The sequence below is a fragment of the Pseudomonas oryziphila genome, from assembly GCF_003940825.1.
Classification (GTDB): Bacteria; Pseudomonadota; Gammaproteobacteria; order Pseudomonadales; family Pseudomonadaceae; genus Aquipseudomonas; species Aquipseudomonas sichuanensis.
Map to the genome: position 1 here is coordinate 5,108,861 of NZ_CP034338.1, position 111,664 is coordinate 5,220,524.

Genomic DNA, 111,664 nt, shown 5'->3' on the forward strand with positions numbered 1-111,664 from the left:
ATCCGCGCTGCCTGGCTCCTGGCCGGCAAACTGGTTGCACGGCAGCCCCAGCACGTTGAAACCCTTGCCCTTGAACTGCTGCTGGAGTTTTTCCAGCGACGCGTATTGCGGCGTAAGACCACACTTGGAGGCGACATTGACCACCAGCACCACCTGGCCCTTGAATGGGGCAAGGGGCAGGTCTTCGCCGTTCAGCGCCTTCAACGTCAGGTCGTGAAATACACTCATGTTGATCCCCTCTCAGGTTCCCGGTTGTCGCTGGGGCGAATTGCGCCCACTAAAAAGGCGCGCAGCCAAACCGTCCACTCCCTGAGGATGTCCGGCTTGCCCGAGCGCCTGGCGACTCTCTGAGCTTAGCGCAGAAAATCAGTGGTGATGGCCACCTTCACCGTGGATGTGGCGGTGAGCGATTTCTTCTTCGCTGGCGTCACGCACGTCAACAACCTTGACCTGGAAGTTCAGGCGCTGGCCGGCCAGCGGGTGGTTGCCGTCGACGGTCACGTCGTCGCCGTCGATGTCGCGGATGGTGACGATCTGCATCTGGCCGTCCGGCGCCGAAGCGTGGAACTGCATGCCGACTTCCAGTTGGTCGACGCCTTCGAACAGGCTGCTGCTCAGGGTGCTGACCAGTTCAGCCGAGTATTCGCCGTAGGCTTCTTCGGGTTCGATGGCAACGGTCAGCTCGTCACCGGCCTGCTTGCCTTCCAGGGCTTTTTCCAGGCCCGGGATGATGTTGCCGGCACCGTGCAGGTAAACCAGCGGCGCACCGCCGGCAGAGCTGTCGATGGTCTCACCGGCGTCGTTGGTCAGGGTATAGTCGATGGAGACAGCCTTGTTGGCGGCGATCAGCATGGGGCAGGACCTTTTGCAAAAGAATGTAGAGCGGGGAAGTGTAACCAAGGCACCGTCCGATTGCGAACCGACCATGGACGAAGGGAGGCCCGTCAGTCTGATCACCGGCTTCCATCAGGACGAGGAAGGCCACTGGGTGGTCGACCTGTCCTGCGGCCACACCCAGCACTTGCGTCACCAGCCGCCCTGGCAGGCGCGGCCCTGGGTGCTCGAGCCCGGCGAGCGCGAACGCCGCATCGGCCAGGTATTCCACTGTGGCTGGTGCGCCCAGGGTGCGGTTAGCGATACCCTTGGCCGTTGATTTCCTTGCACCGCTTATTTCGAGAAGCACGCATGCAAACATTTTTCATTGCGCCGACCGACTTTGGTGTCGGCCTCACCTCCATCAGCCTGGGCCTGATCCGCACCCTGGAGCGCGCCGGGCTCAAGGTCGGCTTCTTCAAGCCGATCGCCCAGCCGCACCCCGGCGACACCGGCCCGGAGCGCTCCACCGAGCTGGTTGCCCGCACCCATGGCATCAAGCCGCCCCTGCCACTGAGCCTTGGTCATGTGGAGCGCATGCTGGGGGACGGCCAACTGGACGAGCTGCTCGAAGAAATCATCCGCCTTTACCAGCAAGCGTGCGTGGGCAAGGACGTGGTTGTGGTCGAAGGCATGGTTCCGACCCGCCACGCCAGCTACGCGGCCCGGGTCAACCTGCACCTGGCCAAGAGCCTGGATGCCGAGGTGATCCTGGTGTCGGCGCCCGAGAACGAGGTGCTCAGCGAGCTGTCCGGGCGCGTCGAACTGCAGGCCCAGTTGTACGGTGGCCCGCGCGACCCGAAGGTGCTCGGGGTGATCCTCAACAAGGTGCGCACCGATGAAAGCATGGCCGACTTCGCCACGCGGCTGCGCGAGCACTCGCCGCTGTTGCGCGGCAACGATTTCCGCCTGCTCGGCTGTATTCCCTATCAGCCCGACCTCAATGCACCGCGCACCCGCGACGTCGCCGAGCTGCTCGGCGCCCAGGTGCTCAACGCCGGTGACTACGACCAGCGGCGTATGAACAAGATCATCATCTGTGCCCGCACCGTGGCCAACACCGTGCCGCTGCTGACCTCGGGCACCCTGGTGGTGACGCCGGGCGATCGCGACGACATCATCCTCGCCGTGAGCCTGGCGGCGATCAATGGCGTGCCCCTGGCCGGCCTGTTGCTGACCAGCGACAGCAAGCCCGACCCACGCATCCTGGAGCTATGCCGCGGCGCACTGCAGGCCGGCCTGCCGATCCTGTCGGTCAGCACCGGCTCCTATGACACCGCCAATCAGCTCAACTCGCTGAACCGCGAGATCCCGGTGGACGACCGCGAGCGCGCCGAGTTCATCACCGACTTCGTCGCCAGCCAGCTCGATGCCGCCTGGCTGCACCAGCGCTGCGGCACGCCGCGCGAACTGCGCCTGTCGCCGGCGGTGTTCCGCTACCAACTGATCCAGCGTGCCCAGCAGGCCAACAAGCGCATCGTCCTGCCCGAAGGCGCCGAGCCCTTGCTGGTGCAAGCCGCCGCCCTGTGCCAGGCACGCGGTATCGCTCGCTGCGTGCTGCTGGCCAAGCCCGAAGCGGTGCAAGCCGTAGCACGGGCCCAGGGCATCACCCTGCCGCCCGATCTGGAAGTGCTCGACCCCGACCTGATCCGTGCCCGCTATGTCGAACCGATGGTCGATTTGCGCAAGAGCAAGAACCTCAACGCGCCGATGGCCGAGCAGCAGTTGGAAGACCCGGTGGTGATCGCGACCATGATGCTGGCCCTGGGTGAGGTCGACGGCCTGGTCTCGGGCCTGGTGCATTCGACCGCCAATACCATCCGCCCGGCCTTGCAGTTGATCAAGACCGCGCCGGGTGCAAGCCTGGTGTCGTCGGTGTTCTTCATGCTGTTCCCGGACCAGGTGCTGGTGTATGGCGACTGCGTGATGAATCCGCACCCCAGCGCCGCCGAACTGGCCGAAATTGCCCGGCAGAGCGCCGAGTCTGCCGAGTCGTTCGGTATCGCGCCACGGGTGGCGATGCTCAGCTACTCCAGCGATTCGGCCGCCAGTGACGAGGAAGTGGAAAAGGTTCGCGAGGCCACGCGGCTGGCGCAGCAGGCCGAGCACGACCTGCTGATCGACGGCCCGTTGCAGTATGACGCCGCCGCCAACCCCGAGATCGCCCGCCAGCTGGCACCGGCAAGCCCGGTGGCCGGGCGCGCCACGGTGTTCGTGTTCCCCGACCTGAACACCGGCAACACCACCCATAAAGCGGTGCAGCGCAGTGCTGACTGCGTGAGCCTCGGGCCGATGCTGCAAGGGCTGCGCAAGCCGGTCAACGACCTGCCACGCGGGGCCCAGGTGGATGACATCGTGCACACCATCGCGCTGACGGCGATCCAGGCCAGCACCGTGCGCTGAAATGAAAAAGGGCCGCTGCGCGACCCATCGCCGGCAAGCCGGCTCCCACAGAGATCACTGTAACCCTGTGGGAGCCGGCTTGCCGGCGATGGGCTGCGCAGCGGCCCCTTCGATATCAAGCGTTATGGATACTGCTGGACAGTACCCTGCTGGTCATACTGCTGACCCGGGATCGGCTTGAGGTTGACCTCAACCCGACGGTTCTGCGCGCGGCCATTGGCGTCGGCGTTGCTGGCGATCGGCTGGTCAGGGCCCATGCCACGCACCGTCACCCGCGATGCATCGACACCTTGCGAGGTCAGGTAGCTGCTGACGGCCTGGGCGCGGCGCTGCGACAGGTCCATGTTGTGCTGGCGGCTGCCGGTGCTGTCGGTGAAACCGACCACCTCGATGGTGTTCTGGTTGAACTGCTTGAACGAACCGGCGAGGTTGTTCAGCGGCGAGTAGAAGCTTGGGGCGATGTTCGCCGAATCGGTGGCGAAGGTGATGTTGCCCGGCATGATCAGTTTGATCTGGTCACCCTGGCGCTGCACTTCGACGCCAGTGTTGGCCATTTGCGCACGCAGCTCGGCCTCTTGCTTGTCGGCGTAGTAACCGTAGCCAGCGGCGGCGGCGCCCACTGCGGCGGCGCCGATCAGCGCACCCTTGCCGCGGTTGTTGTGATTGATGGCGGCACCGGCAACGGCACCTGCCAGCGCGCCCAGGCCGCCGTACTTGGCAGTTTTGCTCATCCCTGTGGAGCCTTGCGCCTGGCCTTGGTTGTCATACGGGTTGGGGCTGGCACAACCGGACATCAGGGCGGCGGCGGTAGCGACGATAATCAGACGACGCATGGTGAACATGGACAAGCTCCTACTGAAATTCAAAAGTGCGGCGGATCACTCACGGATCTGTGCCAGCCTTGGATTGCAGCAATGCGGAAAAATTCCATGCAACCTCAGGCTCGCACGAACGGGTTTTCGCGCATTTCGTCGCCGAGCCGGGTTTCCGGACCATGGCCGGTCACCACGATGGCGTCTTCATCGAGGCGGTACAGTCGCTCCTTGATGGAACGAACGATAGTCCGCTGATCACCACCCCACAAATCGGTGCGGCCGACACCACGGCGGAACAGGGTGTCGCCGGCAATCAGCAGTTTCTGCTCGGCGAACCAGAAGCTCATCGAGCCGGGGCTATGCCCTGGCGTATGCAGGGCCACGCCACAACCACATGCCAGTTCCTCGTCGTCGCTCAGCCAGCGGTCCGGTGCAGGTACGGGCGTGTAGGGCATGCCGAACATCTGGCATTGCATCTCGAGGTTGTCCCACAACGGCTGGTCGTCCTTGTGCAGGTGCAAGGTGGCGCCGGTCAGTTCCTTGAGCCTGCCCGAGGCGAGGAAGTGATCGAAGTGGGCGTGGGTGTGGATGATGCTCACCAGGGTCAGGCCATGGTGCTGCAGGCGGGCGAGGATCTTCTGCTCGTCACCGCCCGGGTCGACGACGATGGCCTTCTTGCTGAGCGGGTCGCCGATCAGCGTGCAGTTGCACTGCAAGGGGCCAACGGGGAAGGTTTCGCGGATGAGCGCTACGGATGGTTTTTCCATGACAGGACACTGCACACAATTAATCGAAGAGGGTTTGAACACGCGCCAGCGCGTCCAGGATCACGGCTTCGGGAACGGATTCGATGCGCTTGGCACCCCTCGCTTCAAGGTCTACCGTGCGTAGCTGATTGCACAGCATCACACCTTGCGTCTGGGTACCGGCGCCGCTCAGGGTAACTGCAAAACCTGCGTGCCGGGAGAAATCCCCACCTTGTGAAATCGGCACGATCACCGCGAGCCCAGAGGTATTGAACATGGCGGGCGTCAACACCAGCGCAGGGCGCGAAGCACCTTGCTGTTCTCTACCGACGGTGGGGTCCAGGTTGATCCGGACGATATCCCCCCTGTCGAACCTGCCCCGCTTCAAACCTCACGCCCCACCGGACGCATTGCGTTCCAGTCAGCCATGTCTGCGGGTTCCGGGGCTGTCAGGTCACATTGCGCCATCAACTCTTCGAGCCGGTACTCGGGCTTCGATCTGACAGGTTTGAGCACCAGGGTCTCGCCGGAAGTATCCAGGCTCAGGGTCGACCCCACGCTCAGGTGCATTTGCTTGAGGACCGTCGCCGGCAGACGAATCGCTGCGCTGTTGCCCCATTGCTGAATCTTGATCTGCATAAGTATCTCCCAAGGTAGATACATAGTAGAAACCCTCCCGACGATGGCAAGTGAAATGTAGAAACAGCGTATCTACATTGTCATCCACTCGACGTCGATGAAAGCCCATGTACTGCTTGAGAGACATCTCTCACATGACCTTGGGATGCAGCCTCAGCAATCAACAATACTCAGGGCAGATACAAGCGGAACAACCCACCCCCCAGCGCCCCGCCATTGGCGATCTCGATCCGCCCATGCACGCCATTGCGCTCATGCAGTGCGGCGATGCGCGCAGCGAAGTACAAGCCCAGCCCGGTGCTTCCGCTCTGCTGATCGATACCCTGCACATAATCCTGCTGGCGCTCGAGCATGCGCTGTGGATAACCGGCGCCATCGTCGTTGACGCTGATCACCAGTTGCTCGCCCTCTTCCTCGATGCCGATCAGCAACGTGTGGCCGGCATAGCGGATGGCGTTGGTCAGCACGTTGGCCAGCACCGATGCCACCAGTTCACGGTCGAAGAAGCCCAGCGGGCTCTCGGTGTCGATGCGCCAGGTGGCGAGGATGTCGCGATGCTTGAGCACCTCCTCATGCGCGGCCAGCTGAGCCTCGATGAAGTCGTCCAGCTCGTGGTAGTCCGGGCAGACCGGGAGCTGGTTCACCCCCAGTTTGTACAAGCCCAGCATCTGCACCAGCATGCCGTTGAGGTGGCGGAACTCGTGCTCCATCACGCCCTGCTCGGCACCGCCTTGCAACGCCTCGGGCAACCGCGCCAGCCACTGGTTGTGCGCCTGGATCAACGCCGACAGCGAGTTCTTCAGGTCGTGCACGGTGGAGGCGATCACCGTGGAGAAATCCAGCCCCTGGTTGTCCTGGTTCATGCGCCAAAGACCCGGATATGCAGTTTGCGGTAGCGATCGTAGCGGCTGTCGCTGGCAGGGATGCCGGCCACGCTGGTGAGGCAGCTGCGACACTCTTCCATCAATGCCGGTGGCGGTGTCTCGCCACCGATGCGCAGCAGCGCCTGGGCGGTGTTGAGGGCGATGCTGATGTTCTTCGGCTGCAGCGACAGCGCCTTGCGGAACATGCCCAGCGCCTCGCTGAGCTGCCCGCCCTGGTAGCTGCGCACGCCTTGACGGTTAAGGTCGACCGCCTCGGTCACAGCGCCGAGCACCACCGGGTCATCGGTAAGTTTGGCCACGCTCTGCATGACCTTGGGGTCGTCGCCGTAGGTTTCCACGCAGCCTTTGAGAATCGAAGTACCCGCCGCGTCCTGGCCCAGCTGCTGCAATTGCTTGGCCACGGTCAGCGCCGCTTCGACCGAGAAGAACTGCTCCATCTTCTCCAGGCGTTGCATGGCCTGTTCGGTGAGCTTGGCGGCTGTTTCCGCATCGCCCGCCTGCTGCAGGCTCGCCGCCTTCATCAACCGCGCCCGTACTTGCAGGCCTTGGTCCTCGACGTTTTCCTTGGCCACTTCACTGAGCACACTGTTGATCTCGACCCGGGTTCGCGCGTCGAGACCGTTGCCGGCATTCTTGTTCATCAAGGCCTGGGCCAGCCCCAGGTTGGTTTCGGCACTCTTGTAGCGCGAACTCTGGCCTTGGCTGACGGCATGCCGAAACGCTTTAGAAGCACCCTCGAAGTCGGCATTGTCCAGCGCCAGCTTGCCCAGCGCCGCTTGCCGGCGCACCGCCAGTGGCGACAGGCGTACCGCCTCCTCGAGCATGTGCTGGGCACGCCGGCTCTCGCCCTGGGCCACCAGCACCTCGGCCATGCCGTCATACAGGCTGGGCATGATCGGGAAGGCTTTGAGCGCCTGTTCGTATACACCCTGCGCCTGGGCATGCTGGCCGCGCTTGTGCAGCAAGCTGCCCAGCGCCGCATAGACCCACGGTTGCGGGCGGCTCGCGAGGATGCCTTTGAGGAATTTTTCCAGCTCGTCGAAGCGGTTGAGCTCGCGCAGCGCATCGGCACGATAGCGCAGGCACAGCGGCGCAAAGCGTGGGTCCTGCTTGCACAGCTCGGCACAGGCCGTCAGCACTTCAGCCGGGCGCCCACGGTCAAGGGCCTGGAGAATCGGTTTGAGCAAGGTCTTGCGCTGAACCAGCTTTTCAAGGCGCTGGGCCAGGCCTACGCGGTTGAATGGCTTGGTCAGGTAAGCGTCAGGTTCGTGTTCGATGGCACTCAGCACGATGGCCTGGCTGCTTTCAGCGGTGACCATGATGAACACGCACTCATGGCTGATCAGCTTGTCGAGAATCAGGTCTTCGAGCACCTGCTGGCCGTTCTTCTTGCCGTCGCCCAGGTGAAAGTCCTGCAAAACGAAGTCATAGCGCTTCTGCCCACACATGCGCAGCGCCTGCTCGCCACTGTCGGCAGTGTCCACGTCGCGTGCACCCAGTTCGCGCAACATGGAGCGCGTCGACGTGCGAAAGTCTGTGAAGTCGTCGACGATCAGAAAGCTTTTTTGCCCGTACTGCAGCATCAACACGACCTGTAAAAGGAAGAAGGGAAATTGGCGCGTGGCAATGCAAGACGCCGAAATGTGTATCGGCAGCCTCTGCACAAAGATGAGTGGGGAAAAAGCAGTGCGCCTTGGTAGCCAGTGGCCAGCATTTTAACGGCCAGCGCGCACCTGGGCCAGCCTTCAGGCCAGCACGCCCAGAGACTTGGCCCTGGCGACGGCTTGCGTGCGCCGCTCCACCCCAAGCTTGCTGTTGATATGGCTGGCGTGGGTCTTGACCGTGTGCAGCGAAATGAACAGGCGCTCGCTGATCTGCTGGTTCGAGCAGCCCTGGGCAATCAGCTCCAGCACCGCGAGTTCGCGCGCACTCAACGCTTCAGAGGCCCCATTGGCAGTGGTCAGCGCCTCGGGCAAGCGCGCAATCAGCTCCGCCTGGGCTGGGCAGGCAGCCCTGAGCTCGAGTTGATCGCGCAACCACTGCGGGTGCTCCGCGACAAGCCGCGCGAAGGCTTGCAACGCGCCCCCTTGCGCAGCCTCCATGGCGTGCGCCAACCGCTTGCAGGCTTCGGGCTCACGACCTTCGGCCAGCAACAACTCGATCAGCTGGCACGACGCACTGACCACCAGTGTCATGCCGCCATTGGCCTGGCCACGCTCGACCAGTGCCTGCAAGCGCGACTCGGCCTCGCGCGGGCGTTGCAGCACACGATCGAGCAGCGCCTGCTGCAGCTCGATGTGCAAGGGCAGCAACGGGTGAAACTCCGGCGCGGCGGCTGGCTGCTTGCCGCCGTAGGTCTGGCCCAGGCGCAGCAGCCAGGACTCGGCGAGGTCTGTGCGCCCCTGGGCGATCCACAGCTCGCACTTCACCAGCGTAATCATGGCCAGGTAGAAGATCGGCGGAACATCCCAGATGTGCATCAGCCGCTCCGCCTCGGCCAGTTCCGAAAACGCCTCGGTGAAACGCCCTTCACGACCCTCGAGCGAGGCGATCACGCAATGGCCGATCAGCACGCTGATATCGCGGCAGGTGCGTGCTTCGCTAAGCCCCGCGCGCAAGCGTGCGCGCCCCTGGCCAGGCTGCAGGCCCGCCGCAAGCAGATAGCCTTCGTACAAGGTGAGCCGTGCCCGCACGGCATACAGCCGCTGCCCCGACAACCCCTGCAGCCGCTGCAAGCCCTGACGGACCTCATCCAGCGCGCGCCGCACTTCGCCACGGGCATGCAGCACACGGGCACGGTCGTAATGCGCCAACGCCTCGAACAACGGGTTGCCGACACGCTGGGCCAACTCGAGCGCCTCGCGATTCCAGCCACGCGCCCGCCAGAAATCACCATCGGCGATGGCCAGGTTGGACAGCGTGGAAAGACACACCAGGCGTTGCCCGTAACGCTTGCGAGGCAGGCTGCGCAGTGCTTGCGTACAGTACGCCAGGGTGCGCTCGCGATCGCCGCGGCCACGGGCGATCACACCGCTGAGCGCCAGCCACTGGGCCAGCATCGACCTCTGCGCCGTGGCCGACGGCGCCGGCAGGAAACGGCTCAGATAACCTGCGAGCTCTTCGGCCGCGTCCAGCTGGCAAGCCAGCCCCAGGGCCCAGCTGTACAGCACGATCAGCCGGGGCGTGCTGATCAGCAGGCTGTCAGGCAAGTCCATTTTCCAGCGCAGCAGCATGCCGACGTTCTGCTCGGCCAGCAGTTGCTCCTCCGACAAGCTCTGCACCAGGTCCGCCGCCACGTCGAGATGCCCGGCACGCAATGCCTGCTCTACCGCCTCATCCAGCAGCCCCTGGCCCTCGAACCAACGACAGGCACGCAAATGCAAACTCGCCAGCGGCTCGCTGGCCTGCCGACTGCGCAGCAGGTCGGAGAACAGGTGGTGGTAGCGGAACCAGCGCCCATGCTCATCGAGCGGCACCAGAAAGACCTGATGGGCCTGCAGGTAGCTCAGCACCTGCGCACTGTCGTCACGCTCGCGCACCGCGTCGCACAGCTCAGCGCAAAAGCGCTCCTGGCAAGCGGTGTCGTAGAGAAATGCCTGCACGGGTGCGGGCAGTATGTCGATGACTTCCTCGAGCAGGTAATCACGGATCAAGCCTTCGCCACCGTGCAACGCCTGCGGCAAGGCATTGTCATCACCGGACTCACTGGCCGCCAGTTGCCAGAAACGCAGACCTGCCACCCAACCGTCGCTGCGCTGGATCAGGTTATCGAGCGCCTGGCCACGCAAGCCGGTGGGCTGGCGGCCAATCACCGCCAAGGCTTCATCGGGGGTCAGGCGCAAGTCCTGCTCGTTGAGTTCGACCAGTTGGCGCGACAGCCGCAGGCGCGCCAGGTGCCAGTCTGGCCGCTGCCGGCTGGTGACCAACAGGACCAACCCGGCAGGCAGATGATTGAGGAAAAACTGCAGGCAGCGATCGAGTACTGCGCCTTGGGCGAGGTGGTAGTCGTCCAGGACCAGCAGCAGGGGGGTATCGGGCTGCAGATACAGCGCAAGCTCGTCGAGCAGGCCATCGAGCCACTCTTCGAAGGCAAAGGGTTGGTGGCGCTGGCGCATTTTCAGCAGCCCCAGGGCTTGGCCCCCCAATGCCGGGCAGAACTGCTGCAACCCTTCAAGCAAGCGCTCGAGGAAGCGACCAGGGTCGGCGTCGCGCTGGCTCAGGCCCAGCCAGAGACTGCGCCAATGGCCAGGCAGCTCCTGGCAGAACTCGATGGCAAGCGAACTCTTGCCAAAGCCGGCTGGCGCGTTGACCAACAGCAAGCGCCCATCCAGCCCCGCTTGCAGGCGTTGGCACAGGCGGGCTCTCGGTACGTGGGCGTCGGGCAGGGGTGGCCTGAAGAAACGCCCGTCCAGCAGGCCCAGGGCCTGGCTGGCGACTCCATGCATACGGGACAGGTCTGTCATGGCCGGCTCGTTCTATTGGGAAGACTACGGCGATATGGATTTTTGCGAGACTAGCGGCAAATGTTATGCATTTGAAGATGATGGCGGCGATTTAGCCAAAAAAGACTACGACAAAAAGAAACGCAGGCGATGGACATCATCTCGATTGATGTCACCCCATCAAGCAAATCGTCTTGAAGGTGCCCGACGACAATAACCCTTACAACAGAAACGCCCCGGCAAGCCGGGGCGTTCTGGGAGTTCACAAGAAGTGTGCAGCAGTCAGTTCATCGCACCCCCGCCTGACGCAAGGCAGCGGGCTGGAACTCGGCCTTGCTGGCACTGAAGCCGAAGTTGTAGGCACTCTTCTCTTCGTTTTTCATGCCCAAGGCCAGATAACGGCCAGACTGCAGGTCGTAGATGGCTTCCAGGGTGTACCACGGCACCTGCACGTTGTAGTACGGCTGGGCGTGGGCTTCGGAGATACGCCACAGTTGCCCGCGGCCGTCGTACTGGTCGATCACTGCAGCTTGCCAGGTATCCTCGTCGATGTAGAAGTCACGTTTGGCATAGATGTGGCGCTGGCCCGGCTTGAGCGTGGCGACCACATGCCAGACGCGGCGCAGCTCGTAACGCGACAGGTCCTGGTTGATGTGCCCGGCCTTGATGATGTCGCCGTACTTGAGTTTCGGGTCATCGAGCTTGAAGGCGTTGGCGGCGATGTACATCTCCTTCTTGCCTTCGAGTTTCCAGTCGTAGCGGTCCGGGGCACCGTTGTACATGTCCAGGTTGTCGGAAGTGCGCAGGCCGTCGGCGGCAGTGCCCGGACCGTCATACGACACTTGCGGTGCCTGGCGTACCCGACGCTGGCCGGCGTTGTAGATCCACGCCTTGCGCGGTTCCTTGACCTGGTCGAGAGTTTCGTGAACCAGCAGTACGGTACCGGCCAGGCGCGCTGGCGCAGTCACTTCCTGCTTGAAATAGAACAGGATGTTGCCCGGGTTGGCGGGATCATAGTCCTTCATCTTGTCGCGAAAGACGAACTGGTCCTGGAAGTACACCAGGCTATAGGAGCCATTCTGCTGCGGGGTGGCTTGAGTGACCAGGCGGGTCACGCTACCGCCGCGGTAGCGGGTGATGTGGTTCCAGATCACCTCAAGGCCATCCTTGGGAATCGGGAACGGTACGGCGGTCTGGAAGTTCTCCAGGCCGTTACCGCCCGCCACCAGGGTGGTCTTGGTGGCGTTTTGCTTGATCGCCGCAAAGACGTCGTCTGGCACCGTGGAGCCGCGGTGGGTCTTGTATACCGGGATCTTGTAAGAGTCCGGGTAGCGCTTGAACATTGCCAGCTGGCCAGGCGAAAGCTTGGCCTTGTACTGGTCGACGTTCTGCGCGGTGATGGTGAACAGTGGCTTTTCACTGCCGTAAGGGTCGGAGAGGAAGCCCTTGCTGTCGGCGCTGCCAGCGCTCTTCGACAGCGGTTCCCACGGGCCGATCGAACCATCGGCGTTACCGGCTTTTTCCGCCCCCATGGGGGTCAGCGATGCGCCCAGCTTGGCCGCCTCGTCGGCGGAAACCGCAGCCATGACGCTGGTAGCCAACAGGGACAGGCCCAGTACACCGGCTTGCAGCAGACGTGTGGTCGTTTTCATTCTGTTGTCGTCCTGGATCAATGTGCTTAGAAGTTCACGCCGAAGCTGAGGGCGACGAAGTCGCGGTCATCCACGGTGGTGTACTTGCCGTCGAAGAAGTTGGTGTACGACAGGCTCGCGGTGTAGGTGTTCTGGTACTCGGCGTCCAGGCCCAGGCTGACCGCCTTGCGGCCTTCCTCGAAGGCGCCGCCAGGGCCCGGGGAGTAGCCATCGACGTCGTGGGACCAGGCCACGCTGGGGCGCAGGTTCACGCCGGCGAAGACGTTGTTGTAGTCCCAGATGGCACGCACGCGATAACCCCAGGAGTCGGCGGTGGTAAAGCCATCGTTTTCGCAGTAGCGCGACAGGTTGTTCTGCTCGACGCCCGCCAGCGTACTGGCGTTGAGCCGCTGGCAACTGCCACCGGGTAGCGGGCCTGGCCCATAGACCGGGTCACGGCCATAGCGTGCCTTGGAGGTGCTTTCCAGGCCACCCACATGGGTCCAGCCCACTTCGCCGACCATGGTCAGGCGTTCGGCGCCCATGACCTGGTCGAAGAAGTGAGTGAAGGTGGTTTGCAGTTGGGTGATTTCCTTACGGCGATAGCCAGGCTGATCAGTGTTCGCTGTGCCCTTCAGCACCGAGGCGTTGGGGTCTAGCGGCGTCAGGCCGGAGTACAGGATATCGGTGGTGTTCAACTGCACCGGCGCATTAGGCCGGTAGCTGATTTCGCCGCTCCACGCCGTGCCAGTTGGCAAGGTCGTGGAGAAACTCACGCCATACAGGCGAATATCCTCCGGATATTCCACGTGGTAGCTGGAGTTGCCGGCGACATACAGCGGCATGAGCTGCCTGAGCAAGGCCGGGTTGGTGGCGGCCCCGAACGGAACCCCCGAACGGATCAGCGCGGCAGCCAGGTTGTTAGGGTTATAGAAGCTGGCATTAGCTCCGCGGCCACTGAAAATCGGCGCCCGGCTGTGGTAGTTCATGAAGTAGCCACCGAACTCGGTGTTCAGAGGCTCGTACATGTAGCGCAGAGCCAGGCCGAACTGGCCACTGTCCCGGGCATCGCGATCGGCGCCGCGACGCACGATCACACCCTCGTCGGGCGACCCCCAGCTGACCCCCTGCGACTTCAGCGCATTCAACGCGGGTGCTGCGAGCGGGCCCAGGCCTCGCGCCACTGCCGATTGCTTGGCCAGCACCGCCAGGTTGTTGTCGCAACCATCGGCAATTACGTCAGGCTGAGAGAAGAACGTACCGCAGTTGTCGACGACCGTCTGGTCCCACTCGATCTGGTAGAAGCCTTCTGCCGTCAGGTTGTCGGTCAGGCTCTGCGACACATAGAACATGTTGACGGGGATCAGGCCTTCCTTGATCTCCGCGCCTGGGCGGCGAAACGCCGAGACGTCGATGGGGTTGATGGCGTTGATACCGCCACCGATGAAGGTGCTCTCACCCCAGCTCACCACCTGCTTGCCCAGGCGCACGGTGCCCGGCAGGTCGGCGATGTTGTAGTTGTGGTAGACGAAGGCATCGAGCAGCTCCGCACCCGAGGACTTGGCGCCTTCCTTGCGGTTGGAGTCGCTGATGTCCTTGAACTCGCGATGTTCGTCCTTGAGCTCGAAGTCGTACCAGTACTTGCCACGGACGAACACGCCGGTGTCACCGTACTTGAGTTCGAGGTCATGGATACCCTTGAAGATCTTCGAGAAGGTCTCGCCCTTCTTGAAGTTCAGGTGACCATCGTCGGAGGTCTGCGACAACCCTCTGCCGCCGTTGTTGGCGCCGATGAGGTTCTTGTTCGGATTGGCCGTCGACCAGCTGGCGCCCACGGAGAGCGACGAGTCGAACTGGCCTTCGATTTCCCCAATGTTGAAGCTGACAGCGAAAGCAGGACTTGCGAGCGTAGAAGCGAGGCTGACTGCCAGTGGCAGTTTTGCCCGGCGCCAGAACGGGTTTGCAGATGTCATCGACGCTACTCCATGTACTTTATTGTTATGGCAGTGAGTCCTTTCAAGAACGGCTCGAGCGCCTGGTAAAGCCGGCTCCTGCCCGTGGTATCGCACATCAATGATGCGCGGCACCCTCCCCCATTCCTGAAAAATCCCCTGGCCCGACTATAGCCAGCGGTCACAGGTGCTTGATCCCTCTAAAGTGTGATTTGCGCGCCCTGCTTGCGGCCGGCCTTGAAGGAGCGGCCCCATGGGCTGGCAGTGCTCAAGCATGGCCCAAATTTTCTGTTTGGCAAGGCTTCGACCGCTCTAGCATGCGGCCCGCACCTTGAAAGACACGGGCCGCCACAGGGTCAGAGCGTGGAAAGGAAAGTGCTGTTGCTGGCCTGCCACTGAGTGATGTCCAGGCGGATGCGCTTCTTGTCGAGCTTGCCGACACTGGTCTTGGGAATTTCAGTAACAATGGCGATCTGGCTGGGGATCGCCCACTTGTTGATGTGCCCTTGCTCGACGAACGGCTTGAGGTGTTCCTTGAGGGAACGCGCGTCGATGCTCAGCCCCTCGCGCACCACCAGCAGCGCGAACGGGCGCTCGCCCCATTGCGGGTCGGCCACGCCGACCACCGCCACCTCGCGCACCGCAGGATGCCGGCTGACCAGGTCCTCGAGGTCGAGCGACGAGATCCACTCGCCCCCCGTCTTGATCACATCCTTGATGCGATCGCGGATATCGATGTAACCCATGCCGTCGAGGGTCGCGACGTCACCGGTATGCAGCCAGCCGCCCTGCCACAGCTCCTCGCTTTTATCCGGTTCATTGAAGTAACCCATGGTCAGCCACGGCGCACGCAGCACCAGTTCGCCCTGGGACTCCCCATCGGCAGGCAGGAAGTTGCCATCGCCATCGACGATCGCCGCCTCCACCAGCGGCACCGGTACCCCGGCCTTGATGCGGTAGGTGACCCGCTCATCCTCGCTGCCGGCCTGCAACTCATCGTTCAGGTGCGCGGCGCTGATCAGCGGGCACGTTTCCGACATGCCATACGCCGCCGTGAGCTGGATGCCCCGGGCCAGGGCCGCCTCATACAGCGCCCGATTGAGCGCGCTACCGCCGATGATGATCTTCCAGCCGCCGAAGTTTTCACCCTGGGAGGACGGACAGTTGAGCAGCATCTGCAGGATGGTCGGCACGCAGTGGGAGAAGGTGACCTTTTCCTCGCGCCACAGCTTGACCAGCATGTCCGGCTCATAGCGCCCGGGGTAGACCTGCTTCATGCCAAGCATGGTGGCCGCATAGGGAATGCCCCAGGCGTGCACATGGAACATCGGGGTGATCGGCATGTACACATCGTTGCTGCCCAGCAGCCGCACGCTGTCGATGCTGCCGGTGACAGCGGCCTCGGCCAGGGTGTGCAGCACCAGCTGGCGATGGGTGAAGTACACGCCCTTGGGGTTACCGGTGGTGCCGGTGGTATAGAACGTGGTGGCCACCGAGTTTTCGTCGAAATCGGGGAAGTCGTAGGACGGGCTGGCAGCCGCCAGCAGTTGCTCGTATTCGCCGTGAAGGCCCGGCAGGTCGGCGCTCTTGTCCGGCCCGTCGGTCAGCAGCACGGTGCCTTGCACGGTGGTCAACTGGCTGGCGATGCCCTGGTAGAGGCCGACGAAATCGCTGTTGACCAGCACGAAGCGGTCTTCGGCGTGGTTCATGGTGTAGAGAATCTGCTCGGGGGACAGGCGCACGTTGATGGTGTGCACCACCGCACCGATCATCGGGATGGCGAACATGCATTCCAGATAGCGGTGGCTGTCCCAATCCATGACCGCCACGGTATCGCCAGCCTTCACGCCAGCGGCGCTCAGGACGTTGGCCAGGCGCGCGATGCGCTCGCTCAGTTGCGGGTAGGTGAGGCGTAACTGATCGCGATAGACGATTTCACGGGTCTTCTCGTAGCGCACGCCCGACATCAGCAGGCGCTTGATCAGCAGTGGGTATTGGTAAGCGCCCTCGGCGGGCTTGATGATGCGCGTCTGCAGCATGGGTATCCCTTTTCTGGAAAGCGGGCCGGACAATTCAGGCACTTACTGTAGAACGGTGACGCACCGGTCAAATCAGCCGAAGGAATGATTTGGCTGGCACAGGTATGAGTGGGGCCGTCGTCGTTGACGAGCGGCGCCTGCGGAACTGACACTGCGCCCAGCATCCTGAGGCCCCTTCGCGAGGCAAGCCCGCGCCCACGGATAGCCGAACACCTTTGCCCTGACCGGAGCCCCACATGCCCAGCCTACGTCGCGCCGTGTTTCTCGATCACCACTCCCTCGACCTCGGCGACCTCGACCTTTCGCCCCTGCGCACCCAGTTCGACGACCTGCAACTGCATGCCGCGACCCGTCCGGCCGAGGTTGCCGAACGCCTGCAGGGCGCCACTGCGGTGATCAGCAACAAGGTCATGCTCGATGCCGAGTCGCTCGCGGCCAACCCGCAGCTCAAGCTGATCCTGGTTGCCGCCACCGGCACCAACAACGTCGACCTGGCCGCCGCTCGCGCCCAGGGCATCACCGTGTGCAACTGCCAGGGTTATGGCACCCCGTCGGTGGCGCAGCACACCCTGGCCCTGTTGCTGGCGCTGGCCACGCGCCTGTGCGATTACAACAAGGCCGTGGCGGCCGGCCAGTGGGCCAAGGCCAGCCAGTTCTGCCTGCTGGACTTCCCCATCGTCGAGCTGGAAGGCAAGACCCTCGGCCTGCTCGGCCATGGCGAACTGGGTGGCGCGGTGGCGCGGCTGGCCGAGGCATTCGGCATGCGCGTGCTGACCGGGCAGATCCCCGGGCGTCCACCCCGCGCGGATCGCCTGCCGTTGGAAGAGCTGCTGCCGCAGGTCGACGCCCTCACCCTGCATTGCCCGCTCAACGAACAGACCCGCCACATGCTGGGCGCCCGCGAACTGGCGCTGCTCAAACCGGGCGCCCTGTTGGTCAATACCGCCCGTGGCGGGCTGATCGACGAGCAGGCGCTGGCTGACACACTGCGCAGCGGCCATCTGGGCGGTGCGGCCACCGATGTGCTGAGCGTCGAGCCACCGGTCAATGGCAACCCACTGTTGGCTGGCGACATCCCGCGCCTGATCATCACCCCGCACAGCGCCTGGGGCGCGGTGGAGTCGCGCCAGCGCATCGTCGGCCAGCTCGCCGAAAACGCCCTGGCCTACTTCGCCGGCCAGCCGCGGCGAGTGGTCGGCTGATCGACTGAAGCCTCTGCTACACTGCGCCACTTTTTCAGGAGGCGTCGTCCATGGACCCGCGCAGTGAAGTGTTGCTCCGCCAGGCGGACCTGTTCCAGGGCCCGCTGTTGATCGCCGGCGCCCAGGCCGATGGCCTGCTTGGCCAGTTGCCGGCGGCCCATGGCTGGACCTGGCATGCGGGTGATCAGGCGGTGCTTGAGAGCCGCTTCGCCGGGCGCAGCCACTATGGCGTCGAGGTGCCTGCGGTGGCCTTCGACAGCGCGGTGCTGTTCCTGCCCAAATCCCGCGAACTGGCCGCCTACCTGCTCAACGCGCTGGCGTCACGCCTGGCCGGCCGCGTGCTCTACCTGGTGGGTGAAAAACGCGGCGGCATCGAAGGTGCGGCCAAGCTGCTGCAGGCTTTTGGCAAACCGCGCAAGCTGGACAGCGCGCGGCACTGCCAGCTGTGGCAGGTGACCGTGGACAACGCCCCTGAGGCCAAGCCACTGGATAGCTTGGCCGAACGTTTCGAGCTGCCCCTGGCCGATGGCCCGCTGCAGGTCATCAGCCTGCCGGGCGTGTTCAGCCATGGCCGCCTGGACAAAGGCACGGCGCTGTTGCTGGAGCACCTCGACGGCCTGCCAGGCGGCCATGTGCTGGACTTTGGCTGCGGCGCCGGTGTGCTGGGGGCAGCGATCAAACGACGTTACCCGCACAGCCGGGTTACCCTGCTGGATGTGGATGCATTCGCCGTAGCCGCCAGTCGCCTGACCCTTGCGGCCAACAACCTTGAAGGCGAGGTGATCAGCGGTGACGGCATCGATGCCGCCCCTGCCGACCTGGACCTGATCCTGAGCAATCCGCCCTTCCACACGGGGGTGCATACCGATTACCAGGCCTCGGAGAACCTTCTGAAAAAATCTGGCGAACATCTTCGAAAAGGCGGCGAAATGCGCCTGGTTGCCAACAGCTTCCTGCGCTACCAACCCTTGATCGAAGGCGCGCTCGGCAACTGCGAAATTCGCGCCGAAGCCCAGGGCTTTCGCATCTACCGGGCAACCCGTGGCTGAAAACAGCGCTTGCCGAATGCGCGCGGTGTAGGCAGAATCCGCTCCGTCCTAGGGGAGTAGTCTCCCGCGAGCGCCCTGCTCGCCCGGTACGCGTCAACACACTTGGCCCACAGGCCATGGCGCGTACGACCCACGATCCGCACAGACGGATCCAGGGTTTGACAAGACCTATGACACGCACACCTTACCCGGGGCGGGGAGGCTGTACGTGTCATAGCCGTGTCGACCCGCCCCCGTAGGAAACCTGATGCTGGAATCTCTGCTGGTCCCCACCGCCATCGTTGCGCTCGCTGAAATCGGCGACAAGACGCAACTGCTCGCACTCATCCTCGCGGCGCGTTTTCGCAAGCCCTGGCCGATCATCGCCGGCATTGTCGCCGCGACCCTGGCCAACCATGCCGCCGCTGGCGCCGTGGGTGCCTGGGTGAGCAGCTTCTTCACCGAATCGGTGCTGCACTGGATCCTTGCCGCAAGCTTCACCGCCACCGCGCTGTGGACCCTGGTGCCGGACAAGATGGACGATGACGAAAGCAGCAGCGCACGCCGTTTCGGGCCGTTCCTGACCACCCTGATCGCGTTCTTCCTGGCAGAGATCGGCGACAAGACCCAGGTCGCCACGGTAATGCTGGCGGCGCAGTATCCGCACCTGATCATGGTGATCATCGGTACCACCCTGGGCATGCTGATTGCCAACGTGCCGGTGGTACTGGCGGGTAACTTCGCGGCCGAGAAACTGCCACTGACTCTGATCCGGCGCCTGGCGGCAGCGGCGTTCGTGGTGCTGGCGATCGTCGCGGTGTATTCGGCGATGAAGACCAGTGGCTGGATCGGATGAAGCAGCGGTAAGCGGCAAGCTACAAGCGGCAAGAAAGAGCAGATGCGTCCTTACTTGCCGCTTGAAGCTTGAAGCTTGAAGCTGCTTTTACTTCTTGGCCGCCTGATACAGCGGCATCACCTTCGGAATCGCTGCCTGCAGCGAGGCGATCCGGCTGCTGGAGGCCGGGTGGGTGCTCATGAACTCAGGCGGCGCACCTTCGGAGGCCTTGCTCATCTTGTTCCACAGGGTGATCGCGGCGTTCGGGTCGTAACCGGCACGGGCCGACAGTTCCAGGCCAATCAGGTCGGCCTCGTTTTCGTTGCTGCGGCTGTTGGGCAGGGTCATGGCGTAGTTCACCACGGTGTCGGCCAGCGCCATGCTGTCCTGGCCAAGCCCGAGGAAGGCACCCGCGCCCTGACGGGCCATTTCCACGCCATAGGCCTTGGACATCGCTTCACGGCCGTGCTCACGCAGGGCGTGGGCAATTTCGTGGCCCATGACCGCGGCGATCTCGGCATCGTTGAGCTTGAGCTGATCGATCAGCCCGGTGTAGACGATGATCTTGCCGCCCGGGCCGCAGTTGGCATTGAGCTCGTCGCTCTTGATCACATTGACTTCCCACTTCCACTGCGCGGCATCCGGCCGGAACACTGGAGCCTGAGCGATGAGGCGATCGGCGATGGCCTGCACGCGCTTGGCGTCGGCACTGCCCTTGTCCAGCACGCCCTTGCTCGACGCTTCGCCGAGGGTCTGCTGGTACGACTGGGCATACATCTGGTTGACCTCATCGGTCGAGAGCATGCTGAACATGTACTGCTTGCGCTCGACGCCCACGGCGCCACCGCTGGTGGTATTGACCGCCTGGCAGCCGCCCAGCAGGACGCTGGCGCTCAACATGCTGACAACGAATGACTTACGCATTAAAACACTCCCTTTTTACGTGCCGCGTATCCTAGGCCCTGATGCTCGCCTCGACCAGAGCCACAGGGAAGATTTCTTACGCGCCCCTCATGCTTTGGTATTAGCCCGCCGATAACCCAGGGATACGACCTCCTTGCGCGCGGAGCTTTTCATGAAGTTCAAGTCGATCCAGTTTTCCGTGGCCGCCCTGGCCGGTGCCATCGTGCTGAGCATTGTCGCGGCACTGGTGCTTTACGCCGTGTACTCCGGCCAACGCACCCAGGCGCTGGTGGAACAGCGCACACAGAAGCAGTTCGAAAGCGTGATCGAGCAGCGCCTGGCAGCCCTGGCCCGCACCCAGGTCAGCGAGATCCAGCGCGGCCTCGAGGCGCCCCTGTCGATTGCCCGCAGCCTGGCCACCAGCAACGCCATGCTCGGCATGCAGGCCGCCGATGGCAGCCCGCTGATGCGGGTCGACCGTGAACACTTGATCAACCAGCTCAAGCGCACCGTCGAGGTCAACCCGACGGTACTGGGCGCGTACCTGGGCTGGGAGCCCAACGCCCTCGACCATGACGACGCCCGCTACGTCGGCAGCAAGCTGGTCGGTATCGACAGCGCCAACGGCCGCTTCCTGCCCTGGTGGTTCCGCAACGGCGACGGCAGCCTCGGCCAGGACCAACTGGCCGACGTCAATGACCGCACCGTGCTGGCTACCGGTGTGCGCGCCAGCGAGTACTACCTGTGCCCGAAAGAGTCGAAAAAGGCCTGCGTGATCGACCCGGCACCCTACAAAGTCGGCGACAAGATGGTCATGCTCGCCTCGTTCGTCGAACCGATCATGGTCAATGGCCAGTTCCAGGGCATGGCCGGCGCCGACCTGTCGGTGAACTTCATCCAGGACCTGCTCAACGCCGCCGACCGCCAGCTCTACGACGGTGCCGGCGAACTGGCACTGGTGTCGAGCAACGGCCGCCTGGTCGCCTACACCCGAGACCCGGCGAAGTTCGGCGAAAAAGCCAGCGAGGTTCTCGCCAGCGAAGAGGCGGCCACCCTGAGCAGCTTGAGCGGCGAAGCGCTGCATTATGAAGTGGACGCCAGCAAGGACCGCATCGAGCTGTACCTGCCGTTCAAGGTCGCCAGCACAGATGCGCGCTGGACCTTGCTGCTGGAACTGCCGTTGAGCACGGTGATGGCCGACGTCAACCAGCTGCAGCAGGACCTGGCCGAACAACGTCGCACCGACATCGCCGGCATGACCGTGGTCGGCCTGGGCATCGCCGCGCTGGGTCTGCTGGTGATCTGGCTGCTGGCCCACGGCATCGCCCGCCCACTGCGCCAGATGGTGGCCATGCTCGACGACATCGCCCAGGGCGAAGGCGACCTGACCCGCCGCCTGCAAAGCGACCGCGCCGACGAACTGGGCGCCATCGCCAAGGGCTTCAACACCTTCCTGATCAAGCTGCAGGCCATGATCAGCCAGGTGGTCAGCTCGGTGCAGAAAGTCAGCGATTCGTCGGAGCACACCGCCGACATCGCCATCCGCACCAACCAGGGCGTGCACAAGCAGATGGTGGAGATCGACCAGGTGGCCACCGCCGTGCAGGAAATGACCGCCACCGCGCAGGATGTGGCGCGCAACGCCACCCAAGCGGCCCAGGCTGCCAGCGAGGCCGACCGTGCGGCCAACCAGGGCCTGGAGATCGTGCGTGACACCTCGCACTCGATCAGCGCTCTGGCCGGCGAGATTGGCCGGGCGGTGACCGTGGTGCAGGACCTGGCCCGCGACAGCGAGAACATCAACGCCATCCTCGTGGCGATCCGCGCGATTGCCGAGCAGACCAACCTGCTGGCGCTCAACGCCGCCATCGAGGCTGCCCGCGCCGGCGAGCAGGGCCGTGGCTTCGCCGTGGTCGCAGACGAAGTCCGCAACCTGGCACAGAAGACCCAGCAGGCCACGCAGGAAATCCAGCAGATGATCCAGCAGCTGCAGCAGGGTACCCGCGAAGTGGTCAAGGTGATGGAAGACAGCCAGGGCAAGACCGATGTCAGCGTGCAGCAGGCCAGCCGCGCGGCGCAGTCGCTGGAGAGCATCACCCAGGCGGTGTCGGTGATCAACGACATGAACACCCAGATCGCCAGCGCCGCCGAGCAGCAGAGCGCGGTGGCCGAGGACATCAACCGCAACGTGATCAGTATCGGCCAAGTGGCCGGCGAAGTGGCCGGCGGCGCCGACGAGTCGAGCCAGGCCAGCGCCGAGCTGACCAAGCTGGCCGAGCAGCAGCGGCGCTTGATCAATCAGTTCAGGGTTTGATCCCTGGGTGCACAGGTACTCCTGTAGGAGCTACTGTCTTGCATCAAATCTAAAATCTGGCGCAGCCCCTGTGGGAGCGGGCTTGCCCGCGAACACCGGCGCAGCCGGTGCCATCCACCGCGCCGCCTACTTCGCGGTGGTCCGGCACTCCGGTAAACCCGCTCCCACAGGGACTACGCATCAACCAGGCTTTAGGCCGGGGTCAGGCACTCCGGCCCATCGAGCTTCGGATCATTGACGAACAGCGCCAGCGCCCGCTCGCGCAAGGCACCTGGCGGCTTGGCCAGGATTTCGTGCAAACGCGGCAATGGTGTGTCCGGGTCGAGCCAGAGCGCCTGCTCGGCCTCATCCAGGATCAGCGGCCGGCGCTGGTTCATGGCCGCCTGGGTGATCACCGCGCAGCTCAGCCAGACCTGCTCCTGCACCGGATACTCTTCCCAGACCGCGGCAAAGAACAGCGCCGAACCCTCCCCCGGGGTGACCCAATAAGGGCGCTTGCGCGCCGTGCCGCGCCACTCGTAGAAGCCGTTGGCCGGTATCAGGCAGCGCCGCTGGCGGAACGGTTCACGGAACATCGGTTGCTCTGCGAGGGTCTCGGCGCGGGCCTGGGCGGGAGTACGGGAGAGGTCGGTCAGCCAGGCCGGGGTCAACCCCCAGCGGGCACTGGCCAGTTGCAGCTGGCCATCGAGCTGGCGCTGAATCAGCACCGAGGCACCGGGCGAGATGTTCCATTGAGGCTGCTGGCCCGGGGGGAACCCCGGCAGACCGGCGAAGGCCTGGGACCAGCGAAACAGGGCATAGCGTCCACACATGGGCGAAATCAAAACCTAACAGATCAGGGTTCCCGGATAACTTTCCGGTTCGTCGCCAGCAAGAGGCTGGGCCGCATTGTACGCATCGATCAACTGCCGCGCGTAGCCGGCCTGCTCATCGGCCACAGCCAGGCCGAGCAGGCCCTGCATGGGCAGCTCGCCCACACCGCCCATCAGGTCGCGCCCGACCAGGTGCACCTCGATGCCCTCGCTGACCAGCATGCCCACCAGCATCTGTGCCTCCAGGAGGCTTTCCGGGTCATAGATTCGCTGCATCAGTCATTCTCACCGTAGACATCGAGCATCCACTCCTCGCCATGTACCTGCAGCACGAAGCGGATAGGCTTGCAGCACACCTGGCAGTCCTCGATGTATTCCTGGTCGCCGCCGGACAGGTCCACCGTCGTTTCGACTTCTTCACCACAATAGGGACAATCGTAGAGTGCAGTCTCCAGCATCGCGGCCTCCCGAGTGACTTGTGCGTATAATTGCCGGTCTGTTTACAGGGCCTGTGTGTGTCGGAGCCGTTTTTCCGACCCCGTCCCTACCTTATTACCCTAGCCGTTTCCAACAAGAGAGCATGATGGGCGAATTCGATGCCATCCGACCGTACGACGACGCTGAGGTCCCTGCCGTTCTGGCACGCCTGCTCAGCGACCCGGCATTCCTCGATATCCTCACCCACTTCCGCTTCCCGCGCGCGGCGGGCGCCCTCGGCTGGCTGCTCAAGCCGCTGATCGCCCGGCGCCTGCGTAAAGAGTTCGCCGGCGTTACCTGCGTCTCGACGCTGCAGGACAAGGTCGAGTACTACGTCGACCGCACCATCGACCGCGCCACCGACGGCGTCACCTATTCCGGCGTCGAGCAGCTCAAGTCGGGCACCGCCTACCTGTTCCTGGCCAACCACCGCGACATCGTCATGGACCCGGCCTTCGTCAACTACGCGGTCTATCACGCGGGCCTGCCCACGCCGCGCATCGCCATCGGCGACAACCTGCTGCAGAAGCCGTTCGTCAGCGACATGATGCGCCTGAACAAGAGTTTCATCGTGCACCGCTCGATCAGCGGGCGCCGCGAGAAACTGGCCGCCTACCAGCTGCTGTCGGCCTACATCAACCACTCGATCCGCAACGACGGTGCCTCGATCTGGATCGCCCAGGCCGAAGGCCGCGCCAAGGACGGTGACGACCGCACCGATTCGGCCATTCTCAAAATGTTCCACATGAGCCGCAAGGACGAGCCGTTCGGCGCGGTGATCCAGAGCCTGAACCTGATCCCGGTGTCGATCAGCTACGAATACGACCCCTGTGACCAGGCCAAGGCCCGCGAGCTGTACATCCGCGCCACCACCGGCAGCTACAAGAAGGCCCCGGGCGAGGACGACAACAGCATCGCCCAGGGCATTACCGGCTACAAAGGGCGCGTGCACATCAACTTTGCCCCACCGGTGACCGAGTACCACGAAGACACCAAGCAGCTGGCGCAAGCCATCGACCGGCAGATTCTCGGTGGCTACCGGTTGTTCCCGGTGCACTACCTGGCCTATGCGATGTGGGCCGAGAAGGATGCGGCACTCGAGGTGCCAGGCGCGGAGAAGTTGTTCCCGGCGGACGAATTGGCCAAGGCCAAGGAAGAATGGCAGCGTCGCCTCGACGCATGCCCGGTGGAACAGCAGCCGTACCTGGTGCAGCAGTATGCGACGCCAGTGCGCAACCAGTACCAGGTGAAGCGCCAGCCCCTGTCCGCCTGAAGAGTGGCTTGTGCGAGCAAGTGTCTTGCTCGCCATTCAAACAGCTGCACTCTGCCTGTGGGAGCGGGTTTACCCGCGAAGATGACACCTCGGTGCCTGGCACGGGCTATGCCCGTGTTCGCGGGTAAACCCGCTCCCACAGGCAGAGTGCAGGTCTTGAGTTCGCCGCTACCACAAATGGAACACCAGGCTTCAGACCCAGGTGCTGAACCACGACAGCAGCAGCGCCATGGCCAGGCACGAAAAACCGAGGATGTAGTAGTAACGCGGCACGCGCCGGTCGAAGGCATCCACCAGCCCTTCATCCACCGCCAGGCTTTCACGGGTCATGCTGGCGCGGCGCCGGGCACTGTGCAGCAGCAGCCCGCCAGGGCAGGTTATGAACAGGGCCAGCAGGTTGATCAGCTTGGCCGGGTGGGCAGCCAGGAAGCCCCAGAGCACTTGCAACGACATCGCACGACCTCGGTATCACGACGGCAAAGCCCGGCATTCTACCCAAGCCGGCCTGCCCCTCCCGCTTTTTGCGACAAAGTGTCAGTTAATTTCATCTGTCACACGCTCGTCATCAGGACAGGCCACCCTGTCGGCCTTCCACCGTACCGGAGCTTGTCATGCTGCACGCCGAAAACCAGGACCGCCTGTACCTCGTTGCCCAGAGCGATGAGCAACAAGCGCTGATCGACAGCTTCTCGATCAATGTCCAGGACCGCCAGTGGCTGGTGTATTGCGCCTTGGGCGGACACAGCCATGACGACCTGCCCGAGGTCGACATGCAGACCGGCATCAGCTTGCTGGACTTCCACGTCCTGGCGGCCTGAGACACCTTCAACGGCTTCTTCGCAGGCTGAATGCATCGTTTGAAACCAGCAAACATCCTGTGGGAGCGGCTTTAGCCGCGAAGCAAGCGACGCGGTGCATGGCACCGGCTTCGCCGGTGTTCGCGGGGCAAGCCCGCTCCCACAGGGATCGCGCTAGCTTTAGCAGTTGAGCAAGACAGTTGCTCCTATCAGGGGCGGCGCTCTACTCAGGATATGCATGGCCCTGTGGGCACCGGCGAAGCCTGCGCACAAAAAAAGCCCGCTGCCTGGCACCCAGGCAGCGGGCTTTTGCATTACACCGAAGCGCTTACTCGCCCAGCACCTGCCCGATGGTCGGGTCCTTGAACAGGCGGGTCAGGGCATCGCTGAGCACATCGCTCACCAGCTTGGTGTTGGTTTCCTGGTTCGGCGCCATGCCGAAGCGCTGGTCGAGCGAAGCACCGTAGCGGCCGCTGTAGCGGCGGTTGGCGTTAGACACGTCGGCGCGGAAAGTGGCACCGATGGTGGCCTCGGTCACGTACATCTTGTCCTTGGGCGACTGGTACTTCAGTTCGGCCAGGGTCACGGTCAGCTGCGGCACGTTGCCAGCGTTGGGCGTCGGGGTGAAGCCGAGCAGGCGTACCGCTGCTTCGGCCTGGGCCTGCAGCTTGGGCACGACATCATTGCCACTGACGCTGATGGTGCTGGTTTCGGGGTACATGCCCCCACGGGTGCCCAGCGATTGCGAGGCCCGACCGTCAACCACCCTGACCACCACCGGCTGGCCATGGCCGACCGGCGCAAGTTGCTGAGTGAGCTTGGGTTGCGGGCTGAGTTGTTGCGGGCTGTGGGCACACCCGGCCAGGCTCAGGCTGGCCACCGCGAACAAACCGACCAACAGACGTTGCAACATGCGCATTTCTCCAGAAAAAGCGGCAAAGGCCCACAGTATACCTAGGGGCAAGCTCTAAGCGGCAAGCCTCAAGCTGCAAGAGGAGGCAGAGCGCGTGACGGCACACGGCTTTCTTGCTGCTTGCAGCTTTCGGCTTGCAGCTCGCCCCGCTTGTCACAATGGTTTCATGCCCCCGCCGTTATGCTAGCGCCAGCCCGACCTGACAGGACAAACCGCCATGGCCTCGCTCTGGACCCTGCTTTTCAAACGTCAGCGCCACTTCACCTACGCTCACCTCGACAGCAATGGCATCTGCCTGGGCTTCAAGCAGACCCGCCAGCCGCCAACGGCCGCCGGCTGGGTCCTGGTCAGCGAGGCGCACCTCGGCTGGCTGGGCCAACCGCTACCCGCCAGCGCCCGAATTTGCAGCCACGCAACCAGCCGTTGGCAGCGTCGCCCCCTCGCAGCCTGACAAACGCTGCAATAAAAACCCATAAAGACCGACCTTTCTGCCTGCGACCTCGCTATAATCTGCCCCCGATTATAAGGACGTCTCCTGATCGGGCCCCGCATTCGCCGACTGACCCCGGCACCTTCTACGCTTCGCCCACAGAGAGCCTTCCACTCAGGTCTTGCATTGGCTGTCGTGCCTGCTGTTTCCGGCCTTCTGCTGCGCATGAACCTGCGGGTTGCCATCGTGCAGTCCACTTTTGAGGTTCACGTCTCCAAAAGAGCGTGAAAAAACGGTTTTTCACAACTTCACGAGAGTGTGGCGAGCAATGAACAGTCTGGCATGTGTAAAAGCAGCAGATCTTTCACAAACAGCCCTGCGCAGACGGCACAAGCGCTCATCCTGGATGGGAGCCTGAGGCCGGCCCGTAACGCATGACGGATCACTTGACCATAAGTCGAATTGCCGCACCCGTGGCATACGGCGTTCAATACCTGAACACCCAAGACTGATTGGCAGTGTCCGCTGAAGTTGCAAGAACTGCGAAGAGTCGGACATGGCGATCCTGGCAAACCCAGGGATCCTGTGCTGTCAATTAGGTAGCTGTAGATTGTGGAGACGCGTTAAATGGCGCAGAACGAATCGGTTGATGTGGTACTGGTAGGCGCGGGCATCATGAGTGCCACCCTGGCCGTACTGCTCAAGGAGCTCGACCCGACCCTGAAGCTTGAGGTCGTAGAGGCGATGGACTCCGGAGCCGCGGAGAGTTCCAACCCCTGGAACAACGCCGGTACCGGCCATGCCGGCCTGTGTGAGCTGAATTACACCCCGCAGGCCGCCGATGGCAGCATCGACATCAAGAAAGCCGTGCACATCAACACCCAGTTCGAGGTTTCGCGCCAGTTCTGGGCCTACCTGAGCAAGAAGGGCAACTTCGGCTCGCCGCGTGCTTTCATCAACCCGGTTCCGCACCTGAGCTACGTCGAGGGTGACAAGGGTATCGACTTCCTCAAGAAGCGTTTCGAGCTGCTCAAGCAGCACCACGCCTTCTCGGAGATGGAATACACCGAAGACAAGGCCGTGATGAACGACTGGATGCCGCTGATGATGCCGGGCCGCCCGGCTGACCAGCGCATCGCCGCGACCCGCGTGGCCAAAGGCACCGACGTCAACTTCGGCGCCCTGACCAACAAGCTGCTCAAGCTGCTGGGCAACAGCCCGGACACCCAGGTCAAGTACAGCAAGAAGGTCGTCGGCCTGCGCCGTAACGGCAGCGGCTGGACCGTGAGCATCAAGGACGTCAACAGCGGCGGCAGCCGTGAAGTCGACGCCCGCTTCGTCTTCCTCGGCGCCGGTGGTGCCGCACTGCCCCTGCTGCAGGCCTCCGGCATCCCGGAAAGCAAAGGCTTCGGCGGCTTCCCGGTCAGCGGCCAGTGGCTGCGTTGCGACAACCCGGAAATCGTCAAGCAGCACCAGGCCAAGGTCTACAGCCAGGCCGCGGTTGGCGCCCCGCCCATGTCGGTTCCGCACCTGGATACCCGCGTGGTCGATGGCAACACCTCGCTGCTGTTCGGCCCGTACGCCGGCTTCACCACCAAGTTCCTCAAGCACGGCTCGTTGATGGACCTGCCGCTGTCGGTGCGCATGGGCAACATCGGCCCGATGCTGGCCGTGGCCCGCGACAACATGGACCTGACCAAGTACCTGGTCAGCGAAGTGATGCAGTCGATGGAGCAACGCCTGGAAGCCCTGCGTCGCTTCTACCCCGAGGCGAAAGCCGAGGACTGGCGCCTGGAAGTGGCCGGCCAGCGTGTGCAGATCATCAAGAAAGACCCGAAAAAAGGCGGCGTGCTGCAATTCGGCACCGAGCTGGTTTCGGCCGCGGACGGCAGCCTGGCTGCACTGCTCGGCGCATCGCCGGGCGCTTCGGTGACCGTGTCGATCATGCTTGAGCTGATCGAGCGCTGCTTCCCCGAGCAGGCGAAGGGTGCCTGGGCTGCCAAGCTCAAGGAAATCTTCCCGGCCCGCGAGAAGGTCCTGGCGACCGACGCTGCGCTGTACCACAAGATCAGCGCCGACAACGATGTGGCGCTGGACCTGGCGCAGGACAGTCCGGCCAAGCACTACGCCTGAACCGGCTGAAACGAAAAAAACGCCCCTCGGGGCGTTTTTTTGTGCCTGGATATCTATCAGCCTGTGCCGGCCCTATCGCGGGGCAAGCCCGCTCCCACAATGCCTGGAGTCGGCGGCGTGGGAGCGGGCTTGCCCCGCGAAGAGGCCAGTACAGGCCAATCAATCAGCCGCGGGCGTTGTCGATGATCTCGATGTACTCAGGGGCGTTGCGCTGGTCGGCAATCACCTCGACGAACGTCTTGCCGTGCTCGTCCTTGCCATCCAGGTCGTAACCGGCCTCGAGGAAGAAACCGACATAACGCTCGAAATCGTCGATACGCAGGCCGCGGTAGCCTTTGATCAGCTTGTGGTGCGACGGCGAGGTGAGGCCATCGGCCGGCTCGAACTGCAGGAAGCTCTTGATGTACTCGTCGCTGATTTCGTCACCAATCACCTGTTTCTTGTCTTTACGCATCAAGGACTCCCACTGGACTGTCTAGGACATTTTCGAAGGCCGGCAGTGTACCCCTCGAATTGATCGTGCCTCAACGCGTACGTACGGTTCCGGTGTGCAGATCGGCCCAGACATGGCCGTTGCCGTAAGTGAGGAACTGCACGTAAAGGGTCTCGTTGCGCAGCAGGTCCATGATCACCCGGTAGTCGGCCATCGGGTAATTGAGGGTCAGGGTGCGGCGCTTGTCGTCATAAGCCGGCTTTTTCAGGCTCTTGCCGCCCTCGCCGTCGAAGTTGATCAGCACCTCGCCGATGGTCGAGCCCTTGCTCAAGGGCTTGCCCTTCAGGCGCATCTGCAACGAGGAGGTGATTGGGATGGGTTGCTGGTCGGACTGGCGCTGGGTGCCCACCACCACCGAATAGTCGGTGACCTGCAGCAGCTGCTGGCTGGTCGGTGCTTCCTGGCGCAGGGCGAGGTCGTCGGGGGGCAGGAACTGGCTGTGCAGCGGGGCAGCAGATAGCGGCAGGCTCACCGCCAACAGGAGAGGGACGAACGCACGCATGTGAGGCTCCTTGGCTTGAAGGGGCACTCTAGCATGGTCTGTTCGGCCGTAGCGGCCTGCTCAGCGAGGCCGCCTGGCCGCTCAGTCGAACTGCGCGCGCATCCAGGCCTGGTACTCGGCCACACCGGCCTCGCCTTCACGCGGCGCCCAGTGGGCAAGCTCGCCCTCGCCCACCGGGCGATAAGGGCCGGCCTTGCACTCGAACAGCATGCTGTCGGCTTGCAGCACCACCAACCCGTGATAGGTCCCCGGCGCCAGATCGACACCCAGGCAGTCGCCGCCCGCCTCCATCACACGTTTGTCGGTGACGGTACCCTGCTCATCGAAGATCAACAGGCCGATCCGCCCTTTGAGCACGATCAACGCCTCGGCCTTGTCCACGCTCAGGTGCCGGTGCGGCGGAATGTAGGTATCCGGTTGCAGGCCCACGGCCATGCGGTGGCAAGGCTCTTCCATGTCATGGAAGTTGTGGTGCTGGCGGCCACGCGGGTTGGCCGCTGACTGCGCTGCCAGCCCGGTGAACAACGCCTGATCGATAAACGCGGGCTGGCGCATGATTACAAGCCCTTGACGGCGAAGATGCCGTTGGCGTTGCGCCAGTAGCCCTTGTAGTCCATGCCATAGCCGAAGATGTAGCGATCGACGCACGGCAGGCCGACGTAGTTGGCTTTCAGGTCCGGGCTGGCCTTGCGGTCGTGATCCTTGTCGATCAGCACGGCGGTGTGCACCGAGCGGGCACCGGCATGCTTGCAGAACTCGATGATGGCGCTGAGGGTGTGGCCCTCGTCGAGGATGTCGTCGACGATCAATACGTCACGGTCAATGAACGACACCTCGGGCTTGGCCTTCCAGAACAGTTCACCGCCGCTGGTCTGGTTGCGGTAGCGGGTGGCGTGCAGGTACGACGCCTCCAACGGGAACTGCAGGTGGGTGAGCAGCTTGCCGGCGAAGATCAGGCCACCGTTCATCACGCAGAAAACCACCGGGTTCTTGTCATGCAGGTCCTTGCAGATCTGTTTGCCGACCTCGGCGATGGCGGCCTCGACCTCGGCTTCGTTGTACAGGCAATCAGCCTCGTGCATCACTTGACGGATATGCTCGAGATCGGCGGACATGGCGCTCTCCAGGGGGTGCGTTTTGGAAAAGCGGGCAAAGGTACGCATCCGCTCGTCCCAGATCAAGCCTTTATGGACTAACGTGCACAATGACCGCACGACAGTCAGGACTGAATAGATTAATCTAGCGCGGTTTTTTTGCCCGCCTTCCGGAGCCCCCCTATGCCTACTCGTGAGATCCGCCATCCGCTGATCCGCCATAAGCTCGGCCTTATGCGCCGCGCCGATATCAGCACCAAGAATTTTCGCGAACTCGCCCAGGAAGTCGGCGCGCTGTTGACCTATGAAGCCACCCAGGACCTGCCACTCGAGACCTACGAGATCGACGGCTGGTGCGGCAAGGTGCAGGTCGAGAAAATCGCCGGCAAGAAGATCACCGTGGTGCCTATCCTGCGTGCCGGCATCGGCATGCTCGACGGCGTGCTCAGCCTGATCCCCGGCGCCAAGGTCAGTGCGGTGGGCGTTGCCCGCAACGAGGAAACCCTCGAAGCGCACACCTACCTTGAAAAGCTCGCACCGGACATCAACCAGCGCCTGGCCCTGATCATCGACCCGATGCTGGCCACCGGCGGCTCGATGGTCGCCACCATCGACCTGCTGAAGAAAGCCGGCTGCAAAGAGATCCGCGCCATGGTGCTGGTCGCGGCACCTGAAGGTATCGAAGTGGTGGAGAAAGCCCACCCGGATGTGAAGATCTACACCGCCTCGATCGACCAGCGCCTGAACGAACATGGCTACATCGTCCCCGGCCTGGGCGATGCCGGTGACAAGATCTTCGGCACCAAGCAGAAGGACGCCTGATCATGCAGGACGGCTTCAACGACCCGCTCTGGCGCCAGGTCGTCTCGGGCGCGCAGATGCTCTTCGTGGCATTCGGCGCGCTGGTGCTGATGCCGCTGATCACCGGCCTCGATCCTAACGTCGCGCTGTTTACCGCCGGCATCGGCACCTTGCTGTTCCAGCTGGTGACCGGTCGCCAGGTCCCGGTGTTCCTGGCATCGAGCTTTGCCTTCATCACCCCGATCATCCTCGCCAAGGGCCAGTTCGGCCTGGCCGAGACCATGGGCGGCGTGATGGCCGCAGGCTTCGTCTACACCTTCATGGGCCTGATGGTGAAGGTCAAAGGCACCGGCTTCATCGACCGCATGCTGCCGCCCGTGGTCATCGGCCCGGTGATCATCTCCATTGGCCTGGCCATGGCGCCGATTGCCGCCAACATGGCCATGGGCAAGGGCGGTGACGGCGCTGCGCTGATGCCGTACAAGACCGCGATGATGATCTCCATGCCGGCGCTGCTGACCACGCTGATCGTGGCGGTGTTCGGCAAAGGCATCTTCCGCCTGGTACCGATCATCTCCGGCGTGCTGGTGGGCTTTGCCCTGTCGTTCGCCTTTGGCGTGGTCGACACCGCCAAGATCGCCGCGGCCCCTTGGCTGGAACTGCCGAACTTTACCGCCCCGGCCTTCAACTGGCAGGCCATCCTGTTCATCGTTCCGGTCGCCCTGGCACCGGCCATCGAGCACATTGGCGGGGTAATCGCCGTCGGTAGCGTGACCGGCCGTGACTACCTGAAGAAGCCTGGCCTGCACCGCACCCTGCTGGGCGACGGCCTGGCGACCACCGCCGCCGGCCTGTTCGGTGGCCCGCCCAACACCACCTACGCCGAAGTGACCGGCGCGGTGATGCTGACCAAGAACTACAACCCGAAGATCATGACCTGGGCGGCGCTGTTCGCCATCACCCTGGCCTTCATCGGCAAGTTCGGCGCACTGCTGCAGAGCATCCCGGTACCGGTGATGGGGGGCATTCTGTGCCTGCTGTTCGGCTCGATCGCGGCGGTGGGCATGAACACCATGATCCGCCACAAGATCGACTTGGCCGAAGCACGCAACCTGGTGATCGTGTCGGTGACCCTGGTGTTCGGCATCGGCGGCGTACTGATCGGCAGCGGCGACGGCCCGGACGACTGGGGCCTGAAAGGTATCGCCCTTTGCGCCATTGTGGCCATTGCCCTGAACCTGATCCTGCCGGGCAACGATGGCTGGAAACACAAGAAGCTGGATGATCAGTTGCCTTGATTCGGCGCTAGCCTGATCTGGCCTCTTCGCGGGTAAACCCGCTCCCACAGGTTCGCTGAAAAACCTGTGGGAGCGGGTTTACCCGCGAAGAGGCCAGCCCAGGCAACCCAGGCCTCAGGCCTTCTCGCACATCCCCGCCAACACCTTCACCCACTCCGGGTGATCATTCAGGCACGGCACCAGCACCAGTTCCTTGCCTCCCGCCTCGATGAACTGCTCCTTGCCCCGATCGCCGATCTCTTCCAGCGTCTCGATGCAGTCAGCGACGAATGCCGGGCACATCACCAACAGCTTCTGCACCCCCGCCTTGCCCAGCTCATCCAGGCGCGTTTCGGTGTAGGGCTCGATCCACTTGGCGCGCCCCAGGCGCGACTGGAACGACACCGACCACTTGCCATCCGGGATACCCATCTTCTGCGCGAAAGCCTTGGCGGTGGCCAGGCACTGGCCGCGATAGCACACCGCGCGCATCTCGGCGCTGGCGCCAGCACAGCAATCGGCGGCCTGGAAATCGTGCTTGCCGGTAGGGTCGAGCTTCTTCAGATGGCGCTCGGGCAGGCCATGGAAGCTCAGCAGCAGGTGATCGTAACCCTGCTCCAGGTGCGGCCGGGCGCTGGCGACCAGCGCGTCGATGTAGTCGGGGTGGTCGTAGAACGGCTGCAGGATACGGGTCTGCAACGGCAGCTTGCGCTCGGCGATGGTCTGCTTGGCCAGCTCCACCACGGTGGTCACAGTGCTGTCGGCGAACTGTGGATAAAGCGGCGCCAGGGTCACCTTACGCACGCCCTGGGCAGCCAGGCGCTCAAGCACCTCGGGCAGCGCCGGCTGGCCATAGCGCATGGCGATCTCGACCGGGCCATGGGGCCAGTGGGCGGTCATCGCCTGTTGCAAGCGGCGGGTCAGCACCACCAGCGGCGAACCTTCGTCCCACCAGATCGAGGCGTAGGCATGGGCCGACTGCTCGGGGCGCTTGATCAGGATCAGCGACACCAGCAGGCGTCGCACCGGCCAGGGCAGGTCGATCACGTACGGGTCCATGAGGAACTGGTTGAGGTAACGGCGCACGTCGGCCACCGAGGTGGAGGCCGGCGAGCCCAGGTTGACCAGCAGCAGAGCGTGATCGGTCATGCAGCGTCCTATGTCAGAGGCGGCTGGACAGGTTGCCCAGCGCCGATTGCAGATCGTTGAAGCGGAACGTGAAGCCTGCCGCCAGCAGGCGCACCGGGCGGGCACGCTGGCCGCCAAGCAGCAGTGTGGATAACTCACCCAGCCCGGCCTTGAGCAGCAACGCCGGCATCGGCAGCAACGCCGGGCGATGCAGGGCACGCCCCAGTTGCCTGGCGAACTCGCGATTGCGCACCGGCTCCGGGGCGCAGGCATTATAGGGACCGCTGGCCTCCTTGTGCTGCAACAGAAAATCAATCAGGGCGACCTGATCGTCTATATGCACCCACGGCATCCACTGCCGGCCATCGCCCAGCGGCCCGCCCAGCCCCAGCTTGAACGGCAGGCGCAGGCGCGACAAAAAGCCGCCGTCGCTGGCCAGCACCAACCCCGTTCGCACCAGCACTACGCGGATGCCGAGGGCCTGGGCGCGCAAGGCGGTCTCCTCCCAGGCGATGCACAACTGGCTGGCAAAATCTTCCTTGACCGGCGCGGACGCCTCGGTCAGCTCGCGCTCGCCACCGTCGCCATACCACCCAACGGCAGAGCCGGATATCAGCACCTCGGGGCGTTGCTCGCGGCCCTCGAGCCAGGCCAGCAACTGCTCGGTGAGGGTGATCCGGCTGGCCCAGAGCAGGCTGCGTCGCCCGGCTGTCCAGGGCCGATCGGCGATCGGCGCGCCGGCCAGGTTGATCACCGCGTCCACGGCATCATCCGCGGCAATGTCCTCCAGCCGAGCGACACCGCGCACGTCGCTGCCGCAGCGTTTGGGCACCTGCGCGGGGGTACGGCTCCACACGGTCAGGCGGTGACCCTGCCCTCGCCACAGCTGGCAAAGGTGCTGGCCGATGAGGCCGGTACCGCCGGTCAGCAATATATGCATGACTGTGTCCTCAGAGTTGGCGGCCGTGGTCTATTTTTAAGATCAAGGCACTTTTTTGACCGAACGCTCTCGGATAAACATAGGCCAAGCTGCCCTATCGAGCGGAATAACCTTATACAAACATTGCGTATTGTACAGGTTTGCCTGGCAGCGTAGGCTGCGAACAGCGAGGTTCGAAGAGGCCATCATGACAGTACCTATTGCCATCATCGGTGCCGGCATCGCCGGTTTGTCCGCCGCCCAGGCCTTGCAGAAAGCCGGGCACACCGTCCATCTGTTCGACAAAGGCCACGGCAGCGGCGGGCGCATGGCCAGCAAACGCAGCGAGGCGGGTGCGCTTGACCTCGGTGCCCAATACTTCACCGCCCGCGACCGGCGTTTCGTCGAGCAGGTGCAACACTGGGTCGCCAGCGGCTGGGCCGAACAGTGGAAGCCACAGCTGTACAACTACCGCGATGGCGAACTCACCCCCTCCCCCGACGAACAGACCCGCTGGGTCGGCGTACCGCGCATGAGCGCCATTACCCGCGGCTTGCTCAAGGATGTCACGGTCAACTTCGGCTGCCGCATCGCCGAGGTGTTCCGCGGCAAGCACTACTGGCACCTGCAGGACACCGAAGGCTGCAGCCACGGCCCGTTCAGCCGGGTAGTCATCGCCGTGCCGGCGCCGCAGGCAACGCAACTGCTGACCGCCACCCCAAAGCTTGCCGCGGTCGCCGCAGGCGTGCAGATGGAGCCGACCTGGGCGATCGCCCTGGGCTTCGAAACCCCGCTCGATACCCCCATGCAAGGCTGCTTCGTACAAGACAACCCGCTCGACTGGCTTGCGCGCAACCGCAGCAAGCCCGGGCGCGAAGCGCACCTCGACACCTGGGTGCTGCACGCCACCTCCAGCTGGAGCAAGCAGCACATCGACCTGCCCAAGGAAGACGTGATCGAACAGCTGTGGGGCGAATTCGCCGAGCTGGTCGGTTGCGTGGTGCCTGCGCCGACGTTCGCCCTCGCCCACCGCTGGCTGTATGCCCGGCCAGCCGTGAACCATGAATGGGGCGCCCTGGCCGATGCCGACCTGGGCCTGTATGCCTGTGGCGACTGGTGCCTGTCCGGGCGCGTCGAAGGCGCCTGGCTCAGTGGCCAGGAGGCGGCTCGGCGGCTGCTGGAACACCTGGAATAACCGGACAGAAAATCTATACAAGAAATAATTCTTGTATAAGTTTTCAAATGTGCTGGAATTGCCTTGTACAAACCCTGCTGCCTGTACAAGTACTTCCGGAGCACACCATGAACCTTCCCTCCCCGAGCGCTAAGCCACGCCTGGCCATCAGCGCCTGCCTCACCGGCCTCAACGTGCGCTACAACGCCGGGCACAAGCACTCCGACCTGTGCCATGAGCTGCTCGATGAGCACTTCGAATGGGTGACCGTGTGCCCGGAAGTCGCCATCGGCCTGGGCGTGCCTCGCGAGCCGATCCGCCTGGTCGGCGACCCGGAGCACCCTGCCGTCACCGGCACCCGCGACAGCAGCACCGATTTTTCCGGCCCGCTGCGTGCCTACGGCCAACAGATGGCCAGCGAACTCGACGATATCTGCGGCTACATCTTCATGCAGAAATCGCCCTCCTGCGGGCTCGAGCGGGTCAAGGTGTACCAGGAGAACGGCTACCCGGCCAGCCAGGGCGGGCGTGGCGCCTACGCCGCCGCCTTCTGCGCCAACCGCCCGGACCTGCCGGTGGAAGAAGAAGGCCGCCTGCACGACCCGGTGCTGCGCGAGAACTTCATCAGCCGCGTGTATGCCTACGCCGACTGGCAGCAGGTGCTGCAGGGCGGCCTCAGCCGTGGCGCGCTGATCCGTTTCCACGCCCGCTACAAGTACCTGTTGATGGCCCATAACCCGCAGGCGTATCGAAGCCTGGGCAAGCTGCTCGGCAGCATGACCCGCGACCACGACCCCGAGCAGTTCGGCCGCGCTTATTTCAGCCAGCTGATGCAGGCCCTGCGCCGCTGCGCCAGCCGCGGCACCCATGGCAACGTGCTGCAGCACCTGAGCGGTTACCTGCGCAACGACCTCGACCAGGCCGACAAGGCCGAGCTGCAGCAGATCATCGGCCAGTACCAGCAAGGCGTGGTGCCGCTGGTGGTGCCCTTGACCCTGCTCAAACACCACCTGCGTTGCCACCCCGACCCCTATCTTTTGCAGCAGGCCTACCTGCAACCCCACCCTGAACGCCTCGGGCTGCGCAATGCCATCTGAAGCCCTGCTGCCGATTGGCGAAGTCGCCCGGCTGACCGGCGTCAACCCGGTCACCCTGCGCGCCTGGGAGCGCCGTTACGGGTTGATCAAGCCGCAACGCACAGCCAAGGGCCACCGCCTTTATCCACAGGACCAGGTGCAACGCGTGCAGGCAGTGCTGCGCTGGCTCGAACGCGGCGCGGCGGTAAGCCAGGTGCGCGCACTGCTGGACAACGCGGCGGATGCCAGCACCCCGGTCGAGGGCGAATGGGGTGAGCGCATCGAGCAACTGATCCAGGCTATCGCCCAGCTGGCGCAACGCCCACTCGACCAACTGCTGAATCAGGCCATGGCCCTGTATCCGGCCGTCACGGTGTGCGAACGCCTGTTGCTGCCGCTGCTCGACGCGCTTGCCCTGCGCTGGCAAACACACTTCGACGCGGGCCTGGAGCAGGCGTTCTTCAACACCTGGCTGCGCAGCAAGCTGGGCGCCCGGGTGTACCACGACAGCCATTCCCTGGCGGGGGCTTGCGTACTGCTGGCACGCACCGACGACACCCCCTTCGATGCCGAATTCTGGCTCTGCGCCTGGCTGCTCAGCAGCAGTGGCCAGCCGCTGGAGATCCTCGAATGGCCCGTGGAGCCCCGCCAATTGCGCCAAGCCGTCGAGCTGCTGCAGCCACGCGCGCTGCTGCTCTACCTCGGCCGGCGCCCGGACCTCGCCGCCCTCGGCCGCACCCTGCAGGAGGTAAACGGCGCAAAACTGCTGGGCGGCCGCAGCATCAGCCTGCACCAGGCTGAACTGCACGCCCTCTGCCTGCCCGGCCTGCAGCTGTTCGACAGCCCACAGGCCGCCTTGCACCGCCTTCAACACTCAACAGGCCGCTAAACCCATGCAATTGATCTGGCTGCGCAGCGACCTGCGCATCGACGACAACACCGCCCTCTCGGCCGCCTGCCAGCGCGGCCCTGCCGTGGCCCTGTGGATCGCCAGCCCCGGGCAGTGGCAAAGCCACGACGACGCCGCCTGCAAGGTCGACTTCTGGCTGCGCAACCTGCTCCAGCTGCGCCAGTCGCTGCAAGCCCTGAACATCCCGCTGCTGATCCGCCATACCGACAGCTGGGCCGAGGTGCCTGAAGCGGTACTCGAGGTGTGCCGCCAGCACAACATCGAGGCCGTGCACTGGAACGACGAGTACGGCGTCAACGAAGCCCGACGCGACCAGGCCACCGCACGGCTGCTGGAACAGGCCGGGATCGGTGCCCATGGCCATCTCGACCAGTTGCTGTTCAAGCCCGGCAGCGTGCTCACCCGCAGCGGCCAATACTTCCAGGTGTTCAGCCAGTTCAAACGGGGCTGCCTGGAGCACCTGCACCGCAGCCTGCCCGCCCGCGCCCCGCGTGTTCAGCGCCAAGGCGCCCTGGACATCGCCAGCGACCCCATCCCTGCGCACATCGAAGGCTTCGACAGCACACCCGCGGCCCTGCGCGAGCACTGGCCGGCCGGCGAGGACGAGGCGCACCAGCGCCTGGCGCGCTTCCTCGACGAATGTGTCGAAGACTACCCACAACAGCGCGACCTGCCCGCCGTGGCCGGCACCAGCCAACTTTCACCCTACCTGGCCGCGGGGGTGATCTCGCCGCGTCAGTGCCTGCATGCCGCCCTGGCCAGCAACCAGGGTGAGTTCGACAGCGGCAATGCCGGCGTGCAGACCTGGGTCAACGAACTGCTGTGGCGGGAGTTCTACAAACACATCCTGGTGGGTTATCCACAGGTGTCCCGGCACCGCGCCTTCCGTGCCCACACCGAGGCCCTGCCCTGGCGCAACGCACCTGAAGACCTGCAAGCCTGGAAAGAAGGCCGCACCGGTTTCCCGATCATCGATGCCGCCATGCGCCAGCTGCTGCACACCGGCTGGATGCACAACCGCCTGCGCATGATCGTGGCCATGTTCCTCAGCAAGAACCTGCTGATCGACTGGCGCGAGGGGGAACGCCATTTCATGCGCCACTTGATCGACGGTGACCTGGCCGCCAACAACGGCGGCTGGCAGTGGAGTGCCTCGACGGGCACGGACGCGGTGCCCTACTTCCGCATCTTCAACCCGGTCACCCAATCACAACGCTTCGATTCCAAAGGCGTTTTCATACGCCACTGGTTGCCTGAGTTGCGGCAGAGGGATGATAAATACATTCATTCCCCGGTGAAATCTGCCGACCTATTTGCTACAAATTACTACACCAGTCCGATCGTCGATCTCGAAAGCAGTCGCCAGCGTGCATTGGACGCCTTCAAGGGTTTGTCCACCTGGCAGGATCAGAGGGAAACCATTTGAGTACTACTCGCAGTTTCTGGGTAACGGGGGCTACCAACGGACTTGGTCTGGCCCTGGTGGAACGATTGCTCGACCTGGGGCAACGGGTCGCCGCAAGCAGCAGGGACTGCGAGCAACTCCAAACTTTGAGCGAACAGGTGCTTTGCCTTCCTGGCCAGTTACAGGAGGTAGGCCAGGCCGATACCGCCAGCCAGCAGCTGCAGGCGCGGTGGGGTGCGCTCGACACCTTGATCATCAACGCCGGCAGCTGCGACTACCTGGCCGACGACGTGGCGAGCACCGACCTGTTCGAGATGATCGTCGCCAGCAACCTGCGTGCTGCCGAGCACTGCCTGGCGGCGGCGCTGCCCTTGCTGGCCAAGGGTGACAAACCGCAGGTGATGGTGATTTTGAGCCGCTATTCGGCGTCGCAGCTGTACGAGCCGAACCAACCCCCCAGCGGCCTCAACAGCCTGCCAAGGTGGCTGCGCAACCAACGCGCAACCCTGAAGACGTTGGGCGTGGACCTGACGGTCGTCGCGCCGCAGTCGTTGAAAACCCCGGTCACACTGGCCCAGGCCATCCCGGAGCTCTGGACCGCACAGACCGCCGCCAACGAATTGCTGGCACGCCTGGACCAGCGCCAACCTGAACTGGTGCTTGAGGCGCTGAGCCTGAACAGCCTCTGGCCGTTGCCAAGCTGAACAGCTTCACCAATGAGCCATATCAAGCTATTCCTGGCTCGAGAATGCTGGGGCCGCTGCGCAGCCCTTTCGCGACACAAGGCCGCTCCTACAGGAGATCGCGTTCCCCTGTAGGAGCGGCCTTGTGCCGCGAAAGGGGCGCGCAGCGGCCCCAACGTTGAAAGCAGGGCTCAGTTCTACAACGGCATGCGGTAATGCAGAGCGTAACTCTCCACCCCGTCGTTGGGCTGCTTGAACCCGGCATTGGAATAGTGGGTGGCGCGAATCCCCAGCTCATGCCCGCCCGCGAAGCGCAGGCCAAAGCCGATACGGTCCTCGAACTGGAATGACGAGCCCAACCGATTGTCTTCAAGTTCGGTGCTGGAGAATGCCGCTACACCAATCCCCGCCTCGATGTAGGGCTTGATCGACTCGCCCGCGAACTCATAGACGAACACCGGCGCGAACGACAGGCTGTGGTTGCTGGCGGTCTTGTCACCCTGCCAATAGCTGTAGGCGCCATCCCAGTAGCCCGTCAGGCGCCCGACCCCGGTTTGCCACCAGCTGGCGTCCCAGTTCGACTGCAAGCCCAGCCGATAGACCCAGGTCGAGTCCCCCGTCTGCCCCACCGAAAACGAAATGTCAGCAGCCTGCACAGCCACTGCCTGCCCCAGAGAAACGGCGGCAACGGCCGCCAAGACGCCCAGTTTGCGCATGCGCACCCCCTACTTCCTGATGGTGTTTGCTGTGTTTGCCCGCCATGCAGGCAGAGCGGTAGAAATCGACGGCGAAACGATAGTTCCAACGGCGATTGACGCCCTTCACACTTTTTATAAAGGGAAGCTTTGCACGCAGTCAGACTTATGCCACAGCAACGGCAGGATTTTTTTCAGGGTGGCCGGGTCGGCGCTGCTCCAGAACCGGGTGGGCTGCGCCGGCCCCTCGGCCAGCAAGCCGCGCACCGCCAGCAGGCGCTGCAGCTGGCGTGCCACGGCGGCACCGGTGTCGATGATCGCCACGTCTGCCGGGACCATCTGCGCCAGCAGCGGGCGCAGGAAGGGGTAGTGGGTGCAACCCAGGATCAAGGTATCGCAGCCCGCCTCGAGCAACGGCTGCACGTAGCCCGCCAGCAATTGGCGCAGCACCGGGCTGGCCAGGTCGCCGGCCTCGATGCACTCCACCAACCCCGGGCAAGGCCGGGTGATCACCTGCACGTCGCTGGCGAAACGGTCGAGCAAGGCAGCGAACTTGGCGCTTTGCAGCGTGCCGGTGGTGGCCAGCACGCCGACCACGCCAGAGCGGGTTGCCGCCGCCGCCGGCTTGACCGCCGGCTCCATGCCCACCAGCGGCCAGTCGGGGTACAGCTCGCGCAGGTCGGCGACCGCCGCCACGGTGGCGGTATTGCAGGCCAGGACCATCGCCTTGGCGCCCTGCTCGCGGAAGAACCCGGCGATATGACGCAGGCGCTGGCGAATGTAGTCGGGGGACTTTTCGCCATAGGGGACGTGGCCGCTGTCGGCCACATACAGCAGCGATTCATTGGGCAACAGGCGCTGGATTTCGGCGAGCACCGACAAACCGCCGACCCCCGAATCCATCACGCCGACCGGCGCCAGCCCTTCAGCCATGGCGAGTAGCGCACACGGCGCAGGCCGGGTCGCGCTTGACCCGCAGTTCGCGCATGCGGGTGCCCAGCGCATCGATCAACAGCAGGCGCCCCACCAGCGGCTCACCGAAGCCCGCCAGCAATTTCAGGGCTTCCAGTGCTTGCAGGCTGCCGACCAGCCCAACCAGCGGGCCCAGCACGCCGGCTTCGCTGCAGGTCAGCTCGGCCTCGCTGCCATGGCCGTACAGGCAGTGGTAGCAGGGGCTGTTGTCGCGCCGCGTATCGAACACCGACAGCTGGCCTTCGAGGCGGATCGCCGCGCCGCTGACCAACGGCTTGCCGGCCGCGACACAGGCGGCATTGACGGCCTCCCGGGTGCCGAAGTTGTCGGAGCAGTCCAGCACCACGTCCACCGCCGCCACTGCGGCGGCCAGCGAATCTTCGTCCAGCGCCTGGCGATGGGCGACCAGGGTGATTTCCGGGTTGATCGCCTGCAGGCGCTTGATCGCCGAATCCACCTTGCTCATGCCGACACTGTCGCTGTCGTGGATGACCTGGCGCTGCAGGTTGGTGAGGTCGACGGTGTCGAAATCGGCCAGGTGCAATTGGCCGACGCCGGCGGCGGCCAGGTACAGCGCCACCGGCGAGCCCAGGCCGCCAAGGCCGATCACCAGCGCCTTGCCGTGCTTCAAGCGCAGCTGGCCGTCGATGTCCACTTGCGACAGCAAAATCTGCCGGCTGTAACGCAACAGTTCCAGGTCGCTCAGCATGGCAGGCGCCCCAGGCTGATGCGCTCGTGGCCACCCAGGTCGACACGGCTGGCGACCTCGATGAAGCCGCTGGCCGCCAGCAGTTCGCGCACCGCCGGGGCCTGGTCGTAGCCATGTTCGAGCAGCAGCCAGCCGCCGGGCAGCAGGTGCTGCGGCGCCTGGGCGACGATCACCCGCAGGTCGTCCAGGCCATCTTCGCCTGCCACCAGGGCACTGCTGGGCTCGAAACGCACATCGCCGGCCACCAGGTGCGGGTCGGCGGCGCGAATGTAGGGGGGGTTGCTGAGGATCAGGTCGAAGCGCTCACCGGCCAGGGCATCGAACCAATGGCTAGCGCGAATCTGCGCATTGCCCAGGCCCAGGCGCTGACGGTTGCGCTCGGCCAGCGCCACGGCTTCGTCGACACGGTCCACCGCCGTCACCTGCCAGGCCGGGCACTCGCTGGCCAAGGCCAGGGCGATGGCGCCGGTGCCGGTGCCCAGGTCCAGCACCCGGGCAGGCGTGGCCGGGACCAGCTCAAGGGCGGCCTCCACCAGCAGCTCGGTGTCCGGGCGTGGGATCAGGGTGTGCGGCGCCACTTCCAGGTCGAGCTTCCAGAAGCCTTGCTGGCCCAGGATGTAGGCCACCGGCTCACCCGCGCGACGGCGCTCGATGAAGCCGGCGAACGCCTCGGCGGCCTCGCTGCTGACGATGCGCTCGGGCCAGGTGTGCAGGTAGCTGCGCGACTTGCCCAGGGCCGCGGCCAAAAGCAGCTCGGCGTCCAGGCGCTCGGTGGGCGACTCCGGCAACTGCGCGTTGCGCAGCAGGCTGGCAATGATGGTCATCAATCCCCCAGGGCGGCCAGCTGATCGGCCTGATACTCGGCCAGCAGCGGCTCGATCACCGCATCCACACCGCCGGCGAGGATATCGTCGAGGGAATAGAGGGTGAGGTTGATGCGGTGGTCGGTCACCCGGCCCTGTGGATAATTGTAGGTACGGATACGCTCGGACCGGTCGCCCGAACCGACCAGCAGCTTGCGCTCGCTGGCAATGGCGTTCTGCGCGGCGCTGGTCTGCATGTCGTTGAGCTTGGCCGACAGCCAGGACATCGCCCGCGCACGGTTCTTGTGCTGCGAACGCTCTTCCTGGCATTCGACCACGATACCGGTCGGCAAGTGGGTGATACGGATCGCCGAGTCGGTCTTGTTGACGTGCTGGCCGCCGGCGCCAGAGGCGCGGTAGGTGTCCACGCGCAGGTCGGCCGGGTTGATCTCGATCGCCACCTGCTCGTCGGGCTCGGGCAGCACGGCCACGGTGCAGGCCGAGGTGTGGATGCGGCCTTGCGACTCGGTCTCGGGCACACGCTGCACGCGGTGGGCGCCGGACTCGAACTTCAGCTTGCCGTACACACTGTCGCCTTCGACCCGGGCGATGATCTCTTTGTAGCCGCCGTGCTCGCCTTCGTTCTCGGAGAGAATCTCCAGGCGCCAGCCGCGTTTCTCGGCATAGCGCGAGTACATGCGGAACAGGTCGCCGGAGAAGATCGCCGCCTCGTCACCGCCGGTGCCGGCGCGAATTTCCAGGAACACGTTGCGCCCGTCGTTGGGGTCCTTGGGCAGCAGCATGCGCTGCAGGTTCGACTCAAGGCCCACCAGCTGCTCCTTGGCCTCGCGCACTTCCTCGACGGCCATTTCGCGCAGGTCGGGGTCGGCGTCCTTGAGCAGCGCCTGGGCGCCTTCGAGGTCATCCTGGACCTTGCGCCACTCTTGATAGGCGGCGATCACCGGCTCGACTTCGGCGTATTCGCGGGAATAGGCACGGAAGCGGGTCTGGTCGGAAATGACTTCGGCATCACCCAGCAGCGCGGTGAGTTCCTCGAAGCGGTCCTGGAGCGTGTCCAGTTTGTTCAGCAGCGACGCTTTCATTGCGGGGTTTTGTCCGTCGAGCCCTCATGGAGGGCGAAGAGTTCCTGGGCCATGGCCAGTGCATCGAGGCGGCCTTCGGCAGAGAGCTTTTTCAGTTGCACGCTGGGCGCATGCAGGAGTTTGTTGGTCAGCCCCCGGGCCAGTTGCGCCAGTACCTCTTCGGGGTTGCCGCCGTTGGCCAGCAGGCGCTGGGCCTTTTGCAGCTCTTCGTCGCGCAGGCGCTCGCTTTGTTGGCGATAGGCCTTGAGCACATCCACCGCGGCCAGCTCGCGCAGGCGCACCATGAAATCGTCGGCACCGGCCGACACCAGCTCTTCGGCGGCCTGGGCCGCGCCCTGGCGGCTTTTGAGGTTTTCGGCGACCACATCGTGCAGGTCGTCGACGGTGTAGAGGTAGACGTCATCCAGGTCGCCGACCTGCGGCTCGATGTCACGCGGCACCGCGATGTCGACCATGAAGATCGGCTTGTGCCGGCGCTGCTTCAGCGCGCTTTCCACCGCCCCCTTGCCCAGGATCGGCAACTGGCTGGCGGTGGAGCTGATGACGATGTCGCTGTTGGCCAGCTCCTGCGGGATATCCGCCAGCAGCACGGCGTGGGCGCCGAACTGTTCGGCCAGCATGCTGGCGCGTTCGAGGGTGCGGTTGGCCACGACGATGCGGCGCACGCCCTGCTCGTGCAGGTGGCGGGCGACCAGGGTGATGGTTTCGCCAGCACCGATCAGCAGCGCCTGGCTGCGCCCCAGGTCGGAGAAGATCTGCTTGGCCAGGCTGACCGCGGCAAAGGCAACCGACACCGGGTTCTCGCCGATGGCAGTGTCGGTGCGCACCTGCTTGGCGGCGCTGAAGGTGGCCTGGAACAGGCGCCCGAGCAGCGGGCCGACGGTACCGGCCTCGCGGGCCACGGCGTAAGCCGACTTCATCTGGCCGAGGATCTGCGGTTCGCCCAGCACCAGCGAGTCGAGGCCCGAAGCCACCCGCATCATGTGCCGCACCGCGTCGTGCTCTTCGTGCACATAGGCGCTGGCGCGCAGTTCATCGAGGCTCAGCTGGTGATAGTCGGCCAGCCATTGCAGCACCGCATCGGCGCCGAGCTGGTCCTGCTCTATATAGAGTTCGCTGCGGTTGCAGGTGGACAGGATCGCCGCCTCGCGGCTGGCGGTCAGTCGGCAGAGCTGCTGCAGGGCATCCACCAGCTGCTCTGGGGTAAACGCCACGCGCTCGCGTACGTCTACCGAGGCAGTCTTATGGTTGATACCAAGTGCAAGAAAGGCCATGCAAGGTCGCTGGTTGGGACGTGAAGCCGATAATTGTCCTACTTCGCAGGTTTTAGAACAACCACCGTTCGCTATTGTGGCGATAGGCAGGCGGTGGCGAGGGTGGGTATCGGCAGGGTCGAAGGCGAAGGCTCCCACGCTCAGGCGACTTTTTGCGGGGTGGTGGGCGGTAAATGTGAATGGGAGGAATCAGATTAAGCACCTTTCCTGTAGTCCATTTCCCAAACATACTGCCAGGTCCTTTCAAGCCATTGCGGTGGTCTGGGTTGGCCTCTAGTCTCGGGCGGTCGCTGCGAAAACAGTGACCGGCTTTGACAGGCCGTCCTAGGTTTATTCCCATGGCTTGCCTTTATGGCGGCTGTACGTGGGGCACTTCGTGTGCGCCGGGTCTTGGGATACCTACCGGTCTGTCAACCCATGTACAGCTGCCACCTTCTTGTTTGACAGCAGGCGTGTTGCGGCCCTTCCCAGGTACCCCAAAATGCTAAAGATCGTCCCAGATCCACCCCACAATCATCATTCCCTTGAAGACACCCTGATCCAGGCCACGGAGTACGCCCTGTGCGCGCAGGCTGTGGCGCATCAGGCCATTTCGATCCAGCAGCCCAAGTCGCCCGCGTCGATTCTGATCATGGCGTTGATGCATGAGATCGAGGCGCTGCGGGTGCTGCTTGAGTCGGCACTGATTCAGGTGCAAATGCCAGAGATGGAGCGCCGGGCGTTCCACTAGGCCGTTGGTCATGTGTCGCCTGGGCTGACGCTATCGCGGGGCAAGTCGCATCGGCGCACCGCCGCTCCCACGCAACCCTCCGCCCGCAGCGTTATGCCTGCGTGGGAGCGGCGGTGCGCCGATGCGACTTGACCCGCGATAGGGCCCGCCCAGGCACCGATCATTTCAGGGAGAGTGAGCAATGAACACAGACGACACCACGCCCCGCACCACTGCGGGCAAGACCAAGTTCTACCAAGGCGAAGGCATGACCGCCCCGCTGTTCTGCATCGAACCCGGCATCCCCTGCCAGGATGCCCGTGACCAGGCATCGGAGCTAATGGGCTGCGTGCGTGACCTGACCATCACCGGGATCATGGAAGAGAAGCCCCAACTGCTTTGGGCGTCGTACTACCTGAGCGCGCTGGCCAAGGCGTTGATGGATGATGCTGAGTTGGGGATGAAGCACTGAGTGGTGCTGTGCCAGGGAGTCGGCGTGCTGGCTCCTTGGCAATTGCGTTGAGTGCTGCGCACGCCATGTATGCCTAGGCTCGCCTCTGATCACCTAATTACAGTTACCCCTAGCAGTGAATCGCCCCTGGTGTCTACGTAACTATGGGCGATTCAAATCTCTAAACTTCAACCCACCTACATTAAAGAGAAACAACGCCAAGCATCCCTGAAGTCAAGAGCCTATGTACTTGTACTTTAACTCACACTTATCACCATCAATTGAAAACTCGGCATGCAAAATAGCCTCCCCTACTTTTCCGTCAATGAGCAATGCGCATTCCACACCCAACCCGCCATCATTCACAGGGTAAAAATCGATCAAACTCCGCCCTCCAAGCTGGAGATGCCCAGCATCTGCCAAGCTCGCAATTGACAGCTTTACTCCTAGATCATAATAGTCGCCAATCGATTCATATATTTCATCAATCACAGAGGGACTTATAGAAAACTCTCGTTGCAACACGGAGGAGTCCCTGTTCGAGATACCTTCTACGAAACGCTCTAACTTACTGAACGCCAACTTCTCTACAGACTTCATATTTTTCTTTGCCTTATACGCTTTAAATGGCCTACATATGTGTAATCAAGCGCTCAGCGGTCTTGGGCAGATCCTTTTGGTGCTTGGCCTTGCTGCCGCACGGTTCGGTGGTGAGCAGCGCGACCTGCAGTGCGCCGTGTCGGTAGGTTGCCAGAACAATTACGCTGACAAGGGATGCCTGGCTAAATTCTCTTGACCTGAGACCAAACAATGGAATCCATAGGTTGAATTGTAATGCCGTGCAGGTCTTTCGCAGAGTCAGCAAAACGTTCAGAACATATCAAAGTACCGCTTCCTGCATGAAGCCCTTTGAAACGAAAAAGGTCTAGACCAACCTCCCTATCCATCACAAGTTTCTTGATCCTAAAAATCAAACCATCCTCCTCGAGGAAAGCAGACTCGGGGGCTGCATAGCCCCGAACATCAAGACCACCGAGATAAGCCGCGCTGTATTTCTTTTCTGATACTCTTTCCCCATCCTTGGCAAAAACTTCAATAGAAGCGAAGTCTTCGATACAGGTGGTAAATTCACTACAGATGCGCAGAAACTCATCACTCACCACATAGAATCCTGCCACTCCCCTAATATCAAATGAATAGCTTTTATCCTTTGATATCAGCACCATACCTGCCGGAAACGGCGCATGCTCTTTAGATTCCCTACGTTCGGCGTACCAAGGAAAAAAGCCATACTCCACACCTTCACTATTCTCATAGTATTTATCATACAGAGCCGCATTCAAGAAACCTAACGGAGCCCCCGGTGCTTCCGCTTGCGAAATAACAAAATATTTCATCCTGCCACCATCTGATTTATCTAACACACCGCTGTCTTTTACCCGAGACCGACAAGCTTGTCCTTAATCTCTTCTGGATAGTGGCCACCTCTGAGCCAGCCTGCGCCTCATCTATCACTCCAGCTTCGTATCTATCTTGAACTTTCGCAACCATGTTATCGATCATAGGCTAATACACCTTCGCATGAGAGCCGCAATGATAAAACATCTTACCCATACTCTTTGCTTTATCTGCACTATCGGGCATTAACAATCCATTCTCTTTGGCATCGCGCTGCAGCTGTAATCGACCTCGAGCTTATCGTCGTTGTAGCCCGTTAGCCGATCAAACAAGTATCAGGTGAAGTGGGCATGTGATCCGTAGTGCAGACGGTGGATCAGATGAGTTTGGACAAAGCCATACAGGTAGCTCAAGACTTCAGCGAGACCTGCATGACCTCGAGAACACTAGCACCCCGCAGAGTAAGATCGAGTCAATTTCACTGCAAAACGACGCGTTCAAGGCCATCTGAAAGCTCCACAAACTTGCGCCGCAAATTAGTCAAACCACACATCTTCATAGCCATTTCTGTCGATGATGAAATTAGCGCCCTCTGGAAGATATAAGTATTTAACAACCTCCGGCAAGTCCTCTATTAGATGATGAGCATGAAGCGCTTGGTAAAAGTCATCCGCCTCCGAATGATGTCCGCAATAGAAGAACCAACTCACTCCACCGTCTTTCGCACCTCGAATACGTGTACCGTAGATCGGAGACTCACTTAGAGTATTAAACGCTACAGCCACTCGCTCTTCAGGTGCGTGCGGTGGAACACCGTACCGCTTACACGTTTCCTCTTGTTCATGACTAGGATTGCCCCTGAGTTTATTCTCCATTATTTAACTGCTCATTTTTTCTTCATCGCTTTAGAAAATACAGAAGCCTGCCCACCTTGCTGCCTTGAGCACATTTGACAGCGTGACTGAACTGCCGAAAGATAAGTTTGTACAGCAGCATCATTAGTTGCCGTCTAATAGTATTCTACTGGTTCCACCCGTTATCGGCCTTGGGCCTGCCCCGGAAGTGCGCTTTCGAGTGATTTTGCAGACGGAGCCCTAGGACGCCGTAGCTGTAATCGATCTTGAGTTTGTCGTCCCTTTAGCTAACCAACCGGCCGTAATGCGCAGGCTCTTGGTGACATAGCGAGTACAGATGAACAAAGCAGTTGTCCTACGTTTTTTTCGCACAAGAAACTCTGAACAGCCGTCAAACTAGTCGCACCCGCCACCCCGCAAAGCAATAAGCCTAACTATCTAGCCACCAGTCCAACAACGTATCATCATCAAGATCATTGAAATTCTTATATATATTCGAATAGTACCATTCAATACCCGCCTCTTCCTTGAGTTTATTAAAGACCTCTCTAATTCTATCCCGCCCACTTCTCGCAGGAACACTAAACGCCAAATTCCCTCGGTATACGCCATCAAGCGTACCACCCAACGAGCTATTCACTTCAGCTTCCAGCATTGAAATCGTGTCCGCATCAATATGCTCCGCATACAAATTAATGCAGAAATTACCCCCTCTTCTTATCACCACCGCAGGGGAGCCTGGATCCTCAATATTAATCAGATCCCCCTTTGCAAGGTTAAGGGCGAGCCCTGGAGATGACAAGAGCTCATAGACATGCTCGCCTTTTTGAAGAGCAGGAAGCTCTTCATATACTGGGCCTTTTCTTTTCGAAACAAACACTTTAATAACACAAAAATCTTCTTTATCTTCCACGAAGTACCTCATAGCCTCCTAATTCGACATAACCCCCTGCCTCACGCGCCTCCAGGCCATTCTGGATTACCCGCACAACCAAATCATATCGCTCTCATTTTCTCCCACTTATCAGAACTTTCACGCCAAGCGTAAATGGCATCAACCCTTGAATCTTCACCATCAAAGACCATAGAATAACGACGGCGCGAAACTATACTTTTCTCGTTATATGTTTCAATATATACCTTCTTCCCAACCTGGGCTTCCGTCCCCTCAACTATCAACTGCGCATATTCTGGAGGACGGGCTGTGCCCATAGTGCTCAAACGTGCTTGTGCAGTCGTCGCCAGGGCGGAGGAGCTTAAATGCTTCTCGAATATTCCCAGCAATTTTTCTCTATTGTCTTGTACCAAGCACAATCGACCTTCTTGATCGTCAGGCATTTCTCTCTGGTGGGCACGCCTTTTAGACCCAAACGAAGTCTCCCACTCAAGCATGTCCTCAATAAAGCACCGCAAACGTTCAACTGATTCCATTTACCCCCCTAGCCACAGTCACAGTCACAGTCACAGTCACAAAAACAAAAACAAAAACAAAAACAAGGACTTTCAAACACTCGCGACTTTATCACGCCATTGATTCTAGCTTGATAAAGTGTGGCCGGCACGGCTCGGGACCAGGGGGCCTGGACGATGACGCTGACAAGGAATGCCTTGTTAAACTCTCTTAATCTGAGACCAAATAATGGAATCCATATCTACAAAGCCCACTCTCAGGTAAAACAGGCACAACATTTGTGCTATATCCGAACTCAAATAGACTCCCTCGAACTCCACTTTGCTCCCTCACTTGCACGCCCATACAGAGCGTTTATTTTGAGCTGCCCACACTCTACGACAACACTATACCGCCGATACGAAACCAAAGACTTAGCGTTAAAAGTTTCAATAAAAAAAATACCACCGGATTCTTTTTGAGAGCCCACAATTACTGCCTGAGCGAATTCAGGTGGCCGCCCCGTATTTAGCAAATCGAGCCTGCTCCGAGCTATAGCCTCATTTGCTTTACGACTCAGACACTCTTCGAAAATAACTGCAAGTTTTGCTTTCGTTTCGATATCAGCCTTGAGCCGCTCCTCAGCACTTGTTTTATATTCATTAGAACGACGACGCTTATGATACTCGACCTCCCAGGCCAGCATCCGCTTCAGAAAACCCTCTAAAAACCTAACAACATCCATTGTCGCCCCTCATTTGAACATCCCATGCCTCTCGCATAAGCATGAGAAGCAGCACTAGTTGCCAACCACGCCTCTATATCAGAAGGACGGATTTTCTGCAGAAACACCCTTCAAAGTCCAATTTTCATTATAACCGTGCTTATTTCTAAGAATTTCACCCTGCAGCTTTAATTGGCCAACCCACCCTGTAGGGCTATTAACACAGATGAATTAGCTAAATGAATAGGACTGCGTTCTTCAGCCGATATCGCCTAAGCTCCTAACCCTTTCTACCCGCTTGGGCAGAAATTATAGTGAAGAATAAATCAGTCCCCTTTCCCTGTTGCATCACCTAACCTGAAAAATCTCTACTGACTTACCAACAATATAACAATCACTACGCCGCCTGATCACATCCAATGTGATCGGAACATCTTCGAAAAACCCATCAAATTCTAAACAATAGCCTCCGATACCTGAAGTCGAGAATCTCACACCATTAAAAATGGAGCGACTTTTCCCGCCAACAAAATCGGAACGAACCTCTACAACACCACACACCTTCACACCAAGATTTAGCACCTCCCCAGAAACTTCATCCGCAGCACCGCTCATTTCAATTTTTACATTTAGCACTCCAAAATCTTCGAATTCGTATCCGAAAAACCTTATGTGCCAACCTTTAAAATTTTTATACCTCTCAAAAATCTTTACAATATCCCCAAACGACATACAGACCTCCCTACCCTACAAAGCCAGCCAGACCAACAACTATTTAAATTCCAATATTTCGACAGATTGACCAACAACGTAGCAAGTACTATGTCGCTTCACTTCACTCAACGAGGCCGGCTCAACACCAAAATCACCATTCACTTCCAAACACCACCCTTCATTGAATCTTAAAAGCTTTATCTTGGAGTGGATAACCGTTGGAATAACAGTTGACCTAACATCACTAACTTCACGAACAAATATATCCACACGCCGCCAGACATCACCTTCTACCTCATAGTTCTGAGCATACAATTCTATTCTCACATAGCAATCCCCATCCTTGGGAAAGAAATACTCAAACGCTTTCAAGACTCCATCATCGAAACCGTAGTATTCATCCAACAGTCTGACTTCATTTTCCATACCTACTCCAACTATTTTTGTGATGGTTGCGTGCCGGGTGGGATTACACTCCACCCTTCAGGAACTTGATCTGGTGGCAGATGCACTGCTCCCTTCCCATGTCCGCTTTGGATATTCCCAGGAGGCGAAAGAACATGGCCATGTCCGGGAGGTGCCTCCTTGCCATGACGTTTGAAGTCTACCTGGCCAACCGCAAGACCATCACTGTTATAGATGGTATTTTGCACTGCAAATTTCCCATCACCGCTGACCTGAGTGTAAACACTATTGGGAGTACCAGTACCATCACGGGGAGCGAGTTCCGGTGCCCACTCATGGAATAGATCACAAACTTTCTGGCCCGTGAGCCCATATGGGTCGATCCAGTGGGTCGGGTTTACGGCATAGGCATAGAGATTGAACCCTCCTACATAGCTCACCGGGTCCTGACTGATGAACCGCCCAGCCCTTGGATCATAGTACCGATAGCGGTTGTAATGCAGCCCGGTCTCATGATCGTGGTACTGCCCTTGGAAGCGAATCGGGTTACTTAGGCCATGCTGCTTGGCCCAGTCCGATCGCTCCTCACGTACCTCACCCCAGGCCTTGTACTGCCCCGACCAGGCCATGTTGCCCTGTTCATCGGTCAATTCCGTCGGCGTACCGAGGTGGTCGCACTGATACCAGGCAATGGCGTCGAACGCCTGCGGCTTCACCTCGGTGTGCCACAGCGGATCCTGATCGAAGTCGTATTCGCGCTGGCTCCAATCCGGCTGCTTGTGCAGGCGGATCGGGCTTTTGTGCAAGGCCTGAGCTACCGGCATGAAGCTGTCCGGTTCATACAGGTAATGCACCGTGCGCCCGGTGTCGCCTTCATCGAGAGGCGGTGAGCTTTCCCAGGCCAGGCTGTCGCCGTCCCAGCCAAACAGGGTGAAGCCACAGCCGAGTTCACGCTGCCGCTTGGCCCGTTGCAGTTGGTTCCAGCCAGTGCCCGCTTCGGGTCGATCCCAGAAATGCGCCTCTGAATGCTTGTGCAGACGCCGGCCCAAAGCATCGTAGCTGTACTCGACCTTGAGTTTATCGTCGTTGTAGCTGGCCAGACGGTCGAATAGGTCCCAGGTGAGGTGGGCATGAGCGCCGTTATGCAGACGGTGCACCAAGTTGCCGCGCTCGTCGTAGCGGTAATGAGTACCGGCATACTCGCGCAGCAGGTTGTCCATCAGCTTGTTGCGACGTGGATCCGCTTCAAGTGGGCGGTTAAGTTCCTGGGTCTTCTGGTCCAGCAGGTTACCCGCCGGGTCGAAGGCGAAGGTCTCCACACCGAGACGGCTGGTGGCCTGCAACAGACGGCCAACCGGGTCGTACTGGTACTCCAACTGGCCACGACGACTGTCGTGGATGTTGGTCAACTGGCCCGCAGCGTCGTAGCGGTACTGACGCTTGAGCAACGTGGACTGGCCGTCATGGCTGCCCAGCAGTTGCTCTTGCAAACGCCCTGCCGGGTCCCAGGCCTGGGCCTGCATCAACTTATTACCCTGGTGCCGCACCACCTCGCGGTGCAGGTCATCGCGCTCGTAGGCCAGCATTTCGTGCTGGTCGAGCGTCATGCCGAGCAGGTGGCCGCTGCCGTAGGTCAGCCAACTGACCTTGTGGCCGTCCGGGCGGATGGTGGCGGTGCGCTGGTTGAGCGCGTCGTACTCGTGCTGCCACACCGCGACCATTGGCGTGCCGGTGGCCAAGTAGTGTTGGTGCTCGCGGGTCAGGTTGCCCGCCTCGTCGAAGAACCATTGCAGCTTGCTGGCAGCGTTCACTGCCTGAACCAGTTGCCCATTGCCGTCGTAGGCAAAGGTTTCGCTCTGGCTTTGATCGCCCAGGCGGGCCGTACGCTCGCGCAATCGGCCCATGCGGTCGAAGGTCAGGTCGATACGACGTTGACCGACCTGAGTGCTCGCCAACCGACCGCTATACGGGTCGTACTGGTAGCGGGTCACCAAGCCATCGAAGCCTGTTTCTTGTAACAAGCGACCGACCGGGTCGTAGAGGAAGTTGGCCTTGCTCTCGTTTTCGTTTTCCAGCCCGATCAAGCGACCGAGCTTGTCCCAGCGGTAGCGCAGGGTGTGTTCCGCGGCATCGACGCGCTCGGCCAGCAGGCCGACAGCGTTGTAGGCCCAAGTAGTGCAGCGGTCGAGGGCATCGACGTGCGCCAGCAAACGACCTTCGGCGTCGTAGTTGAAGCGTTCTTCGGTTTTGTCGGGATGGGTGACCTTGGCCAGTTGCCCGGCTTGGTATTCGTACGCGGTCTTGTTACCCGCCGCATCGGCGAACTCGGTCAACTGGCCAAAGGCGTTATACGTCCACTGGCTGGTCTTGCCGGAGCAATCGGTGTATTCGAGCAGCTGCCCGGCATCGTTGTAGGCAATCTTCTTTTCGTTACCAAGGGCGTCCTTGATCGCCTTGACCAACCCGGCCGGGGTGTAGGCGAACTCGGTCTTGTTGCCCAACGGATCGACGGTCTCGACCAGGTTGCCGCGCTCGTCATAGTCGCGTAGCCACAGCCCCCCTTCGGCGTCGCTGATTTTGGTCAACCGGTCCTGATCGTCGTAGGCGTAATGCTGAACGCTGTGATCCGCACGGATGTGCTTGAGCAGGTTGCTGCGCTCATCGTAGACGTACCGGTCCTGACTGCCGTCGGGGTGGACGTGGCGAATGATGTTCTTGCTCACGTCACGGAACAACCATTCATCCCGGCCATCCGGGTATTTGATGCGGTAGGTGTAACCCTGCTGGTCGTAGTAGTGCCAGGTCTCCTGGCCATGGGCGTCGGTGACATAGGTCAGGCGAATGCGCTCGTCCCATTCCAGACGCGTCTCATAGCTGCCGTCGTCGGCCCACTCGCGAATGGCCTTGGCGTGTGGGCCACTGCCGTCCCACTCAAGGTTGAAGCCCCGGTCGGTCCGGTCGGTGTAACGGGTGATCAGGTGGTTCTGGTAGGCGTAGCGCCAGGCCGCACCGTGTTCGTCCTGTGCCGCGATCAGGTCGCCCTGGTCATCGTAGTGATAGGCGCACAGCTGACGCAGCGGCTTGCCATCGACTACCTGCCACAGCCCCTGGAGGTGACCATGATCGTCGAGCAAGGTGCCCAGTTGCAGGTGCACCTTGGTCGGGTCGTCGTCCTGATAAGTGTTGATGTCCGACAGCACTGGCCGGTCGTGATGGCGGTGCTCGTAGTGCAGCATCGCCCCCGCGCCACTGCGCAACTGGATATGCGTCAGGTAGAAACGATCACCATGGCGGGCGTATGTCTCGCGACGGTCCAGGCCACGCAGCAGTACCAGTTGCTGCTCGGCAGTGCGCACCAGAGTGAAGTATTCCACCGCATCATGGTGCGGCTTGCCCTGCTTAGGCAGCGGGTAGTCATGGCTGCGACCGTCGTAATCGTGGAACACCACGCCTTGATCGAGCACGTCGATGCAGGTGGTGAACTCGGTAAGCCAGCGAGCGCCGAGGATGCCGTCGTCGAGCTTGTCCAGGCGCGAGTTGTAGGTGCGCGTCCAGGTGACCGGGAACGGGCCGGGCAGGCTGAAGTCGGTATGCAACAGTGTTTCGCTACCGAGCGCAAAATTGATCTGGTTGGTGGTGCTACATGGCACCTTGTTCTTGCAGCAATTCGACGCGCCGGTGGCCGGCCCTTGACTGCGGATCGTCTCATTCCGCCCTTCAGAAGACTGATGCCGGGCCTCAGCAGTCGAATTCTGCTTGACCACCGTAGGCATAGCCTTGGGATTGCGGTGGTGCCACTTCGTACTGCTGTCATGCAGCATCACCAGCAGGCTCTTGATCGAGTCCTTGTTGTCCGCGTTGGCCAAGCTCATCAGCTTGCCGCTCATCTGCGGCGCGAGCTTGCGGAACTGCTGGGTGCTCTTGAGCACGTCGTTCTGCACCGACGTGGGCACGGCGTTGCTCAGCAGTGTGTTGGCCGCGCCCTTGCCCATTGCCGAGTAGGCATTGCTCAGCGCGCCGAAGGCGTTCTCAAAGGCCACCGCAGGGTCGGACTTCCAAGTATCGCTGACCTTCTGCGCCATCTGCGTGGCCTTGTCCAGGTCGCCCTTGCTGTCGAGCTTGCCGAGGACGATGGCGTCGATGGCGTCGGCAGTGTTGAGGATCAGCCTCTCGCCGGTCTTGGCGGCATCGCCGAGGATGCTGTCGAGCTGGGCCTGGGCGTCGACCAGGAAGGTGTCCAGTTCACCGAGCAGGTCAGCGTTGAGGTGGCCGACGATGATCTCGACCAGCGCGTCGCCGAGGATCTCCTTGCCCTCCTGGCGGGCCAGGGTCAGCATCGGCCGCAGCCCTTTGCGCGCGGCAGCCATGGTCGGCGGCGCCGGGATCACGCCAATCAGGTTGATGCCCAGGCTCACCCAATCCCACGGGTCGGGCTCCTTGGCCGAGGCTAGGTTGACGATATCGCCCACGGCATCCACCAGGGCGATGATGTTGCCGATCACCGGCAACACCTCGGCGGTGTCCTTGAGCCGTTCGAGGTTGACGTAGCCGCCGCTGATCTCACGCAGCCAAGCATCGAACACGGCAGCGCCGCGGCTGACATCGGCCATGCCGATCTGGTCGAGGGGGACGACCGCCGCCTGGGCTGGACGTGGTTTTTCAGAGGTATCGGCGGTCATGACATCAATTCACTTGGCAGAAGATCGGTGACGGTGTTCAGGCTCGGGGCCTTGAAAGCGGGGAGCTTGGGCATCGCCGGCAGCTTGGGCAGGCTTGGCAGGCTGGCCATGGCGCCGGAGGCGGCCGGCAGCGCCGAGCTGGCGGTGCTGGCCAGCTGCGGCAGGCCGGCGACGCCGCCTTTCAATGCGCCCTGTACCTGTTGCGCGGTCTGCATGGCGCCCTGGCCGGTCTTGAGCAGGCTCATGCCGCTCTTGGCCGCGTCCATGCCGCTGCCGGCCAGTTGCTTGGCCTTGTCGAACAGGCCGCCCTCGCCCTTGGGCAGCGGCAGCTTCTCGACCAGCGACTCCAGCTGGCTCGACAGGCTGTTGGGGTCTGGGGCCTGCACCGGCCACTCGACCACGCCGATGTAGCTGCTCGGCGCCCAGGGCGGCGATGGATCGCGGCCGAAGTTGACCCAGGCCGGCCCTGGCGCCGCGCCGGACACAGCCTTGAACCCCTGCCCGTCCAGCGTGCCCTTGAGCACCGTGCCCAGGGCGTCGGTGACTTCGTAATCGCCGGCCTTGATGCCTTTGGTGTTGGCGTAGAGGTTGAACAGTTCCAGCGCGCCCTTGCCCGGTTTGGGCGGCTCGGGGAAGGTGCCGGCCAGGCTCGCCGCGCCGATATGGGCGAACTGCGCGGCCTTGGCGGTGTAGTTGGCGCTGGTGACGTGGGTGATGCCTCCGGCGTTGTAAGTCGTTGCGCTGCCGCCGCCCTGCACCACCAGCTCGGTCTTGGCCTTGAGCAGGATGCGGTCGGCGTTGGCGGTGATGTCGAGCTTGGCCAGCAGGTTGATGCTGTCCTTCAGGGCGCGGATGTCGATGTCGCCAGAGGCCGACACCAGCTTCCAGCCCAGGCTCTGGACGAAGAAACGCATGCCCTGGCTGGCGCTGGCCAGCAAGCGCTTGCCGGCGGACATGCTGGTGTGGCCGGTGCTGCTCAGGGCCAGGTGGCTGCCGCTGGTGAGGTGGTTGGGGCCGGGGGTGGTCAGGGCGATACCGGCGGGGCTCGACACCACCAGGTGCGGTTGGGTGAATTCGGCGAATTCGTTTTTCGTCAGGTCGCCCGGGCCGCTGCCGAGGATGCCTTGGTGCTGCTTGTGCAGGTCCTTGGCCACGGTGTCCTGGTCGCCGGGTTCCTGGGCCTGCATCTGCTTGGCAAGTTCCGCCAGGCTGTCCTGCTGGTCGCTGGCGGTGGCCAGGCGTTCGGCGGTTTCGGGCAAGTCCTTGTGGTGCTTGGCTTCGTTGGCGCGGGGCTCGGTGGTGAGCAGCAGGCCACCGGCGGCGCGGATGGCACCGTGGCGGTCGGTGCGCAGTTCGAAACCTTCACCGCGCGGGGCGCCGCCAGAGGGGCGCGGGTGAGTGAGGTAGCCGAGGTTCAGCGCACTGGCGCCGTGGTCGCTGCGCAGGGCGATGCTGATTTCGCTGGTGGTGTCGTCGATGCGCAGTTCGTTGCCGCGGCTGCCTTTGTATTCCTTGCTCTTGATCGTGGCCAGGGTCTTGAGGTCGGGCAGCTTGTAGTGCGGCATGTTCACGCCGTGGTACAGGCAGCCGGTCACCAGCGGTTGGTCGGGGTCGCCTTCGAGGAAACTGACCAAAACCTCCATGCCGATGCGCGGCAGTTGCAGCCCGGCGATGCCCTGCCCGGCCCAACTGCTGGCCACGCGCATCCACACGCTGGACTTGTCGTCGGCCTGGCCTTCGCGGTCCCAGAAGAACTGCACCTTGATGCGGCCGTACTCGTCGCAGTAGATCTCTTCGCCGGCCGGGCCGCTGACCACGGCGCGCTGGGTGCCGAGCACCTTGGGCTTGGGATGCAGCAGCGGCGGGCGGAACGGTTGCTGCCACGGGGTAACCACGAAGAAGTTGCGGTAGCCCTGCTGGAAACCGTCGTACTTGGCATCGACGTCGCTGGTGATGGCTTCTTCCAATACCTGCGGCTGGCGGCCCTGGTGGCGCACATCGGTGAGCAGCCACAGGTCGTTCCACTGGGCGTTGGGGTGGCTGCTCAGAGTAAGGAAGTGCCCGCTGGCGAGCAGCGGCTGGTCGCTGTCGCCGCTGGCCTGCTGGTAGTCGCTGCGGTGGCATTCCAGGGCGCGGTTGGCCAGGTGCTTGCCGCGTGGGCGGTCGAGGAAGCGGCCGGGGTAGTCGTAGTCTTCCAGGGCCGGCTCGTCGAGGCTGTCGGCGGCGCCTTCGAGCTGGATCAGCGGCTTCTTGAAGTCGTAATCGCGGCGGGTGACGCTGCTGGTGCGGGTTTCCACGCGCAGGCCGAAGCGCTTGATCATCGGCGTGTCGGCGACCAGCCCGGCATCCTGCTGGTAGGCCACCGGGGCCAGCTTGGGGAACACGGTCTGGTCGTCGCCGAACACCAGTTGGTGGCCGTCGGCGCTGTGGCGGAAGTGGTAGTGGATGCCTTCTTCTTCACACAACCGCTGGATGAACTGCAGGTTGGACTCGTCGTACTGCACGCAGTACTCGCGCTCGGGGTACGTCGCGCCCAGTTGGAATTGGTAGGCGTTGGCGAGGATGCCATGCTCCTCGAGCACCTGGGCGATGATTGCCTGCACGGTCTTGTGCTGGAACATGCGCTGGTTGATGCGGTGGGCCAGGTACGCCAGCTGCGGGCGTAAGGTGACCTGATAGCGGGTCAGGCGCTTGCCTGCCTCGCCTTGCGCGGCACGGTAGATCAGGCCGTGCAGGCCCCGCCCGTCGTCGCCGAGCTGAAGGAACGCGGGCTTGTGCAGCAGGCTCTCCAGGTTCAGCGAGGGGTGCTCGCTGACCAGCTCCAGGTCGATGGCGTAGGGTTGGCTGATGGCTTCCGTGCCGTCGAAGGCGAGGACCTGGAAGTCATGCTCCAGGCCATCGATGTGCAAGCTGAAGTGGGTCTGGTTCGCGGCGGCAAACATCCTTGTCCCTCATGTTGCGAAAATTCGGTGGCAAAACGACCGCAGCCCGCTGCGCGAACGCGGCGGGCTGCGGTGGGTCCAGGCTTAGCCTGCGACCGGCGCGCGCCAGTCGTCGGAACCGGAAGTACCGGACACTTCGTGGGTCCAGGTGATCTTGCGGTAGGTGAAGTGCACGTCTTCCAGGTGGGTGAAGTGAGCGTTGCTCGGGTCCTGGCAGTTGTGCATGTAGTCCTTGATGTCGACGATGATCGCGTCTTCCAGGACGGTGGTGTAGTAGTGCTCCTGAGTGCCCTGGGCCGAGGTGCGGTACCACTTGATCTCGATCTTGGTCATGCGCTCGCCCGAGGTCAGGGCAGCCAGCAGCAGCGGCGAAGCCTTGTCGAAGACCTTGGTGATTTTGACTGGTTTGTGCACGCGCTGGCCGGTCGGCTGGCCGGACTGCGGGTCACGCGGGATGATCACTTCGTGCTCGAAGCCCTGGACCATCACCTGGTCTTCGTGGCCTTCCTGGTAGGTGTTGCCCACCGAGTCGGCGGTGAACGCGCCAGCGGTGATCAGGCCTTGTTTTTCGCCAGTGACGGACATGTAGGCGGGAGTTGCCATGCGTGTTGCTCTCCATGCGTTGAGAAAGTCACCCGGTGGCAGAAAGTTGCCGAACGGGGGATGCGCATCCATACAAAATCTGCGCCAGTGAATTTTTATCTATATAAATCAATGCTTTATATGACAATGCCATTCGTTTGGATTGGTTTTTCAGCGATCGACATTCAAAAGTTGCGCAACTTCTTGCGCAGTGCTGGCAAAAAGTTGCGCACTTGGCTGAAGAGCCCGTGCCACAAGGGCTTCAGCGCGTCAGAGGGCATTTTTTGACTGACCAAGTGCGCAACTTCTTGCGCAGTTGAACCTGAGGTCAAATCTGCCGAGTCGCCGAGGGAGAAACGATACCGAAGCGGTACTAAAGGAGGGAGTCAGACGCTTCTCAGTCAAAAGGAAGGATTGTTCTGACAACGAGACTGCAAAGAACCTACAAACACCAGGGCCGGATAAACAACGCAGAGGCTGACTACAGGCGCTGCGCCACGCCGCTACGGAACCTGTGGCGCCCGGCGAAGGTCGCAGCTATCCGAACGCTTCGCAGGTGGGTTTGCCACTGCGCTTGTGTCATCATGCTCCGACCGCCGGTTAGCCACCAAAGCCCTCTATGAACAAATCCTACGCATTGCTGCTTACCCTCGCCCTGCTCCAAGGCTGCCAGAGCCTGGCCCCGAACACGTCGGGCGGCCAGACACCCGCCGCCGATGCCAGCAAGAGCGCGGAAAAGCCCGTGGTGTACGGATCGTTCAAGCAGGAGACGGTCTACAGCCTGCTGGTGGCGGAGCTGGCCGGCCAGCGCAACCGCTTCGACATCGCCCTGAAAAACTACGTCGACCAGGCCGAGAAAACCCAGGACCCTGGCATTTCCGAACGCGCCTACCGTATCGCCGAATACCTCGGCGCCGACGAACCGGCCCTGGACACCGCGCTGATCTGGGCCCGTAACGACCCGCAGAACCTCGACGCCCAGCGCGCCGCCGCCATCCAGCTGGCCCGTGCCGGGCGCTACGACGATTCCATGACCTATATGGAAAAGGTGCTGCAAGGCCAGGGCGACACCCACTTCGACTTCCTCGCCCTGTCGGCCGCCGAGACCGACCAGAGCACCCGCGACGGCCTGATGCAGAGCTTCGACCGCCTGCTGGTGAAGTACCCCGACAACAGCCAGCTGGTGTTCGGCAAGGCCTTGCTGCTGAACCAGGACAACAAGCCCGAACAGGCCCTGGAGCTGCTCGAAAGCCACCCGCCGCAGAACGGCGAGATCGCCCCGGTGCTGCTGCGTGCCCGCCTGCTGCAGGCGCTGGACCGCGGCCCGGAAGCACTGCCGCTGCTGCGCGGGGCGATCCGCGACAACCCGGAAGACAAGCGCCTGCGCCTTACCTACGCGCGCACCCTGGTCGAGCAGGACCGCATCGACGACGCCAAGGCCGAGTTCGAAAGCCTGCTGCAGCAATACCCCGAAGACGACGAGATCCGCTATTCGCTGGCGTTGGTCTGCCTGGAAACCAAGCACTGGGACGAGGCCGAAGGCTATCTGCAGGAAATGGTCGAGCGCGACGCCAACGTCGACGCCGCCCACTTCAACCTCGGCCGCCTGCGCGAAGAGCGCGGCATGCCCGCCGCCGCCCTGCGCGAGTACGCCCTGGTGGGTGCCGGCAATGACTACCTGCCGGCGCAACTGCGCCAGGCCGACATCCTCATTGCCAACGGCCGCAGCGCCGAAGCCTCGCGCCTGCTCGCCGAGGCTCGTGAAGCGCAGCCCGACTACGCCATCCAGCTGTACCTGATCGAGGCCGAGAGCCTGGGCAACAACGGCAAGGAGACCCAGGCCGACCAGGTGCTGCAGCAGGCGATCAAGCGCTACCCCGACGACCTCAACCTGCTTTACACCCGCGCCATGCTCGCCGAGAAGCGCGACGACCTGGCGCAGATGGAAAAAGACCTGCGCGCCATCATCGCCCGCGAGCCGGAAAACGCCATGGCGCTCAACGCGCTGGGCTACACCCTGGCGGATCGCACCACCCGCTACGGCGAGGCCAAGGCGCTGATCGACAAGGCCCACCAGCTCACCCCGGACGACCCGGCGGTGCTCGACAGCCTGGGCTGGGTCAATTACCGCATGGGCAAGCTTGACGAAGCCGAGCGCCTGCTGCGCCAGGCCTACGAGCGTTTCCCCGACCATGAAGTGGCCGCCCACCTGGGCGAAGTGCTGTGGGCCAACGGCAAGCGCCGCGAGGCCAAACAGTTCTGGGCCAAGGGCTTCGAAGCACAGCCCGACAGCCCCATCCTGCGCAAGACCCTCCTGCGCCTGACCGGATCCGAGAGCCTGTAAACATGTTTCTGCGTCATTGCATCACCTTCTCGCTCATCGCCCTGCTCGCCGGCTGCGCCGGTTTCGGCAGCAAAGAGGCCGTACAAGGCCAGGGCAACCCGCAACTGTGGCGTGAGCACAAACAGCAGCTGGCCAGCCTCGATGGTTGGCAGATCAACGGCAAGGTCGGCATCCGCGCCCCGCGTGACTCCGGCAGCGGCACGCTGTTCTGGCTGCAACGCCAGGACTACTACGACATCCGCCTGGCCGGCCCGCTCGGCCGCGGCGCCGCGCGCCTGACCGGGCGCCCCGGTGGCGTGGTGCTGGAAGTGGCCAACCAGGGCCGTTACCAGGCCGATAACCCCGAAGCCCTGCTGGAAGAACAGCTTGGCTGGCGCCTGCCGGTATCGCACCTGGTGTGGTGGGTGCGCGGCCTGCCCGCTCCGGACAGCAAGAGCCAGCTCACCCTCGACGGCGACAGCCGCCTGGCCAGCCTCAAGCAGGACGGCTGGCAGGTGCAGTACCTGAGCTACACCGAACAGAACGGCTACTGGCTGCCCGAGCGCCTGAAGCTGCATGGCGAGAACATCGACGTGACCCTGGTGGTCAAGGACTGGCAACCACGCCAGCTGGGGCACTGACAGCTGATGGAAAAGCTCACCCTCCCCGCCCCGGCCAAGCTCAACCTGTGGCTGCACATAACCGGCCGCCGCCCGGACGGCTACCACGAGCTGGAAACCGTGTTCCAGTTCCTCGATCACGCCGACGAGTTGAGCTTCGCGCTGCGCGACGACGGCCAGATCCGCCTGCAGACCGAAATCGAAGGCGTGCCCCACGACAGCAACCTGATCGTTCGCGCGGCGCGCCAGTTGCAACAACAATCCGGCACCTCGCTGGGCGCCGATATCTGGCTGCACAAGGTATTGCCCATGGGTGGCGGCATTGGCGGCGGCAGCTCTGACGCCGCGACCACCCTGCTGGCGCTGGCCCACCTGTGGCAACTGGACTGGGATGAAGATCGCCTGGCCAGCCTGGGCCTGAGCCTGGGTGCCGACGTACCGGTGTTCGTCCGTGGCCATGCCGCGTTCGCCCAGGGCGTCGGCGAGCAGTTGACCCCAGTCGACCCCAGCGAACCCTGGTACGTCGTACTGGTGCCGCAAGTGTCTGTCAGCACAGCGGAAATTTTTTCGCATCCAGAGTTGACACGTGATTCCCTCCCCCTTAAGATGCGCCCCGTTCCCGAGGGAAACAGTCGAAATGACTGCCAACCGGTAGTAGAGCAACGTTATCCTGAAGTTCGCAACGCGCTGATTTCATTGGGTAAATATACGGAAGCTCGAATGACCGGCACTGGAAGTTGTGTGTTTGGGGCCTTCCCAAGCAAAGCCGAAGCTGATAAAGTTCTGGCCCTTCTTTCAGCGACCCAAACAGGGTTTGTGGCGAAAGGAAGCAATGTTTCGATGTTGCATCGCAAGCTGCAAAGTCTGCTCAAGAAGTCGAGTTCATAAGAGCTCGCAGCAACAGATACAGGGGCGTCGCCAAGCGGTAAGGCAGCAGGTTTTGATCCTGCCATGCGTTGGTTCGAATCCAGCCGCCCCTGCCATTTTCCTATACTCATCCAGGTATACCCTCAGCCTTCAGGTACTGCGCGTGTCCAAGATGATGGTCTTTACGGGGAACGCTAACCCCGATCTGGCTCGGCGTGTCGTACGTCAGCTGCATATCCCTCTCGGTGACGTCTCTGTCGGTAAATTCTCCGACGGCGAGATCAGCACTGAGATCAATGAAAATGTCCGCGGTAAAGACGTCTTCATTATTCAGCCGACCTGTGCCCCGACCAACGATAACCTGATGGAACTGGTAGTGATGGCCGATGCCTTCCGCCGCTCCTCAGCATCCCGAATCACCGCCGTGATTCCTTACTTCGGATACGCCCGCCAGGACCGCCGTCCGCGTTCGGCACGTGTAGCCATCAGCGCCAAAGTCGTCGCTGACATGCTCACTGTCGTAGGTATCGACCGTGTACTCACCGTCGACCTGCACGCTGACCAGATCCAGGGTTTCTTCGATATCCCCGTCGACAACATCTACGGCTCGCCCGTACTGGTCGACGACATCGAAGACCAGCGTTTCGAGAACCTGATGATCGTCTCCCCGGACATCGGTGGTGTGGTACGTGCTCGTGCCGTCGCCAAGTCCCTGGGTGTTGATCTCGGGATCATCGACAAACGCCGCGAGAAGGCTAACCACTCCGAGGTTATGCACATCATCGGCGACGTCGAAGGGCGCACCTGCATCCTGGTAGACGACATGGTCGACACCGCCGGCACCCTGTGCCACGCGGCCAAGGCCCTGAAAGAACACGGCGCTGCCAAGGTTTACGCCTACTGCACGCACCCTGTCCTGTCGGGCCGCGCGATCGAGAACATCGAGAAGTCGGTACTGGACGAACTGGTGGTGACCAACACCATCCCGCTGTCCGCCGCTGCTCAAGCCTGTGACCGTATCCGTCAGTTGGATATCGCACCGGTAGTAGCTGAAGCGGTACGCCGCATCAGCAATGAAGAATCGATCAGCGCGATGTTCCGCTAAGCGGGACACGTGTTGATGTGAAGCGCCCCGCCCCAACCTGTGTTGGGGCGGGGCTTTTTTGCCATCCCCGTCTGGCGCTGGTCGCAAACGCCTTGCGGGAGGCTATTTTGGAGAAACAAAATGACTGACTTCATCCTGAACGCCCAAGCGCGTACTGACCTGGGGAAAGGTGCGAGCCGCCGCCTGCGTCACACGCTGAACATCCCTGCCGTTGTTTACGGTGGCGATAAAGAAGCTCAATCCCTGACCATCCTGGCCAAGGAAATCACCAAGCTGTTCGAAAACGAAGCTGCCTTCAGCCACGTGATCGAGCTGAACGTCGACGGCGCCAAGCAAAACGTCGTGGTCAAGGCCATGCAGCGTCACCCAGCCAAAGGCTACATCATGCACGCCGACTTCGTTCGCGTCGTTGCTGGCCAGAAGCTGACCGCCAAGGTTCCAGTTCACTTCGTCGGCGAAGAAGCCCCGATCAAGAAAGGCGGCGAAATCTCGCACGTTGTTTCCGAGATCGAAGTTTCCTGCGAAGCCAAAGACCTGCCTGAGTTCATCGAAGTTGACCTGAGCAAGGCCGAAGTCGGCGCGATCATCCACCTGTCGGACCTGAAAGCTCCGAAAGGCGTAGAGTTCGTTGCTCTGGCCCACGGTGATGACAAAGCTGTTGCCAACGTTCACGCTCCACGCGTTGCTCCAGAAGCAGAAGGCGCTGCCGAGTAATCCACTCGCGCGCCGGTGTTGACCGGGTTACAGTGCGCGCCGCGCCCTGTAACCCACCAACTCCAAGGAAGAGCCCCTGACGTGACCGCCATCCAGTTGATCGTTGGCCTGGGTAACCCCGGCCCCGAATACGAACAGACCCGGCATAACGCAGGGGCTCTTTTCGTTGAACGCGTAGCCAGCGCCCAGCGCGTCTCCTTGACCGCTGACCGCAAATATTTCGGCCTGACGGCTAAATTCAGCCATCAGGGCAACGACGTTCGTTTGCTGATCCCCACCACCTACATGAACCGTAGCGGCCAGTCCGTGGCGGCCTTGGCCAATTTCTTCCGGATCAAGCCGGAGGCCATTCTGGTGGCACACGACGAACTCGACCTGCCTCCCGGCGTCGCCAAGCTCAAGCGCGGTGGCGGCCACGGTGGGCACAACGGCCTGCGCGACATCATCGCGCAGCTCGGCAACCAGAACGATTTCCACCGCCTGCGGCTTGGCATTGGCCACCCGGGCGACGCCAAGCTGGTCTCCAACTTCGTCCTGGGCCGCGCACCGCGCGCCGAACAGGAGAAGCTCGACGCCAGCATCGATTATGCCCTCGGCGTGCTGCCGGACGTGCTCGCTGGCGACTTCGCCAAGGCGATGCGCGAGCTGCACAGCCAGAAGGCCTGACAACTCTAGTAAGGGGAATACCCATGGGTTTCAATTGCGGCATCGTCGGCCTGCCCAACGTCGGCAAGTCCACCCTGTTCAACGCCCTGACCAAGTCCGGTATTGCGGCTGAGAACTTCCCCTTCTGCACCATCGAGCCGAACAGCGGCATCGTGCCGATGCCCGACGCGCGCCTGAATGCGCTGGCCGAGATCGTCAAACCGAACCGCATCCTGCCGACCACCATGGAGTTCGTCGACATCGCAGGCCTGGTGGCCGGCGCTTCGAAAGGTGAAGGCCTGGGCAACAAGTTCCTCGCCAACATCCGCGAGACCGACGCCATCGCCCACGTGGTGCGCTGCTTCGAAGACGAGAACGTGATCCACGTTTCCAACAGCGTCGACCCCAAGCGCGACATCGAGATCATCGACCTCGAACTGATCTTCGCCGACCTCGACAGCTGCGAGAAGCAACTGCAGAAGGTCGCGCGCAACGCCAAGGGCGGCGACAAGGACGCCCTGGCGCAGAAAGCCATCCTCGAGCAGCTCATCCCCCACTTCACCGAAGGCAAGCCTGCGCGCAGCCTGATGAAGAACATGAGCGCCGACGAGAAAGCCGTCATCCGCGGCTTCCACCTGCTGACCAGCAAGCCGGTGATGTATATCGCCAACGTGGCCGAAGACGGCTTCGACAACAACCCGCACCTGGACGTGGTCAAGGCCATCGCCGAGGAAGAAGGCGCGGTGGTGGTGCCGGTGTGCAACAAGATCGAAGCGGAAATCGCCGAGCTGGACGATGGCGAAGAGAAAGACATGTTCCTCGAGGCCCTGGGCCTGGAAGAGCCTGGCCTGAACCGCGTGATCCGCGCCGGTTACGAGCTGCTCAACCTGCAAACCTACTTCACTGCCGGCGTGCAGGAAGTACGTGCCTGGACCGTACGCGTCGGCGCCACCGCGCCACAGGCCGCGGGCGTGATCCACACCGACTTCGAAAAAGGCTTCATCCGCGCCGAAGTGGTGGCCTACGACGACTTCATCCAGTTCAAGGGTGAAGGCGGTGCCAAGGAAGCCGGCAAGTGGCGCCTGGAAGGCAAGGATTACATCGTCAAGGATGGCGACGTGATGCACTTCCGCTTCAACGTCTAAGCACAGCTCGACGTCCTCCTATCGCGGGCGGTGCGACGCCTCGACAAGCCTGCTCCCACGCAGTCTGCACTGGACTCGTGGGAGCGGGCTTGTCGGGACGCCGCACCGCCCGCGATGCATTTGTTGAGTGTCAACGCAACTGACTGCCAGCAGAGTTGCATTTAACGCGGCGTGGGACTGCCCCAGGCTAGTCACCTTTCCGTGACCAGGCATGCTCCCATGACGCAAACAATTCAACGCCCCCAGGCCGTGCCCACCGTGCAGGTGGACACCGACGAAGTCATCGTCACCGAATGGCGCTTCGCCCCCGGCGCCGAGACCGGCCGCCACCTGCATGGCCACGACTATGTGGTGGTGCCGATGACCGACGGCACCTTGCTGCTGGAAACGCCCGAGGGCGAGAAACGCGCCCCGCTGGTGGCGGGCCAGAGCTACTTCCGCAAGGCCGGCGTCGAGCACAACGTGATCAATGCCAGCGAGCATGAAGTGGTGTTCATCGAGACCGAGCTTAAATAGACAAGCCGCCCGCCAGGCTAACTGCACTGTCCCCATCGCTGGCAAGCCAGCTCCCACAGGGTATGCGCAAGCCTTGAAGTCGGCGCGGTCAAGGTGGGAGCCGGCTTGCCGGCGATAGGCATTGCTGTCGTTCGCTGACTTCACCCCCGCCGCACAACCGTCTACACTCCTCCCCTGCTTGAACCGGGATAACCGAAGCACTGCCTCGAAACCCGATGGACCTGACCACTGCTGGTCAACCGTCGGGACTAATGGGTCCGGACCTTGGCCGGCCTGTTTATCGGAGGCAACACATGAACCCGCGTATCTGGCTGCTGGCCCTGGCGACTTTCGTCACCGGCATGGCCGAAAACATCACCGTCGGCATCCTGCCGGCACTGGCCGATGGCCTGGACGTTCCGCTCGGCGTGGCCGGGCAACTGACAACCGTCTTCTCCCTGAGCTTCGCCCTCGCCGCGCCCTTCTCTCCCCTGCTGACCACACGCTTGCCGTTGCGTGGCCTGCTGTGCGCCACCCTGGCGCTGTTCGCCCTGTGCAACCTGCTGGCGGCATGGGCGCCCGGTTACACCGCGCTGTTGCTCGCCCGCATCGGCATGGCCGCGACCAGCGCCTTGACCTGCCTGACCTGCACCCTGATGGCCACGCGCATGGCGCCCGAAGCCCTGCGCGGGCGCGCCATCGGGGTGATCTTCATGGGCATCTGCAGCTCGCTGATCCTGGGCGTGCCGGCCGGCATGCTGTTGTCCGACGCCCTGGGCTGGCGCGGCGTGTTCGTTGGCCTGAGCGGCCTGGCGGTGGCGGTGCTGCTGATGGCCTGGCGCGGGCTGCCGACGTTGCAGAGCGACGAACGCATCGCCCTGGCCAGCTACCTGCGCCACCTGCGCGACAGCCGCCTGACGGCCGCGCAAGGGGTGTCGCTGTTGATGATCGCCGGGCACTTCACCGTGTTCGCCTACCTGGCGCCCTACGCCCAGCAGGTCGCCCAAGTGCCGAGCCAATGGCTGGCGGCGGTGTTCGCGGCATTCGGCATCGCCGGTGTCTCGGGCGGTTACATCGGCGGCTGGATGGCCGATCGCCTGGGTGTGGCCAAGGCCATCCTGCTGGCGCCCTTGTTGTACCTCGCCAGCCTGTTGCTGCTGCCGCTGAGCGCGGGTACGCCGTGGCTGTTCCTGCCGGCGATGATGCTCTGGGGCGGGCTGAGCTGGACCACCTCGCCGGTGGTGCAGAGCTACCTGGCCAAGCGTGGGGAAGATACCTTCCCGGCGGGTATGAGCCTGAACATGTCGGCCATGCACCTGGGCGTCGGGTTGGGGTCGGCCATCGGCGGCGTGGTGATAAGCGGCTCGACGCTGGCCGCCACACCCTGGGCCGGGGCACTGTTGACGACACTGGCGGCGGGGCTGGCGATCTGGTCGGCCATGCCACGGGCTGGCGCGTTGAAAATGGCGCAGTGATCACTCACGGCGCCAGTCGAGGGGTTTACTTGGCCAGCTTGTCGTAGCTGGTCATCAGGTTGCGGTAGTCGGGGATGTGGTTGGAGAACAACGTCCCCAGCCCTTCGATGTCGTTGCGCCAGTCACGGTGCAGCTCGCAGGCCACGCCGAACCAGGTCATCAGCTGCGCGCCGGCAGCTTCCATGCGCCGCCAGGCCGAATCGCGGGTCAGCTCGTTGAAGGTGCCGGAGGCGTCGGTGACCACGAACACTTCGAAGCCCTCCTCCAGCGCCGAGAGGGCCGGGAAGGCCACGCAGACCTCGGTCACCACCCCGGCGATGAGCAGTTGCTTCTTGCCGGTGGCCTTCACCGCCTTGACGAAGTCTTCGTTGTCCCAGGCGTTGATATTGCCTGGCCGGGCAATGTACGGCGCATCGGGGAATTGCGCCTTGAGCTCGGGCACCAGCGGGCCGTTGGGGCCGGTTTCGAAGCTGGTGGTGAGGATGGTCGGCAGCTTGAAGTACTTGGCCAGGTCCGCCAGCGCCAGCACATTGTTCTTGAACCGGTCGGGGTCAATGTCGCGCACCAGCGACAGCAACCCGGCTTGATGGTCGACCAGCAGGACGGCAGCGTTGTTCTTGTCCAGTCGCTTGTATTGGAACGCCATGGCTGAACTCCTTGCTTTGCAGGTAGGGAGTTTCCAGCGTAGGCAATCGACAGGCACAAGGCCGACCGTCAGTCGGCCAAACGTGACTGGTTCGCCTACGCAAGCGCTTACCTTATGACGCGGCGATATTGCTGCGCCGGGCTGCGTGGCGCATCAGGGTCAGTCATTTCGATCAAGCCGTCAGCCAGCGCAGGCTTGAGATAGTTCGCTCGAAAGGTCGGGCGGTGGGACAACCCGAGACGCTCCATCAGCTCATTGGCGCGCAGCGCGATACCCGGCTTCAGAACCTCCAGCAATCGCGCTACTTGGTCGGTTACTTGGTCGGTTACTTGGTCGGTCTCGCTCGCCTCGGCCAATGCCTGCCGCAGCGCCTGGAGCATGAACTCGACAAAGGGCGTAGCCTCGCCAGCCTGATCCGCAGCCGCCAAGGCGCCATAGTACGCCTCCTGTTGGGCACAGATCACCGACTCCACCGGCAGATAGGCGAGTACCGGGCGCCAGCAGCTCAGTATCAGCGTCTGCCACAGTCGTCCCATACGCCCGTTGCCATCGGCGAAAGGATGAATGAACTCGAACTCATAGTGAAAGACGCAACTGCTGATCAAAGGGTGCCAGTCACTGGCGCCCAGCCAACGCAGCAGGTCATGCATCAGCGGCTGCAAGCGACTGGCAGGCGGTGCCATGTGCAACAGGCGCTGGCCGCGATAGATGCCGACACCTCCTTGGCGAAACTGACCGGCGTCGTCGATCAAGCCCATCATCAGCAGCTTGTGGGCAGCCAGCAGATCAGCCTGACGCTCGGGCTGCCAGTGGCTCATCGCTTCATAGGTGGCAAAGGCATTGCGCACCTCCTGGATTTCACGCGGCAGGCCGAGTACCCGCTTCCCTTCCAGAACCGCAGTGACCTGCTCGACGCTCAGGGTATTGTTCTCGATCGCCAGCGAGGCCTGGATGGTACGAATGCGGTTACCTCGGCGCAGTTGCGGGGTAAGCGCCACTTCCCGATTGGCCGTGAGTGCCCCCACCTGCTCGCTGATATCGGCAACCAGAGCCAGCATGCGCGGTGTCACAGTCAGCGGCGGCAGATACTGGCTCATGGTGCAATGTCCATCGGGTCTGAAAGCGTGGGAATGATCGTGAAGCTTGATGAGGTCAAGGCTGCCGACACCTTAGCCAGTGGCAACACCAGGGTAAAGCGCAGCACCCCATTGGTTCACGATTTCCTGAACTGATTATTTGTCCACAGCGATTTTTCCCCCCGCCCGCCCCCACCAGAATCGCTTCACCAACAATCACAATAATCGTGAGGCCACTCCCGTGGACCAGACACTCCAGGTACGGCAGGCCGCCGCCGACCTCGTTGCCGCCTTCGCCAGCAATGACACCGCCCGCTACTTCGCCTGCTTCAGCGAAGACGCCACCTTCCTTTTCCATACTTTGCCGCAACCGCTGCTGTCGCGCCGCGCCTACGAAGAACTCTGGGCTTCCTGGCAGGCAGACGGCTTCGCCGTGCTCGGCTGCGAATCCAGCAATGTGCAGGTCAGCCTGCAAGGTGACGTGGCGATCTTCATGCACGATGTGGCCACGCGCCTGCGCGTTGCCGGCGAAGAACTGGCCCTGAGCGAGCGCGAGACCATCGTCTTCCGCCGCCACGGCGAGCGCTGGTTGGCCTGCCACGAGCACCTGTCGGTCGTCTCGCCGGCCTGATCCCCTTTCAAGCGGCCTTGCCGCACTGCCATCGCACACACAACAAGGCCCCTTGAGGCCGACAACATTCGCGCTGGAGCACCACCATGAGCCACTCGACCGGTATCGAGACCAATGGCGTCGAACAGATCCCCGACGATCAACGCGACGCCGCCCCGCTGGACCTGTTCCGCCTGATCTTCGGCGGCGCCAACACCTTTGCCACCGCCGTGCTGGGCAGCTTCCCGGTGCTGTTCGGGCTGTCGTTCCAGGCAGGCGTGTGGGCGATCCTGCTCGGCGTCGGCGTGGGCGCGCTGATCCTTGCGCCGATGGGCCTGTTCGGCGCGCTCAACGGCACCAACAATGCGGTGTCCTCGGGCGCGCATTTCGGCGTGCACGGGCGCATCGTTGGCTCGTTCCTGTCGCTGCTCACTGCCGTGGCGTTCTTCTCGTTGTCGGTGTGGAGCTCGGGCGATGCCCTGGTCGGCGGCGCCAAGCGCCTGGCCGGCCTGCCGGAAACCGACCTGACCCTGGGCCTGGCCTACGGCCTGTTCGCGGTGCTGGTGCTGGTGGTGTGCATCTTCGGCTTCCGCTTCATGCTGTGGGTCAACAAGATCGCCGTGTGGGCCTCCAGCCTGCTGTTCCTGCTGGGCATCTTCGCCTTCGCCGGGCCGTTCGACGCGGGCTACGCCGGTAGCGTCAACCTGGGCCAGGCCGGCTTCTGGGCAGCCTTCGTCGGCGCGGCGATCCTGGCCATGAGCAACCCGGTGTCGTTCGGTGCCTTCCTCGGTGACTGGTCGCGCTACATCCCGCGTGCCACGCCGAAATCGCGGATCATGCTGGCGGTGATCCTGGCCCAGGTGGCCACGCTGATCCCGTTCCTGTTCGGCCTGTGCACCGCCACCCTGGTGGCCAGCCAGGCGCCGGACTATATCGCCGCCAACAACTACGTCGGTGGCCTGCTGGCGATCTCGCCGGGCTGGTTCTTCCTGCCGGTGTGCCTGATTGCGGTGATCGGCGGCATGTCCACCGGCACCACGGCGCTGTACGGCACCGGCCTGGACATGTCCAGCGTGTTCCCGCGCCTGCTCAGCCGCGCCGCTGCCACGCTGCTGATCGGCGTGCTGGCCATCGGTTTCATCTTCGTCGGCCGCTTCACCTTCAACCTGGTGCAGAGCGTCTCGACCTTCGCCGTGCTGATCATCACCTGCACCAGCCCCTGGATGGTGATCATGATCCTCGGCCTGATCACCCGCCGCGGCTTCTACCACGCCGACGACCTGCAGGTGTTCACCCGTGGCCAGCAAGGCGGCCACTACTGGTTCTGCCACGGCTGGAACTGGCGCGGCATGGGCGCATGGATCCCCAGTGCGCTGGTCGGCCTGTGCTTCGTCAACCTGCCTGGGCAGTTCGTCGGACCACTGGGCGAACTGGCCGGCGGCATCGACCTGAGCCTGCCGGTCACCCTCGGTATCGCCGGCGTGCTGTACCTGATCCTGCTCAACCTGTTCCCTGAACCGGCTGGCGTGTACGGCCCGCAAGGCCCGCGCTGGGTGCGTTGCAAAAGCACGCCGGTGAAGCCCGTGACCACCGCCGAAATGGCCTGACTGGAAACCGACCATGACCACTTCTCACTACATCGACGGCCGCTGGGTCGAAGGCCAGGGCAGCGACTGCATCGTTGTGCAGAACCCCTCCGACGGCCTGCCGTTCGCCGAACTGATGGCCGCCAGCACGGGCCAGGTCGACCAGGCCGTGGCCGCCGCACGCCGTGCGCTGAGCACCTGGAAAACCGTGCCCGCCAGCGAACGCGCCAGCTACCTGCGCGGCTTTGCCGAGCAACTGGGCCAGCGCCGCGACGAGCTGATCGCCTTGCAGATGCGCAACAACGGCAAGCCGCGCCACGAGGCCGAGATCGACCTGGACGACGCCATCGCCACCTTCGCCTACTACGCCGACCTGGCTGAACAGTTGCCGGCGAAAAACCGCGATGTGCCGCTGGCCGCACCGGGCTTTACCGCCCGCACCCGCCTGGAGCCGGTGGGCGTGGTCGGCCTGATCGTGCCGTGGAACTTCCCGCTGGTGACCAGCGCCTGGAAGCTCGCCCCGGCCCTGGCCGCCGGCTGCACCGTAGTGCTCAAGCCTTCGGAAGTGACCCCGCTGATCGAGCAGGCCTATGGCCAGATCGCCGAAGCATTGGGCCTGCCGGCCGGCGTATTGAACATCGTCAACGGCAAGGCCGAGACCGGCGCCGCCCTGAGCGGCCACAACGGCCTGGACAAGCTGTCGTTCACCGGCAGCAACGGCGTCGGCAGCCAGGTGATGCGTGCAGCCGCCGCGCAATGCCGGCCGGTGACCCTGGAGCTGGGCGGCAAGTCGGCCATCGTGGTGTTCGACGATTGCGACGTCGACCAGGCTGTGGAATGGATCGTCGCCGGCATCACCTGGAACGCCGGGCAGATGTGCTCGGCCACCTCGCGCCTGCTGGTGCAGGACGGCATCGCCGATGCGTTGCTGGCGCGCTTGCAGGAGGCGCTGGAGAAGCTGCGCGTCGGCAACCCGCTGAGCGAGGAAGTGGACATGGGGCCGCTGACCAGCCAGGCGCAGTGGCTCAAGGTCGCCAGCTACTTTGCCAAGGCCCGCGAGGAAGGCTTGAAGTGCCTGGCCGGCGGCAAGGCGCTGGACCGCGACGGCTGGTTCGTCAGCCCGACGCTGTATGTGGACGTGCCTGAGAGCAGCCGCCTGTGGGCCGAGGAGATTTTCGGGCCGGTGCTGTGCGCGCGGCGCTTCGATACGGAAGCCGAGGCCATCGTGCAGGCCAACGACAGCCGCTTCGGGCTGGTCGCCACCGTGTGCTCCGCCGACCTGGAACGCGCCGAACGCGTGGCCGATGCGCTGGAGGTGGGGCATGTGTGGATCAACTCGGTGCAGGCGGTGTTCGTCGAGACGTCGTGGGGCGGGACCAAGGGCAGCGGGATTGGCCGCGAGCTCGGGCCTTGGGGGTTGTCGGGGTATTTGTCGGTGAAACATGTGACGCGGTGTTTGGGGTGATTGGGTAGGCGTCCCGTTCAAGGGCTTGGGGAGGCTGGCAGGTGTTCGCCGATGCTTTTTCAGCGCCTGTGAGACCGAGCGCCGCCCGCGCGGCGCATCGCTGGCAAGCCAGCTCCCACATCTGTTTCGGGCCAATCAGTCCTGTGAAAGTACCGGCGCCTGCCTTGGTGCATGCCTTGAGTCATGTGGGGCGGCGGCAACGCCCACACTGCAACCGCGTCGTACCACCAAAGCGGACAGTGATGACCCCGCTGAAGTAACTGGCCCTAAACAAACTGTGGGAGCTGGCTTGCCAGCGATGCGCCGCGCAGGCGGCGCTCGATCTGACAGGCGCTACAAGGGCCGCGGCCGGCACCTGCTGGCCCTCACTCGGTCAACAGCCCTCGTGCCCAGGGCCCCAGAAAGGCCTTTTGCTTTAAGCCGACAGGCGAGTCTCACCGAAGTGCAAGCATCATCGTCTTCGGTGACAGCTGTGGACAGGCTGCGAACCCCGCAGTTTTGGCATAGAAGCGCTCCAGACGCTCATCAAGCGGGTGCACGATCATTGCAACACATCCGACGATCTCGGACGCAACCAGAGCTCTCTCGACAGCGTCCTGCAACAGGTCCGTGGCGACCCCTTGCCCAGCAGCTCTCAGGGTTACGCCCATTCGCCCCAGTACCACCACCGGCAAATCAATTGGGGCATTGCGTCGCACACTTGCGGGAGAACCATGAGCACGCGCCACAGACCCCGTCGAAAGCGTGTAGTAACCGGCCACAATCGACGTGCCCTTGAAGCAGGTGACATACACCACCGCGTGCTTCGCTATCTGCGCCTTGTAAGCCTTTTCACGGAGGTAGCCATTGATCGACGCCTCTCCACAGTCGAACTGACCTAGCTCATGAAAGGCTTCGAGCTTCTGCGGAGCGCTCAGCTCCAGCGCTTCGGCCTTGCCAACAGCTTCTTCACGCATTCATTGCTCCTGATGGGGCTGTCTTCAAGCGCCTGGGTGAATTGATCGAAGGCTTCGTCATCAAGCAGGAACAACCGACGCTCCATCAGTACTTCCTCAGCACGTCGGCAAGCCGCATCGAGCACGAAGCTGGTGCGGTCACCGCCCACAATCTCCACGGCGGCATCGATGAGGTCTCTGCGATGCTCGGCCACTCTCATGTTCAACGGTACGGCCTTGCTCCGATCCTTGATCTGTAAATCGCTCATTGGTGACTCCCAGCCCATCCCACGGGGCACTGAATCGACGAAGGATATCGACCAGACAAAGGCTACTCCGGCGTAACGCAAATGTATAGCCAGATATCAATTTACGTTACGCTTAGACTGCTCATGTCGAGGCTTAGATTGACCTTGCTCGCTTTGGCTTGCACGTCAGGACATTCTGAGATTGGAACCAGTTGCTTCAACTGCGTCACGGCTACAGGGTGCAGGGCGAATGCCTTGCAGCGCTCTTGAGATCGAGCGCCGCCCACGCGGCGCATCGCTTAGGGGCCCTCACCCAATCATCCATCTCCCCCGTGACTTTTCCCCCGCCCCGCAAAGTCCCACCTCCTGGTAGCCCCATAACCACAACACCAGGCCAGCCTTCCATGCACCCTCAACGCACCACCTTGCACAACGAACTGCACGCCCGCCCGTCGCTGTATTTCGACGGCCCGGCCCATGTCTTCCACCTCGCCCTGCTCGGCGGCGACGCGGCCTGCCAGTCGCTGCTGCAACGCTGCTGCCCCGAAGCGCCCGACCCGTACGCGGCCCAAGGCATCACCCAGCTCGACGGCCATCCATTCAAATGGGAACGGCATACCGAGTTCTTCACCCTGACCCTGGTCGTGCCCTGCGCCAGCAGCGACAGCGACTGGCAGGTGCTGCCAGACGTGCTGGCCAAGGCCATCGCCCCGCAGGCAGCGCAGGTGATCAACGCGGTGCAGGTGCTGGTGCGCGATGAACAGGGCCTGGACCTCACTCGCTACGGTTTCAAGGACCCTTGCGGCTCCTGCGTCGGCGGTGGCGATGCCGCGGTATGGAGCGACTTCCGCCTGACCGCCGACGGCAGCAACCGGTTCCTGTTCATCAACCGCCGCCTCAACGCCTACCGCCAGGGCCGCATGATCCGCCGCCTGCTGGAGATCGAGACCTACCGCATGATGGCCTCGCTGACCCTGGACACGGCGAAGACCCTGAGCCACGAACTGGACGCCTTCGACAAGACCCTGGTGAGCCTGTCCGAACGCGGCGCCAGCGCCGCCGGGCATGACTCCAAGGCGTTGCTCGAAGCCATCGCCCTGCTGTCGCGCCAGGTGGTCAGCCGCACGGTGAAGACCCGCCACCGCTTCGGTGCCACCCAGGCCTATGCGCAACTGGTGTTCGAGCGCCTGGGCGAATTGCGCGAAAGCCATGTAGGTGATTGCCAGCGCCTGGGGGTGTTCATCGAGCGGCGCTTCAAGCCGACCGTGCGCTACTGCGCGGCCACCGAACAGCGCCTGGAGCAACTGGCGAAGAACGTGGCCAACCTCGGCGACCTGTTGCAGGCGCGGGTGCAGGTGGAGATGGAAGAACAGAATGCCGGGATCCTGCAAAGCCTCAATGCCCGGGCCGATGCCCAGGTGAAGATCCAGCGGGCGGTGGAAGGCTTGTCGATCATTGCGATCACCTACTACCTGCTGAACCTGTTCAAGCTGCTGTATGGCGGGCTGAATGTACTGGGCGCGGGGCTGGCGGCGCGGGAGGCGTTGCTGGGGATGGCGCCGCCGGTGCTGCTGGTATTGCTGGTGATCTTGCTGCGCATCAGGCGCGCCAAGCAGCACTGAACAAGCCATCGCGGGGCAAGTCGCATCGGCGCACCGCCGCTCCCACGCCAAACTTGTGGCCGCGACGGTGCGTGGGAGCGGGCTTGCCCCGCGATGATCGTTACGCCAGCTCGTCGGCCGGCCGGCCATTCTCCTGCACCAGCACCATGGTCTGCTGCGAGGACAGGGCGATGCCTTCATCGCGCAGGCGCCCGAGGATGGTGAACAGCAGATCACTGCGGGTGCTCGACACTTGCCGCGGCGAAGCCACGTAACCGCTTACGCCAATCACCATGCCACTGCTGGTCAGGTCCTTGAACGTCACCGAACAGGCCGGCGCATCGAGGATCGACTCGTGCTCGTGGTAGGCCGCCAGCAACACTTCGCGCACCTTGGCAGGGTCGGTCTCCAGCGGCAGCGTGAGGGTGATGCCGACCACCCCGAGGGCATTGGCCATGGTCACGTTGCGCACGTTCTGCGAAATGAACTGCGAGTTGGGCACGATCACCGTCGAGCGGTCGGACATCTGGATCTCGGTGGCGCGCACGTTGATGCGGCGGATATCACCCTCCACACCCGCCAGGCTGACCCAGTCGCCCACTTTCACCGGGCGCTCGGTCAGCAGGATCAGGCCGGAGATGAAGTTCTGCACGATCTGCTGCAGGCCAAAACCGATACCGACCGACAGCGCACTGACCACCCAGGTCAGGCTGGTCAGGTTGATGTGCAGGGTGGACATCACCAGCATGGCCAGGAACAGGAAGCCCAGGTAACCCACCAGGGTCACCAGGGAGGCACGCATGCCGGCGTCCATATCGGTTTCGGGCAGCAGGCGATCGCTGAGCCAGCGCTTGACCACGCGAATGGCGAACCAGCCACCGATGAAGATGGCCACGGCCATCAGGATGTCCTGAGGCACGATGTTCAGGTTGCCGAGCACCTTGCCGCCGGTGCCGTCCCAGTCGGCCAGGCTCAGCAGCAGCTCACCCGGGCTGGTGCCCGATGGCATGAATACCAGCAAGGCAGCGGCGAACAGCAGCACAGTGCGGCCGATACCGGCCAGGATGGTGCTGGCCTGGGCCTGGTGGCGCTGTTGCAGGCCCAACGCCGAAGCCAGCGCCAGGCCGCCGGGCTGGCGTGGCGAAAGCAAGGTTTCGCAGAGATCGCCGAACACCGTGACCAGCAGGTAGGCACACACGGTGACCACGCTGATCCACAGCAACTTGGCCGTGAGGAAGTAGGCCAACGTCAGGTAGCCGGCCACCAGCGCCAGCAGGATCGCCACCACCCACACCACGATCACGAACGGGATCAGCCCGGTCAGGCCTTTGGGGCGTTCCAGGCCGTGCTGGCGACGGGCGCGGCGGTAGCACACCAGCGCAGCCACGAACAGCAGCGACACCACCAGCGCGGTCAGGCCGTTGGTGGCCAGGGTCAGCGCCAGGCTGGTACCGATCACGCTGTTGATGCGCTCCATGGTGAGCATCACCATCAGCGTCAGGGCCAGCACCTTGGGGAACCAGCCCAGGGCGCTGGCCACTTCGTCGGCAATCGGCGGCAGGCGCCACGACGGGCGCTGCAGCATCAGCATGGCGCGGCCCAGGCCCGAGATGAAGGCGCTGAACACCACCAGGGTGAGGACATGGTTGGTCAGGCTGGCCAGGTCGGTGCCCAGCTCGGCGCTGCTTTCCAGGCCCCAGCGCAGCAACGACACCGAGCCGGAGATGGTGCCCAGGGTCGCCAGGCTGACGCTCACGGCCAGGGCGCTGCGGCGCAGCCGGCCTTCGGGCAGCCAGCGCACCATGGCATCGGCCAGCAACCGTTCGAGCACCCGGCGCACCAGGGTCCAGACCAGCACTGCGGCCACCAGGGCGCTGATGAACAACCAGCGGTGCTCGGCGCTGAACGCGCTGGCCATGGCGTCGGCGGCCTCTGCGCGCAGGTCGCGCAGGCGGGCCACGTCGTCATCGGTGGGACGGATCAGGCTCGACCAGAACGCCGGGCTCAGCGGGCTGGCGGCGCGGCTGGTGATCTGCGAGTTGAACAGGCTGCGGCGCAGGTTGACGATCTGCGTGGACAGGTCACGGGCCGACTGGGCCAGCGCGGTGGTGTCCTTCTGCTCGGCAAGCACCGCGTTCTTCTGATCGGTCAGTTGCTTGCGCTGGCGGGTCAGGCTCTCGGCCTCTTCCGGCATCGGCGGGCCGAGCACGTTGAGCTGATCGTCCAGGCGCTGCACATCGGCGGCACGCGCGGTGACCAGTACATCGGCCTGACGCTGCACCTGCAGGGCCGATTGGCGCAACTGCGCGAGCAGGTCGTCGTTGGCGTTGCTGGTGACGCCCTGGCGGATCTGGTCGAGCCGTTCGCTCAGCTCTTCCAGGCCAGCGTTCTCGTCCAGCACCTGCTGCTCGGCCACGGCCAGCCGCGACACCGGGGTGACTGGAGCAGCCCAGGCGGGTACGGCCACCCACAGTAGCAGGGCCAAAATCCCCACATAGAATCGGTCAAGGCTGACACGCCTCATCGAATATTCCTCTATACAACTCGACAGGGCGTGAATTCTACGCGGTCCGGCCGCTCAGGAGGGTGCCGTTTCTCGGGCCAGCAGCTGGCGTTTGCGCTCCACCCCCCAACGGTAGCCGCTGAGGTCGCCATCGCGACGCACCACGCGGTGGCAAGGGATGGCCACCGCGATCGCGTTGGCCGCGCAGGCCTGGGCCACGGCGCGCACGGCCTTGGGCGCGCCGATGCGCTCGGCGATGTCGGTGTAGCTGACCCGGCTGCCCGCCGGCACTTCGCGCAAGGCCTGCCAGACCCGCTCCTGGAACGCCGTGCCCTGCACATCCAATGGCAGCGCCAGGCCCAGCGCCGGGGCTTCGACAAAGCCGATAACCTCGGCAACCAGGCGCTCGAAGGCGGCATCGCCACCGATCAGCTGGGCTTTGGGGAATTTGTCCTGCAGGTCCTGGAGCAACGGCTCGGGTTCATCGCCCAACAGGATCGCGCAGATGCCGCGCTCGCTCTGCGCCACCAGGATCGCCCCCAGTGAACACTGGGCGAGGGCAAAGCGGATGGTCGCGCCCTGCCCGCCGGCCCGGTACTCACGGGGGCGCATGCCCAGGCGCTCGGCGGCACTTTCATAGAAGCGGCTGTTGGAGTTGTAGCCGGCGTCATAGATGGCCTCGGTGACACTGCCGGCAGCCTCCAGCCCCTCGCGCAGGCGCCGGGCGCGAAAGGCTGAGGCATAGGCCTTGGGGGTAAGGCCGGTTTCGGCCCTGAACAGGCGGTGCAGATGGAAGGGGCTGAGGTTCAGGTCGGCGCCCAGCTGCTCGAGGTTGGGTGCCGTGTCGCTGGCTTCGATCAGGCGGCAGGCGCGGGCCACCACTTCGCTGCGGCGTACCGCGTGGGTGCCACCTGCACAGCGTTTGCAGGCACGGTAACCGGCCGCCTCGGCTTGCTGGGCGTCATTGAAGAACTCGACGTTCTGGCGTTTGGCCAGGCGCGACGAGCAGGCCGGCTGGCAGTACACGCCGGTGGTGCGCACGGCGTAGACGAAGTGGCCGGTGGCTGCGCTGTCGCGGGTTTGCACGGCGTGCCAGCGCTCGGCGTCGGTGGTGTAGGGGGGGACGAGGATCATGGCGTCGCTCCTTTGATTCGCTGCAGTTACCTTGCCTGGACAGGCAGAGCGCCGAACTCCGATTCTTGCGGTGATTACACCGGCCTCATCGCGGGGCAAGCCCGCTCCCACGAAGGATCGAGATCTGGCGTGGGAGCGGGCTTGCCCCGCGATAGGGCCGATAGCCAGTCATGCGCGCCACAGATACCAGGCCGCCACCGTCCGGTACGGGCTCCACTGCTCCCCCAACACCCGCATTCGTGCAGGCGTCGGTGCCTTCTCCAGGCCCTTCATCCGCCGATACCCCTCGCGCACGCCAAAGTCATCCACCGGCAGGATATCCGAGCGCTCCAGGCTGTAGATCAGCAGCATCTCCACCGTCCAGCGCCCCACCCCGCGCAGCGTCACCAAGCGCTCGATCAGTGCATCATCGGCCAGGGTCAGTGCTTCGTCGCGGCTGGGCACGATGCCGTCCAGGCTGGCCTGGGCAATGCCCTGCAGGGTCGCGGCCTTGCTGGCGGAAAACCCACAGGCCCGCATCGCCTCCGGCGTGACCCGCAGTAATTGCTCGGGCGCAGGAAAGCACTGCCCGGGAAACAACGCCAGCAATCGCCCAAGAATCGCCTCTGCCGCCCGCGCATGCAGCTGCTGGTAGGCAATTGCCCGCACCAGCGCTTCATAGGGTTCACGCCCCGGGGTGGCGGCATGCAGGCAAGGGCCGGTTGCGGCAATGTGCCGCGACCAGTCCGCATCCTGCCCAGCCAGAAACTCGGCGGCGGCCGTGAAGGCACGGGGCGTAAGGTCTGCAAGGATCATCGGGGGGCTCGAACAGGCTGAAAGACTTCAGCCTAGCGCAACCGCTCATCGGCGAAACGCTCAATCTTGCGCATTGAATCGTTGGCATACCATTGATCTGTCTGCGGTGCCCCGCATAGAATTGAGAACAATTCACAATCACATTAACCGGGCAAGGCTCTCCAGACGATGCAGATCCCTGACACGCTGCAACCGGCCGAAGTCGATCTGCTCTATCGCAATCACCACAGCTGGTTGCGCAACTGGCTCAGCGCCCGCACCGGCTGCCGGGACAACGCCGCCGACCTCGCCCAGGACACCTTCGTGCGCCTGCTCAAGGCGCGCCAGGTTTCACCGCTGAAAGCGCCGCGTGCCTACTTGAGCAGCATTGCCCGTGGCCTGATGATCGACCAGTTTCGCCGCCGCGCCCTGGAAATCGCCTACCTCGAAAGCCTGGCCAATCTGCCGGAACTGCAAGCGCCCAGCGAAGAACAGCGCCTGGTCATCCTCGACACCCTCGAACGCCTCGACAACGCCCTGCACAGCCTCAAGCCCCGCGCGCGCCAGGCCTTCCTCATGGCCCAGCTCGACGGCCTGCCCCTGGCCCAGATCGCCCTGCGCCTGGACGTGTCGCGGGCCACGGTCGAGCGCGACCTGGCCAAGGCCCTGGGCGTCTGCTATCGGTTGCGCTATGCCGACCTCTGACCAGCAGCCCACCCAGGCCCAGGTCGACCAGGCCATCGACTGGCTGGTGAAGCTGCGCTACGACAGCCCCGGCCCGCGTGCCCAGCAACAGTTCCAGCTGTGGCTGGCCAGCCACCCGCAACATACCGAGGCCTGGCGACGGGTCAGCGATCTGAGTGACGAACTGGCCAGCCTGCCCGGGGAGTTGAGCCGTCGCACCCTGGAAGGCAGCGAGCGCCAACGCATGAACCGTCGTGACCACCTGAAGCTGCTGTCGGTACTGGCGCTGGGTGGCACGCTTGGCTGGGCGGCGCGCGAGCCGCTGGGGCTGCCGGCACTGCTGGCCGACAGCAGCACCGCCACGGGTGAGCGCCGCGAGCTGCAGGGCAGCGACGGCAGCCGCATCCGCCTCAACACCGCCAGCGCCATCGACCTGCGCTACAGCGCCGACCTGCGCCAGCTGACACTGGTACGTGGCGAGGTCAGCCTGGACAGCAATGGCAGCGACAATCGCCCGTTCCGTATCGCCACCCCCTTCGCCGCCCTGGCCACCCAGGGCGGCCAACTGCTACTGCGCGAAAACGCCCGGGGTCTGCTGCTGGCAGTACGGCGCGGCGACGTGACGCTGTTCCCCGGCTCTGCCGCAGCCCATCAGGTCAAGCCCGGTGAGGTGGTGCAGGTGCTGGCGGCGGGCAGCTATCAACCGGCCACACTGCACGCTGACCCCTGGGGCTGGACCGATGGCGTGCTCAGCGTGCAGCAGATGCCGCTGGGCGAGTTCGTCGCCGAACTGTCGCGCTACCGCCCGGGCCTGCTGCGCTGCGCGCCGGCGGTGGCCGGGCTGAAGGTGTCCGGCACCTACCAGCTGGCCGATACCGATCAGATCCTGCTGCTGATCGCGCGCAACCTGCCGGTGCGCATCGACTACCGCACGCGTTACTGGGTGAGCATCGATGCCGCGTGAAAAAATCGTGAAAATAAATGAGGTGAAATCTCATTCTCGTCCGGCCTGAAGGAACAAAGCCCGCAAAGTGGTCTTCACAACCTTCAGGAGCGCTTCATGATTCGCCCGTGTGCCCCCCGCAACGACACCCTGCGCAACGCCATACGCGGCGCCGCCCTCGGCCTTGGCCTGGCCACCGTCGGCCTGCTGCCGGTACAGGCCAGCGCCGCGCCGGCCAGCCAGAGCCAGCAACGCGACTGGAACATCCCGGCCGGCCCGCTGGCCGTCGCGCTGGACCAGATGGCGCGCCAGGGCGGGCTGAACCTGTCGTTCGACGCCGACAGCCTGAAGGGCAGGACCACCAACGGCGTGCGCGGCCACTATGACAACGCCCAGGCCCTGCAGATCCTGCTGCATGGCAGTGACGTGCAGATGCAGCAGCAAAGCGAGCAGAGTTTCTTGCTGATCCCGGCACTGGACGCCGGTGATGCCTTGCAGCTGGGCGCCACCAGCATCTCCAGCGACCGCCTGGGTGAAACCACCGAGCACAGCGGCTCCTACACCACCGGCGCGGTGACCATCGGCAAGGCCCCACAGAGCATCCGCCACACCCCGCAGTCGGTCACCGTGGTCACCCGCCAGCGTATCGACGACCAGAACATCACCAACCTCACCAATCTGCTGGAGCAGACCCCGGGCGTGGTGGTCAACCTCACCGACAGCGAGCGGGTGCAGTACTTCGCCCGCGGCTACGCGATCGACGCCATCCAGTACGACGGCGCCACCGTGGTGCAGAGCAGCGGTGGCGGTTCGTTCATCCAGAGCGACTCGGCGATCATCGACCGCGCCGAGATCCTGCGGGGCGCTACCGGCATGCTGCGTGGCGCCGGCAACCCATCGGGCACCGTCAACCTGGTGCGCAAGCGCCCTACCTACGAATTCCAGGGCGAAGGCAGCGTCACCCTGGGCACCTGGGATGCCCAGCGCTATGTCGCCGATATCTCCGGGCCACTGACCGAGACCGGCAATGTGCGCGGCCGGGTGATCGCGGTGCACGACGAGAAAGACCACTTCCAGGCGTCGCGCCAGGAGCGCAAGGACGTGCTGTACGGGGTGATGGCGTTCGACCTGAACGACAGCACCACCCTGACCACCGGCCTTGAATGGACCCAGCTCGACGCCACGGGCGCCTGGGGCAACCTGCCCGCCGACTACGACGGCTCGCCATTGCCGTTCGGCCGCAGCACCTACCTGGGCGCCGACTGGAACCGCTGGAACCGCAGCAACCTGCAGACCTTCGCCGAGCTCGAGCACCGCTTCGACAACGACTGGACCCTCAAGCTGATGGCCCAGCGCACCCACTTCGAGCTGGACGACAACGGTTTCAAGCAGACCTACTTCACCCGCGCCACCGGGGCCGCCAACCCCAGCCGCAACCCCTACCTGATGAACTACCAGGTCACCGAGGGCGATGGCGGCGAGAGCCTGCAGAACAACCTCAGCGCCACGCTCAACGGCCCGTTCGACCTGCTCGGCCGCAGCCACGAGCTGATGCTCGGCGTGGAGCGCATCCGCAACGACTCCTATGCCTCGGCCACCAACTTCGTAACCTCCGGGGTGTTCGACATCCGCACCTGGGACCCGAAAACCAGCCTGGCCAACCCGAACATCAACATCACCGCCCACCCGGTGCGCACCCGCACCACCCAGGAAGGAGCCTACGCCACCTGGCGCATCTCCCTGGCCGATCCGCTCACCGCGATCATCGGCGCGCGCGCCAACTGGTATGACTACGAGCAGGAAAACAACACCAAGGCCAATGGCAAATTCAGCGTCGACAACGAGATCGTGCCGTACGCCGCGCTGATCTATGACCTGAACGACAACTTCAGCACCTACGCCAGCTACACCGAGATTTTCAACCCGCAGACCAACACCGACGCCGCAGGCTCAGTGCTCGAACCTGTGACCGGCGAAGCCTACGAGACCGGGATCAAGGGCGAGTTCTACGACGGGCGCCTGAACACCTCGCTGGCGTTCTTCCGCATCTACCAGGTGGGCAACGCGCTGGACGACATCAGCGGCCCCAACCCGTGCCTGCCCAACTACACCAGCGGCTACTGCAAGGTGGCCGCGGGCAAGAACCGCAGCCAGGGCTTCGAGCTGGAGATCTCCGGCGAAGTGCTGCCAGGCTGGAACCTCAGCGGTGGCTACACCTACAACACCACCGAATACCTGAAGGACACCACGGGCAACAACGGCAACCCGATCCGCACCACCGACCCCAAGCGCCTGTTGCGCCTGTTCACCAGCTACCGCCTGCCGGGCGAGCTGCAGGCCTGGACCGTGGGTGGCGGGGTGCAGGCGCAAAGCGACATCTACAACCGCAGCGGCACCGCCGAGGCCTCGCAGTCGGGCTATGCGGTGTACAACGCGATGGTCAACTACCGCTTCAACGACAACTATTCGCTGCAGTTGAACGCCAATAACCTGTTCGACAAGAAGTACTACCGCCAAGTGGCGCCGACGCCGACCGGGTATTACTGGGGGGATCCGCGCAATGTGTCGGTGACCCTGCGCGGCACGTTCTGACTGGCGCTGCCTGAGCGATCGTATTCGCGGCTGAAGCCGCTCCCACAGGGCCTGCGCATGTCCTGTGGGAGCGGCTTCAGCCGCGAAGAGGCCGGCACAAGAGGATCAGTCCGCCACTGCCTCCAACCGCCCCACCCGCCGGTACGCCTGCCGGGCAAAACACACGAACAGCCCGGCCATCAGCGCCAGCGCCATGGGCAAGCCATGGGGCGCCACATCCATCGCCGCGCCACTGACCAACGGCCCGACCAGGCTACCCACGCCCCACAGCAAGCCGACACTGGCATTGGCCGTGACCAGGTCCTGCCCTTTGAAGCGCTGGCCGATCAGCACCAGCGCCAAGGTATAGATGCCGCCCGCCACGGCGCCCAGTACCACCAGCAGCGGCCACAACAGCCAGGTCATCTGCAGCAGCCACGGCAGGCCGATGCCGATGCTCATCGCCACCAACCCGCACACCAGGTGCAGCCCGGTACGCTCGACCCGGTCGGCCAGCCAGCCCAGGGGCAACTGGAAAATCATGTCGCCGGCGAACACCACGGTCACCATCAACGCCGCCACGCCCACGGCAAAACCATGGCTGGTGGCATACACCGGCAGCAGCGACAGCACCACGGCATCGAAGAACGAGAAGAACAGCACCGCCATGCAAAGCGCCGGGGCGACGCGGAAGAAGCCGGCCAGGCCGAAGCTCTTCTCGCCTTCCTCGTGTTCGACATGGTCGTTGGGCACGGTGAACAGGATGCACAGCAGGGCCAGGCCATAGCAGGCGGTGACGATGTAGGTGAGCCACGGGCTGTCGGCGCCGAGCAGCGCCAGCAGCGCCGGCCCCAGCACCTGGAAGCCGGTGAAGCTGGTGGCGTACAGGGCCATGATCTTGCCGCGGTTGTGGTCCGGGCACAGCTCGTTGACCCACGACTCGCCGAGGATGATCGCGATGCCCATGCCGATGCCCAGACCCAGGCGCAGCAGCGCCAGCCACAGCATCGAGTCGAAGGCCCACTCCAGCAGGGCGATGCTCAGGGTGCACAGGCTGAAGCTGAGCAGGTAGATGGTGCGCCGGGTCAGGTGCTTGCAGCAGGCATCGACCATGAACGCCGAGAGCATCATGCCCGCCGCGGGGATCGCCGAAATGATGCCGATCTCCAGGGTTCCCGCCCCGGCCTCGTGCAGGCGCAACGACACCAGCGGCAGGCTCGCCCCAAGGCTGAAACCCACCACCGACACGGCGAACAACAGGCCCGCCAACAAACGCATGTTCATGTACCACTCCTTGCCCGCCGGCGCGCAGGGGCTGTGGCCCTGGCCGGCGGTTGAATCCACTGAAAAATGATCGAACGCAAACGCCCGCCGTCACGCCGGGTAAGGCGCGCAACGCAGGGGCGAGAATCAGTTCAGGGCAAGGTGTGGCGAGAAGGTGAAGGCAAACAGCACGCTGCGCCGACGCTTGAGCACCGTGTCGCTCGGCCACGCGCGGCGCGCTGTCGGGGCGACAGGCTGGCGGGGGGAGCTGAAGACATCGGTACGGCGCATCGCTTGAACTACGCAGGTGGAAGAGTGGAGGCGGCACTCTAGGCCAGGGGTGGGCGTTCCGTCAATCGCGGGGCAAGCCCGCTCCCACTGGCCTTGTGCAAGGCTTTCGTGGGAGCGGGCTTGCCCCGCGATGGCATTCAGCGCTTGCCGGTGGATGGCAGGAACACCGCCAACAACCCGAACAACGGCAAGTACGAGCACACCCCGTACACATATTCGATGCCACGCAGGTCGGCCACATACCCCAGCAGCGCCGCGCCGATGCCGCCGAAGCCGAACATCAAGCCGAAGAAGATCCCAGCGATCATCCCCACATTGCCCGGCACCAGCTCCTGGGCATACACCACGATGGCCGAGAAGGCCGAGGCGAGGATGAAGCCGATCACCACGCTGAGCACGGTGGTCCAGAACAGGTCGGCATAGGGCAGCGCCAGGGTGAACGGCGCCACGCCCAGGATCGAGAACCAGATCACCGCCTTGCGCCCGATACGGTCACCGATCGGCCCGCCGAAGAAGGTGCCGGCGGCCACCGCGCCAAGGAACAGGAACAGGTGCAGTTGGGAGCTGGCCACCGACAGCTGGAACTTCTCGATCAGGTAGAAGGTGAAGTAGCTGGTGAAGCTGGCCATATAGAAGTACTTGGAGAACACCAGCAGGCCCAGCACCAGCAGCGCCATCATCACCCGTTGGCGCGAGATGCCATGGGTGGCCTGCGCCGCCTTGCGCGCCTTGGCCTGGTTGAGGTGTTCCTTGTACCAGCGGCGCAGCATCAGGGTGACGGCGAAGAACAGCAGCCCAGCCACGCCAAACCAGGCCACGTGGCTCTGGCCGAACGGGATGACGATGGCCGCCGCCAGCAGCGGGCCGAACGCGGAACCGGCGTTGCCGCCGACCTGGAAGGTCGACTGGGCCAGGCCGAAGCGCCCGCCCGAGGCCAGCCGGGCAATGCGCGAGGTCTCGGGGTGGAAGGTCGACGAGCCGATGCCCACCAGCGCCGAGGCCAGCAGGATCATCGGGAAGCTGCCGACGAACGCCAGCATGACGATGCCCACCAGGGTGCACAGGGTGCCCAGGGGCAGCAGGTTCGGCGTCGGCCGCTTGTCGGTGAAGAAGCCCACCCAGGGCTGCAGCAGCGAGGCGGTGACCTGGAAGGTCAAAGTGATCAGGCCGATCTGGGCGAAGCTCAGGTTGTAGTTGGCCTTGAGCATCGGGTAGATGGCCGGTAGCACCGACTGGATCAGGTCGTTGATCAGGTGCGCCAGGGCGCAGAAGGTGATGATGCGCATCACCAGCGGGTTGGCCTGGCTGGCCGTGCTGCTGGCGCTGGCGGTTTGGGTGCTGCTGGTGGCCATGGGCTGGATGTCCGTGCGCAGGATGGGATCCGATTATCATGAAACAAATAGATACGAAGCTACCTTTTTATTTTTTTCAGGAGCGCTTCCTGATGTAACGTACTTGTAAATGGTTCTCAATATATTTAGCATCCTCAGGCCTCACCTCCCGTAAACGCTGGGCAAAACTGCCCCGCCCTTGCGAGTAGAACCATCCCATGAGCCCGATGCCCGCCTTGCAGCCACAGCCCGACCCCGAGCAGGAAGCGTTGGACTGGTTCTCGCGCCTGCGCCAGCCCGGCTGTGACGACACGCTGCGTCAGGCCTTCGCCAACTGGTGCCAGGACCCACTCAACGCCAGGGCGTATGCCCAGCTCGAAGCTTACTGGCAGCAACTGCAGGTGCCGGCTGCCCGGCCACGCCCGCGGGTCGCCAAGGCCCGCCGCAGTCGCAGCGGGTTGTATCTGGGGTTGCTGTTCCTGATGCTGCTGGCGACCCTGGCATGGCTCTTCTGGCCACACATGCAGCGCCTGGCCAGCGAGTTGCACACCGGTAGCGGCGAACGGCGCAGCGTGCGCCTGGCCGATGGCTCGACCCTGCACCTGGACAGCGCCAGCGCGATCAACGTCGACTTGCGCGATCGCACCCGCCGGCTGCACCTGGTGCAGGGCCAGATATCCCTGGAAGTGATGCTCGATGGCCGGGCCCTGGAAGTGCAGGTGGATGATGCACGTATCCAGGTGTTCGGCACCCGCCTGCAGATCACCCGCTACAGCGACCATGACGAACTGCTGGTATCGAGTGGCAAGGCCGCCGTCCTGCAGGGCGGCGACCAGCGCATGGTCAGTGCCGGGGAACGGGTGACCTTCACCGACAGCCACATCAACCCGGTGGAAAAGATCGACAGCAAAGCCGCCGATGCCTGGCGCAATGGCCGTTTGCAGGTCAGCCAAAGGCCCCTGGCCGAGGTGCTCGAACGCCTGGCGGCTTATCAGGGGCAACGCGTGTGGCTACTGGATGAAGAGGCCGGCCATCGACGGGTGAGTGGCGATTTCGACCTTGATCACCCTTTGCTGAGCCTGGAACAGCTTGCCCGCGACCAGCAGCTGCGCCTGTACAACGTGCTTGGCCAAGGGCTGATCGTCCGTTGAAGCGAGCTTCCCGGCTAAGTTTTTGAAAGGTTGGCAATTTTTTTTAAAAACGTTGTTGACAGGATCGCGATTCGAGCTAATAATGCGCGCCAAGTTGGCTACATAGCTCAGTTGGTTAGAGCATAGCATTCATAATGCTGGGGTCCGGGGTTCAAGTCCCTGTGTAGCCACCACCTTCTAAAAGGGCTTATCGAAAGATAAGCCCTTTTTCTTTGCCTGCGAAAAAGCTACCTCACCCCCGCCACCACCACGGCCAACCCAAGGCCAATCAAAGCCACGCCGATGACCCGATCGACGATGCGCTGGCGCTCGATCATCGCGGCGCGCAGGCCCGCACTGGAGAAGAATACCGCCACCAGGCTGAACCACGCCCAGTGAGCGAGCGACATGAACGCCCCATAGGCGAAGTCCAGCGCCAGCGGGCTACCAGGCTGAACCACCTGGGTGTAGGCACTGACCACGAAGAGCATGGTCTTGGGGTTGAGCGCATTGGTGAGAAAGCCCGTGCGCAGCGCCTTGATGACACCGCCGTCACCACCATCCTGCCCACCTCCCAGGCTGATGCGCGTGGTATTGGTCAGCGACTTGTAGCCCAGGTACACCAGGTAACCCGCCCCCACCACCTTCATCGCCAGGAACAGCACCGGGCTGTGGCTGATGATCACGGCGATACCGAGCACGGTGTACAGCACATGCACCTGCACCCCCATGGCGATACCCAGCGCAGCAGCCAGGCCTGACTTGCGGCCCTGTGCATAACTGCTGCGGGTGACCATGGCGAAGTCGGCGCCTGGGCTGATGACAGCCAGGAGGGTGAAGAGAGCGACGGCGATGAGTTCGTTCACGAACAGGTTTCCTCGATGAAAGTTCACAGAAGATGGGATTATCCTGTTGCCTCGAACGAGTAAAAATCGATTTAAAGTGACGCCAATCTGCTAGTTTTACTCACCTATTTGCATGTAATCGACCGGATGCTGCATTTCGTGGGAGCGGGCTTGCCCCGCGATAGCGCCGGCACAGGACAGCACATGAAACTGCCCCCACTGACCGCCTTTCGATACTTCGACCTCGCCGCCCGCAGCGAAAGCTTCGTGCGCGCCGCCGAGCAGCTGCACGTCACCCACGGCGCCGTCAGCCGCCAGGTTCGCCTGCTGGAGGAAAGCCTTGGGGTGGAGCTGTTCGAGCGACGCAACCGAGCGGTGTTCCTGACCAGCGCCGGCCGCGAGCTGCACGGCACCACCCAGGCGATCTTCGAGCAGCTGGAGAGCACCGTGCAGCGCCTGCAGCAGCAAACCGACGACAAGGTGCTGGTGGTCTCCTGCGAGCCGACCATCGCCATGCGCTGGCTGATCCCGCGCCTGCCGCGCTTGCACGCCGCGCACCCTGACCTGCAACTGCACCTGGTGGCGGCGGGTGGCCCGGTGGATTTCGCCCGCGCAGGCGTGGACATGGCCCTGCGCCGGGACGACTTCCACTGGGACCGCCGGCTGTACAGCCTGAAGATCTGCGATGAATGGATCGGCCCAGTGTCCGCCGCAGGCCTTGAAAGCCATCGCCTACTCCACAGCAAGACGCGCCCGGATGCCTGGTCGACCTGGCTGCGCCTGAGCGGTCACCCTGCCGAACACCAGGAGCGCAGCGACTTCGAGCACTTCTACCTGTCGATCCAGGCTGCCAGCGCCGGCCTGGGGCTGGCCATGGCCTCGGCGCTGATGGTCGGCGACGAGCTGGACAACGGCCAGCTACAAGCGCCCTTCGGCTTCCTGCGCGACGGCTCCATCTACCATCTGCTCAGCCCGCACCCTTTGGACGACGGCAGCAAGCGCCAGCGCTTCGCGCAGTGGGTCGGCGCCGAATGCCAGGCGCACCTGGCTCACCTCGGTTTGCTGCAGAACGATGACCCGGCACCACCATCACCGCCCCAGGTACGGTAACCGGCCGTATCGATGTGAATGCGCCCTGACGGATAGCGCCCGAGCCCCATGCTCCAGGCTTGGCCGTGCTGCTGCCAGAAGCTGCACAGCGGATTGGGGTCGGCCCCGGCCGGCAGCAGCAGGTCTACGGCGAAGGCGCGCATATGGGCACTGCTCGGCGCACCGCCGGCGCAGGCATTGAGGCTCGGATCGCGATAGGCCGAGACCACCTCGAACTGGCGCAGGATGCCCTGCTCGTCCAGCGTTTTGATCAGTGACAGCGTCGAGCGCACCGCCGGCCAGTGGCTGGCCGGCGGCACCGCGAACGGCGAGGCGCGGCACTGGCGCCAATCCGAGGCCGAGCGCAACAACTGATGGATCGGCACCACCCCGTACAACCGCGCATCCACCAGCATTTCCCGGAACCTGCGGTTTTCGTGATCCCCCGCCCATTGAGCGAACATCCACACATCGCGCTCGTCGGCCTGGGCTACGCCCATGCAGGAAAGCACCCCCGCCAATAGCCATGCCTTGCCGCTTTTCATCGCCCCACCTCTTCATCCACCATGGGCGCGCCCGCCGTCCTGGCGGCCACTGACATGGAGTTAAGCATGCACAAGATTGCTCTATCGGGCCTGGCCGCCCTCGCCTTCAGCGGCCTGGCACTGGCCGACGCGCAGATCGAACTGGGCGACACCCAGCGTGTCACCCGACTGTTCGCCTACCCCAACAACTGCAACGTGATCTGCTACCGCGACTGGACCTTGGAAAAAACCGTCGAGCACTACCTCACCCAGAGCGTGCAACGCGACGGCTATGCCAACGCCAAGGTCACGGTGAGCCGCGACAATCACAAGTTGCACGCCAGCATCACGGGCGTGCCGAGCGGCTATACCGAGCCTTTGCGCAAGCTGCTCGACAGCGGTGAACTGGCCTACCAAGGCGCCACCCGCCTCAACCAGAAAGGCGGCTGGGACTACAACTGGTACCTGTTCCTGCCGCTGGGCATGGCCCTGGAGAACCGCCGCAGCATCGAGCTGCTGCACTTCCCGCCGGACTACTCGCTGACCCGCTACCAGGACTACCTGAAGTCCAACACCACCGACCGCTGGGCAGACCTGCTCACCTACAACGGCATCGACGCCAGCCAGACCCCGGCCTACCAGACCATCGTCGATATCGCGCCGATCGCCGCGCCGTCCGATGCCGGCAAGGCTCTCGAAGGGATCTACGACTATTTCCGTGACTACCAGGTGAACATGGTCAAGCAGATGACCGTCACCCATGCCGGCCAAGCGCTGCCGATGGTCGCCTTCGGCGCACCGGTGCGCGCCTGGATCCAGCAGCAGTACGGGCCGAAGGTGAACGTGCTGGGCCTGGTCAGCATCACCCCCACAGCCAATGGCGCCAAGGTGCCGGTGCTGGGCGCCAACCACCCCAGCGCCATCTGGTACGCCGCCGACCCGAAAAGCTACGGCGGCGACCAGGACAAGGCCGACGCCGCCGGCCTGAAGATGATGGGCCAGGACCTCTCCGCCGCCTGCTGGCAGGCCGGCATGGGCCGCAACCCGCAGGCTGACGCCAAGCTCACCCTGGACGCTTGCAGCACCAAGTGGCAGGTAACCCAGAAGAAGCAGACCTGCGAGCTGTTCTACCGCACCATCCGCAACATGACGCCGGAGCAGGCGGCAGCCAAGTGCAATACCGGTGCGGTGACGCGCAGTTTGCGGGATTTGCGTAAACCCATCGATATCCCGCAATCGCTTTAGCGCCAGGAAATGCACAGCAACAATCCTGGGATGCTCAGGCGCGGGTCTTTGAGTGATCATCCCCAAGCCGATTGCTTGCTGGTGTGCCCGCTTGACTGTCAAGGTTGAGGTGGCATACTCATTCTCACCACTCAACCCCGTACGCGATGATTCAGTTCGTCGGCTGTTGGGGTGAAAAAACCGGCCCTTGGGCCGGTTTTTTCGTTTCAAGGGAATGGAACCTTGCGTACCGCCTGCTTCGTTGATGGATACAACGTCTTTTACGGCCTGGTCGCCGGCACCCGCTACAAATGGCTCGACCTGCCTGCGCTACTGGCTCACATCCTGCGCACGGAACAACCAGGCAGCCTGCTGAGCGCGATCAACTTCTACACCTCGGGCGTAAAGCCATCTTTGGCAAGCCGTGGCCGGCTGTCGAAGGAGGCCCAGGACACCTACCTGCGAGCCCTGATTGCGCGCAACGTATCGGTCTTTTATGGCCGCCATCAACTCGAACCACGCAACGCCCCGCGCTTCATCGACAAAAAAACGCCACCTTCCCGAGTCGATCAGGTCGCCATCTGGAAACTCGAAGAAAAGGAAACCGACGTTCGCATTGCCTTGAGCATGTACCGGCTGGCCGCCCGGCAAGCACACTTGCCGACCGAGCAGCGAGTGAGGCAGATAGTCCTGGTGTCCGCAGACACGGACATGACGCCAGCCCTGCAGGCTTTGCGCGAAGACTTCCCTGAGATCTGCCTGGGCGTGGTGCTCCCGCACCGAGAGGGGATGAAACGTATACCGCCGGGCTCACTCAGAAACCACTGCAGCTGGATGCGTCAGCTTGTGACGAATGAAGAGCTTGCCTGTCACCAGTTCCCTGAACGGGTTGCCACTCTCAAGAAGCCGGCTATCAAACCGGCATACTGGTAACCCATCAGTCCTCGAGCAGGGTACAAGCCATCACCAGCGCATCTTCACGCCCACCCGCCACCGGGTAGTAGTCGCGCCGCCGGCCGATTTCGTTGAAGCCGTAACGCTCGTACAGCCGATAGGCCGACTGGTTGCTGGCACGCACTTCAAGGAAACACTCACGGCCATTGAGCTGGTAGGCCCGTGCCATCAGGTGCTCGAGCAGGCGCAGACCCATGCCACGGCCCTGGCTCTCTGGCTTGACGGTGATATTGAGCAGGTGCGCCTCGTCGATGATCACGTTGATCACGCCATGGCCGATCTGCTGCTGACCATCGAACATCAGCCACACTTCGTACGACTTCAGCGCATCCTGGAAGATGCCGCGGGTCCAGGGGTGGCTGAAGGCTGCGTATTCGATCTTCAACACGGCATCCAGATCCGCCTCGGTCATCGGGCGGAAACTGATCGACTCACTCATTCAACGCTCTTCCAGCGCGCCATCAGCTGGCGCATGGCTTTCCAGACGTCCGCCTTGCGCTGCGGCTCGTCCATCAACAGTTCAAGGCCGGGCAAGGCCCAGGCATCGCCGAGCAGGTCGACCTTGAGTTCTTGGTAATAGGCCTCGGCGTCGGCCTGGCCGGCAAAGCGAATGGCAGGCAGGCCGATCAGCCACAGGCAGCTGCTGGGCGCCTCTTCCAGGCGTGCGGCGATGAAGCCCTGGACGAAGTCGCGGGCAGCGTCCGGCCCTTGATCCATGTTGCCGCGCATCAGCAGTGGCCAGCGCACCGGCTCGCCGATGATCTGCGGGGCGTCCGGCAGGCCGGCGGCGCGCAGCATGTCCTTGAGCAGCAGGTACGACGGGTCGCGGCTCTGGAAGGGTTGACCGGTGGCCAGTTCCACCAGCAGCAGGCAGCTGCCGGCGCGCAGCAGCTGCAAGGCAAAGCGCGGTGGTGGCACTGGGGCGGGACGCGCCACGGGGGCCTCTACCTCGGCTTCGACCGGCTTGGCGACCGGCTTCGGCATGCTGCCAGGGCGCGGGATCTCGATTTTCGGCCGCTCTGCCCGCGGCTGGGGCGCCACCGGCGCTTCCCGGGGCGCGGGCGCCGACGGCCGCACCTCGAAGTCGATATCCTCGACCGGCGCCAGCGGCAACAGCAGTTCCGGGCGCGACGGCGCGGCGAACGGCAGTTCGGCACGCGGCAGCCAATGCACCACTTGCATGGCGGAAAGGTAGGCGCGGCGGCGGGGTTCGGTCAGCAAGGCTCGGGGGTCCGGGGTTCGAAACGTCGCACATTCTAACGTTGTTGGCCGGGCTGTGCCGCAACTGGTCGGCGGATTTTTGTCAGCTGTGACGCCCCCCTTCGCAGGACAAGCCCGCGCCTACAGATTTCGCGGGCCCTGTAGGAGCGGGCTTGCCCCGCGAAAAGGCCAGCGAATCCCCTACAGCTGACAAGGTTATCCCCCATTGCAGACCAAGGGGTGAAATCCTCCCCCCCGTATGCAGTACAATCGCCCCTTTTATTTGGCAACGAGTCGACCCGCCAATGATCGAACCCAAGCGCGTCCTGCGCGCCCTAGCCGAACACTGGGCCTTGATCGAGCCGCTGTGCGAGCGCTTCGACCAGGGCACCCTGAGCCTGATCGAACTGCGCCAGCAGTTGGCCCGCCAACAGGTGGAAAGCACGCCGCAGGACATCACCCAGCTGCTCGACGTGTGGATCCGCCTGGACATCCTGGTCCCGGTGGCCAAGAGCCCGAACCGTTTCGAGCTCAACGCGCAGATCCACGACTTCCTCGCCTACCTGCGCCGCGAGCACCGGCTGGGCCTGTGCCTGGAAATCGAAGCCTACCTGCGCCACCTGGAGCGCCTGGCTGGGCATATCCAGGACGCCTTCGACAACCGCGACAGCGACGACCTGGCGCGCCAGCTGCGCTTGCTCGACATGCGCGTGCGCGACGTGCTGAAGAAACTCGACAACGACGAGCAGGCGCTGGTAGCCGTGGCCGAACGGGCCAAGACCAGCAACCGGCAGATCCCGCTGCGCCAGCGCTACGCCGAAGTGCTGGCGACCTGGGACGAATACGTCGAACCGATGATCCAGCTGGTCAACGCCGACGGCGCCTTCGAGCAGGGCGTGCGCAAGGTCGAGACTGTGCTGCTGCGCCTCCTGGGCGAGCAGGCGCGCCTGGGCCACCTGGTCGACGACGACATGCTGCTGCGCACCCACGCGCGCATCCTCGAGATGCAGACCAGCGCCCAGCTCACCCTGCGCCACGCCCGCGAACTGCTGCTGCCGCTGCGCGAAGAAGCCCGCCGGCACAACGCCGTGACCCGTGGCGCCGCGCTGGCCTTGTCGGTGATCCGCAAGAAGGGCATCGACGCCGTGCCGCAAGCGGCCATGCCGATGTTCACCCGCCCGCAGAGCACCTTCCTGGGCAGCGCCAGCCAGGTCGAAGCCTATGTCTATGCCCTGGCCCGTTTCGAGCCCAAGCCTGCGCGCTTCCCCAAGGCGCACAAGACCCAGAAGGGGCCGCTGCCCCGCGCCCCGCGCACGGTCAAGGAAATGCTCGAGCGCTGCGAGGACGCCCTGCCGCTGCCGGACCTGATGGTCTGGCTGCTGGAGCAGGAACCCGAGGGCGCCACCGACGAACTGCTGTACTGGTTCTCGCGCCTGTCGCGCGAGAAGCGCTTCGCCCGCCAGCGCCTCGATCGCCAGGAATACATCACCCGCGAACACCTGGTCAGCCTGCGCTCCTTCGCCCTGACGTCCAGCCGCGAAAACAAGCCGGCCACCACGACCGAATCCACCGCGAGCCCCGCCCATGCATCTTGATCTTTCCGAACTGTCCCAGCTCGCGCCGATCTTCCGCGAGCTGTTCAAGGGCTTCCACGTCAGCCGCCGCGACCCGGAGCTGTACGCCCAACTGTCGAATTTCCAGGACCAGTACCGCACCCTGTTCAAGGCCCTCGGTTTCGAGCTGGTCTGCGACACCCGCGGTTTCTACTACTTCGTCCCCGAGCAGGCCGCCGCGCAAGTCAACAAGACCGCCCAGCGCCTGTCGCTGTTCACCTTCATCCTGGTCGAGCACCTGGCCGACCAGGGCCGTGACCCGATGGCCGTGCTCGACGGCGGCAGCATCGGCCGCGACGAATTGCCGTCGCTTTTGGACAAGTACCGCGACCTGTTCTTCCAGGCCGAAGTGCAGACCGTCGAAGAGCTGGAAGAGAAGATCCTGCGCCGCATGACCCAACTGGGTTTTGCCCACGAAGAGGGTGGCATCTACCGCTTCCTGCCGCCGATGCACCGTTTCCTCGACGTGTGCCTGTCGGTGCAGCAGGACCGCGACCTCGCCGCCACCCTGCACAGCGACCTGCCACTGCCGATCCCGGTACTGGTGGTGGAAGAGACGCCCGAAGAACTCAACCGCACCGACGACCCGCTCGACCTCACGCCGTTCGACGGCCAGGAGAGCGAAGAGGAAGCCCTGGCCCGGGCCATCCGCGAAGAGCAACAGGAGATTGACGCATGAGCCAGGAACGCTACGGCATCCGCCGCTTCGCACTGCTCAACACCGCCGGCTACAGCCTCGGCCTGTTCCCCCTGGAACACCCGCTGTCGGTCTATGGCGCCAACAACCTGGGTAAATCGGCGTCGATCAACGCCCTGCAGTTCCCGATCCTGGCGCGCATGTCGGACATGAGCTTCGGCAAGTACAGCCTGGAACAGTCGCGGCGCTTCTACTTCGCCAGCGACACCAGCTACATCCTTTGCGAGCTGAACCTGCCCCACGGCCCGCATGTGATCGGCGTGGTCGGCCGCGGCCCGGGCGGCGGCTTCGGCCACCAGTTCTTCGCCTACCAGGGCGAGCTGGACCTGGCCCACTACCAGAAAGACGACACCTGCCTGCGCCAGAAAGAGCTGTTCACCAACCTCGAGCGCAACGGCCTGAAAGCCTACGAGCTCAAGCCGGATGAACTGCGTCGGCTGCTGGTCGGCGGCCACACCTCGGTGCCGCTGGACCTCACCCTGATCCCGCTGCGTTCGACCAGCGAGCAGAGCCTGAAGACCTTCCGCGCGCTGTTCATCAACCTGCTGCACATGCGCGAGATCACTGCGGCCAAGCTCAAGCAGCTGTTCCTCGACGCCTTCGAACACAGCCTGCGCTCGGGCAGCGTCGACTACATCGCCGCCTGCGAAGAGGCCTTCCGCGACGTGCGCCGCATGGAGGGCGACTACAACGCCCTGGTGGCCGCAGGCCCACTGGTCGAGGCCCTGGCCGGCGGCGTGGCCCAGCGCGACATCCTGCGCGGCAAGCTGCACCGCATTTCGCCCCTGCTCGACAACCTGCTGGGCACCTGGCAGGAATACGCCATGGCGCGCAAGGAAGAGCTGGTCATCCAGTCCGAGCACTACCGCGGCGAGCAGGACCGCCTGCAGAACGACCAGCGCGGCGGCACCCAGGAGCTGATGCGCCTGGAGCGCGAGATCACCGGCATCCAGCGCTGGCTGGGTGAGCTGTCGGTGCTCAAGCACCGCTTTGCCCTGGTCACCGACGTCAAGACCCTGGAACAGCAACTGCTGGCCGCCAAGGACGCCCACGACGAACTGGCCGGCGCCCTGGCCCAGTCGCGGCAGTTCTCCGCCGAAGACCTCGACGAGCGCGTGCGCGACCTCGAGAAGCGCGTGAAAGCGGTCAAGCTGCAACTCGACCACGCCGACAACAACAGCTACGCCCGCCTGCGCGAAGAGTTCTCCCAGCAGGACGTCGACCGCCTGATGCGCCTGTTCAACGGCGCGCTGTTCAGCCTGCCGCTGGGCGAACGCGGCATCGAACTGGATGACAGCGATATCTGGGTCAAGACCCTGGAAGGCGTGCTTGACCGCTTCAAGGGCGAGCGCTTCGAAGTGCCGGGCCTGTCCATCGATATCTCGCACATCGACCCGCCCGCGCTGCAGGCCCTGGCCGACCGCGCCGCCCTGCGCGACCAGAAGGAACGCCTGGATAAAGAGCTCAAGCAGCTCAAGACCCAGCAGGCCGTCGCCCTCGACCGCGCCGCCAGCAAGGCACAGACCGAAGCGCTGTACCAGCAGGTGCTGGATGCGCAGAAGGCCCTGGAAGATTTCCGCCGCGCCGAGACCCTGGCCGCCGAAGAGCCGGAGAAGATGGAGCAACTGAGCCAGCTGGAAGCGGCCCAGGACGAGCTCAAGCGCTCCAGCGACGCCTTCACCGAACGCGTCCAGCAGCTCTCCGCCAAGCTGCAGCTGGTAGGCCGGCAGATCGCCGACCTGGAAGCCAAGCAGCGCACCCTGGAGGACGCCCTGCGCCGTCGCCAGTTGCTGCCGGCCGACCTGCCCTTCGGTACGCCGTTCATGGAAGCGATCGACGACTCCATGGACAACCTGCTGCCGCTGCTCAACGACTACCAGGACAGCTGGCAGGCGCTGCAGCGCGTGGACAACCAGATCGAGGCGCTGTACGCCCAGGTACGCCTCAAGGGCGTGGCCAAGTTTGACAGCGAAGACGACATGGAGCGCCGCCTGCAGCTGCTGATCAACGCCTACTCGCACCGTACCGAGGAAGCGCTGACGCTGGCCAAGGCGCGCCGCGCGGCGGTCACCGACATCGCCCGGACCCTGCGCAACATCCGCAGCGACTACGACAGCCTGGAACACCAGCTGGCGCTGTTCAACCGCGAGATCAACAAGCGCCAGGTATCCAACCTGGAAAGCTTCCGCGTGGTGCTGGCGCCGAACAAGGAAGCGCTCAAGCACATCGACCAGATCATCCACAGCGCCGGCCAGTACGAGGAAGGCGAGACCCTGTCGGTGTTCGACCTGACCCAGAACAGCGACCAGGATCACAAGAACGAAGAGGCCAAGGAATACCTGGCGCGGCTGGTGGCGGCCAACCACAACCAGCTGGGCCTGAAGGACCTGTTCGAACTGGCGTTCGAGATCACCAAGATCAACAGCCAGCCGGTGATCCACGCCGACATCGACGGCGCCGCCTCCAACGGCACCACCATGACCATCAAGGCGCTGACCAACATGTACCTGTTGCTGCACCTGATGGACCGCGACCTGGCCGGGCGCATTCGCCTGCCGTACTACCTGGACGAGGCGGCGGACATCGACGAACGCAACCAGGCCGCGCTGCTGGAAACCAGCCAGCAGCTGGGCTTCGTGCCGATCCTGGCGAGCGTGAAGCCGCAGGTGTCGGCGCGGGTGGCGATCGATCTGGAAGGCGGTAGCGGGCCGAATGGCATCTACATCGACGAGGCGGACTGGAAATACATCAGCCGTCGCGATGAGGTGAAGGCCATCGTGCGTGAGGATGAGGCCGAGGAACTGGCCTGATTCAGACAGCAGAAAGCATCGCGGGGCAAGCCCGCTCCCACGCCATGAGTGCTTGGCGTGGGAGCGGGCTTACCCCGCGATCATTTCAACTGGCTGTTACTGTTGTGCCCAAGGCAGAATCGGAATCGCCGTCACTGCATTCTGCGGGCTGCCTTCGATCACGCGGTCGCTGTACACCAGGTACACCAGCGTATTGCGCTTCTTGTCGAGGAAACGCACCACCTGCATGGTCTTGAACACCAGCGAGGTGCGCTCCTTGAACACCTCCTCGCCGTCCTTCAATTCATCCTTGAACTGGATCGGCCCGACCTGACGGCAGGCGATCGACGCTTCGGCACGGTCCTCGGCCAGGCCCAGCCCACCTTTCAGGCCGCCGGTCTTGGCCCGCGACAGGTAGCAGGTCACGCCCTCGACCTTGGGGTCGTCAAAGGCTTCGACGACGATACGGTCGTTGGGCCCGACGAACTTGAACACGGTGGACACCTGGCCGATCTCCTCGGCCCCGGCCAGCATCGGCAGCGCCAGGGCTGCCACGGCAATCATCCTTTTCAGCACGTTCGCTTCCTCAGACCAGAACCAGGTTGTCGCGGTGCACCAGCTCAGGCTCGGCGCTGTAGCCCAGCACGCTTTCGATGGCATCGGACGGCTGGCCGATGATCTTCTGTGCTTCCAGCGCGCTGTAGTTGGCCAGGCCACGGGCCACTTCCAGGCCATCCGGGCCGACGCAGACCACCATCTCGCCACGACGGAAACTGCCCTGCACGGTCTTCACGCCGACCGGCAGCAGGCTCTTGTTGGCTTGGCGCAGGGCCTGCACGGCACCGTCATCCAGCACCAGGGTGCCACGGGTCTGCAAGTGGCCGGCCAGCCACTGCTTGCGCGCGGCCAGCATGCCGCGCTCGGGCGACAGCAGGGTACCCAGGCGCTCGCCGGCCTTCAGGCGGTCCAGAACGCGCTCGATACGGCCACCGATGATGATGGTGTGCGCACCGGAACGGGCAGCCAGGCGCGCGGCGCGCAGCTTGGTCTGCATGCCGCCACGGCCCAGGGCACCACCGGTACCGCCGGCCACGGCGTCGAGCGAGGGGTCGTCGGCACGGGCTTCGTAAATAAGCTGGGCTTCGGGGTTGTTGCGCGGGTCGGCGTCGAACATGCCGTCGCGGTCGGTAAGGATCACCAGCAGGTCGGCCTCGACCAGGTTGGCCACCAGCGCGGCCAGGGTGTCGTTGTCGCCGAAGCGGATCTCGTCGGTGACCACGGTGTCGTTCTCGTTGATCACCGGCACCACGCCCAGGTCGACCAGGGTGCGCAGGGTGCTGCGCGCGTTCAGGTAACGCTTGCGGTCGGAAAGGTCGTCATGGGTCAGCAGGATCTGTGCGGTGTGCTTGCCGTGCTCGCCGAAGCTCGATTCCCAGGCCTGCACCAGGCGCATCTGACCGAGCGCGGCAGCGGCCTGCAGCTCGTTCATCGCGCTCGGTCGGGAGGTCCAGCCCAACTGGCTCATGCCGGCGGCCACGGCCCCGGAGGAGACCAGCACCAGTTCCACGCCTGCTTCACGCAGGGCCACCATCTGCTCGACCCACACCGCCATGGCGCCACGGTCCAGGCCCTTGCCATCGGCAGTCAGCAGCGCGCTGCCGATCTTCACGACCCAGCGCTTGGCGCCAGTCACCTTGCTTCGCATCTTCTCTTCCAACCTATGTCGAATCTGTAGATACCTGAGATACAAAAACGCCGCTCCAGAGAGCGGCGTTCAGTGTACTGCAACCGATCAGTCGCGCACGTAAATGATTTCCGGGCCGTCTTCGTCGTCCTCGAAATCATCATCCCAGCCGTCATCGTCGCCGATGTCGTGCACGCTCTTGACACCGGTACGGCGCAGGGTACGCGCGTCATCCAGGGCCTGCAGCTGGGCACGGGCCTCGTCTTCGATGCGCTGGTCGAGGTCGGCCAGCTCTTCGGCGTAGGCCGGGTCGTTGGCCAGACGGTCGGCGCGGTCTTCGAGGTAGCGCATCAGGTCGTGGCTGAGCTTCTCGGTGCCTTGCTTGGAGATCGCCGAGATCACGTACACCGGGCCTTCCCACTGCAGGCGCTCGACCACTTCCTTGACCCGCTCGTCGCGCTCGTCGTCCATGACCATGTCGGCCTTGTTCAGCACCAGCCAGCGCTCACGCTCGGCCAGCGACGGGCTGAAGCGGGTCAGCTCGTTGACGATCACTTCGGCGGCATCGGCCGGGCTGCTTTCGTCCAGCGGCGCCATGTCGACCAGGTGCAGCAGCACGCGGGTACGGGCCAGGTGCTTGAGGAAGCGGATACCCAGGCCGGCACCGTCGGAGGCGCCTTCGATCAGGCCGGGAATATCGGCGATGACGAAGCTCTTCCAGCGGTCGACGCTGACCACGCCCAGGTTCGGCACCAGGGTGGTGAACGGGTAGTCGGCGACTTTCGGCTTGGCGGCCGATACCGAGCGGATGAAGGTGCTCTTGCCGGCATTCGGCAGGCCCAGCAGGCCGACGTCGGCCAGCACTTTCATTTCCATCTTCAGGTCGCGCTGGTCACCCGGCTTGCCTGGGGTGGTCTGGCGTGGCGCACGGTTGGTGCTGGACTTGAAGCGGGTGTTGCCCAGGCCGTGCCAGCCGCCCTGGGCGACCATCAGTTTCTGGCCCGGGGTGATCAGGTCGCCGATGACTTCCTGGGTGGAGGCGTCGATCACGGTGGTGCCGACCGGCACGCGCAGGAACAGGTCGTCGCCCTTCTTGCCGGTGCAGTCGGTGCTGCCGCCGTTGGAGCCGCGCTGGGCTTCGTGATGACGGGTGTAACGGTAATCGACGAGGGTGTTGAGGTTCTCGTCGGCCACCATGTACACCGAGCCGCCGTCGCCACCGTCACCGCCGTTGGGGCCGCCGTTCTCGATGAATTTCTCGCGGCGGAAGCTCATGCAACCGTTACCGCCGTCACCGGCTTTTACCCGGATCGATACTTCGTCAACAAACTTCATTCAAAACCGCCTCTCGTCGAATGACGAGTCGAAAACCAGAAAACCTGAGGCTCTTGCAAAAATGAGCGCGGCGGCCCCGCACGACCAGAAACCAACGCCAGCAGCCCAAACAAACAGCTTTGCAAGAGGCTCAACACAAACGAAAAAGCCCCGTCGCATGACGGGGCTTCTGGAGCGACGTCGCGATTAAGCGGCGACGATGCTCACGTAACGGCGGTTGAACTCGCCTTTCTTCTCGAACTTGATCACGCCTTCGATCTTGGCGAACAGGGTGTGATCCTTGCCCATGCCAACGCCGTAGCCGGCGTGGAACTGGGTGCCGCGCTGACGGACGATGATGTTGCCGGCCTTGACGACCTGGCTGCCATACATCTTCACGCCAAGGCGTTTCGATTCTGAGTCGCGACCGTTACGGGTACTACCACCAGCCTTCTTGTGAGCCATGGTTCAATTCTCCAAATAAATTCAGGGGATCTAGGGGATTAAGCCTGGATGCCGGTGATTTTGATCTCGGTGAACCACTGGCGGTGGCCCATGCGCTTCATGTGGTGCTTACGACGACGGAACTTGATGATACGAACCTTGTCGTGACGGCCTTGCGAAATCACTTCGGCCACAACTTTGGCACCAGCGACAACTGGAGCACCGATGGTGACTTCTTCACCGTTGGCGACCAGCAGAACGCGATCGAAGGTCACGGATTCGCCAGTGGCGACTTCCAGTTTTTCGATCTTGAGGAATTCACCTTCAGCGACTTTGTACTGCTTGCCGCCGGTAACGATTACTGCGTAAGACATGGTATTTCTCCGATAATCCTGCTCACCCAGCGCTTTATATGATGAGTATTGGCTGGCATGGCTGCATGGGGCTGGAACGGCCCGGTGCAATTGCGTAAGGCAGGTGCTGCCCAGGAAGTTAGGGTGCGCGATTGTACGCAACCGCAGAAATGCTTGCAAGTACTGGCCAGGGCCCACGGGCACCGCGCCTTGACACACCGATACCCGCGACCTAGCATGCCGCGCAACCTCAATGGAGCAGCCGATGCAACCCCAATCCTTCTACCGCGCGGTAGCTGACGATTTCAGCGCCGTCGACGAGATCATCAAGAAGCAGCTGACCTCGCGCGTGCCGCTGGTATCGAAGATCGGCGACTATATCACTTCCGCTGGCGGCAAGCGCCTGCGCCCGCTGCTGGTGCTGCTGTGCGGCAAGGCCCTGGGCCGCGAAGGCGACGACCTGCGCCTGCTGGCCGCCACCATCGAGTTCCTGCACACCGCCACCCTGCTGCATGACGACGTGGTCGACATGTCCGGCATGCGCCGTGGCCGCTCCACCGCCAACGCCCTGTGGGGCAACGCGCCGAGCGTGCTGGTGGGCGACTTCCTTTATTCGCGCTCGTTCGAAATGATGGTCGAACTGGGCTCGATGCCGGTCATGCAGATCCTCTCCAAGGCCACCCGGGTGATCGCCGAAGGCGAAGTGCTGCAGCTGTCGCGCGTGCGCGATGCCAGCACCACCGAAGAGGTGTACATGGAGGTCATCCGCGGCAAGACCGCGATGCTGTTCGAGGCCTCGACCCACAGCGCCGCCGCGCTGGCCCAGGCCACCGACGAACAGCGTGAAGCCCTGCGCACCTTCGGCGACCACCTGGGCGTGGCCTTCCAACTGGTCGACGACCTGCTGGACTACAAGGGCGACTCGGAAACCCTGGGCAAGAACGTCGGCGACGACCTGGCCGAGGGCAAGCCGACCCTGCCGCTGATCTACACCATGCGTGAAGGTACGCCTGAGCAGGCCGCCCTGGTGCGCAAGGCGATCCAGAAAGGTGGCATCGAAGACCTGGAACAGATCCGCATTGCCGTCGAGGCGTCGGGCGCCCTGGCCTACACCGCCCAGATGGCCCGTGACTATGTGGCCCGTGCCATTGCCTGCCTGGAAGTGCTGCCGGCCAGCGAATACCGGGATGCACTGATTGAGCTGAGCGAGTTCGCGGTAGCGCGCACCCACTGATTCATCGCGTCATCTTCATCGCGGGGCAAGCCCGCTCCCACGCCAGCACACATCCTGGCGTGGGAGCGGGCTTGCCCCGCGATGCATTTGTGCAGGAAAAAACTAAACCCTATACAATGTGCGCCTTTAATGCCCTGCAACCCAAGGAACCGAAGTGAGCACTCTGCCACCCTGCCCTAAATGCAACTCCGAATACACCTACGAAGATGGCGCGCAACTGATCTGCCCCGAGTGCGCCCATGAGTGGTCGGCCAGCGGCGAAGCCGAAGCCAGCGACGACGTGGTGAAGAAGGATTCGGTGGGCAACGTCCTGCAGGACGGCGACACCGTCACCGTGATCAAGGACCTCAAAGTCAAGGGTTCCTCGCTGGTGGTCAAGGTCGGCACCAAGGTCAAGAACATCCGCCTGTGCGACGGCGACCACGACATCGACTGCAAGATCGATGGCATCGGCGCGATGAAGCTCAAGTCCGAGTTCGTACGCAAGGTCTGACCTCCCTTTCGGGGCTGCCCCCCGGGTGGCCCTGACAGATCCTGCAACAGGATCGCCTGCACCCTTCGCAACATTTTCGCCAGTTGTCACTTGCTATTTTGATAATAAGAATTATTCTCATTGGGACCGCTATCCAAGGAGAATAGCCATGACTTATCTGATCGACGCCTGGCTGGAACGCCCCCACCCCTACTTACGCATCCTGCATCGCGAGACGGGCGAAGTGTGCGCCGTGCTCGAGGAAGACGCACTCGACGAGCTGCGTGACCAGGGCGACCTGGACATGACCGGGTTGAATTCCAGTGAACCGGGGGTACTGAAGGAGCTGGTGAGGAACCTGTTTCTGTTCTGCTATGCGCGGGCATTGCGCCCTGGGGGAACGGATTGGAACTGAAAAATCGCGGGGCAAGCCCGCTCCCACGGAGATTACGTGGGAGCGGGCTTGCCCCGCGATTGTGTAGGTCTTACAGAACGTCGAGCAGCTCGACGTCGAACACCAGGACGCTGTGCGGCGGGATGCTACCGACGCCTTGGGCGCCGTAAGCCAGCTCGCTTGGCACGTACAGGCGCCATTTGCTGCCGGCGTTCATCAGCTGCAGGGCTTCGGTCCAGCCAGCGATCACGCCACCCACCGGGAACTCGGCCGGCTGGCCGCGCTCGTAGGAGCTGTCGAACACGGTGCCGTCGACCAGGGTGCCGTGGTAGTGGGTGCGGACATTGTCTTCGCGAGTCGGCTTGGCGCCTTCACCGGCGGTCAGTACTTCGTACTGCAGGCCCGAAGCCAGGGTGACGATACCTTCACGCTTGGCATTGTCGGCCAGGAATTCCTTGCCCACTGCAGCGGCGGCTTCGGCCTTGGCAGCAGCTTCGGCTTGCATCACCTCACGGATCACCTTGAAGGCAGCCGACAGGTCGGCTTCGCTGACACGGCTTTCGACGCCATTGAAGGCGTCGGTCAGGCCGGCAACGATGGCGTCCAGGTTGACGCCTGGTGGCGGGTTGTCACGCAGTTGGCCACCCAGCTGGCGGCCGATGCCGTAGCTGACGCGGGTTTCGTCGGTGGTCAGGATGAGTTCGGACATTTCGCTCTCCGCTGTAGGGCGAACGAACTCCGCCCTGTAAGAAAAAGGGCATGAAGCCTAGCACACAGCGGTGCGGTGAATCAGCTACCAGGCCGAACGCTGGGAAATCGGCACCTTCAGGTCTTCTTCCGGGTGCGTACCCATGCCACACATCTCGTCTTGCACCGACCAGTGCATCAGGTTCATCGAGACCATCGGGATAGCCTTGAGCAACCCCCGCGCATCCTCCACCGAATGCACGCGCAAGCGCTCGCCACTGGGGCTGGAGAGGGGATGGGCACGGCCCTTCACCCGGGCCTCGAGCAGATAATCACCACCTTCGATGGCGATGAGGTTGAGTTCGTCGACATGGCCAGCCCTGGCCTCGGCGTTGAGCTGCTGCAGGTTCATGGGTGCACCTCACTGCGGGAACTCCGCTTGAGTGCTCATTTTTTGTACAGGGCGCTTTAAAGCACAAGCCTCCGTCGGTCAGAAAACATCGCGGGGCAAGCCCGCTCCCACGTCTCCGTGGGAGCGGGCTTGCCCCGCGATGGCAGATGTCCAGGCAGATCAGTGCTTGGTGAGGCGATCCAGGTAGCCCATGACGAACGCCGAGACGACAAAGGTCATGTGGATGATCACGTACCACATCAGGTATTCGGTGGAGATGTTCTGCGCATCCATGAACACCCGCAGCAGGTGGATCGAAGAGATGGCGACGATGGACGCGGCCACTTTCATCTTCAACGACGAAGAGTCCATCTTGCCGAGCCAGTTGAGCTTCTCCTTGCTCTCGTCGATGTCCAGTTGCGAGACGAAGTTCTCGTAGCCGGAGATCATCACCATCACCAGCAGGCCGCCAACCAGCGACATGTCGATCAGCGACAGGATCACCAGGATCAGGTCGGCCTCGGCGAGGGAAAACACGTTGGGCAGGACATGGATGATTTCCTGGAAGAACTTCAGGGCCAGTGCCAGCAGGCCCAGCGAGAGGCCGAAGTAGATCGGTGCGAGCAGCCAGCGCGAGGCATACATCGCGTTTTCGAGGATACGTTCCATGGACAGTGGGGACTCATAAGGTGACTGGAAAAGCGTGCGCGAGTATAGCCAGCCACCCGTGACAGCAAAAGCCTGCGGCGGCTTGCCGCAGCCCGAGATGCCCCCCGAAACCCGATCGCCGGCAAGCCGGCTCCCACAGGGTAGGTGTGGGAGCCGGCTTGCCGGCGATGAGGGCATGCGGTCAGTTTTCGGGATGGAACTGGTAATCCCCAAGATTGCGGCACCGCTCGCCGTTGATCTTGCGCAACTGCGCCTGCAGGTGCAGGCACCAGATCTGCGGATCTTCAGCGACTTGGTAACCATGAAGGGTGAGGCTGTCGACAATGGCATTCATCACCGACTCGGCCACCATAGGGCCATGGAACGGCCCCTGGGCCTTGATCGCCGAGGGTTGTTCGCCGGCCATGCCGGCGGCGAACAGCAAGGTCCACATGCCGTTGTCACCGGCCAGTGGGCGAATACTGCATTCGATGCGGGTCACCAGGCCCAGGCACTGGCGGGTAAGGCTGAGGTTGCGCATGGCGGCGTCCCCTCTGTGGAGCCCTGTTCAGCCCGTAAGCAACGGGCTGTTTCCATCCTGAACCCTGTAACCGTCCTTAAGTTCCACTGTAGCCGACCTACGGAAAAGTTAGAAAACCGGCGCTGAACGGTAGCACTTGGCCGCCAGCGCCGGATTATTGACTTAAGCCGGATTAGCCTGGGCGATGACTTCCTCGAGCCGCTCCTTCTCGGCCTCCTTGATCTCTTCCTCGCTGATCATTTCGGAAATCACCCGCAGGCGCTCGACCACCCGGGCATTGACGCTGCCTTCGGCGAACTCGCCCTTGTCATCCAGCGCGCCCGCCTCCTCGCCCACCAGCAGGCTCAGGGCCTCGTCGGCCTGGCTGACGGCGTAGACGTGGAAGCGCCCGGCCTCGACCGCCTGCAACACACGCTCGTCGAGCATCAGCGTGGCAACGTTGGCCTTGGGAATGATCACCCCCTGTTCGCCAGTCAGGCCGCGGGCTTCGCAAAGGCGGAAGAAGCCTTCGATCTTCTCGTTGACCCCGCCCACCGCCTGCACTTCGCCAAACTGGTTGATCGAACCGGTGATGGCGAAGCACTGCTTGAGCGGCGTGCGCGACAGCGCCGAAATCAGTGTACAGGCCTCGCCCAGCGAGGCGCTGTCACCGTCGACATAACCGTAGGACTGCTCCAGGGCGATGCTCGCCGAGATCGCCAGGGGGAACTCCTGGGCATAGCGGCTGCCCAGGTATCCGGTGAGGATCATCACCCCCTTGGAGTGGATCGGCTGGCCCAGGTTGACCTCGCGCTCGATGTCGACGATGCCGCTGCCGCCCGGGTAGACGGTGGCCGAAATACGCGCCGGCATGCCGAACGCCGAATCGCCCACCTCCAGCACGGTCAGGCCGTTGCACTTGCCGATCGCCGCGCCTTCGGTGTCGATCAGGATGATCCCGGCGAGCATGTCGTCGAGCACCCGCTGCGAAACCCGCCCGG

The 111,664-nt window shown here is 63.2% G+C and carries 110 protein-coding genes, 2 tRNA genes, 1 pseudogene and 1 riboswitch (2 of these 114 cut by a window edge); of the genes and pseudogenes, 49 read left to right on the top strand and 64 right to left on the bottom strand.

The features are described from left to right. On the bottom strand, window positions 1–228 hold the 5' portion of the coding sequence (locus EJA05_RS23820; protein ID WP_125860313.1) for a glutathione peroxidase. The gene continues 255 nt to the left of window position 1, outside the view; 228 of the gene's 483 nt are visible here — the first part of the coding sequence; the start codon lies at window positions 226–228; its stop codon lies beyond the left edge, outside the window. Between the two features lie 138 nt (window positions 229–366). Next, the gene (locus tag EJA05_RS23825; protein ID WP_125465500.1) at window positions 367–852 is read right to left on the bottom strand and encodes an FKBP-type peptidyl-prolyl cis-trans isomerase; all 486 of its coding nucleotides are present in this window, start codon (window positions 850–852) and stop codon (window positions 367–369) included. Between EJA05_RS23825 and EJA05_RS23830 the strand changes: the two genes are divergently transcribed. Together EJA05_RS23830 and pta are read left to right on the top strand one after the other, a co-directional pair. Continuing rightward, window positions 851–1,153, top strand: coding sequence for a DUF3565 domain-containing protein (locus EJA05_RS23830; RefSeq protein ID WP_125860315.1), 303 nt, complete (start codon window positions 851–853; stop codon window positions 1,151–1,153). The genes EJA05_RS23825 and EJA05_RS23830 overlap by 2 nt on opposite strands. Before the next feature lie 32 nt (window positions 1,154–1,185). Next, the gene (gene pta, locus EJA05_RS23835; RefSeq protein WP_110994811.1) at window positions 1,186–3,276 is read left to right on the top strand and encodes a phosphate acetyltransferase; all 2,091 of its coding nucleotides are present in this window, start codon (window positions 1,186–1,188) and stop codon (window positions 3,274–3,276) included. Between the two features lie 122 nt (window positions 3,277–3,398). On the opposite strand, the gene EJA05_RS23840 is transcribed toward pta, so the two are convergent. The 7 genes from EJA05_RS23840 to EJA05_RS23870 all read right to left on the bottom strand — a co-directional run bounded on the left by EJA05_RS23840 (window position 3,399) and on the right by EJA05_RS23870 (window position 10,823). After that, window positions 3,399–4,118: an OmpA family protein gene (locus EJA05_RS23840; protein WP_125465502.1), complete on the bottom strand. Its 720-nt coding sequence runs from the start codon at window positions 4,116–4,118 to the stop codon at window positions 3,399–3,401. Window positions 4,119–4,213: 95 nt separating this feature from the next. Continuing rightward, a complete protein-coding gene (locus EJA05_RS23845) occupies window positions 4,214–4,858 on the bottom strand; it encodes an MBL fold metallo-hydrolase (protein ID WP_110994809.1) in 645 nt (214 codons plus the stop codon). A 19-nt stretch (window positions 4,859–4,877) separates the two neighbouring features. Further along, complete coding sequence (locus EJA05_RS23850) at window positions 4,878–5,225, bottom strand: type II toxin-antitoxin system ChpB family toxin (RefSeq protein ID WP_125860317.1); 348 nt, start codon at window positions 5,223–5,225, stop codon at window positions 4,878–4,880. Then, window positions 5,222–5,500 carry an AbrB/MazE/SpoVT family DNA-binding domain-containing protein gene (locus EJA05_RS23855; RefSeq protein WP_125860319.1) on the bottom strand — a complete coding sequence of 93 codons (279 nt, stop codon included), beginning with the start codon at window positions 5,498–5,500 and terminating at the stop codon, window positions 5,222–5,224. The genes EJA05_RS23850 and EJA05_RS23855 overlap by 4 nt, the downstream gene beginning before the upstream one ends. Window positions 5,501–5,646: 146 nt before the next feature. Then, a complete protein-coding gene (locus EJA05_RS23860; RefSeq protein WP_125465505.1) occupies window positions 5,647–6,339 on the bottom strand; it encodes a sensor histidine kinase in 693 nt (230 codons plus the stop codon). Further along, window positions 6,336–7,943 (bottom strand): tetratricopeptide repeat-containing response regulator, encoded by a 1,608-nt coding sequence (locus tag EJA05_RS23865; protein ID WP_125860321.1) that lies wholly within the window; start codon window positions 7,941–7,943, stop codon window positions 6,336–6,338. The genes EJA05_RS23860 and EJA05_RS23865 overlap by 4 nt, the downstream gene beginning before the upstream one ends. A gap of 162 nt (window positions 7,944–8,105) precedes the next feature. Next, entirely contained in the window at window positions 8,106–10,823 is a 2,718-nt protein-coding gene (locus EJA05_RS23870) for a LuxR C-terminal-related transcriptional regulator (RefSeq protein ID WP_125860323.1), read from the bottom strand. Between EJA05_RS23870 and EJA05_RS23875 the strand changes: the two genes are divergently transcribed. Beyond that, window positions 10,822–11,019 carry a hypothetical protein gene (locus EJA05_RS23875; protein ID WP_125860325.1) on the top strand — a complete coding sequence of 66 codons (198 nt, stop codon included), beginning with the start codon at window positions 10,822–10,824 and terminating at the stop codon, window positions 11,017–11,019. The two genes, EJA05_RS23870 and EJA05_RS23875, sit on opposite strands and share 2 nt — an antisense overlap. Window positions 11,020–11,089: 70 nt before the next feature. Here the strand turns inward: EJA05_RS23875 and EJA05_RS23880 are convergent, their stop codons facing one another. From EJA05_RS23880 to EJA05_RS23890, 3 genes are all read right to left on the bottom strand, one after another. Continuing rightward, window positions 11,090–12,454 (bottom strand): DUF1329 domain-containing protein, encoded by a 1,365-nt coding sequence (locus EJA05_RS23880; protein ID WP_125465509.1) that lies wholly within the window; start codon window positions 12,452–12,454, stop codon window positions 11,090–11,092. 26 nt (window positions 12,455–12,480) lie between these two features. Next, on the bottom strand, window positions 12,481–14,406 hold the full coding sequence (locus tag EJA05_RS23885; RefSeq protein WP_125860327.1) for a DUF1302 domain-containing protein: 1,926 nt from the start codon (window positions 14,404–14,406) through the stop codon (window positions 12,481–12,483). 335 nt (window positions 14,407–14,741) lie between these two features. Next, window positions 14,742–16,424 (bottom strand): fatty acid--CoA ligase, encoded by a 1,683-nt coding sequence (locus EJA05_RS23890; RefSeq protein ID WP_125860329.1) that lies wholly within the window; start codon window positions 16,422–16,424, stop codon window positions 14,742–14,744. Window positions 16,425–16,660: 236 nt separating this feature from the next. Between EJA05_RS23890 and EJA05_RS23895 the strand changes: the two genes are divergently transcribed. The 3 genes from EJA05_RS23895 (at window position 16,661) to EJA05_RS23905 (ending at window position 19,510) form a co-directional block, all read left to right on the top strand. Further along, window positions 16,661–17,626, top strand: coding sequence for a 2-hydroxyacid dehydrogenase (locus EJA05_RS23895; protein ID WP_125860331.1), 966 nt, complete (start codon window positions 16,661–16,663; stop codon window positions 17,624–17,626). Window positions 17,627–17,676: 50 nt separating this feature from the next. Continuing rightward, on the top strand, window positions 17,677–18,675 hold the full coding sequence (locus EJA05_RS23900) for a class I SAM-dependent methyltransferase (protein ID WP_125860333.1): 999 nt from the start codon (window positions 17,677–17,679) through the stop codon (window positions 18,673–18,675). Window positions 18,676–18,713: 38 nt separating this feature from the next. Next, window positions 18,714–18,835: riboswitch (yybP-ykoY riboswitch) on the top strand. A 90-nt stretch (window positions 18,836–18,925) separates the two neighbouring features. Further along, on the top strand, window positions 18,926–19,510 hold the full coding sequence (locus EJA05_RS23905; RefSeq protein ID WP_178125815.1) for a TMEM165/GDT1 family protein: 585 nt from the start codon (window positions 18,926–18,928) through the stop codon (window positions 19,508–19,510). An 87-nt stretch (window positions 19,511–19,597) separates the two neighbouring features. On the opposite strand, the gene EJA05_RS23910 is transcribed toward EJA05_RS23905, so the two are convergent. Then, the gene (locus EJA05_RS23910) at window positions 19,598–20,413 is read right to left on the bottom strand and encodes a M48 family metallopeptidase (protein ID WP_110994799.1); all 816 of its coding nucleotides are present in this window, start codon (window positions 20,411–20,413) and stop codon (window positions 19,598–19,600) included. Window positions 20,414–21,647: 1,234 nt separating this feature from the next. Here EJA05_RS23910 and EJA05_RS28945 point away from each other — a divergent pair. Beyond that, window positions 21,648–21,848: pseudogene (locus EJA05_RS28945) on the top strand (HAMP domain-containing protein); the annotation flags it as partial. A gap of 114 nt (window positions 21,849–21,962) precedes the next feature. After that, the gene (locus tag EJA05_RS28950) at window positions 21,963–22,706 is read left to right on the top strand and encodes a methyl-accepting chemotaxis protein (RefSeq protein ID WP_371923704.1); all 744 of its coding nucleotides are present in this window, start codon (window positions 21,963–21,965) and stop codon (window positions 22,704–22,706) included. A 191-nt stretch (window positions 22,707–22,897) separates the two neighbouring features. Here the strand turns inward: EJA05_RS28950 and EJA05_RS23920 are convergent, their stop codons facing one another. The 3 genes from EJA05_RS23920 to EJA05_RS23930 are packed head-to-tail and all read right to left on the bottom strand — an operon-like array spanning window position 22,898 to window position 23,976. Next, window positions 22,898–23,518, bottom strand: coding sequence for an SOS response-associated peptidase (locus EJA05_RS23920; protein WP_125465516.1), 621 nt, complete (start codon window positions 23,516–23,518; stop codon window positions 22,898–22,900). A gap of 15 nt (window positions 23,519–23,533) precedes the next feature. Next, the gene (locus tag EJA05_RS23925) at window positions 23,534–23,794 is read right to left on the bottom strand and encodes a putative signal transducing protein (protein ID WP_125860337.1); all 261 of its coding nucleotides are present in this window, start codon (window positions 23,792–23,794) and stop codon (window positions 23,534–23,536) included. Next, window positions 23,794–23,976, bottom strand: a complete 183-nt coding sequence (locus tag EJA05_RS23930; protein WP_045196022.1) for a CPXCG motif-containing cysteine-rich protein — start codon at window positions 23,974–23,976, stop codon at window positions 23,794–23,796. Before EJA05_RS23930 ends, EJA05_RS23925 begins: the two co-directional genes overlap by 1 nt. 125 nt (window positions 23,977–24,101) lie before the next feature. Here EJA05_RS23930 and EJA05_RS23935 point away from each other — a divergent pair, with 125 nt between their 5' ends. Beyond that, window positions 24,102–25,268, top strand: a complete 1,167-nt coding sequence (locus tag EJA05_RS23935; RefSeq protein ID WP_125466248.1) for a 1-acyl-sn-glycerol-3-phosphate acyltransferase — start codon at window positions 24,102–24,104, stop codon at window positions 25,266–25,268. Window positions 25,269–25,460: 192 nt separating this feature from the next. Here EJA05_RS23935 and EJA05_RS23945 read toward each other — a convergent pair whose 3' ends face one another. Beyond that, on the bottom strand, window positions 25,461–25,721 hold the full coding sequence (locus EJA05_RS23945; RefSeq protein ID WP_110994793.1) for a hypothetical protein: 261 nt from the start codon (window positions 25,719–25,721) through the stop codon (window positions 25,461–25,463). 158 nt (window positions 25,722–25,879) lie between these two features. Between EJA05_RS23945 and EJA05_RS23950 the strand changes: the two genes are divergently transcribed. Beyond that, entirely contained in the window at window positions 25,880–26,086 is a 207-nt protein-coding gene (locus tag EJA05_RS23950) for a hypothetical protein (RefSeq protein ID WP_125465519.1), read from the top strand. A gap of 307 nt (window positions 26,087–26,393) precedes the next feature. Here EJA05_RS23950 and EJA05_RS23960 read toward each other — a convergent pair whose 3' ends face one another. Beyond that, a complete protein-coding gene (locus EJA05_RS23960) occupies window positions 26,394–26,978 on the bottom strand; it encodes a YajG family lipoprotein (protein ID WP_110994791.1) in 585 nt (194 codons plus the stop codon). 217 nt (window positions 26,979–27,195) lie between these two features. Here EJA05_RS23960 and EJA05_RS23965 point away from each other — a divergent pair, with 217 nt between their 5' ends. Both EJA05_RS23965 and mqo read left to right on the top strand, forming a co-directional pair. Beyond that, window positions 27,196–27,429 carry a hypothetical protein gene (locus tag EJA05_RS23965; protein ID WP_125465520.1) on the top strand — a complete coding sequence of 78 codons (234 nt, stop codon included), beginning with the start codon at window positions 27,196–27,198 and terminating at the stop codon, window positions 27,427–27,429. A gap of 606 nt (window positions 27,430–28,035) precedes the next feature. Continuing rightward, complete coding sequence (gene mqo / locus EJA05_RS23970) at window positions 28,036–29,541, top strand: malate dehydrogenase (quinone) (RefSeq protein ID WP_110994789.1); 1,506 nt, start codon at window positions 28,036–28,038, stop codon at window positions 29,539–29,541. A gap of 163 nt (window positions 29,542–29,704) precedes the next feature. Here mqo and EJA05_RS23975 read toward each other — a convergent pair whose 3' ends face one another. From EJA05_RS23975 to EJA05_RS23990, 4 genes are all read right to left on the bottom strand, one after another. Then, window positions 29,705–29,995, bottom strand: a complete 291-nt coding sequence (locus tag EJA05_RS23975) for a PA4642 family protein (protein WP_110994788.1) — start codon at window positions 29,993–29,995, stop codon at window positions 29,705–29,707. 70 nt (window positions 29,996–30,065) lie between these two features. Beyond that, window positions 30,066–30,536 (bottom strand): hypothetical protein, encoded by a 471-nt coding sequence (locus EJA05_RS23980; protein WP_125465521.1) that lies wholly within the window; start codon window positions 30,534–30,536, stop codon window positions 30,066–30,068. A gap of 81 nt (window positions 30,537–30,617) precedes the next feature. After that, the gene (locus EJA05_RS23985; protein WP_125860339.1) at window positions 30,618–31,091 is read right to left on the bottom strand and encodes a WbuC family cupin fold metalloprotein; all 474 of its coding nucleotides are present in this window, start codon (window positions 31,089–31,091) and stop codon (window positions 30,618–30,620) included. Window positions 31,092–31,093: 2 nt separating this feature from the next. Then, complete coding sequence (locus EJA05_RS23990; protein WP_125465523.1) at window positions 31,094–31,651, bottom strand: hypoxanthine-guanine phosphoribosyltransferase; 558 nt, start codon at window positions 31,649–31,651, stop codon at window positions 31,094–31,096. A 162-nt stretch (window positions 31,652–31,813) separates the two neighbouring features. Here EJA05_RS23990 and upp point away from each other — a divergent pair, with 162 nt between their 5' ends. Both upp and EJA05_RS24000 read left to right on the top strand, forming a co-directional pair. After that, entirely contained in the window at window positions 31,814–32,452 is a 639-nt protein-coding gene (gene upp / locus EJA05_RS23995) for a uracil phosphoribosyltransferase (protein WP_110994785.1), read from the top strand. A 2-nt stretch (window positions 32,453–32,454) separates the two neighbouring features. Further along, window positions 32,455–33,729 carry a uracil-xanthine permease family protein gene (locus EJA05_RS24000; protein ID WP_110994784.1) on the top strand — a complete coding sequence of 425 codons (1,275 nt, stop codon included), beginning with the start codon at window positions 32,455–32,457 and terminating at the stop codon, window positions 33,727–33,729. Window positions 33,730–33,843: 114 nt separating this feature from the next. Here EJA05_RS24000 and hemH read toward each other — a convergent pair whose 3' ends face one another. Next, the gene (gene hemH, locus EJA05_RS24005; RefSeq protein WP_125860341.1) at window positions 33,844–34,857 is read right to left on the bottom strand and encodes a ferrochelatase; all 1,014 of its coding nucleotides are present in this window, start codon (window positions 34,855–34,857) and stop codon (window positions 33,844–33,846) included. A gap of 13 nt (window positions 34,858–34,870) precedes the next feature. Next, window positions 34,871–35,776 (bottom strand): TIGR01777 family oxidoreductase, encoded by a 906-nt coding sequence (locus EJA05_RS24010; RefSeq protein ID WP_125860343.1) that lies wholly within the window; start codon window positions 35,774–35,776, stop codon window positions 34,871–34,873. Window positions 35,777–35,963: 187 nt separating this feature from the next. Here EJA05_RS24010 and EJA05_RS24015 point away from each other — a divergent pair, with 187 nt between their 5' ends. The 5 genes from EJA05_RS24015 to EJA05_RS24035 all read left to right on the top strand — a co-directional run bounded on the left by EJA05_RS24015 (window position 35,964) and on the right by EJA05_RS24035 (window position 41,024). Continuing rightward, window positions 35,964–36,950: an NAD(P)/FAD-dependent oxidoreductase gene (locus tag EJA05_RS24015; RefSeq protein ID WP_125465526.1), complete on the top strand. Its 987-nt coding sequence runs from the start codon at window positions 35,964–35,966 to the stop codon at window positions 36,948–36,950. A gap of 107 nt (window positions 36,951–37,057) precedes the next feature. After that, window positions 37,058–38,026: a YbgA family protein gene (locus EJA05_RS24020; RefSeq protein ID WP_125860345.1), complete on the top strand. Its 969-nt coding sequence runs from the start codon at window positions 37,058–37,060 to the stop codon at window positions 38,024–38,026. Beyond that, a complete protein-coding gene (locus EJA05_RS24025) occupies window positions 38,016–38,894 on the top strand; it encodes a MerR family transcriptional regulator (RefSeq protein WP_125860347.1) in 879 nt (292 codons plus the stop codon). Before EJA05_RS24020 ends, EJA05_RS24025 begins: the two co-directional genes overlap by 11 nt. A gap of 4 nt (window positions 38,895–38,898) precedes the next feature. Next, window positions 38,899–40,341: a deoxyribodipyrimidine photo-lyase gene (phrB, locus tag EJA05_RS24030; RefSeq protein ID WP_125860349.1), complete on the top strand. Its 1,443-nt coding sequence runs from the start codon at window positions 38,899–38,901 to the stop codon at window positions 40,339–40,341. Continuing rightward, window positions 40,338–41,024 carry an SDR family NAD(P)-dependent oxidoreductase gene (locus EJA05_RS24035; RefSeq protein WP_125860351.1) on the top strand — a complete coding sequence of 229 codons (687 nt, stop codon included), beginning with the start codon at window positions 40,338–40,340 and terminating at the stop codon, window positions 41,022–41,024. Before phrB ends, EJA05_RS24035 begins: the two co-directional genes overlap by 4 nt. A 176-nt stretch (window positions 41,025–41,200) precedes the next feature. Here the strand turns inward: EJA05_RS24035 and EJA05_RS24040 are convergent, their stop codons facing one another. The 6 genes from EJA05_RS24040 to hemA all read right to left on the bottom strand — a co-directional run bounded on the left by EJA05_RS24040 (window position 41,201) and on the right by hemA (window position 46,559). After that, window positions 41,201–41,719: an acyloxyacyl hydrolase gene (locus EJA05_RS24040; RefSeq protein ID WP_125861416.1), complete on the bottom strand. Its 519-nt coding sequence runs from the start codon at window positions 41,717–41,719 to the stop codon at window positions 41,201–41,203. A gap of 114 nt (window positions 41,720–41,833) precedes the next feature. Beyond that, entirely contained in the window at window positions 41,834–42,631 is a 798-nt protein-coding gene (gene murI, locus EJA05_RS24045; RefSeq protein WP_125465531.1) for a glutamate racemase, read from the bottom strand. Next, window positions 42,624–43,379, bottom strand: a complete 756-nt coding sequence (locus tag EJA05_RS24050) for a molybdopterin-synthase adenylyltransferase MoeB (protein ID WP_125860352.1) — start codon at window positions 43,377–43,379, stop codon at window positions 42,624–42,626. Before EJA05_RS24050 ends, murI begins: the two co-directional genes overlap by 8 nt. Next, the gene (prmC, locus tag EJA05_RS24055; RefSeq protein ID WP_125860354.1) at window positions 43,373–44,203 is read right to left on the bottom strand and encodes a peptide chain release factor N(5)-glutamine methyltransferase; all 831 of its coding nucleotides are present in this window, start codon (window positions 44,201–44,203) and stop codon (window positions 43,373–43,375) included. The genes EJA05_RS24050 and prmC overlap by 7 nt, the downstream gene beginning before the upstream one ends. Beyond that, the gene (gene prfA / locus EJA05_RS24060; RefSeq protein WP_125860356.1) at window positions 44,203–45,285 is read right to left on the bottom strand and encodes a peptide chain release factor 1; all 1,083 of its coding nucleotides are present in this window, start codon (window positions 45,283–45,285) and stop codon (window positions 44,203–44,205) included. The genes prmC and prfA overlap by 1 nt, the downstream gene beginning before the upstream one ends. Then, entirely contained in the window at window positions 45,282–46,559 is a 1,278-nt protein-coding gene (gene hemA / locus EJA05_RS24065; RefSeq protein ID WP_110994771.1) for a glutamyl-tRNA reductase, read from the bottom strand. The genes prfA and hemA overlap by 4 nt, the downstream gene beginning before the upstream one ends. A gap of 481 nt (window positions 46,560–47,040) precedes the next feature. Here hemA and EJA05_RS24070 point away from each other — a divergent pair, with 481 nt between their 5' ends. After that, window positions 47,041–47,289: a hypothetical protein gene (locus tag EJA05_RS24070; RefSeq protein ID WP_125860358.1), complete on the top strand. Its 249-nt coding sequence runs from the start codon at window positions 47,041–47,043 to the stop codon at window positions 47,287–47,289. 181 nt (window positions 47,290–47,470) lie between these two features. Then, window positions 47,471–47,740 carry a DUF3077 domain-containing protein gene (locus EJA05_RS24075; protein WP_125465535.1) on the top strand — a complete coding sequence of 90 codons (270 nt, stop codon included), beginning with the start codon at window positions 47,471–47,473 and terminating at the stop codon, window positions 47,738–47,740. A gap of 213 nt (window positions 47,741–47,953) precedes the next feature. On the opposite strand, the gene EJA05_RS24080 is transcribed toward EJA05_RS24075, so the two are convergent. The 11 genes from EJA05_RS24080 to EJA05_RS24130 all read right to left on the bottom strand — a co-directional run bounded on the left by EJA05_RS24080 (window position 47,954) and on the right by EJA05_RS24130 (window position 61,428). After that, window positions 47,954–48,319, bottom strand: a complete 366-nt coding sequence (locus EJA05_RS24080; protein WP_125860360.1) for a hypothetical protein — start codon at window positions 48,317–48,319, stop codon at window positions 47,954–47,956. A 182-nt stretch (window positions 48,320–48,501) separates the two neighbouring features. After that, entirely contained in the window at window positions 48,502–49,116 is a 615-nt protein-coding gene (locus EJA05_RS24085; protein WP_125860362.1) for an Imm43 family immunity protein, read from the bottom strand. A 537-nt stretch (window positions 49,117–49,653) separates the two neighbouring features. Continuing rightward, complete coding sequence (locus EJA05_RS24090; RefSeq protein WP_125860364.1) at window positions 49,654–49,992, bottom strand: immunity protein Imm33 domain-containing protein; 339 nt, start codon at window positions 49,990–49,992, stop codon at window positions 49,654–49,656. A gap of 409 nt (window positions 49,993–50,401) precedes the next feature. Further along, window positions 50,402–50,884, bottom strand: coding sequence for a DUF4265 domain-containing protein (locus tag EJA05_RS24095; RefSeq protein ID WP_223811872.1), 483 nt, complete (start codon window positions 50,882–50,884; stop codon window positions 50,402–50,404). 83 nt (window positions 50,885–50,967) lie between these two features. Beyond that, entirely contained in the window at window positions 50,968–51,402 is a 435-nt protein-coding gene (locus EJA05_RS24100; protein WP_125860368.1) for an NTF2 fold immunity protein, read from the bottom strand. Between the two features lie 275 nt (window positions 51,403–51,677). Then, window positions 51,678–52,106: a hypothetical protein gene (locus tag EJA05_RS24105; protein WP_125860370.1), complete on the bottom strand. Its 429-nt coding sequence runs from the start codon at window positions 52,104–52,106 to the stop codon at window positions 51,678–51,680. A 327-nt stretch (window positions 52,107–52,433) separates the two neighbouring features. Further along, entirely contained in the window at window positions 52,434–52,817 is a 384-nt protein-coding gene (locus EJA05_RS24110) for a hypothetical protein (protein WP_125860372.1), read from the bottom strand. A gap of 39 nt (window positions 52,818–52,856) precedes the next feature. Further along, entirely contained in the window at window positions 52,857–53,225 is a 369-nt protein-coding gene (locus EJA05_RS24115; RefSeq protein WP_125860374.1) for a hypothetical protein, read from the bottom strand. An 11-nt stretch (window positions 53,226–53,236) separates the two neighbouring features. Beyond that, a complete protein-coding gene (locus tag EJA05_RS24120; protein ID WP_125860376.1) occupies window positions 53,237–57,883 on the bottom strand; it encodes an RHS repeat-associated core domain-containing protein in 4,647 nt (1,548 codons plus the stop codon). Further along, complete coding sequence (locus EJA05_RS24125; RefSeq protein WP_125860378.1) at window positions 57,880–60,825, bottom strand: type VI secretion system Vgr family protein; 2,946 nt, start codon at window positions 60,823–60,825, stop codon at window positions 57,880–57,882. The genes EJA05_RS24120 and EJA05_RS24125 overlap by 4 nt, the downstream gene beginning before the upstream one ends. 84 nt (window positions 60,826–60,909) lie before the next feature. Then, on the bottom strand, window positions 60,910–61,428 hold the full coding sequence (locus EJA05_RS24130; RefSeq protein ID WP_125462404.1) for an Hcp family type VI secretion system effector: 519 nt from the start codon (window positions 61,426–61,428) through the stop codon (window positions 60,910–60,912). Window positions 61,429–62,026: 598 nt separating this feature from the next. Between EJA05_RS24130 and EJA05_RS24135 the strand changes: the two genes are divergently transcribed. From EJA05_RS24135 to EJA05_RS24180, 10 genes are all read left to right on the top strand, one after another. Beyond that, complete coding sequence (locus EJA05_RS24135) at window positions 62,027–63,751, top strand: tetratricopeptide repeat protein (protein WP_125860380.1); 1,725 nt, start codon at window positions 62,027–62,029, stop codon at window positions 63,749–63,751. A gap of 2 nt (window positions 63,752–63,753) precedes the next feature. After that, on the top strand, window positions 63,754–64,371 hold the full coding sequence (gene lolB, locus EJA05_RS24140) for a lipoprotein insertase outer membrane protein LolB (protein ID WP_125465545.1): 618 nt from the start codon (window positions 63,754–63,756) through the stop codon (window positions 64,369–64,371). A 6-nt stretch (window positions 64,372–64,377) separates the two neighbouring features. Further along, a complete protein-coding gene (gene ispE / locus EJA05_RS24145) occupies window positions 64,378–65,238 on the top strand; it encodes a 4-(cytidine 5'-diphospho)-2-C-methyl-D-erythritol kinase (protein WP_125465546.1) in 861 nt (286 codons plus the stop codon). A 20-nt stretch (window positions 65,239–65,258) separates the two neighbouring features. Next, window positions 65,259–65,333 (top strand) — tRNA-Gln (locus EJA05_RS24150). A 47-nt stretch (window positions 65,334–65,380) separates the two neighbouring features. Continuing rightward, window positions 65,381–66,322 (top strand): ribose-phosphate pyrophosphokinase, encoded by a 942-nt coding sequence (locus EJA05_RS24155; protein WP_099773531.1) that lies wholly within the window; start codon window positions 65,381–65,383, stop codon window positions 66,320–66,322. A 120-nt stretch (window positions 66,323–66,442) separates the two neighbouring features. After that, window positions 66,443–67,036, top strand: a complete 594-nt coding sequence (locus EJA05_RS24160) for a 50S ribosomal protein L25/general stress protein Ctc (RefSeq protein WP_125465547.1) — start codon at window positions 66,443–66,445, stop codon at window positions 67,034–67,036. An 81-nt stretch (window positions 67,037–67,117) separates the two neighbouring features. Further along, window positions 67,118–67,702, top strand: coding sequence for an aminoacyl-tRNA hydrolase (gene pth, locus EJA05_RS24165; protein ID WP_110995623.1), 585 nt, complete (start codon window positions 67,118–67,120; stop codon window positions 67,700–67,702). A gap of 23 nt (window positions 67,703–67,725) precedes the next feature. Continuing rightward, window positions 67,726–68,826 carry a redox-regulated ATPase YchF gene (gene ychF, locus EJA05_RS24170; RefSeq protein ID WP_110995624.1) on the top strand — a complete coding sequence of 367 codons (1,101 nt, stop codon included), beginning with the start codon at window positions 67,726–67,728 and terminating at the stop codon, window positions 68,824–68,826. 219 nt (window positions 68,827–69,045) lie between these two features. Further along, on the top strand, window positions 69,046–69,342 hold the full coding sequence (locus EJA05_RS24175) for a cupin domain-containing protein (protein WP_125860382.1): 297 nt from the start codon (window positions 69,046–69,048) through the stop codon (window positions 69,340–69,342). A 293-nt stretch (window positions 69,343–69,635) separates the two neighbouring features. Further along, window positions 69,636–70,796 (top strand): MFS transporter, encoded by a 1,161-nt coding sequence (locus EJA05_RS24180; RefSeq protein WP_125860384.1) that lies wholly within the window; start codon window positions 69,636–69,638, stop codon window positions 70,794–70,796. Between the two features lie 25 nt (window positions 70,797–70,821). On the opposite strand, the gene ycaC is transcribed toward EJA05_RS24180, so the two are convergent. Together ycaC and EJA05_RS24190 are read right to left on the bottom strand one after the other, a co-directional pair. Then, window positions 70,822–71,442, bottom strand: coding sequence for an isochorismate family cysteine hydrolase YcaC (gene ycaC / locus EJA05_RS24185; RefSeq protein ID WP_125860386.1), 621 nt, complete (start codon window positions 71,440–71,442; stop codon window positions 70,822–70,824). A gap of 107 nt (window positions 71,443–71,549) precedes the next feature. Further along, complete coding sequence (locus EJA05_RS24190) at window positions 71,550–72,539, bottom strand: Fic family protein (protein WP_125860388.1); 990 nt, start codon at window positions 72,537–72,539, stop codon at window positions 71,550–71,552. Between the two features lie 220 nt (window positions 72,540–72,759). On the opposite strand from EJA05_RS24190, the gene EJA05_RS24195 reads away from it, so the two are divergent. The 3 genes from EJA05_RS24195 (at window position 72,760) to EJA05_RS24205 (ending at window position 76,179) form a co-directional block, all read left to right on the top strand. Beyond that, window positions 72,760–73,149 carry a YybH family protein gene (locus EJA05_RS24195; protein WP_125860390.1) on the top strand — a complete coding sequence of 130 codons (390 nt, stop codon included), beginning with the start codon at window positions 72,760–72,762 and terminating at the stop codon, window positions 73,147–73,149. A gap of 86 nt (window positions 73,150–73,235) precedes the next feature. Next, window positions 73,236–74,735, top strand: a complete 1,500-nt coding sequence (locus EJA05_RS24200) for a purine-cytosine permease family protein (RefSeq protein WP_125465552.1) — start codon at window positions 73,236–73,238, stop codon at window positions 74,733–74,735. Window positions 74,736–74,748: 13 nt separating this feature from the next. Beyond that, complete coding sequence (locus tag EJA05_RS24205) at window positions 74,749–76,179, top strand: aldehyde dehydrogenase family protein (RefSeq protein WP_125860392.1); 1,431 nt, start codon at window positions 74,749–74,751, stop codon at window positions 76,177–76,179. Window positions 76,180–76,613: 434 nt separating this feature from the next. Here EJA05_RS24205 and EJA05_RS24215 read toward each other — a convergent pair whose 3' ends face one another. Together EJA05_RS24215 and EJA05_RS24220 are read right to left on the bottom strand one after the other, a co-directional pair. Next, the gene (locus EJA05_RS24215) at window positions 76,614–77,135 is read right to left on the bottom strand and encodes a GNAT family N-acetyltransferase (RefSeq protein ID WP_125860394.1); all 522 of its coding nucleotides are present in this window, start codon (window positions 77,133–77,135) and stop codon (window positions 76,614–76,616) included. Then, complete coding sequence (locus tag EJA05_RS24220; protein WP_081100214.1) at window positions 77,093–77,383, bottom strand: type II toxin-antitoxin system TacA family antitoxin; 291 nt, start codon at window positions 77,381–77,383, stop codon at window positions 77,093–77,095. Before EJA05_RS24220 ends, EJA05_RS24215 begins: the two co-directional genes overlap by 43 nt. Before the next feature lie 383 nt (window positions 77,384–77,766). On the opposite strand from EJA05_RS24220, the gene EJA05_RS24225 reads away from it, so the two are divergent. Continuing rightward, window positions 77,767–78,984: a DUF3422 domain-containing protein gene (locus EJA05_RS24225; RefSeq protein ID WP_125860395.1), complete on the top strand. Its 1,218-nt coding sequence runs from the start codon at window positions 77,767–77,769 to the stop codon at window positions 78,982–78,984. 100 nt (window positions 78,985–79,084) lie between these two features. On the opposite strand, the gene EJA05_RS24230 is transcribed toward EJA05_RS24225, so the two are convergent. The 3 genes from EJA05_RS24230 to EJA05_RS24240 form a co-directional block, all read right to left on the bottom strand. Continuing rightward, window positions 79,085–81,487 (bottom strand): DUF3772 domain-containing protein, encoded by a 2,403-nt coding sequence (locus EJA05_RS24230; protein ID WP_125860397.1) that lies wholly within the window; start codon window positions 81,485–81,487, stop codon window positions 79,085–79,087. 54 nt (window positions 81,488–81,541) lie between these two features. Continuing rightward, a complete protein-coding gene (gene ada, locus EJA05_RS24235; RefSeq protein ID WP_125860399.1) occupies window positions 81,542–82,600 on the bottom strand; it encodes a bifunctional DNA-binding transcriptional regulator/O6-methylguanine-DNA methyltransferase Ada in 1,059 nt (352 codons plus the stop codon). A 168-nt stretch (window positions 82,601–82,768) separates the two neighbouring features. Further along, window positions 82,769–83,395: a DNA-3-methyladenine glycosylase family protein gene (locus EJA05_RS24240; RefSeq protein ID WP_125860401.1), complete on the bottom strand. Its 627-nt coding sequence runs from the start codon at window positions 83,393–83,395 to the stop codon at window positions 82,769–82,771. A gap of 168 nt (window positions 83,396–83,563) precedes the next feature. Between EJA05_RS24240 and EJA05_RS24245 the strand changes: the two genes are divergently transcribed. From EJA05_RS24245 to EJA05_RS24255, 3 genes are all read left to right on the top strand, one after another. After that, window positions 83,564–84,079: a sigma-70 family RNA polymerase sigma factor gene (locus tag EJA05_RS24245; RefSeq protein ID WP_125465559.1), complete on the top strand. Its 516-nt coding sequence runs from the start codon at window positions 83,564–83,566 to the stop codon at window positions 84,077–84,079. Further along, window positions 84,066–85,022, top strand: a complete 957-nt coding sequence (locus EJA05_RS24250; protein ID WP_125860403.1) for a FecR domain-containing protein — start codon at window positions 84,066–84,068, stop codon at window positions 85,020–85,022. The genes EJA05_RS24245 and EJA05_RS24250 overlap by 14 nt, the downstream gene beginning before the upstream one ends. A 96-nt stretch (window positions 85,023–85,118) precedes the next feature. Continuing rightward, entirely contained in the window at window positions 85,119–87,593 is a 2,475-nt protein-coding gene (locus tag EJA05_RS24255; RefSeq protein ID WP_125860405.1) for a TonB-dependent siderophore receptor, read from the top strand. A gap of 105 nt (window positions 87,594–87,698) precedes the next feature. Here the strand turns inward: EJA05_RS24255 and EJA05_RS24260 are convergent, their stop codons facing one another. Beyond that, window positions 87,699–88,856 carry an MFS transporter gene (locus EJA05_RS24260; protein WP_110995660.1) on the bottom strand — a complete coding sequence of 386 codons (1,158 nt, stop codon included), beginning with the start codon at window positions 88,854–88,856 and terminating at the stop codon, window positions 87,699–87,701. Window positions 88,857–89,263: 407 nt separating this feature from the next. Further along, on the bottom strand, window positions 89,264–90,478 hold the full coding sequence (locus EJA05_RS24265; protein ID WP_125860407.1) for an MFS transporter: 1,215 nt from the start codon (window positions 90,476–90,478) through the stop codon (window positions 89,264–89,266). Between the two features lie 197 nt (window positions 90,479–90,675). Here EJA05_RS24265 and EJA05_RS24270 point away from each other — a divergent pair, with 197 nt between their 5' ends. Together EJA05_RS24270 and EJA05_RS24275 are read left to right on the top strand one after the other, a co-directional pair. Next, window positions 90,676–91,608 carry a FecR family protein gene (locus EJA05_RS24270; protein WP_223811873.1) on the top strand — a complete coding sequence of 311 codons (933 nt, stop codon included), beginning with the start codon at window positions 90,676–90,678 and terminating at the stop codon, window positions 91,606–91,608. A 96-nt stretch (window positions 91,609–91,704) separates the two neighbouring features. Further along, window positions 91,705–91,781, top strand: a tRNA-Met gene (locus EJA05_RS24275). 54 nt (window positions 91,782–91,835) lie between these two features. Here EJA05_RS24275 and EJA05_RS24280 read toward each other — a convergent pair. Continuing rightward, window positions 91,836–92,453: a LysE family translocator gene (locus tag EJA05_RS24280; protein ID WP_125860409.1), complete on the bottom strand. Its 618-nt coding sequence runs from the start codon at window positions 92,451–92,453 to the stop codon at window positions 91,836–91,838. A gap of 183 nt (window positions 92,454–92,636) precedes the next feature. Here EJA05_RS24280 and EJA05_RS24285 point away from each other — a divergent pair, with 183 nt between their 5' ends. After that, window positions 92,637–93,542: a LysR substrate-binding domain-containing protein gene (locus EJA05_RS24285; protein ID WP_125860411.1), complete on the top strand. Its 906-nt coding sequence runs from the start codon at window positions 92,637–92,639 to the stop codon at window positions 93,540–93,542. Here the strand turns inward: EJA05_RS24285 and EJA05_RS24290 are convergent. After that, a complete protein-coding gene (locus EJA05_RS24290) occupies window positions 93,482–94,066 on the bottom strand; it encodes a D-Ala-D-Ala carboxypeptidase family metallohydrolase (RefSeq protein WP_125860413.1) in 585 nt (194 codons plus the stop codon). The genes EJA05_RS24285 and EJA05_RS24290 overlap by 61 nt on opposite strands. A 66-nt stretch (window positions 94,067–94,132) precedes the next feature. Here EJA05_RS24290 and EJA05_RS24295 point away from each other — a divergent pair, with 66 nt between their 5' ends. Further along, on the top strand, window positions 94,133–95,290 hold the full coding sequence (locus EJA05_RS24295) for a hypothetical protein (protein ID WP_125860415.1): 1,158 nt from the start codon (window positions 94,133–94,135) through the stop codon (window positions 95,288–95,290). Window positions 95,291–95,512: 222 nt separating this feature from the next. Next, window positions 95,513–96,202, top strand: coding sequence for an NYN domain-containing protein (locus tag EJA05_RS24300; protein WP_125860417.1), 690 nt, complete (start codon window positions 95,513–95,515; stop codon window positions 96,200–96,202). A gap of 4 nt (window positions 96,203–96,206) precedes the next feature. Here the strand turns inward: EJA05_RS24300 and rimI are convergent, their stop codons facing one another. Continuing rightward, window positions 96,207–96,662, bottom strand: a complete 456-nt coding sequence (gene rimI / locus EJA05_RS24305) for a ribosomal protein S18-alanine N-acetyltransferase (protein ID WP_125860419.1) — start codon at window positions 96,660–96,662, stop codon at window positions 96,207–96,209. Further along, window positions 96,659–97,444, bottom strand: a complete 786-nt coding sequence (locus EJA05_RS24310) for an energy transducer TonB (protein ID WP_125860420.1) — start codon at window positions 97,442–97,444, stop codon at window positions 96,659–96,661. Before EJA05_RS24310 ends, rimI begins: the two co-directional genes overlap by 4 nt. A gap of 284 nt (window positions 97,445–97,728) precedes the next feature. On the opposite strand from EJA05_RS24310, the gene mksB reads away from it, so the two are divergent. Genes mksB through mksF form a run of 3 tightly spaced genes read left to right on the top strand, consistent with a single transcriptional unit; the run spans window position 97,729 to window position 102,543 of the window. Beyond that, complete coding sequence (gene mksB / locus EJA05_RS24315) at window positions 97,729–99,018, top strand: Mks condensin complex protein MksB (protein WP_125465570.1); 1,290 nt, start codon at window positions 97,729–97,731, stop codon at window positions 99,016–99,018. Beyond that, window positions 99,008–99,715 (top strand): Mks condensin complex protein MksE, encoded by a 708-nt coding sequence (gene mksE, locus EJA05_RS24320; RefSeq protein ID WP_125465571.1) that lies wholly within the window; start codon window positions 99,008–99,010, stop codon window positions 99,713–99,715. The genes mksB and mksE overlap by 11 nt, the downstream gene beginning before the upstream one ends. After that, window positions 99,712–102,543, top strand: coding sequence for an Mks condensin complex protein MksF (gene mksF / locus EJA05_RS24325; protein ID WP_125465572.1), 2,832 nt, complete (start codon window positions 99,712–99,714; stop codon window positions 102,541–102,543). Before mksE ends, mksF begins: the two co-directional genes overlap by 4 nt. Window positions 102,544–102,639: 96 nt before the next feature. Here mksF and EJA05_RS24330 read toward each other — a convergent pair whose 3' ends face one another. The 5 genes from EJA05_RS24330 to rplU form a co-directional block, all read right to left on the bottom strand. Beyond that, a complete protein-coding gene (locus EJA05_RS24330; protein WP_125861420.1) occupies window positions 102,640–103,086 on the bottom strand; it encodes a CreA family protein in 447 nt (148 codons plus the stop codon). Window positions 103,087–103,108: 22 nt separating this feature from the next. Continuing rightward, the gene (gene proB, locus EJA05_RS24335; protein WP_125465574.1) at window positions 103,109–104,227 is read right to left on the bottom strand and encodes a glutamate 5-kinase; all 1,119 of its coding nucleotides are present in this window, start codon (window positions 104,225–104,227) and stop codon (window positions 103,109–103,111) included. Window positions 104,228–104,314: 87 nt separating this feature from the next. After that, window positions 104,315–105,541, bottom strand: a complete 1,227-nt coding sequence (cgtA, locus tag EJA05_RS24340) for an Obg family GTPase CgtA (protein ID WP_110996193.1) — start codon at window positions 105,539–105,541, stop codon at window positions 104,315–104,317. A gap of 186 nt (window positions 105,542–105,727) precedes the next feature. Continuing rightward, window positions 105,728–105,985, bottom strand: coding sequence for a 50S ribosomal protein L27 (gene rpmA / locus EJA05_RS24345; protein ID WP_008092023.1), 258 nt, complete (start codon window positions 105,983–105,985; stop codon window positions 105,728–105,730). 38 nt (window positions 105,986–106,023) lie between these two features. Further along, on the bottom strand, window positions 106,024–106,338 hold the full coding sequence (gene rplU / locus EJA05_RS24350; RefSeq protein WP_060512528.1) for a 50S ribosomal protein L21: 315 nt from the start codon (window positions 106,336–106,338) through the stop codon (window positions 106,024–106,026). Window positions 106,339–106,582: 244 nt separating this feature from the next. Here rplU and EJA05_RS24355 point away from each other — a divergent pair, with 244 nt between their 5' ends. From EJA05_RS24355 to EJA05_RS24365, 3 genes are all read left to right on the top strand, one after another. Next, window positions 106,583–107,551, top strand: a complete 969-nt coding sequence (locus EJA05_RS24355; protein WP_125860422.1) for a polyprenyl synthetase family protein — start codon at window positions 106,583–106,585, stop codon at window positions 107,549–107,551. A 154-nt stretch (window positions 107,552–107,705) separates the two neighbouring features. Beyond that, window positions 107,706–108,044, top strand: coding sequence for a zinc ribbon domain-containing protein YjdM (locus EJA05_RS24360; RefSeq protein ID WP_125465575.1), 339 nt, complete (start codon window positions 107,706–107,708; stop codon window positions 108,042–108,044). A gap of 148 nt (window positions 108,045–108,192) precedes the next feature. Continuing rightward, window positions 108,193–108,438 carry a PA4570 family protein gene (locus EJA05_RS24365; RefSeq protein ID WP_110996196.1) on the top strand — a complete coding sequence of 82 codons (246 nt, stop codon included), beginning with the start codon at window positions 108,193–108,195 and terminating at the stop codon, window positions 108,436–108,438. Between the two features lie 70 nt (window positions 108,439–108,508). Here the strand turns inward: EJA05_RS24365 and EJA05_RS24370 are convergent, their stop codons facing one another. The 5 genes from EJA05_RS24370 to EJA05_RS24390 form a co-directional block, all read right to left on the bottom strand. Then, window positions 108,509–109,126: an FKBP-type peptidyl-prolyl cis-trans isomerase gene (locus tag EJA05_RS24370; RefSeq protein WP_125860424.1), complete on the bottom strand. Its 618-nt coding sequence runs from the start codon at window positions 109,124–109,126 to the stop codon at window positions 108,509–108,511. 84 nt (window positions 109,127–109,210) lie between these two features. Next, the gene (locus EJA05_RS24375) at window positions 109,211–109,516 is read right to left on the bottom strand and encodes a DUF6482 family protein (protein ID WP_125465577.1); all 306 of its coding nucleotides are present in this window, start codon (window positions 109,514–109,516) and stop codon (window positions 109,211–109,213) included. 159 nt (window positions 109,517–109,675) lie between these two features. Further along, complete coding sequence (locus tag EJA05_RS24380; protein WP_110996199.1) at window positions 109,676–110,164, bottom strand: TIGR00645 family protein; 489 nt, start codon at window positions 110,162–110,164, stop codon at window positions 109,676–109,678. A 181-nt stretch (window positions 110,165–110,345) separates the two neighbouring features. Then, complete coding sequence (locus EJA05_RS24385; RefSeq protein WP_125465578.1) at window positions 110,346–110,684, bottom strand: PA4575 family protein; 339 nt, start codon at window positions 110,682–110,684, stop codon at window positions 110,346–110,348. Window positions 110,685–110,846: 162 nt separating this feature from the next. Further along, window positions 110,847–111,664, bottom strand: the final stretch of a protein-coding gene (locus EJA05_RS24390) for a Lon protease family protein (protein ID WP_125465579.1). 1,621 nt of this gene lie beyond the right edge of the window; 818 of the gene's 2,439 nt are visible here — the last part of the coding sequence; its start codon lies beyond the right edge, outside the window — the gene reads right to left on this strand; its stop codon occupies window positions 110,847–110,849.

Bases quoted from the DNA above. Each gene is read 5' to 3' on its own strand.
- EJA05_RS23830 (WP_125860315.1), top strand. From the start codon at position 851: ATGGGGCAGGACCTTTTGCAAAAGAATGTAGAGCGGGGAAGTGTAACC.
- EJA05_RS23825 (WP_125465500.1), bottom strand. From the start codon at position 852: ATGCTGATCGCCGCCAACAAGGCTGTCTCCATCGACTATACCCTGACC.
- pta (WP_110994811.1), top strand. From the start codon at position 1,186: ATGCAAACATTTTTCATTGCGCCGACCGACTTTGGTGTCGGCCTCACC.
- EJA05_RS23840 (WP_125465502.1), bottom strand. From the start codon at position 4,118: ATGTTCACCATGCGTCGTCTGATTATCGTCGCTACCGCCGCCGCCCTG.
- EJA05_RS23845 (WP_110994809.1), bottom strand. From the start codon at position 4,858: ATGGAAAAACCATCCGTAGCGCTCATCCGCGAAACCTTCCCCGTTGGC.
- EJA05_RS23855 (WP_125860319.1), bottom strand. From the start codon at position 5,500: ATGTATCTACCTTGGGAGATACTTATGCAGATCAAGATTCAGCAATGG.
- EJA05_RS23860 (WP_125465505.1), bottom strand. From the start codon at position 6,339: ATGAACCAGGACAACCAGGGGCTGGATTTCTCCACGGTGATCGCCTCC.
- EJA05_RS23865 (WP_125860321.1), bottom strand. From the start codon at position 7,943: ATGCTGCAGTACGGGCAAAAAAGCTTTCTGATCGTCGACGACTTCACA.
- EJA05_RS23875 (WP_125860325.1), top strand. From the start codon at position 10,822: ATGGCCGGCTCGTTCTATTGGGAAGACTACGGCGATATGGATTTTTGC.
- EJA05_RS23870 (WP_125860323.1), bottom strand. From the start codon at position 10,823: ATGACAGACCTGTCCCGTATGCATGGAGTCGCCAGCCAGGCCCTGGGC.
- EJA05_RS23880 (WP_125465509.1), bottom strand. From the start codon at position 12,454: ATGAAAACGACCACACGTCTGCTGCAAGCCGGTGTACTGGGCCTGTCC.
- EJA05_RS23885 (WP_125860327.1), bottom strand. From the start codon at position 14,406: ATGACATCTGCAAACCCGTTCTGGCGCCGGGCAAAACTGCCACTGGCA.
- EJA05_RS23890 (WP_125860329.1), bottom strand. From the start codon at position 16,424: ATGCTGCAGACGCGCATCATCAAGCCCGCCGAGGGCGCTTACCAATAC.
- EJA05_RS23895 (WP_125860331.1), top strand. From the start codon at position 16,661: ATGCCCAGCCTACGTCGCGCCGTGTTTCTCGATCACCACTCCCTCGAC.
- EJA05_RS23900 (WP_125860333.1), top strand. From the start codon at position 17,677: ATGGACCCGCGCAGTGAAGTGTTGCTCCGCCAGGCGGACCTGTTCCAG.
- EJA05_RS23910 (WP_110994799.1), bottom strand. From the start codon at position 20,413: ATGCGTAAGTCATTCGTTGTCAGCATGTTGAGCGCCAGCGTCCTGCTG.
- EJA05_RS28950 (WP_371923704.1), top strand. From the start codon at position 21,963: ATGGTGGAGATCGACCAGGTGGCCACCGCCGTGCAGGAAATGACCGCC.
- EJA05_RS23920 (WP_125465516.1), bottom strand. From the start codon at position 23,518: ATGTGTGGACGCTATGCCCTGTTTCGCTGGTCCCAGGCCTTCGCCGGT.
- EJA05_RS23925 (WP_125860337.1), bottom strand. From the start codon at position 23,794: ATGCAGCGAATCTATGACCCGGAAAGCCTCCTGGAGGCACAGATGCTG.
- EJA05_RS23930 (WP_045196022.1), bottom strand. From the start codon at position 23,976: ATGCTGGAGACTGCACTCTACGATTGTCCCTATTGTGGTGAAGAAGTC.
- EJA05_RS23935 (WP_125466248.1), top strand. From the start codon at position 24,102: ATGGGCGAATTCGATGCCATCCGACCGTACGACGACGCTGAGGTCCCT.
- EJA05_RS23945 (WP_110994793.1), bottom strand. From the start codon at position 25,721: ATGTCGTTGCAAGTGCTCTGGGGCTTCCTGGCTGCCCACCCGGCCAAG.
- EJA05_RS23950 (WP_125465519.1), top strand. From the start codon at position 25,880: ATGCTGCACGCCGAAAACCAGGACCGCCTGTACCTCGTTGCCCAGAGC.
- EJA05_RS23960 (WP_110994791.1), bottom strand. From the start codon at position 26,978: ATGTTGCAACGTCTGTTGGTCGGTTTGTTCGCGGTGGCCAGCCTGAGC.
- EJA05_RS23965 (WP_125465520.1), top strand. From the start codon at position 27,196: ATGGCCTCGCTCTGGACCCTGCTTTTCAAACGTCAGCGCCACTTCACC.
- mqo (WP_110994789.1), top strand. From the start codon at position 28,036: ATGGCGCAGAACGAATCGGTTGATGTGGTACTGGTAGGCGCGGGCATC.
- EJA05_RS23975 (WP_110994788.1), bottom strand. From the start codon at position 29,995: ATGCGTAAAGACAAGAAACAGGTGATTGGTGACGAAATCAGCGACGAG.
- EJA05_RS23980 (WP_125465521.1), bottom strand. From the start codon at position 30,536: ATGCGTGCGTTCGTCCCTCTCCTGTTGGCGGTGAGCCTGCCGCTATCT.
- EJA05_RS23985 (WP_125860339.1), bottom strand. From the start codon at position 31,091: ATGCGCCAGCCCGCGTTTATCGATCAGGCGTTGTTCACCGGGCTGGCA.
- EJA05_RS23990 (WP_125465523.1), bottom strand. From the start codon at position 31,651: ATGTCCGCCGATCTCGAGCATATCCGTCAAGTGATGCACGAGGCTGAT.
- upp (WP_110994785.1), top strand. From the start codon at position 31,814: ATGCCTACTCGTGAGATCCGCCATCCGCTGATCCGCCATAAGCTCGGC.
- EJA05_RS24000 (WP_110994784.1), top strand. From the start codon at position 32,455: ATGCAGGACGGCTTCAACGACCCGCTCTGGCGCCAGGTCGTCTCGGGC.
- hemH (WP_125860341.1), bottom strand. From the start codon at position 34,857: ATGACCGATCACGCTCTGCTGCTGGTCAACCTGGGCTCGCCGGCCTCC.
- EJA05_RS24010 (WP_125860343.1), bottom strand. From the start codon at position 35,776: ATGCATATATTGCTGACCGGCGGTACCGGCCTCATCGGCCAGCACCTT.
- EJA05_RS24015 (WP_125465526.1), top strand. From the start codon at position 35,964: ATGACAGTACCTATTGCCATCATCGGTGCCGGCATCGCCGGTTTGTCC.
- EJA05_RS24020 (WP_125860345.1), top strand. From the start codon at position 37,058: ATGAACCTTCCCTCCCCGAGCGCTAAGCCACGCCTGGCCATCAGCGCC.
- EJA05_RS24025 (WP_125860347.1), top strand. From the start codon at position 38,016: ATGCCATCTGAAGCCCTGCTGCCGATTGGCGAAGTCGCCCGGCTGACC.
- phrB (WP_125860349.1), top strand. From the start codon at position 38,899: ATGCAATTGATCTGGCTGCGCAGCGACCTGCGCATCGACGACAACACC.
- EJA05_RS24040 (WP_125861416.1), bottom strand. From the start codon at position 41,719: ATGCGCAAACTGGGCGTCTTGGCGGCCGTTGCCGCCGTTTCTCTGGGG.
- murI (WP_125465531.1), bottom strand. From the start codon at position 42,631: ATGGCTGAAGGGCTGGCGCCGGTCGGCGTGATGGATTCGGGGGTCGGC.
- EJA05_RS24050 (WP_125860352.1), bottom strand. From the start codon at position 43,379: ATGCTGAGCGACCTGGAACTGTTGCGTTACAGCCGGCAGATTTTGCTG.
- prmC (WP_125860354.1), bottom strand. From the start codon at position 44,203: ATGACCATCATTGCCAGCCTGCTGCGCAACGCGCAGTTGCCGGAGTCG.
- prfA (WP_125860356.1), bottom strand. From the start codon at position 45,285: ATGAAAGCGTCGCTGCTGAACAAACTGGACACGCTCCAGGACCGCTTC.
- hemA (WP_110994771.1), bottom strand. From the start codon at position 46,559: ATGGCCTTTCTTGCACTTGGTATCAACCATAAGACTGCCTCGGTAGAC.
- EJA05_RS24070 (WP_125860358.1), top strand. From the start codon at position 47,041: ATGCTAAAGATCGTCCCAGATCCACCCCACAATCATCATTCCCTTGAA.
- EJA05_RS24075 (WP_125465535.1), top strand. From the start codon at position 47,471: ATGAACACAGACGACACCACGCCCCGCACCACTGCGGGCAAGACCAAG.
- EJA05_RS24080 (WP_125860360.1), bottom strand. From the start codon at position 48,319: ATGAAGTCTGTAGAGAAGTTGGCGTTCAGTAAGTTAGAGCGTTTCGTA.
- EJA05_RS24085 (WP_125860362.1), bottom strand. From the start codon at position 49,116: ATGAAATATTTTGTTATTTCGCAAGCGGAAGCACCGGGGGCTCCGTTA.
- EJA05_RS24090 (WP_125860364.1), bottom strand. From the start codon at position 49,992: ATGGAGAATAAACTCAGGGGCAATCCTAGTCATGAACAAGAGGAAACG.
- EJA05_RS24100 (WP_125860368.1), bottom strand. From the start codon at position 51,402: ATGGAATCAGTTGAACGTTTGCGGTGCTTTATTGAGGACATGCTTGAG.
- EJA05_RS24105 (WP_125860370.1), bottom strand. From the start codon at position 52,106: ATGGATGTTGTTAGGTTTTTAGAGGGTTTTCTGAAGCGGATGCTGGCC.
- EJA05_RS24110 (WP_125860372.1), bottom strand. From the start codon at position 52,817: ATGTCGTTTGGGGATATTGTAAAGATTTTTGAGAGGTATAAAAATTTT.
- EJA05_RS24115 (WP_125860374.1), bottom strand. From the start codon at position 53,225: ATGGAAAATGAAGTCAGACTGTTGGATGAATACTACGGTTTCGATGAT.
- EJA05_RS24120 (WP_125860376.1), bottom strand. From the start codon at position 57,883: ATGACCGCCGATACCTCTGAAAAACCACGTCCAGCCCAGGCGGCGGTC.
- EJA05_RS24125 (WP_125860378.1), bottom strand. From the start codon at position 60,825: ATGTTTGCCGCCGCGAACCAGACCCACTTCAGCTTGCACATCGATGGC.
- EJA05_RS24130 (WP_125462404.1), bottom strand. From the start codon at position 61,428: ATGGCAACTCCCGCCTACATGTCCGTCACTGGCGAAAAACAAGGCCTG.
- EJA05_RS24135 (WP_125860380.1), top strand. From the start codon at position 62,027: ATGAACAAATCCTACGCATTGCTGCTTACCCTCGCCCTGCTCCAAGGC.
- lolB (WP_125465545.1), top strand. From the start codon at position 63,754: ATGTTTCTGCGTCATTGCATCACCTTCTCGCTCATCGCCCTGCTCGCC.
- ispE (WP_125465546.1), top strand. From the start codon at position 64,378: ATGGAAAAGCTCACCCTCCCCGCCCCGGCCAAGCTCAACCTGTGGCTG.
- EJA05_RS24160 (WP_125465547.1), top strand. From the start codon at position 66,443: ATGACTGACTTCATCCTGAACGCCCAAGCGCGTACTGACCTGGGGAAA.
- ychF (WP_110995624.1), top strand. From the start codon at position 67,726: ATGGGTTTCAATTGCGGCATCGTCGGCCTGCCCAACGTCGGCAAGTCC.
- EJA05_RS24175 (WP_125860382.1), top strand. From the start codon at position 69,046: ATGACGCAAACAATTCAACGCCCCCAGGCCGTGCCCACCGTGCAGGTG.
- EJA05_RS24180 (WP_125860384.1), top strand. From the start codon at position 69,636: ATGAACCCGCGTATCTGGCTGCTGGCCCTGGCGACTTTCGTCACCGGC.
- ycaC (WP_125860386.1), bottom strand. From the start codon at position 71,442: ATGGCGTTCCAATACAAGCGACTGGACAAGAACAACGCTGCCGTCCTG.
- EJA05_RS24190 (WP_125860388.1), bottom strand. From the start codon at position 72,539: ATGAGCCAGTATCTGCCGCCGCTGACTGTGACACCGCGCATGCTGGCT.
- EJA05_RS24200 (WP_125465552.1), top strand. From the start codon at position 73,236: ATGAGCCACTCGACCGGTATCGAGACCAATGGCGTCGAACAGATCCCC.
- EJA05_RS24205 (WP_125860392.1), top strand. From the start codon at position 74,749: ATGACCACTTCTCACTACATCGACGGCCGCTGGGTCGAAGGCCAGGGC.
- EJA05_RS24215 (WP_125860394.1), bottom strand. From the start codon at position 77,135: ATGCGTGAAGAAGCTGTTGGCAAGGCCGAAGCGCTGGAGCTGAGCGCT.
- EJA05_RS24220 (WP_081100214.1), bottom strand. From the start codon at position 77,383: ATGAGCGATTTACAGATCAAGGATCGGAGCAAGGCCGTACCGTTGAAC.
- EJA05_RS24225 (WP_125860395.1), top strand. From the start codon at position 77,767: ATGCACCCTCAACGCACCACCTTGCACAACGAACTGCACGCCCGCCCG.
- EJA05_RS24230 (WP_125860397.1), bottom strand. From the start codon at position 81,487: ATGAGGCGTGTCAGCCTTGACCGATTCTATGTGGGGATTTTGGCCCTG.
- ada (WP_125860399.1), bottom strand. From the start codon at position 82,600: ATGATCCTCGTCCCCCCCTACACCACCGACGCCGAGCGCTGGCACGCC.
- EJA05_RS24240 (WP_125860401.1), bottom strand. From the start codon at position 83,395: ATGATCCTTGCAGACCTTACGCCCCGTGCCTTCACGGCCGCCGCCGAG.
- EJA05_RS24245 (WP_125465559.1), top strand. From the start codon at position 83,564: ATGCAGATCCCTGACACGCTGCAACCGGCCGAAGTCGATCTGCTCTAT.
- EJA05_RS24250 (WP_125860403.1), top strand. From the start codon at position 84,066: ATGCCGACCTCTGACCAGCAGCCCACCCAGGCCCAGGTCGACCAGGCC.
- EJA05_RS24255 (WP_125860405.1), top strand. From the start codon at position 85,119: ATGATTCGCCCGTGTGCCCCCCGCAACGACACCCTGCGCAACGCCATA.
- EJA05_RS24260 (WP_110995660.1), bottom strand. From the start codon at position 88,856: ATGAACATGCGTTTGTTGGCGGGCCTGTTGTTCGCCGTGTCGGTGGTG.
- EJA05_RS24265 (WP_125860407.1), bottom strand. From the start codon at position 90,478: ATGGCCACCAGCAGCACCCAAACCGCCAGCGCCAGCAGCACGGCCAGC.
- EJA05_RS24270 (WP_223811873.1), top strand. From the start codon at position 90,676: ATGAGCCCGATGCCCGCCTTGCAGCCACAGCCCGACCCCGAGCAGGAA.
- EJA05_RS24285 (WP_125860411.1), top strand. From the start codon at position 92,637: ATGAAACTGCCCCCACTGACCGCCTTTCGATACTTCGACCTCGCCGCC.
- EJA05_RS24290 (WP_125860413.1), bottom strand. From the start codon at position 94,066: ATGAAAAGCGGCAAGGCATGGCTATTGGCGGGGGTGCTTTCCTGCATG.
- EJA05_RS24295 (WP_125860415.1), top strand. From the start codon at position 94,133: ATGCACAAGATTGCTCTATCGGGCCTGGCCGCCCTCGCCTTCAGCGGC.
- rimI (WP_125860419.1), bottom strand. From the start codon at position 96,662: ATGAGTGAGTCGATCAGTTTCCGCCCGATGACCGAGGCGGATCTGGAT.
- mksB (WP_125465570.1), top strand. From the start codon at position 97,729: ATGATCGAACCCAAGCGCGTCCTGCGCGCCCTAGCCGAACACTGGGCC.
- mksE (WP_125465571.1), top strand. From the start codon at position 99,008: ATGCATCTTGATCTTTCCGAACTGTCCCAGCTCGCGCCGATCTTCCGC.
- mksF (WP_125465572.1), top strand. From the start codon at position 99,712: ATGAGCCAGGAACGCTACGGCATCCGCCGCTTCGCACTGCTCAACACC.
- EJA05_RS24330 (WP_125861420.1), bottom strand. From the start codon at position 103,086: ATGATTGCCGTGGCAGCCCTGGCGCTGCCGATGCTGGCCGGGGCCGAG.
- proB (WP_125465574.1), bottom strand. From the start codon at position 104,227: ATGCGAAGCAAGGTGACTGGCGCCAAGCGCTGGGTCGTGAAGATCGGC.
- cgtA (WP_110996193.1), bottom strand. From the start codon at position 105,541: ATGAAGTTTGTTGACGAAGTATCGATCCGGGTAAAAGCCGGTGACGGC.
- rpmA (WP_008092023.1), bottom strand. From the start codon at position 105,985: ATGGCTCACAAGAAGGCTGGTGGTAGTACCCGTAACGGTCGCGACTCA.
- rplU (WP_060512528.1), bottom strand. From the start codon at position 106,338: ATGTCTTACGCAGTAATCGTTACCGGCGGCAAGCAGTACAAAGTCGCT.
- EJA05_RS24355 (WP_125860422.1), top strand. From the start codon at position 106,583: ATGCAACCCCAATCCTTCTACCGCGCGGTAGCTGACGATTTCAGCGCC.
- EJA05_RS24365 (WP_110996196.1), top strand. From the start codon at position 108,193: ATGACTTATCTGATCGACGCCTGGCTGGAACGCCCCCACCCCTACTTA.
- EJA05_RS24370 (WP_125860424.1), bottom strand. From the start codon at position 109,126: ATGTCCGAACTCATCCTGACCACCGACGAAACCCGCGTCAGCTACGGC.
- EJA05_RS24375 (WP_125465577.1), bottom strand. From the start codon at position 109,516: ATGAACCTGCAGCAGCTCAACGCCGAGGCCAGGGCTGGCCATGTCGAC.
- EJA05_RS24380 (WP_110996199.1), bottom strand. From the start codon at position 110,164: ATGGAACGTATCCTCGAAAACGCGATGTATGCCTCGCGCTGGCTGCTC.
- EJA05_RS24385 (WP_125465578.1), bottom strand. From the start codon at position 110,684: ATGCGCAACCTCAGCCTTACCCGCCAGTGCCTGGGCCTGGTGACCCGC.